Origin of the sequence: Paenibacillus lautus NBRC 15380 (genome assembly GCF_004000945.1) — a bacterium.
GTDB classification, from domain to species: Bacteria; Bacillota; Bacilli; order Paenibacillales; family Paenibacillaceae; genus Paenibacillus_AQ; species Paenibacillus_AQ lautus.
In genome coordinates, this window is sequence record NZ_BIMF01000014.1 from 57672 (window position 1) to 173014 (window position 115343).

At 49.6% G+C, this 115343-nt stretch carries 90 protein-coding genes (2 of these 90 cut by a window edge); 14 read left to right on the forward strand and 76 right to left on the reverse strand.

Annotation, left to right across the window (positions count from 1 at the left end):
* From PLA01S_RS21790 to PLA01S_RS21810, 5 genes are all read right to left on the reverse strand, one after another.
* Positions 1 to 582, reverse strand: the 5' portion of a protein-coding gene (locus PLA01S_RS21790; RefSeq protein WP_127594009.1) for an ABC transporter ATP-binding protein. It extends 441 nt beyond the left edge of the window; 582 of the gene's 1023 nt are visible here — the first part of the coding sequence; it begins with the start codon at positions 580 to 582; its stop codon lies off the left edge, out of view.
* Positions 583 to 604: 22 nt separating this feature from the next.
* Complete coding sequence (locus PLA01S_RS21795; protein ID WP_100539774.1) at positions 605 to 1510, reverse strand: ABC transporter permease; 906 nt, start codon at positions 1508 to 1510, stop codon at positions 605 to 607.
* Positions 1511 to 1525: 15 nt separating this feature from the next.
* Positions 1526 to 2476 carry an ABC transporter permease gene (locus tag PLA01S_RS21800; RefSeq protein WP_127594010.1) on the reverse strand — a complete coding sequence of 317 codons (951 nt, stop codon included), beginning with the start codon at positions 2474 to 2476 and terminating at the stop codon, positions 1526 to 1528.
* Between the two features lie 99 nt (positions 2477 to 2575).
* The gene (locus PLA01S_RS21805; RefSeq protein ID WP_127594011.1) at positions 2576 to 4174 is read right to left on the reverse strand and encodes an ABC transporter substrate-binding protein; all 1599 of its coding nucleotides are present in this window, start codon (positions 4172 to 4174) and stop codon (positions 2576 to 2578) included.
* Positions 4175 to 4484: 310 nt separating this feature from the next.
* The gene (locus tag PLA01S_RS21810) at positions 4485 to 5435 is read right to left on the reverse strand and encodes a phosphotransferase enzyme family protein (RefSeq protein WP_246059751.1); all 951 of its coding nucleotides are present in this window, start codon (positions 5433 to 5435) and stop codon (positions 4485 to 4487) included.
* A 174-nt stretch (positions 5436 to 5609) separates the two neighbouring features.
* Here PLA01S_RS21810 and PLA01S_RS21815 point away from each other — a divergent pair, with 174 nt between their 5' ends.
* From PLA01S_RS21815 to PLA01S_RS21825, 3 genes are all read left to right on the forward strand, one after another.
* Positions 5610 to 5873: an AbrB/MazE/SpoVT family DNA-binding domain-containing protein gene (locus PLA01S_RS21815; RefSeq protein WP_127594012.1), complete on the forward strand. Its 264-nt coding sequence runs from the start codon at positions 5610 to 5612 to the stop codon at positions 5871 to 5873.
* Complete coding sequence (locus PLA01S_RS21820) at positions 5870 to 6274, forward strand: type II toxin-antitoxin system death-on-curing family toxin (protein WP_127594013.1); 405 nt, start codon at positions 5870 to 5872, stop codon at positions 6272 to 6274. Before PLA01S_RS21815 ends, PLA01S_RS21820 begins: the two co-directional genes overlap by 4 nt.
* A gap of 121 nt (positions 6275 to 6395) precedes the next feature.
* Entirely contained in the window at positions 6396 to 7019 is a 624-nt protein-coding gene (locus PLA01S_RS21825; protein ID WP_127594014.1) for a TetR/AcrR family transcriptional regulator, read from the forward strand.
* A gap of 73 nt (positions 7020 to 7092) precedes the next feature.
* On the opposite strand, the gene PLA01S_RS21830 is transcribed toward PLA01S_RS21825, so the two are convergent.
* The 12 genes from PLA01S_RS21830 to PLA01S_RS21885 all read right to left on the reverse strand — a co-directional run bounded on the left by PLA01S_RS21830 (position 7093) and on the right by PLA01S_RS21885 (position 33700).
* Complete coding sequence (locus tag PLA01S_RS21830) at positions 7093 to 8232, reverse strand: toxic anion resistance protein (protein ID WP_127594015.1); 1140 nt, start codon at positions 8230 to 8232, stop codon at positions 7093 to 7095.
* Between the two features lie 67 nt (positions 8233 to 8299).
* On the reverse strand, positions 8300 to 9988 hold the full coding sequence (locus tag PLA01S_RS21835) for a vWA domain-containing protein (RefSeq protein ID WP_127594016.1): 1689 nt from the start codon (positions 9986 to 9988) through the stop codon (positions 8300 to 8302).
* A gap of 15 nt (positions 9989 to 10003) precedes the next feature.
* Positions 10004 to 10747: a hypothetical protein gene (locus tag PLA01S_RS21840; protein WP_127594017.1), complete on the reverse strand. Its 744-nt coding sequence runs from the start codon at positions 10745 to 10747 to the stop codon at positions 10004 to 10006.
* A 610-nt stretch (positions 10748 to 11357) separates the two neighbouring features.
* Positions 11358 to 16319: a pullulanase gene (locus PLA01S_RS21845; protein WP_127594018.1), complete on the reverse strand. Its 4962-nt coding sequence runs from the start codon at positions 16317 to 16319 to the stop codon at positions 11358 to 11360.
* Positions 16320 to 16749: 430 nt separating this feature from the next.
* On the reverse strand, positions 16750 to 19428 hold the full coding sequence (locus tag PLA01S_RS21850; RefSeq protein WP_127594019.1) for a family 78 glycoside hydrolase catalytic domain: 2679 nt from the start codon (positions 19426 to 19428) through the stop codon (positions 16750 to 16752).
* Between the two features lie 34 nt (positions 19429 to 19462).
* Positions 19463 to 23311 carry a DUF5722 domain-containing protein gene (locus PLA01S_RS21855; protein WP_127594020.1) on the reverse strand — a complete coding sequence of 1283 codons (3849 nt, stop codon included), beginning with the start codon at positions 23309 to 23311 and terminating at the stop codon, positions 19463 to 19465.
* 107 nt (positions 23312 to 23418) lie between these two features.
* The gene (locus PLA01S_RS21860; RefSeq protein ID WP_127594021.1) at positions 23419 to 25842 is read right to left on the reverse strand and encodes an alpha-L-rhamnosidase-related protein; all 2424 of its coding nucleotides are present in this window, start codon (positions 25840 to 25842) and stop codon (positions 23419 to 23421) included.
* On the reverse strand, positions 25842 to 27986 hold the full coding sequence (locus PLA01S_RS21865) for an alpha-L-rhamnosidase C-terminal domain-containing protein (RefSeq protein ID WP_127594022.1): 2145 nt from the start codon (positions 27984 to 27986) through the stop codon (positions 25842 to 25844). Before PLA01S_RS21865 ends, PLA01S_RS21860 begins: the two co-directional genes overlap by 1 nt.
* 27 nt (positions 27987 to 28013) lie before the next feature.
* A complete protein-coding gene (locus PLA01S_RS21870) occupies positions 28014 to 28844 on the reverse strand; it encodes a carbohydrate ABC transporter permease (protein WP_119850413.1) in 831 nt (276 codons plus the stop codon).
* Between the two features lie 12 nt (positions 28845 to 28856).
* Entirely contained in the window at positions 28857 to 30770 is a 1914-nt protein-coding gene (locus tag PLA01S_RS21875; RefSeq protein ID WP_246059753.1) for an ABC transporter permease subunit, read from the reverse strand.
* 87 nt (positions 30771 to 30857) lie between these two features.
* Positions 30858 to 32528, reverse strand: a complete 1671-nt coding sequence (locus PLA01S_RS21880) for an ABC transporter substrate-binding protein (RefSeq protein ID WP_127594024.1) — start codon at positions 32526 to 32528, stop codon at positions 30858 to 30860.
* A gap of 158 nt (positions 32529 to 32686) precedes the next feature.
* Positions 32687 to 33700 carry a LacI family DNA-binding transcriptional regulator gene (locus tag PLA01S_RS21885; protein ID WP_127594025.1) on the reverse strand — a complete coding sequence of 338 codons (1014 nt, stop codon included), beginning with the start codon at positions 33698 to 33700 and terminating at the stop codon, positions 32687 to 32689.
* A gap of 442 nt (positions 33701 to 34142) precedes the next feature.
* On the opposite strand from PLA01S_RS21885, the gene PLA01S_RS21890 reads away from it, so the two are divergent.
* Complete coding sequence (locus PLA01S_RS21890) at positions 34143 to 36059, forward strand: beta-N-acetylhexosaminidase (protein WP_127594026.1); 1917 nt, start codon at positions 34143 to 34145, stop codon at positions 36057 to 36059.
* A gap of 111 nt (positions 36060 to 36170) precedes the next feature.
* Here PLA01S_RS21890 and PLA01S_RS21895 read toward each other — a convergent pair whose 3' ends face one another.
* Positions 36171 to 37490, reverse strand: a complete 1320-nt coding sequence (locus PLA01S_RS21895; protein ID WP_164817489.1) for a sulfatase-like hydrolase/transferase — start codon at positions 37488 to 37490, stop codon at positions 36171 to 36173.
* 155 nt (positions 37491 to 37645) lie between these two features.
* Here PLA01S_RS21895 and PLA01S_RS21900 point away from each other — a divergent pair, with 155 nt between their 5' ends.
* Positions 37646 to 38521 (forward strand): AraC family transcriptional regulator, encoded by an 876-nt coding sequence (locus tag PLA01S_RS21900; protein WP_127594027.1) that lies wholly within the window; start codon positions 37646 to 37648, stop codon positions 38519 to 38521.
* A 136-nt stretch (positions 38522 to 38657) separates the two neighbouring features.
* Here PLA01S_RS21900 and PLA01S_RS21905 read toward each other — a convergent pair whose 3' ends face one another.
* The 38 genes from PLA01S_RS21905 to PLA01S_RS22090 form a co-directional block, all read right to left on the reverse strand.
* A complete protein-coding gene (locus tag PLA01S_RS21905) occupies positions 38658 to 39575 on the reverse strand; it encodes a hypothetical protein (RefSeq protein WP_246059755.1) in 918 nt (305 codons plus the stop codon).
* A 68-nt stretch (positions 39576 to 39643) separates the two neighbouring features.
* Entirely contained in the window at positions 39644 to 40132 is a 489-nt protein-coding gene (locus PLA01S_RS21910) for an RNA polymerase sigma factor (RefSeq protein ID WP_127594029.1), read from the reverse strand.
* Between the two features lie 527 nt (positions 40133 to 40659).
* Positions 40660 to 46929, reverse strand: a complete 6270-nt coding sequence (locus PLA01S_RS21915) for a 5'-nucleotidase C-terminal domain-containing protein (protein WP_127594030.1) — start codon at positions 46927 to 46929, stop codon at positions 40660 to 40662.
* Between the two features lie 181 nt (positions 46930 to 47110).
* Positions 47111 to 48064: an ABC transporter permease gene (locus PLA01S_RS21920; RefSeq protein WP_127594031.1), complete on the reverse strand. Its 954-nt coding sequence runs from the start codon at positions 48062 to 48064 to the stop codon at positions 47111 to 47113.
* Positions 48065 to 48070: 6 nt separating this feature from the next.
* A complete protein-coding gene (locus PLA01S_RS21925; protein ID WP_127594032.1) occupies positions 48071 to 49126 on the reverse strand; it encodes an ABC transporter permease in 1056 nt (351 codons plus the stop codon).
* Complete coding sequence (locus PLA01S_RS21930; protein ID WP_127594033.1) at positions 49119 to 50651, reverse strand: ABC transporter ATP-binding protein; 1533 nt, start codon at positions 50649 to 50651, stop codon at positions 49119 to 49121. Before PLA01S_RS21930 ends, PLA01S_RS21925 begins: the two co-directional genes overlap by 8 nt.
* 393 nt (positions 50652 to 51044) lie before the next feature.
* A complete protein-coding gene (locus PLA01S_RS21935; protein ID WP_127594034.1) occupies positions 51045 to 52157 on the reverse strand; it encodes a BMP family lipoprotein in 1113 nt (370 codons plus the stop codon).
* 366 nt (positions 52158 to 52523) lie between these two features.
* Positions 52524 to 52712, reverse strand: a complete 189-nt coding sequence (locus PLA01S_RS21940) for a hypothetical protein (RefSeq protein WP_076322526.1) — start codon at positions 52710 to 52712, stop codon at positions 52524 to 52526.
* 497 nt (positions 52713 to 53209) lie between these two features.
* Positions 53210 to 55093, reverse strand: a complete 1884-nt coding sequence (locus PLA01S_RS21945; protein WP_246059756.1) for a DUF4855 domain-containing protein — start codon at positions 55091 to 55093, stop codon at positions 53210 to 53212.
* On the reverse strand, positions 55015 to 55794 hold the full coding sequence (locus PLA01S_RS21950) for a cache domain-containing protein (protein WP_246059758.1): 780 nt from the start codon (positions 55792 to 55794) through the stop codon (positions 55015 to 55017). Before PLA01S_RS21950 ends, PLA01S_RS21945 begins: the two co-directional genes overlap by 79 nt.
* 488 nt (positions 55795 to 56282) lie before the next feature.
* Positions 56283 to 57317, reverse strand: coding sequence for an SPFH domain-containing protein (locus tag PLA01S_RS21955; protein ID WP_127594035.1), 1035 nt, complete (start codon positions 57315 to 57317; stop codon positions 56283 to 56285).
* 21 nt (positions 57318 to 57338) lie between these two features.
* On the reverse strand, positions 57339 to 58139 hold the full coding sequence (locus PLA01S_RS21960; protein WP_127594036.1) for a TPM domain-containing protein: 801 nt from the start codon (positions 58137 to 58139) through the stop codon (positions 57339 to 57341).
* Positions 58136 to 59167, reverse strand: coding sequence for a TFIIB-type zinc ribbon-containing protein (locus PLA01S_RS21965; RefSeq protein ID WP_127594037.1), 1032 nt, complete (start codon positions 59165 to 59167; stop codon positions 58136 to 58138). Before PLA01S_RS21965 ends, PLA01S_RS21960 begins: the two co-directional genes overlap by 4 nt.
* 25 nt (positions 59168 to 59192) lie before the next feature.
* Positions 59193 to 59897 carry a PspA/IM30 family protein gene (locus PLA01S_RS21970; RefSeq protein WP_174819236.1) on the reverse strand — a complete coding sequence of 235 codons (705 nt, stop codon included), beginning with the start codon at positions 59895 to 59897 and terminating at the stop codon, positions 59193 to 59195.
* Between the two features lie 156 nt (positions 59898 to 60053).
* On the reverse strand, positions 60054 to 60512 hold the full coding sequence (locus PLA01S_RS21975) for an Hsp20/alpha crystallin family protein (protein ID WP_127594095.1): 459 nt from the start codon (positions 60510 to 60512) through the stop codon (positions 60054 to 60056).
* A gap of 255 nt (positions 60513 to 60767) precedes the next feature.
* Positions 60768 to 60995, reverse strand: coding sequence for a helix-turn-helix domain-containing protein (locus PLA01S_RS21980; RefSeq protein ID WP_127594039.1), 228 nt, complete (start codon positions 60993 to 60995; stop codon positions 60768 to 60770).
* A 67-nt stretch (positions 60996 to 61062) separates the two neighbouring features.
* Positions 61063 to 61305, reverse strand: coding sequence for a cold-shock protein (locus PLA01S_RS21985; RefSeq protein WP_100539735.1), 243 nt, complete (start codon positions 61303 to 61305; stop codon positions 61063 to 61065).
* A gap of 100 nt (positions 61306 to 61405) precedes the next feature.
* Complete coding sequence (locus tag PLA01S_RS21990; protein WP_127594040.1) at positions 61406 to 61606, reverse strand: cold-shock protein; 201 nt, start codon at positions 61604 to 61606, stop codon at positions 61406 to 61408.
* Positions 61607 to 61928: 322 nt separating this feature from the next.
* Entirely contained in the window at positions 61929 to 63734 is a 1806-nt protein-coding gene (locus PLA01S_RS21995) for an ABC transporter ATP-binding protein (RefSeq protein WP_127594041.1), read from the reverse strand.
* A complete protein-coding gene (locus PLA01S_RS22000) occupies positions 63731 to 64234 on the reverse strand; it encodes a lasso peptide biosynthesis B2 protein (protein WP_127594042.1) in 504 nt (167 codons plus the stop codon). Before PLA01S_RS22000 ends, PLA01S_RS21995 begins: the two co-directional genes overlap by 4 nt.
* Positions 64235 to 64236: 2 nt before the next feature.
* Positions 64237 to 64527, reverse strand: a complete 291-nt coding sequence (locus tag PLA01S_RS22005) for a lasso peptide biosynthesis PqqD family chaperone (protein WP_127594043.1) — start codon at positions 64525 to 64527, stop codon at positions 64237 to 64239.
* 108 nt (positions 64528 to 64635) lie between these two features.
* Positions 64636 to 65808 (reverse strand): nucleotidyltransferase domain-containing protein, encoded by a 1173-nt coding sequence (locus tag PLA01S_RS22010; RefSeq protein ID WP_127594044.1) that lies wholly within the window; start codon positions 65806 to 65808, stop codon positions 64636 to 64638.
* Between the two features lie 52 nt (positions 65809 to 65860).
* Entirely contained in the window at positions 65861 to 66826 is a 966-nt protein-coding gene (locus PLA01S_RS22015; RefSeq protein ID WP_127594045.1) for a GDP-mannose 4,6-dehydratase, read from the reverse strand.
* Entirely contained in the window at positions 66823 to 67809 is a 987-nt protein-coding gene (gene gmd / locus PLA01S_RS22020) for a GDP-mannose 4,6-dehydratase (RefSeq protein WP_127594046.1), read from the reverse strand. The genes PLA01S_RS22015 and gmd overlap by 4 nt, the downstream gene beginning before the upstream one ends.
* A 72-nt stretch (positions 67810 to 67881) precedes the next feature.
* Entirely contained in the window at positions 67882 to 69219 is a 1338-nt protein-coding gene (locus PLA01S_RS22025; protein WP_127594047.1) for a UDP-glucose dehydrogenase family protein, read from the reverse strand.
* A gap of 34 nt (positions 69220 to 69253) precedes the next feature.
* Positions 69254 to 70630, reverse strand: coding sequence for a sugar phosphate nucleotidyltransferase (locus PLA01S_RS22030; protein WP_127594048.1), 1377 nt, complete (start codon positions 70628 to 70630; stop codon positions 69254 to 69256).
* Between the two features lie 3 nt (positions 70631 to 70633).
* Positions 70634 to 71773 (reverse strand): glycosyltransferase, encoded by a 1140-nt coding sequence (locus tag PLA01S_RS22035; protein WP_127594049.1) that lies wholly within the window; start codon positions 71771 to 71773, stop codon positions 70634 to 70636.
* A complete protein-coding gene (locus PLA01S_RS22040; protein WP_127594050.1) occupies positions 71773 to 72972 on the reverse strand; it encodes a glycosyltransferase family 4 protein in 1200 nt (399 codons plus the stop codon). The genes PLA01S_RS22035 and PLA01S_RS22040 overlap by 1 nt, the downstream gene beginning before the upstream one ends.
* Positions 72969 to 74135: a glycosyltransferase family 4 protein gene (locus PLA01S_RS22045; RefSeq protein WP_246059760.1), complete on the reverse strand. Its 1167-nt coding sequence runs from the start codon at positions 74133 to 74135 to the stop codon at positions 72969 to 72971. The genes PLA01S_RS22040 and PLA01S_RS22045 overlap by 4 nt, the downstream gene beginning before the upstream one ends.
* Before the next feature lie 94 nt (positions 74136 to 74229).
* Entirely contained in the window at positions 74230 to 75501 is a 1272-nt protein-coding gene (locus PLA01S_RS22050) for an oligosaccharide flippase family protein (RefSeq protein WP_164817491.1), read from the reverse strand.
* 28 nt (positions 75502 to 75529) lie between these two features.
* The gene (locus tag PLA01S_RS22055; protein ID WP_164817492.1) at positions 75530 to 76729 is read right to left on the reverse strand and encodes a glycosyltransferase family 4 protein; all 1200 of its coding nucleotides are present in this window, start codon (positions 76727 to 76729) and stop codon (positions 75530 to 75532) included.
* Entirely contained in the window at positions 76726 to 77508 is a 783-nt protein-coding gene (locus tag PLA01S_RS22060; RefSeq protein ID WP_164817493.1) for an SGNH/GDSL hydrolase family protein, read from the reverse strand. Before PLA01S_RS22060 ends, PLA01S_RS22055 begins: the two co-directional genes overlap by 4 nt.
* A gap of 1 nt (position 77509) precedes the next feature.
* The gene (locus PLA01S_RS22065) at positions 77510 to 78934 is read right to left on the reverse strand and encodes an O-antigen ligase family protein (protein ID WP_127594055.1); all 1425 of its coding nucleotides are present in this window, start codon (positions 78932 to 78934) and stop codon (positions 77510 to 77512) included.
* 48 nt (positions 78935 to 78982) lie between these two features.
* Positions 78983 to 79681: a sugar transferase gene (locus PLA01S_RS22070; protein ID WP_127594056.1), complete on the reverse strand. Its 699-nt coding sequence runs from the start codon at positions 79679 to 79681 to the stop codon at positions 78983 to 78985.
* 22 nt (positions 79682 to 79703) lie between these two features.
* The gene (gene galU / locus PLA01S_RS22075; RefSeq protein WP_127594096.1) at positions 79704 to 80594 is read right to left on the reverse strand and encodes a UTP--glucose-1-phosphate uridylyltransferase GalU; all 891 of its coding nucleotides are present in this window, start codon (positions 80592 to 80594) and stop codon (positions 79704 to 79706) included.
* Between the two features lie 309 nt (positions 80595 to 80903).
* On the reverse strand, positions 80904 to 81536 hold the full coding sequence (locus PLA01S_RS22080; protein WP_127594057.1) for a CpsD/CapB family tyrosine-protein kinase: 633 nt from the start codon (positions 81534 to 81536) through the stop codon (positions 80904 to 80906).
* On the reverse strand, positions 81517 to 82269 hold the full coding sequence (locus PLA01S_RS22085) for a YveK family protein (RefSeq protein WP_127594058.1): 753 nt from the start codon (positions 82267 to 82269) through the stop codon (positions 81517 to 81519). The genes PLA01S_RS22080 and PLA01S_RS22085 overlap by 20 nt, the downstream gene beginning before the upstream one ends.
* Before the next feature lie 262 nt (positions 82270 to 82531).
* Positions 82532 to 84499, reverse strand: coding sequence for a glycosyl hydrolase family 28-related protein (locus tag PLA01S_RS22090; RefSeq protein WP_164817494.1), 1968 nt, complete (start codon positions 84497 to 84499; stop codon positions 82532 to 82534).
* Between the two features lie 238 nt (positions 84500 to 84737).
* Between PLA01S_RS22090 and PLA01S_RS22095 the strand changes: the two genes are divergently transcribed.
* The 4 genes from PLA01S_RS22095 to PLA01S_RS22110 all read left to right on the forward strand — a co-directional run bounded on the left by PLA01S_RS22095 (position 84738) and on the right by PLA01S_RS22110 (position 88419).
* Positions 84738 to 85151 (forward strand): VanZ family protein, encoded by a 414-nt coding sequence (locus tag PLA01S_RS22095; protein WP_127594060.1) that lies wholly within the window; start codon positions 84738 to 84740, stop codon positions 85149 to 85151.
* Between the two features lie 149 nt (positions 85152 to 85300).
* Positions 85301 to 87250, forward strand: coding sequence for an asparagine synthase-related protein (locus PLA01S_RS22100; RefSeq protein ID WP_127594061.1), 1950 nt, complete (start codon positions 85301 to 85303; stop codon positions 87248 to 87250).
* A gap of 18 nt (positions 87251 to 87268) precedes the next feature.
* Entirely contained in the window at positions 87269 to 87394 is a 126-nt protein-coding gene (locus PLA01S_RS22105; protein WP_127594062.1) for a paeninodin family lasso peptide, read from the forward strand.
* A 101-nt stretch (positions 87395 to 87495) separates the two neighbouring features.
* The gene (locus tag PLA01S_RS22110) at positions 87496 to 88419 is read left to right on the forward strand and encodes an aldolase (RefSeq protein ID WP_127594063.1); all 924 of its coding nucleotides are present in this window, start codon (positions 87496 to 87498) and stop codon (positions 88417 to 88419) included.
* 444 nt (positions 88420 to 88863) lie between these two features.
* Here PLA01S_RS22110 and PLA01S_RS22115 read toward each other — a convergent pair whose 3' ends face one another.
* The 7 genes from PLA01S_RS22115 to PLA01S_RS22145 all read right to left on the reverse strand — a co-directional run bounded on the left by PLA01S_RS22115 (position 88864) and on the right by PLA01S_RS22145 (position 96876).
* Positions 88864 to 90417 (reverse strand): AAA family ATPase, encoded by a 1554-nt coding sequence (locus PLA01S_RS22115; RefSeq protein ID WP_127594064.1) that lies wholly within the window; start codon positions 90415 to 90417, stop codon positions 88864 to 88866.
* Positions 90418 to 90960 (reverse strand): hypothetical protein, encoded by a 543-nt coding sequence (locus PLA01S_RS22120; protein ID WP_127594065.1) that lies wholly within the window; start codon positions 90958 to 90960, stop codon positions 90418 to 90420.
* Complete coding sequence (locus PLA01S_RS22125; RefSeq protein ID WP_100539712.1) at positions 90957 to 91151, reverse strand: hypothetical protein; 195 nt, start codon at positions 91149 to 91151, stop codon at positions 90957 to 90959. Before PLA01S_RS22125 ends, PLA01S_RS22120 begins: the two co-directional genes overlap by 4 nt.
* A 17-nt stretch (positions 91152 to 91168) precedes the next feature.
* Positions 91169 to 92875: a hypothetical protein gene (locus PLA01S_RS22130; RefSeq protein WP_127594066.1), complete on the reverse strand. Its 1707-nt coding sequence runs from the start codon at positions 92873 to 92875 to the stop codon at positions 91169 to 91171.
* Between the two features lie 7 nt (positions 92876 to 92882).
* Complete coding sequence (locus PLA01S_RS22135) at positions 92883 to 93359, reverse strand: hypothetical protein (protein ID WP_127594067.1); 477 nt, start codon at positions 93357 to 93359, stop codon at positions 92883 to 92885.
* A gap of 301 nt (positions 93360 to 93660) precedes the next feature.
* The gene (locus PLA01S_RS22140) at positions 93661 to 93882 is read right to left on the reverse strand and encodes a hypothetical protein (RefSeq protein ID WP_127594068.1); all 222 of its coding nucleotides are present in this window, start codon (positions 93880 to 93882) and stop codon (positions 93661 to 93663) included.
* Positions 93883 to 94089: 207 nt separating this feature from the next.
* Positions 94090 to 96876, reverse strand: coding sequence for a glycoside hydrolase family 3 C-terminal domain-containing protein (locus PLA01S_RS22145; RefSeq protein WP_127594069.1), 2787 nt, complete (start codon positions 96874 to 96876; stop codon positions 94090 to 94092).
* 249 nt (positions 96877 to 97125) lie between these two features.
* Between PLA01S_RS22145 and PLA01S_RS22150 the strand changes: the two genes are divergently transcribed.
* From PLA01S_RS22150 to PLA01S_RS32085, 5 genes are all read left to right on the forward strand, one after another.
* A complete protein-coding gene (locus PLA01S_RS22150; protein WP_127594070.1) occupies positions 97126 to 98811 on the forward strand; it encodes a sigma-54-dependent transcriptional regulator in 1686 nt (561 codons plus the stop codon).
* A 161-nt stretch (positions 98812 to 98972) separates the two neighbouring features.
* Positions 98973 to 99956 carry a 2-keto-3-deoxygluconate permease gene (locus PLA01S_RS22155; RefSeq protein WP_127594071.1) on the forward strand — a complete coding sequence of 328 codons (984 nt, stop codon included), beginning with the start codon at positions 98973 to 98975 and terminating at the stop codon, positions 99954 to 99956.
* 53 nt (positions 99957 to 100009) lie between these two features.
* On the forward strand, positions 100010 to 101305 hold the full coding sequence (locus PLA01S_RS22160; RefSeq protein ID WP_127594072.1) for a four-carbon acid sugar kinase family protein: 1296 nt from the start codon (positions 100010 to 100012) through the stop codon (positions 101303 to 101305).
* Positions 101302 to 102303, forward strand: coding sequence for a 4-hydroxythreonine-4-phosphate dehydrogenase PdxA (gene pdxA / locus PLA01S_RS22165; RefSeq protein ID WP_127594073.1), 1002 nt, complete (start codon positions 101302 to 101304; stop codon positions 102301 to 102303). The genes PLA01S_RS22160 and pdxA overlap by 4 nt, the downstream gene beginning before the upstream one ends.
* A 191-nt stretch (positions 102304 to 102494) precedes the next feature.
* Complete coding sequence (locus PLA01S_RS32085) at positions 102495 to 102671, forward strand: hypothetical protein (RefSeq protein ID WP_164817495.1); 177 nt, start codon at positions 102495 to 102497, stop codon at positions 102669 to 102671.
* A 190-nt stretch (positions 102672 to 102861) separates the two neighbouring features.
* On the opposite strand, the gene PLA01S_RS22170 is transcribed toward PLA01S_RS32085, so the two are convergent.
* From PLA01S_RS22170 to PLA01S_RS22225, 13 genes are all read right to left on the reverse strand, one after another.
* Positions 102862 to 103281 carry a DUF1259 domain-containing protein gene (locus tag PLA01S_RS22170; RefSeq protein ID WP_098741451.1) on the reverse strand — a complete coding sequence of 140 codons (420 nt, stop codon included), beginning with the start codon at positions 103279 to 103281 and terminating at the stop codon, positions 102862 to 102864.
* A gap of 54 nt (positions 103282 to 103335) precedes the next feature.
* A complete protein-coding gene (locus PLA01S_RS22175) occupies positions 103336 to 103755 on the reverse strand; it encodes a DUF1259 domain-containing protein (protein WP_100539708.1) in 420 nt (139 codons plus the stop codon).
* 376 nt (positions 103756 to 104131) lie between these two features.
* Positions 104132 to 104806, reverse strand: coding sequence for a uracil-DNA glycosylase (locus tag PLA01S_RS22180; RefSeq protein ID WP_127594074.1), 675 nt, complete (start codon positions 104804 to 104806; stop codon positions 104132 to 104134).
* Between the two features lie 148 nt (positions 104807 to 104954).
* Entirely contained in the window at positions 104955 to 105839 is an 885-nt protein-coding gene (locus PLA01S_RS22185) for a glycoside hydrolase family 43 protein (protein WP_127594075.1), read from the reverse strand.
* 289 nt (positions 105840 to 106128) lie between these two features.
* A complete protein-coding gene (locus PLA01S_RS22190; protein WP_127594076.1) occupies positions 106129 to 107382 on the reverse strand; it encodes a mechanosensitive ion channel family protein in 1254 nt (417 codons plus the stop codon).
* Positions 107383 to 107554: 172 nt separating this feature from the next.
* A complete protein-coding gene (locus PLA01S_RS22195) occupies positions 107555 to 108028 on the reverse strand; it encodes a DUF5381 family protein (protein ID WP_127594077.1) in 474 nt (157 codons plus the stop codon).
* 399 nt (positions 108029 to 108427) lie between these two features.
* Complete coding sequence (locus PLA01S_RS22200) at positions 108428 to 109684, reverse strand: DUF438 domain-containing protein (protein WP_127594078.1); 1257 nt, start codon at positions 109682 to 109684, stop codon at positions 108428 to 108430.
* Positions 109685 to 110000: 316 nt separating this feature from the next.
* Entirely contained in the window at positions 110001 to 110363 is a 363-nt protein-coding gene (locus PLA01S_RS22205; protein WP_127594079.1) for a hypothetical protein, read from the reverse strand.
* A gap of 605 nt (positions 110364 to 110968) precedes the next feature.
* Positions 110969 to 112201 carry a glycoside hydrolase family 36 protein gene (locus PLA01S_RS22210; RefSeq protein WP_218033663.1) on the reverse strand — a complete coding sequence of 411 codons (1233 nt, stop codon included), beginning with the start codon at positions 112199 to 112201 and terminating at the stop codon, positions 110969 to 110971.
* Positions 112111 to 112572 carry a hypothetical protein gene (locus tag PLA01S_RS32290; RefSeq protein ID WP_218033664.1) on the reverse strand — a complete coding sequence of 154 codons (462 nt, stop codon included), beginning with the start codon at positions 112570 to 112572 and terminating at the stop codon, positions 112111 to 112113. Before PLA01S_RS32290 ends, PLA01S_RS22210 begins: the two co-directional genes overlap by 91 nt.
* Before the next feature lie 40 nt (positions 112573 to 112612).
* The gene (locus PLA01S_RS22215) at positions 112613 to 113446 is read right to left on the reverse strand and encodes a carbohydrate ABC transporter permease (RefSeq protein ID WP_127594080.1); all 834 of its coding nucleotides are present in this window, start codon (positions 113444 to 113446) and stop codon (positions 112613 to 112615) included.
* 19 nt (positions 113447 to 113465) lie between these two features.
* Positions 113466 to 114362, reverse strand: a complete 897-nt coding sequence (locus tag PLA01S_RS22220; RefSeq protein WP_127594081.1) for a carbohydrate ABC transporter permease — start codon at positions 114360 to 114362, stop codon at positions 113466 to 113468.
* An 88-nt stretch (positions 114363 to 114450) separates the two neighbouring features.
* Positions 114451 to 115343, reverse strand: the 3' portion of a protein-coding gene (locus PLA01S_RS22225; protein WP_127594082.1) for an ABC transporter substrate-binding protein. Its footprint extends 421 nt past the window's final position; 893 of the gene's 1314 nt are visible here — the last part of the coding sequence; its start codon lies off the right edge, out of view — the gene reads right to left on this strand; it ends in the stop codon at positions 114451 to 114453.

The window sequence follows — 115343 nt, forward strand, 5'->3', positions numbered from 1 at the left end:
CGCTTGAATCGTTACGTCGAGCGCGGTTGTCGGTTCATCCGCAATCAAGAGGTTGGGCTCACAGGAAAGCGCCATGGCAATCATTGCACGCTGCTGCATCCCTCCCGACAGCTGATGAGGATATTCATCCACTCTCACTTCCGGAGATGGAATACCCGTCATCCGCAGAATCTCAATGGCTTGCTGACGGGCCTCTTTCTTGGACTTCTTCTGATGGAGGCGTATGGCTTCACCGATTTGATTGCCAATCGTATATACGGGACTTAGGGAGGTAAGCGGGTCCTGAAAAACCATGGAGATTTTGTCGCCCCGGACCGCCCGCAATTTAGAATGCGGGAGAGACAGCAGGTTCTGCTTCTCAAACAGAATCTCTCCCTCGTACTCGATCGCATCCGTATGGTCCAGCAGCCTCATGATCGATTGGGACATTACGCTTTTTCCGCTGCCGGATTCCCCGACAATGCCGATGATGTCGCCTTTATTCATGGAAAAACTGACTCCGTTGACGGCCGTCACTTTCCCCCGCTCGGTATGAAAATGCGTTTTTAGATTGTTCACTTCCAATAGAGGCTCGTTATTCATGAAATTACCTCCAGCTTTATATTCATGACTTTCTCAGCTTTTGCTTCACGCGGGGATCCAGCAAATCACGCAGTCCGTCGCCCAGCAAATTTAAGCTCAGGACAGATAGAACAAGCGTTGCTCCTGGAAATACAACCATCCACCATGCCTTATAAATAACAAGCTTGCTCGCCTGCAGAATATTCCCCCAGCTGGCTTCAGGCGCAGGAATGCCCGCTCCGAGAAAGCTTAGCGCGGCCTCGGATATAATGGCTTCGGCAAACACGAAGGTAGCCTGCACCAGTAGCGGAGATAGCGTATTGGGCACGATGTGCTGCCATATGATGCGCGTGGAGCTTGCCCCCTGGACATGCATTGCTTCTATGTAGGTTTGCTCGCGGACCACCAGCGCGGCCGAGCGAACGACCCGGGCGATATTCGGCGTGAACACGATGGTTAGCGCCGTGATGACATTGATGGCGGATGCGCCGAGCGCAGCCATTAAGGCAATAGCTAGCAAGATGCCCGGAATCGCAATCAATCCGTCACAGATGCGCATGAGAATATGATCCAATGTTTTATAGTACGTGGCATAGACGCCGATCACGAGCCCCAGAGCGGAGGACAGCAGCGCAACCGCCAGTCCTACGCTAATCGATACCCTGGCGCCGTAGAGAAGCCTGGTTAACAAATCCCGGCCGAATTCGTCGGTACCCAGCCAATGCTCGGCCCCTGGCGGCATTAAACGTTCCACAACCTTCATGTCATACGGACCGTAGTTCGTGAAGAGCGGTCCGATCAGCGCCAGAATCACCAACAAAACAAAAATGGTCGCTCCGATCAAAAGCCCATAGTTCGACCTCAGTCGGCGATATCCTAGTGCACGCTGCTCTTTTTTCAGCTTTTTACTGACTTGAGCGACGTATTCTTTTTCCTGAACAGTTGCCATCCAATCACACCTCTTTTATTTGCGTTCCAAACGAACACGCGGATCAACCGCTCCATAAAGCAAGTCGATGATTAAGTTGATGGTGACGTACATAAGCGTAACGACAAGCACCACGCCTTGGATCACCGCGAAGTCCCTTCTGGCAATGGAATTCAAGATCAATTGACCCAATCCGGGAATATTGAATATCGCCTCCACGACCACGGCCCCTGTCACCAACGTGCCAAACGTTTGTCCAATGACGGTCAGAATGGGCAGAAACGCGCTCCGAAACGCATGTTTGAACAGCACCTTCATTTCATGCAAGCCTTTGGATCTGGCTGTCTTGATGAAATTCAAATTCAGCACTTCCAGCATGGACGAACGGGTCATCCGCGTAATCAGGGCTGCCTGTATGGTCCCGAGGGAAATGCCGGGAAGAATCAGATACTTCATATGTTCCCAGAGCCCGCTGCTGAGCGGTTCATATCCAGCCACTGGCAGCCACTGCAGCTTGACGCCAACAAACAGCATAAGGAACAATCCCAGCAAAAAACTAGGTAAAGCCATGCCCAGCAAGGATATCCCCATCAGCGTATAATCTGCGAGGGACCCTCGCTTGTAAGCAGCGATAATCCCGAAGGGAATCGCCAGTATAATTGCGATAACCTGTGCCAGAATGGCCAGCGATAGCGTGGGGGTTACATGCTCCGCAATCGCTTCGCTGACCGGCTGATTCATGAAGATCGAATCCCCCAGATCCCCCTTGAACACGTTGGTTACCCAGCTCGTATATTGTTCGAGTATGGGGCGGTCCAATCCCAGGTCCTGATTCAGCTGCTGTATTTCCTCCTGCGACGCCTCCATTCCCAATATGGCCGCCGCCGGATCCCCTGGCGTAATGTGGATGATCAGAAAAATAGCGATGGTGACAACGGCCAGTACAGGAATCAGCGACAAAAGTCTTTTCGTAATATAAGCCAGCACGGCAAACCCCTCATTTGTACATGGTCTATGAATCCAATTTCAAAAAAGGAAGGTGTTATCGAAGTTACTCCGGTAACTTGTAACACCCTCCATATACGCTTACTTCGCTACTTTGGCATTCCAAACCACCGGTGCTTCGAACAACTCGAAGCCTTCAAGCTTCTTCGTTGTGGCGACGACGCCATTATAATGGCCGATGACGGTGGAGGAAGCAAATTCGTACAGGAAGCCCTGCAGCTTCTCCCATTCCTGCTTGGCGGCTTCCGGCGTAGCTGCGCCGCGAATATCGATCAGCGCCTGTTTGACCGTTTCATTATCAAGACCGGCCCAATCCGGATTGACGGCCAGCAGCTGCGGCGGCGTAATCTGATAGCCCGTGCTCGCAACGAAAATGTCCCACTTGGAGCGGTCGTTCTTCGTTTCTAGAAATGTCGGGAAATCGAAATTCTCCACTTTTACGTTCATGCCGATCTGGCGAAGCTGCTCCTGAATGACCAATGTGGCCGTGTACATCTCGTTATAGTCCTTGGTCGTCAGCAGCGTGATTTCTTCGCCGTTATAACCGGCCTCTTGCAGCAGCTGCTTGGCCTTCTCCGGATTCGACTGATTGTAATACTCCGCTCCGGCTTCGGTCGACCATTGGACTTGGTTCGTATTCAGGTAACCCGGCGCCAGGGAGTATAAATCCGGCTTGGCGAAGCTCGCCAACATGATCTCCTCATTATTAAACGCGGCGAGAATGGCCTGGCGAATCTTCACGTCCTTTAACAATCCCTCGCTGGTATTGAAAAATGCGGTCAGTGCACCTCCAGGGAACGAGAGCAAATTGATATTGCTGTCGGCAGCAAGCTCATCATAGCTTTCGATCGGAATGCTGTCCGCCACATCGTACTGTCCGGTCTTCACGCCTGCAATGCGCGTGGAATGATCCGTAACAAAATGGAAGTACAGATTCTTGGTAGGAGCTTCTTTTCGCCCGTCAAATCCGCTTGGCTCCGTATCCGCCACCTGATGATAATCTTCATTACGCACCAAGTGTATGTACTGATCCTGCTTCCATTCCTGGAATTTATAAGGTCCTGTACCGATGTACTCCTTGATTCCGTCAGCCGGCGCCGATTCTACAATCTCTTTCGGCATGATGGAAGGGAACTGCGCTTGCGATGCAATAAGAATCAACACGTCGGATGTAGGCGCCTCTACAGTCAGCTTCACGGTATACTTATCGACGGCCTCAAATTTAGCATTCGTTAGCAGCACCTTCGCACGGGACGAAGTCACCAGCCAGCGGTTCATCGAGGCTACAACATCCTCGGACGTCATCTCTTTCCCGTTGTGAAACTTCACGCCTTGGCGAAGGGCGAACGTATACGTTAAACCATCCTCGCTTCTTTCGACCGACTCTGCCAGAGCCGGTACGGGCTCATAGTTTGCATTCAGTGTGTAGAGCTGTTCGAAGATGTTGCCTGCCGTATCCAACGCTACCGCCGATACCGTCAAGGCCGTATCCAACGTAGGCGGCTGAGCCGTAAGCGCAATGTTCAGCTCGTCTTTGTACTCTTGTTGTTCGGCTTGCTTCTCACTTTCTTTGTCTTCGGCTGCGCTCTCTGCTCCCTGGTCGGAACCATTGCCGCATGCCGCGATCAACATCATCAGCACGATCGACGATAAGAGTAAACCTAACTTTCTGGCTTTCATTGTAATCCCCCCATGTAGTAGACATATGCATATGAAATATATGCATCATGCTCTGTCAAAAACTTGTGAAACGAACGCACCCCTATAATCTAAGTTATCTGGTAGGTTTAATAAGTTATGCACATACTAATAGATTCGCTATTTGCTGTCAATGCAATAATTGATCGTGCTTGAATTAATTTCCTGTTTCGAGTAATTCATGATTTAATCCTTGGTTTAGGCGACCTTCTTCTTCGGCTGAATACGCTGCGGCAGACCCTTACGTTAACTAAAAAAAGCCCTGGTTCCGACTCGAACCAAGGCTTTCCGCTTATTCAATTGCTGGGAAACTTCGCAAAATCTTTTCCTTGCGTCCCCTCATATACCATTGCCCCCACGGATGGAGTTTATCGAGCTTCCCTCCACAGGCATGGAATAGCTTAATATAACGCCCCATTTCTCGCAGCTTCATGAAATACGGGATTTCTCGAAACCACTGTTCCTCCAGATGATACTCCAGACGGTATCCTTCCAGAAACGGGGTCAGAAACGGACCCGGCTCCGCATCCGCCCCTTCGGTTAGACCCGAGAAAAACGCGGCGACCGCAATATCATCAATGAACCATGAATATCGGCTGGCATCAAAATCAATCAAGCATAACGAATCCTCATAGACAAAAAAATTGCCGTAATGAAAATCCGCATGGATCAGCCCATAAGCGTCCACTGCAATCGGAAGCTTCGATATATAATGGAGCAATGCCTCATAACGACGGGTGATCCCTTTCTCGGTTAGCGGCAAATCGATATGCCGAACTTTCTCCGCCTCATCCGACCAATCAGGCCGTTTTGTAACGGGATCCAGATGGGTATACCCTTTGGTGATGCGATGCATGCAGCCCATGAATTGGCCCATTCGCCTGTATAAGCTCTCATCGGCATCGTTCTCCCCGACCGGACGCCCCTTGGCCTCCTCGTAACAAACCACCGTAAATTCACGGTCCTCCATCCGGATACGCTCCGCCAGATTCCCTTCCACCGAATAAAGCGGTCTCGAAACGCAGACTCCCTTACTTCCGAGAAACTCGACCCACTGCACCTCGCCCTCAATTTTCACATACGGTTTGTGGGACTCCTCCGTTATGCGCACATAAACGATCTTGGCACCAAGTTGATAAGAACGGATAAGGCTGTGTTCGGAAACATGCGTCTGTACCTTATCCTTCTCCAAGAGTCCGAACTTGCTTGCAGCGACGGCCATAAGTTCGTTCCGTTGTTCCAATTGCAGCGCCTCCCTTCAATCCGGATGATTCTATATCCATGATCATAAATTTCTTCCTAATGTATACCCGATTCCTGCATTTATCTACTTACCCATGGCAAAGATTTATCTTGCTCCTCATTGAATGTATAATTGTTATAACAGTTGAATAATATGATAAGGAGGAAACTTTATATGAGCAGGGTGAACGAAATGGAACGGAAAGTAACTAAATTCGGCAACAGCTTGGGAATTACGATGACGGATGCTCTCAAACAGATCGGCTTAGAATTAGGTGATACGGTACAAATTGATGTTAATCAAACAAATGGAGAGATCATCATTAAAAAAGCTAATAAGGTCTCCCTTCCTGACGGCCTCAGCCCTGATTTCTTAGATACTTTGTCTGAGATCATGAGCGAATACGACCAGACCTTAAAAGGGTTAAAAGATCGATGAGCCCTATACGTTATCTAACCTCTCAAGAGGTTATCGCCATAAACGTGGCAATGATACAGAAATATAGCATTGGCGAGCATATCGGTGTGAAAAATTCACATTTACTGGAGTCTGCCCTCCATCGGCCTCAACCATCAACTTTTGGAGAAGACGCTTATTTATCCATCTGGGAAAAATCAGCCGCATTATTCGAATCACTGGGACAAAATCACCCATTTCAAAATGCCAACAAAAGAACAGCTTTCACGGCTCTTCTCCTGTTTCTACGTTACAACGGTTATCGATTTATCATGGAACAAAAACAAGCGGAGGATTTTACGGTCGATATGGTAAATCATAAATTCACCTTTCAAGAACTTACGTCCCTCATTAAAGAATATTCCATTGAAATAACGCCATAAAACAGCGGTCCTTGTGCGGGCCGCTGTTTCCGCCGATGTATACGCTCTTGTTGTCGTCAAAAGGGTGGGAGGATATAATACGGGTAAAATAAAATCGTCATGTTTGAAAGAAGGCCCGATTATGAATCCCGAAACCCGAAATGCCCGAACGCAACTCATCATCGAAGCAGCAGAGTACGTATTTACTCATAAAGGCATTGAAACAGCCACCATGCAGGATGTCGCCACCGAGGCCAAAATGGGCATAGCCACCATTTTCCGGTTTTTTCCGCGTAAGGAGAAACTCGTCGTTGCCGTTGCTACGAAAAAGCTGGAGGCCGTTCTCGAAACCTTCCTTTCCATCGCGGAACGGAAGGTTTCCTGCATGGAGAAGCTGGAGCTGCTGTTCGACCACTTCATTTCCCTGCTGGAGCAGCAGACGAGCTCGAACGTCAAGCTGCTTGAGAACTTCGAGAGTTATGCCGCCCAGTTCACGGAGCCTCTGGAGGACATCGAGCTGTTTAACGCCGTCTACCGGGACATATCCCAGGTATTCTCAACGATTGTGGAACAAGGCATTGAAGACGGATCGGTTCAAGCCGATCTTCCGATTTCCGAGACGCTGACCACCATCGTGAATACATTCGGCATTTTTGCCAGAAAGCTGTCCCTCCAGAAAAACATCCTAGTGGTCGAGCCGGACCTCGCGCCGGAGAAGCAGCTGGCGATTCTCAAGCACATTCTGCTCAACTATTTGCGAGCCTAGGCTCGGGCCAAGTAAAAAGAGTGCGCAGCATCACGACTGCACACTCTTTTTTTGATGATATCCCTGGCTTCCCCTATAAGCCCAGCTTCTGCCCCCGCTCCAAGCGCTGGATCTGCTGCTCACCCGTGACCGCCAGCTCACTGAACTGATGGATCGTCTCACGCATCCGCGGGAGAGCCTCCTGCTTGTATGTGCTGATGGAATCGAGCGCCGACAGCACATCCGTGAACGCTTGCTTCAAGGTATCGACGGAGATGCTCGTTTCCAGCGACTGCTTATGGATCGCCGCACCTTGATCCTTCAGCATTTTGGAGGTAGCGCTGATCAGGTTGTTCGTGGTTTCGTTCAGCAGCTCGATTTTCTTCAGGACAATCTTCTGGTTGTACAGGGCACTAGCCACCGTGACCGAGATTTTCAGCGCCGTTACCGTTACGTTTCTCGCCCGATCCACGCCGCGAATTAATTCTTTGTTGTTCCGAATGACCACTTCAATGGCCATGATTCCCTGCTGGTTCACGACCAGCATCTGCTGCAGGTCCATCACGCGCTGGCGCAGCGGAAACAGCACCTCTTCGGTGATAAACCGGATTTTATCCTCCGACTCCTGCCGTATTTTAGCCGCCTCGACCTGAGACTCGATCTCTGCGTCCATGAGCATGCCCAGCTGAATTTCCTTTTGCAGCTTTTTGGTGAGCTCGCGGAGGGTTTGCTGTTCAATCTCCAGCGTGGTGTTGTCGTTCTTTAATACGGTTTTTCCTTTATCCAGAGAAATAATGATATCCGAAATGACGGCATCGGCCTTTTGAAACTTGGCAAAATATCGGCGCAGCGGGTTAAATACCATCCCCAGCAGCCCGCTTTTCGCAAAATCCACGACGCTTGGGTCCAGATCCTTCAGCTGCAGCTGCAGCTCCGTTAACCCTTTAGCCACTTGACCGCCTTCATCCCCGGTTTTTGATAATCTTCCCACCTGAACCTGCAGGAGCGCATTCTTCTCCGAGGAGGATCTCATCGAGCTGATCCCAAAGCTTTCAATGGATTGCAGCACTTGTCTTCGCTTCTCGAGCGATTCGATATCCAGCTCCATGATGGCCTGCACATTGTTAGCCGCCAGCTCCTTTAGCTGCGTGACTTCTTCCGGCTCAGGCTTCACCTGCTCTTCAATCGCCGTCTTAATCTCTTCGGGACTAATGACTTCCATCGTAAATGACAATATAACCCCTCCTCCAAGTTTCTTGTGTGAACCATTTCGTTATATGTGAAAAACGCTTGTGATGATGCTACATCTGCACATTCAGCAGCTGGCCGATTTTGTAGACGACATCGTCGGTATCCGCGTTGATGCTCGCGGCTTCATTGATGCTGGAAATGCTCTGGAGCGCCTGGATGTCGGCATTATAGCCAATCGTGTATACCGGGATTTTGTAGGCTTGGATCAGTTCTCGAATATCGTCGAGGGAATGCCCAACGTTTGTCTCTCCATCACTCAGCACAAAAATCAGGGGCTTCACGTCCGGATTCGCCGCCATCTCGTCCTGGAGCATCTTCATCGCCACCACGATGCCATCAAAGGTCGCAGTATTCCCGCTGGCTTCAAGGCTGTTGATCGCTCCGACAAACATCGACTGCTGATTCAAATCGTACTTGCCGATCGGAAGGTTGATCGTAACGTCCGTGGAATACGATACAAAGCCGATGCTGTTATCCCGGCCCAAATATTTCTGTCCCGTTAACAGCGATTCCTTGAGACGGTTTAACGGCTCGCCATCCATGCTTCCCGACACGTCCGCTACAAACACAGCCGCAACCGGCTTGTTGCCGTCTTTTTTCTCTTTCCACAGCTTCTGGGCGGACGGCAGCAGGCTGCTGTCGACGACCTCAAGCTCGGATTGGTAATCGTTTAGACCGTTGAAGCCTTTTTTGTCGGCTAACTTCTGGTATTTGTCCTGCTCAACAAACGCCGCGAATTTCTTAATGATGTCCAGCTTCTCCTTCGGCACTTTCCCGAGCGCATACAAGGGACTGTCGTGCCTTACGCCAAACGGGGTAAAGACGTAACCGCTCTTCATGTCCGCCGCGTTGACATAGGTCTGATACTCCAGAACAAAGGCATCCAGCATGCCGGACTTCGCCGCATCGCGCATCTGGATCGTGGTCGAAGCCGTGAAAGGGACGTTCGCTTGGAATTTCTCGAAGCCCTGCACCGCTTTTTCGCTAAGCAGATCGGAGCTGTCAAACGTTTCAAGGGCCGTGATCAGAAAGTTAAGCCCCGTCGAGCTGGCAAAAGGATCCGTGTAACCCATCGCCAATTCATTATTCGCAATCGCATCCGTCAGCGTTTTGACGTTCAAGGAGCCGTACTTCTCCACCAACTCGTCGTATTTGGCCTTTCGGGTGACGACGCCGGTGACGTTCCCCGTCAGGCGCTTGGATACGAGCTCGGCTTTGACGCCATATTCCTTGACCATCTCCCCCCACAGCTCATTGGAAGGCGTAAAAGCGTCCGGCACGTACTTCCCGGATGTTATGTAATCGGTTGCGGTTCCCGAAGCGATATTACGGATCTTCACGGATACCGGTTTGCCGTTCACCATCGGCTTGGAGCTGTTGAACTCCTCTGCCACTTCATTCAGCCATCCGTCAATGCCTGGCCCTGCCTTCTCGGGCGAGGAGAAGATCTCAACATACAAGTTCGTCGTATTCTCGACCGAGATCGGAAACTTGGATATATCGGGCAGGGAGTCGGCTACAGCAACCGGGTCCAGATCGACTTGGCCTTTTATGGGGTCGGCGGTCGTGACCACGATATCCTTGTAGATTTTGTTGATTTTCTTAGCCGCGCCTTCCGAATCGACCTCGGCTTGGCTTTTGCCCAGATTGGAGGTTAACGTGATCCCCGCATACACTAGAACAAACACGACCACTGCAATGGCCACTAATACGACAAAGGCACTACCCTTGCTTCGCATAATCATCTCCCTCTCTTATTGCTTGTATAATTTGGTTTGCTTGATTAACGCATCGATTTCCTTCATGCACGGCATCTCCTCCACATCCCGGTAATCGGTGCTGCCGAGCAAAGAGATCTCCAGCAGCAGCTTATCAAGCTTGAGCATGATTTCCTCATTCGCCTCCAGATAACCGGTCACGTAAGCCAAGTACTCTTGGTATAACGCCGTTTTTTTCTGCGCCACCTTGCTGGACAGCTGGGAGGCTTTCGGCTGATCGGCCATGCGGGCGAAATCGGATGCGGCGAAGACGCCAAGCTTGTTCAGAATTCCTCGAATATTGAGATAGAACAGCTTCTCAACCTCATCGATGACCGCCATGAATTTCTTATAACTGAGCTCCGTTTGCTCAAAACGCTGACCCAGAACGCCCAGCAGCGCATTTCTCTTTTTCTCGATTCGCTCCAATTGGTCCAGGGCAAGGGCGATATCATTCTTCAGCACTTTCACATTGCGATAATGATGAAGCGCGTCTATGTAATCCTCACGGGTCTGAATCGTTTGGATCGGTTTTGCAGCCGGAGACTTGAACAACAAAACATAACTGCCATAAAAGAGTCCAAGAACACTGACAACCCATACGGTGATGACCAGTGCAGACTGGAAAGCGTTATCGCCGCCGACTTGGAAACCGAGCAGCCCGGGCGAAACCAGGACAATATTCACGATCGCGATAACCGCCATAAGCAGGAGCAGCTTCACGGATTTCGAGCCATTCAAGAATTAACACCTCCCCTACTCCTATAGAGCGATGACTGATTCGACCTATAACCGCCTTTTGAAACATCCGTAAAAACATAGGTAAATGAAGGATATAACACATACTACGTCTCAATTCGAAGTTAGATGCATTTTCCTCGCGAGACAGGCCTGCTGATTCACAATCCATTCCATTTGGTATCAGATCATCGCCTAGCTAATATGATGCGGGCATGATCATCCTGTGTCCGGAAAGCCCTGGTGGAACGCAGAGAATTGTTTAAGAACAGAGGGGCCAAGCCGAGGCAAGCAAGATCATAGAGGTAGGGTAACTATAACAAAATCACATAAATAATCCAATGGTTCTGCGACAAAAGGCACAAAAAAAGTCCTTCAGGGGCCTGAAGGACTTCTAAATTATAAGAGAATGACAGTCGAACCAACCAAGACCACTCATATAACTCTGCGTACTAGAGTCGACGGTAGGCTAGGAGTGCATACTTTCTATTTATAAGGCGGATGAGTAAGAAAAACGCAAATACTGTCGTATGACGGTAAAAAGAGCCGCTGGTATCATCCAGGGCTCTTTTCCTGATTTAATCTTTCTTGCTTAAGAATATCTAGTGCTACTTCAGAGTTGGTCCAACAGATTCAGCATGGCTTGTGCGCTTTCGGCACGGGTGGTCTTGACGTGAGGCGTAAACGTGCCATTGGCATGCCCCTTCATCAAGCCAAGGGACAAGGCTTCATTCACCTCTTGGACTGCCCATGGAGAAATTTGCCCCCGATCCTTCAGATCCGGTGCTTCCACCGAAGTGGAGGCATTCCCCTTGGCTCCGTATGCACGGTAGAGCATGACAGCCAGCTCCTCGCGGGTGATGGCCGCGTTCGGTGCGAACGTGTCCTTGCCTCTGCCGTTCACCAGCCCGTGCTGGTAAGCCGCCGCAACGGAGGAAGCATACCATGCTTCGCCGTCCACATCCGTGAAGGCCGCTCCTTGCGTGCTTTCAAGGCCCAGGGCACGAACGAGCATCGCGGCAAATTGTGCACGAGTCAACTGCTGATTCGGACTGAATTTCGCATCGTCGGTGCCATTTACAATATGCTTGGCTGCGAGCTCTTTTACCGCCTGCTCGGACCAATGGCCGGCAAGATCCGAAAACGATTTGTCGTATTCCAGCACGGCATAGTAGCTGAATTGACTGACTTCAGCCGTCAGCTGCCCGTTTACCGGCTTGCCGCCGGCATATTTCAATGGTCCCTGATCCGAGATTTGGTAGATGCCGGCCAGCTTGCCGTAAATAGCGCTGTCGACGGCAAATCCAATCGTTACAGGTGTTATGAAGTGCTCAAGCTTATATTCCTTGCTGTCTTTCGTGCGGACGGATAGCTGGAAATCATACATCTTGCTGCCCTGCTTCAATTTGGCCTTCTCGGCAGCAGCTGCTTTGGCTACGAGTGAGGCTGCCGTTTGCGACCCAAGCTCCTCCAGCTTAAACGAGATGACCGCATCCTTAGCCTCCTCTGCCGATACGAGCTGGCGCAGCGCTTTGAGCAGCGCGGACGGAAGCTGTACCATCACGCCGTCCTGTTTCAGTTCTAACGGCTTCGTCCCCAGAATATCCCCTGCCGTCAGCGGCAGGAGAACCTCGATATCTTCGGCACCGAGCTGAATCGCCACTTTCTCTTGTCCGCTGCGCAGCGACTCTTCGTTGACGATCCGCTGCCCCTGATTTGGCTTCGTTCCCGGATCGGCAGGCGGATTGCCGCCTGCTCCCCCGCCTCCGTTTCCGCTTCCGTTGCCGCTGCCAGGGTTGCTGCCGTTGCCGCCGTCATCAATCTTAGCATTCATTTTAATCACAATGGCCGTCAGAGGCTCAAGCTTAATCGAGCCGGAGGTTAACGTGAAGCCGGACTTCGTTTTAACGCCTGTCGTGCCCGCTTCATCGTTATCGACCACCACCGTGCCGGAGGTGAGATCCTCATTAATCGTCAACGTTCTCGACTGGTTGTCGGCATTAACGAACACATAATAATGGCCGGTGCCGTCCGTCGCTTTATTCTTATATGCAATGACCAGATCCTGCGCCTTTACTTCCGGAATCTGCAGCAGCGTCACATTCGAATTCACCATGGACTGATCGCCAAGGCGGAAAGCGTCGGACGATTTTCTCAACTCGATCAGTCCGGTCGTATATTCCCGCGTCTTGTTGTTCTCCGGATATTTGGCTTCATCCGTCGCTTTCTCCCAATCGAACATGTTGATGGCATCGGAAGAGTCGTAGGAGTCGTGGATGAAATAACCGAAACGGTTTCCTGCCTCGTCCTCTAATTCATGGTATTTCTGCTCGGGAACCCCTGGGCCCAGCCATTGCTTGGTCCGCCCGTACTCCTGTCCTGCGTGGAGGAACGCCGTTCCTTGCGAAGTCAAGGTGAGCAGGTTGCCCAGGCGAATGCGCTTATGGATCTCCAGATCATTCGCTGCAATCGAAGGGTCCTTTTTGATGGACTGCGCAATAATGTCGTACAGCGGCAAATTGTCATGGGCTTCAATGTATTGAACCATGTCACCCGGATCGTCTTCCTTCGTGTTGCTCGGCTGCGCCTTGATATTGTTGAAAATGGTTTGGATGTCGCGCGCGCCGCCCGTAATGAATCGTGGCTCTCCTTCATTGCCGAAGCCGGATTTCAGCTCGTTGCGGAACTCATCGGAGAAGACGCCGACGTCGTCCGTTTTATCCATCCAATTCTGGTCTGCCCCCTTGCCCGCCAGGGAAGGATCCGACAGATGACCGCCGAACGTGACCCAGCCCTCGCCGATAAACAGCGCTTTCGGGTTGATGGCTGCAGCGGCATCATAGGCGTTCTGCACGGCTTCATAGGTGGCGTCGCCCATCATGTCCCAGCGCATGCCGTCGATTTTGTATTCGTCGAACCAGTATTTCACCGAGTCCACCATCAGCTTCTCGGCCATCTTGTGGTTGGTTGCCAGGTTGTTGCCGAAGCCGCCAATGAAATTGCCGTTGATGTCCTGGAAGGCATAATAGTTCGGCACGATATCATTCAGGAATTCTGCCTTGGCCATATGGGTGTACACTACGTCCAGAACGACGCCCATGTCCGCCTCGTGGATGGCGTTAATCATCGCCTTGAGTTCCTTGATTCGAAGCTCCGGATCCGTAGGATCCTCGGAGTAAGCACCGTCAGGTGAGAAATAACTGTGCGGATCATACCCCCAGTTGTACTCATTGTCTTTTGCTGAATATTCCAGCTCCCTGTTCTTCATGGCAGCTTCGTCCCCGTAATACCAAGCCATCACGGGCAGCAGCTGAACATGGGTAACGCCCAACGACTTGATATATTCAAGCTTCTCTTTGAACGCATCGTAGGAGCCCCAAGTGGCGTTATGAAGGTCGTTCTCGATCGTTGGATCCGAGGTGAAATCCCGGACGTGAATCTCCCAGATGATGGCGTCTTCCCGCTGCTCATAACCAGGAATGTCCGCAAAACCGAAACCGACGGGATCCGTTTGACTCAAGTCGACGATAGCCGCCTTGCCGACGGTATCGCCGTCCAGTCCTGCCTCACCCTTGGTGTTCACTCTGAATTGCGCCATCGATTTGGCATATGGATCAAGCACGGTCTTCGTCACGCCGTCGTTGGTCACTTCGTATTGATAAAAGTATCCTCTAAAATCTTGGATCCCGAGGTTCCCCGGCTTCAATTGAACCGACCATACCCCTTTAGCGCCTTTTTGCAGGGTTACATTGCCGATCAACTGCGTGGCATCATCCTTGCTGTACACATTCGCGGTGACCTCGGCTGCCGTCGGTGCCCACAGCTTGAGCTCGGCTCCTCCAGCCTGATAGGTCGCCCCGAGATCATCGCCGTCGTAAGCGTACATCTCATCCAGCATTCTCCAGCCGGTCGAGGCCGATACGGTTTTTCCGGCGTAGGTTACCTTAAGCGGAGTTTGATCCAACTGGAATAATGCCGACACTTCGATGGTAGTGTTTCCGACAATCTTCACGTCTTGAATGGTAACCGTATGGTCGTCCTTATCCTTGATCTGCAGCTCATTCTTCAGCGTATCCGCTTCCAAGCCATCGGTCATCGTAAATCCGAGCTGGAGCTTTCCGGGAGCCAATACCTCTGCTGAGACTAACCCCGTAGGCACCTCCCCATACGGAGACGTGTAGACGGTGTTGTCGCCTTCTTTAATGAACAGATGCTGGTATCGGTCTACCAGGGTGAAGCCTTTGTCGCCGCCGTCTTTCCCGGCGTCTCCTTTGGACGGATCCAGCACGAGGAAATTCATCTTCTGGGCCCCCGGCTTCATCGGAATGTCCACATAAGCGCCATATCGGTCGGTTTGGCCTGAAGGGAACATGGTGGCTCCTGTCGGCCAGTCTTTCGAAGGCGCAGCAACATCGTCGCCCCATATCCACAAACCGTACGGATCGTAGTTCTGATCCTGCCGTTGATAGTAGATGCGCACGGTATCCGCCGGCAGGTCAACAGGCTCAAAGCTGTATACCGTATCGGAGCCTTCCTTGAGCCATACTTCGTTCATCTCCGGCGAGGCTAGGGTGAATTTCTTGTCGCCGCCGTCTTTATTGCCGCTGATGCGATCGACAACGACGATGCCGACTTTTTGGGCGCCGTCCTTGAGCGGAATGTCGACGAAGGCCCCGTAGCCGTCCTGCTGCCCGCTCGGGAATGGCGTTGCGCCTGTCGGCCAATTGGCGGACGGGGATGCAACGTCATCGAATATCCACAGTCCGATGCTGCCGTAATTTGCGTCCGTCCGGTTGTAATGGACGCGCAGATGGTTAGCCGGAACCGGCGTTCCCGGATCAGCGGGTACCGTGAAATGAGCAGCAACCCCGTGATTGTCCGCATGGTAGCTGAACGTAACCTTCACGTCCTGCGGCAGCTGAAGCGCCTCCCGATTAGCGGGGTGAACCGGGCTTGCCGCATCGCTGCCCAAAACGATTTGATACTCATGATCCCCTTCGTACACGTCGGCCGTCACCGTGTATACGTTGTCATAATCGGAATCCTGCATAATTAATCTCGCATCCGCAGGCGACCAGTCGGCCGCTTCGCCGATGCCCGATTGGAAGCTGCCGATCACACGGGGAAGCTTATCCGCCTCAATCGGAGCGTAGTATGTAGAATCCGCGATCCGGTGGGTCCCATGATTGTAATAAAAGGTAACCTGGGAGTCTTGGGCGAGCGTTATGAGGATGTTGCCATCCTTGTTCACTCCGCTGGGATTGGAATAATGGGCGGAGCCGTAATTCTCGTTCCAATTGCCATCAATCGCGATCTTGTATTCGTACGATCCCGCGGGCAAGCTGCCGGTAAACCTGTATTCTCCGTTCCCCATATCGTGCATGGTCGTCGCGGCCGCCGCCGGATCCCAATCCGCGCTATGGCCTAGTTCGGATTGCAGACTTCCTACCAGCGTAACCTGGTTTGGCGCTTTATTGGCATTGGCCGTTGATGGCGGAATGCCGAGCATGGAGAAAATCAGCGAAAAAATCATGATGATGGACCACGTTCGTTTGCTTGAAACCGTCATTCTCATGAACAAATAGCCTCCTTCTGTTCTTGGGTTAGGTACAGCTGATGCTATGTTGATGCCATTCATTGCGCAAACGCTTGCATAAACAGGGTTGAGCTTCCATCAAGTAAAGTACGACAATAACTGACAATGATAAGAGAATAGGTTCGAAATATAGAATGAAACAAACATAGATGAAAGCGATTACAATGGAAACGTTTGCATCATTTATTGTAGTATCGAGGTTCCTTCTCGTCAACCACATTTTGACCTGTTTTCAAAATGAATTTTGCGGTTCAAGCGGAAATTTCTTCAGCAGCAGCTAGCTCTAACAAATATAGGGAATCAGCCATCGGGATGGCTGATTCCCCTACTAAGCGTTTCATGTATGTCCGTTACTTGTAAATAGAGCCTCGGAATCGCCGAAGCTGGTCGGCCGCAAGAACGACTCTGCCTAATAGCGAACCGCTAACTCATAATGTCCGGACAGCAGCTCAAGTGTAAGCTCGGTATTGTCCAAGCCGCAGCAGACGACGCCGTCCGGCATGCTGCTTGAAGCTGCTCCTCCCCATATCTCTATACCATCGATCAGGAGGCCGGTAATGGGGCGGGAGCGCGGTGAATCCAGTACAACGGTAGCGCTCATTGTGCAGGGCAGCTCAAGCCGCATCTGAATGCCGGTTCCGCCCCCCCGCTCCCAACGTACGGAGATAGGGCCTCTTACGGTCGAAACGGAAGCCTCGGCAAAGTCCAGATCCGGCGCGAAAAAAGGGCGAATTCGTGCCGTCGCTAATCCGGGAGCTCCGCTCTGAATCCCGCAGACATACTCCTGCAGCAAGCGGCCGGGATAACCGTTCCACGCATGGCAGTGGGACTCGATATCATCCCAGCCTTCCCACATGGTCTCGGCGCCTTGTGCAACCATATAGCCCCACCCCGGATAATCCGATTTACTCAGCAAATGGTAGGCCTGATCTTGCAATCCCTCCTCGAACAAAAGACGGAGCAGCGGCAGCGATAAGACGGTCCTGCTCTCCCACGGTTTGCCTGCCACGGCCTTCAATGCAGCGTCACGGTCGTTCTGAGGCAGCAGCCCGGTGTATAATGCCAACGCATTAACGCCTTGATGGCTGGCAGTCGAACCCGAGCTGTCACGTAGCAGCTTGCTGGAACCATCGTACAGCTCATTCAAAACGCTGACTTGCAGCCTTACGGCATGGGCAGCATACGTCGCACTGTCATCTGCTCTACCCAGCGTGGCAGCGGCTTCCGACAGGATTCGCAGTGCCTGCCATGCCTTAATCTGCTGCACAGTCAGATATTCCCCTTCATGCTCAACCGTCGGATAGGGCCAATCGCTAATATGCCATCCGCGGCCGACCGGAATCAGGCCTGTTACTGGCGATATCAACGACAGATAGCCATCGATCATGGCCTGGAGGGGCTCATAATATCGAGAGAGCAGCTGCGTATTCCCGCTAAACTGATATAGCTTCCACAGCAAGGTCGCATAATGCAGGTCCCATTCCGGAATTTGAAGGAAAAAATCAGGATGCTCGTAGTTCGAAGGGAACACAAAAGGGAAGGAGCCGTCCTCCAGTTGGCCGTCCGCAAAATCCTGCAGCGTCTTATCCAATACCGGATAGGCATCGAAGTTATAAAGCAGCGTCTCGGCTTGGAGATCGGTATCCGCGAGATACTGGGCCTGTTCCCGATGCGGGCAGTCGACCACCTGGCCCAGCACATTGTTGCGCTGCGTCTGCAGGCAAACGTCGTACAGCTTGTTCAAGAAGTCGGACGAGCACCGGAAATGCCCCGTCCGTGCCATAACTGTACCCGCTGAGCAAATTCGCAGCTGGCCTTCCTCAATCGATTTCGGATAGCCGGTAACCTCCACATAACGAAAGGCTTTAAAGCTGAAATCCGGCTGCCAATATTCGATCCCTCCGCGTCCATGCATCGTATAAAGGTCGTAATAATGATGCGAAGTCTCGTTGCACACTTGATGGACAACCCGCCCGCTGCCATCAAGCGTTTCGGCATACCGCAGCCGTACCGTGACGCCTGCCATACCGGGCAAGGCCAATTGCGGCCAGCCCGATATGATTTTGCCAGCGTCGAATACCTGAATGAGCCCCTCTTCCCCGTTCACGATTGACGGCTCCGCTGCCACGGATGGGATGATAGACTCCAGCTCTTCCGCCTCGGGGAGCTGCTGCCAATGGAGTGACCATTCCTGTACGGATGGATGAGCAAGAACGACCGAAGTGCAGTGTTCATCTCCAACATCGGGCTGCAGCCAGCTCGGTTCCAGAAGAGCAGCGTCATAGTCCTCTATGGCCGATAAGCGGCGGTTCTGCTGGTATGGAGTCCCGGTGCGATGCGGAATCTGCCTTAAGGCCTGCCATGTCAGATCCGATACAACCAGCTGCTCCGTCCCGTCCTCATGCTCCACGTGCAGCTGGAGCAGCATTCCCGGGACTCCGTTCACATAGTTCTGGCCGCTCCCGCCCAAATAATGAACGGCAACGCCAATGCAGTTGACACCGCTCGACAAGAGGGTAGCCACATCATAAGCCAAGTAATATTCGCGATGAGGTATTCCCGTTGGAGCGGGAGAACCATAGCCTCCAACCCGTTGTCCGTTGACGAACAATTGGAATATATGGTGGGCGGATACGAATATTTTGGCCCACGCAACGGCTCCCCGTAGATCAAAGGATTTGCGGAAATAGGCAAAATCATTGGGCTTAATCTCCTCGGACCGCCATATCCATTCAGCACTCCAATCGCCGGGAAACAAGCCCGTATCCCAATATGCCGGTACGCTTTCGCTTTCCTTTCCCTGACAGTCCCAGACCGTAACCTGCCACCAGTAGCGCATATTGCTCTGCAGCGGCGGACCATCGTACAGCAGGCTTAGGCTTTGGTCTATCCGCTTGCCGCTGTCCCACACCAGATCTGCATCGCTGCGATGGAGCCCCTCCGCGGATAGGAACACCTTCACTCTGTAAGCGGCGCATACCGCTCCGCGCTGGTTGCTCTCTAACAGCCAGGAAAAACGGGGAGAAGACACATCCAGCCCCAATGGATTCTCCAGACCATGCACAAGCGGTTTTTGTATCGTAAGCAAGATGCTTCTCCCCTTCCAGACTGTCTATCAAGCGCTAGAATCCATCATTCAATGGATTCGATTGATCATGCGGCACGTTCACCTGGGTCACAGCCGTGGTTTCATTGCCGGCTTGATCCGTGACCGTATAAGTAATCGTGTAGATCCTGCCGGAGTCTGCACCCGATCTTGCCGCGCGCAAGCTGAATGTGGTGTCCATCGTGCCCAGCTCCGCACCCTGAATATCCTCCGCTTGCAGCTCCTCATTGCTTGTAATGGAGGTCAGCACGACGGAACCGATATCCGAGCCCGAATCGCTGGCGTCGACGGAAGCCGTGACCTGGACCAGCCTCTGGTTAGGCGGCCACAACGTAACCGGATCCGCCGTTACGGTCGCCATGGGCGCGGTCTGGTCGATCTTCAAGGTCAACGACTTGATGGAGCCCGGTTCCCCGGCTGGACTCATCGTCCGATAGCCCAGCCCATGAATCCCGTCCGTATTCATAATCATTTCGGAACCGTACGTTTGCCATTCTCCGTCATTCACGCGAAACTGAATGTCGTAGCCGTCGGGCATGCCATTCGCTGCGCCGAGCTTCACGGTTACCGGGCTTCGGTACCAGCCGTCGTTGCCATCCGGCTGCTCCGGCGTCAACGCTGCGGTAAGCTCTGCAGCCTCCGTGCTGTCGGCCAAACCGATGCCGTCCACATGGAAATATCCTCCTTGCCAATGCACCCGGCTTGCCGGCACAAGCCCAATTTTAATTTTGGTGATCCGGTCCCTATAGGCCCAATCCCCTAAGTTAACCGCCAGGTTGCTCCACTGTTTGGGCGGAACATTCCCCTCTGCTTCCAGCACATGCTGATCGCTGTACACCTTTACCCGAACGGTATAGGATACGGCCGCAGGCCCGTTCGAAGGATTGATGCCAAAGAACAGGTAAGGTTTGCCCTCGACATTCAGCGGCTCGTCGAACCGCTTGGCGATGCCTTTGCTGTCGCCCAGCTGCTCTCTGGTCATCACCGTGGCCTTGAGCGTTTGACTGCCGGTCCAGGTGACTGAAGCATCGGTTTCGACGCCGGATACATACTCTGCATGGGTCCAGCCCTCATCGCCGTTCTCAAAATCAAACAGCATTTCCGCGCCCTCCAGCTGCTCCGGAGGAAGGACGGCCGCTGGCGCCTTATCCGGTATCTCCCGCCGAGCAAGCTTGCCGGCATCGAAGGATGGCGCGATATCCTGCCAGTCGGCGATGCCGATGATCGGCTTCGCGAATTCCGTCACCTCCAGCGAACGTTCCGTATCGATATACTTAAAGACATCGTACACCAGCTTGTGCTCCGCAGGAATGCTGGCCCCCCTGCTCGTATCCGGATCATGCGTCCATAAACCGAGATTCAAGCCGTACTCTTCGGCATGGTCCACATGCCGGTGGAGAATGAAGGAGTCGATGCCGTCAAGGAAATCCGTAATGTAATAAGCATACGCATAGGCTGCCGCCTGCAGCTGCTGGCCTTCCGGCGAATTGTCGCCGCTGTGGAAGCCCTGCTCCGACAGGATAATCCGGCGGGCCTCGTTGCCGTACATGAACTTCGGCTGCTTCATGTAATCAACGAGAACGTGCAGGTTTTTAAACGTGATTTTCGGCGTATCGAACTGCTCGAGCGACTGCGGCGCAACCCAGGCTCTCGGATCGAACAGGTTTTCCGGATATGGGTGATAAGCGATGTGCCACGGAATGTCGCCCGCTGCGGCGATCTCCGCCTGAAGCGTATCGATGATCGATCGGCCGTCGAACGAGCCGATCTGCGTGGACGGCAGCTGCTGATCCCAGTTATGCGTCAACGAAATATACACTCTGGCGTTGCTGTAAAAGCTTTTTACGACGGTATTCGTTATTCTCACGGTCCGGGCATAGTCCTGAACGAATTCCCTGACCGTTTTATCGTTGCCCATATTGTACCAGGTCTCCCCGGCATCCACCTCGTTGCCAACGATGTAATTGACGGCTCTGCCGTATTTCTCGTCCTCGCGCGAGTAGCGCTCGGCCAGGAAGGCGGTGATGGCTTTATAATACTTCGTCCCTAGCTCATCCGTCGTGTTAAATGCATAGACGATGCCTTCCGTGGCATCCGGATGGAGCAAATAGCGGTTAGGCGTGGTATCGTCCATCCCCCCCTTATACATGAGGAGGATCAGGGATACCGTCACTCCGTTATCGGACAAACTCTTGATGGAATTATCCCGCTCCTCGATCCAATCCTTCTTGAAGTAGAAGGTCTCCCCTTCGTAGGAATATTCGAACGTATTGGCCGGATTGACGGCCCCGTTCATGTACAGGGCGTTATTGTAATCCACGTTCAGCGCGGCATGGCTGATGCCGAGGTCCTCCGCATCGCCGACCATCTGCACCTGCAGCCCCTTCTTGCTCTTCGCCACAGGGAACGGATACGTGTTCGGCGCAAGCGCCTCGGGGTTGCTCACGTATTTGGCGCGATCCACGAGCTCCAGCGATCCGTCCGGAAGCCTGGCCGCGACCGCAAATTTGGATTGCAGGCGGGTACGTCCCTCTTCTCCTGCCAGGTCCAGCTCAAACATAAATTGATCTTGAATCCCCTGTTCAGCAACCGGCTCTCGATTCGCCAGATCCCTTTCGGATTCATAGGGTTGCAGCTCAAACAATTGGAGCTCTCCGCCTTCATAAAGCTCCGCTTCCCCGGGCTTTAATGCGCCCTCGATCACGATCCGATCCCGGGAAGGGGCGATCTCATACCTCGTGAGCTCCCCGGGGAAAACCTCGATCGGAGCCAACTGTTTGAATCGGATCTGATCGATGCCAACTTCTCCCGTGCTTGCCCCTCCGTCGTTCAGGAACGTCAACCGGAACTGCTTCAGGCTGCCGCTCCACTCCGGATGCAGCGACAGATTAAATTCCTGTTCAACGGACTGGCTGTTATTCGCTTCGATGTCGAACACCTCCGACTTCGTTTCATCCCAATCGGGGCTTTCCTCCGTAATCCAATCGACTTTCACTTTGCTGAATGGCGACTCGTTCCTCCATTTGACGCTTAATGTATTGTAATGATCGATATCCTGGATGATCACCGGAGATTGCAATACGGGAGCGGCACCCGCCGGTGTCAACCGGAGCTCACCTCCGGCTGCGTCTACCTCTGCACCCTGGGCGGTAAACCCTTCCGTTTCCCCGTCCACGTTAAAATCCATGCCGATGGCGTTCGATCCGCTGAGATAATCGATCTGGTAATTGCCGCCCCAGAATTCGTATCCCGGATCGCCCGGTTTCAGTCCACCGTGATCGAAGTTGAGCATGAACGCGAACTCAATCTTGGTGACGTGGTCCCGCTGGGCCCAGTCCTTGACGGACACCGCAACTTTGCTCCAGCTGTTCGGATTGATTTGGGCGATGCTCTCATAGGAATCTTCGCCGCTGAACAGGGTAACCTTGATCAGATAGTCCTCCGTCTGCCACCCGTAACAGTTGGCCGCAAACGTAAGATAGTTCACGCCCGACAAGTCGAGCGGCTGATCAAAAGCCCTGGATACCGTTCTCCATTCATAGGCTTTGACTTCATCCGACCATACCTCGAGCACATGGCTTCCCTCATATGGAGAGTTCGGGCCGTTGGCATAACGGTCGGCGTAGGTGACTTTCTCCGCCCCGGCTCCGCTGGTCCATTTACCCGGCTGGTTTACCGCATCGGGCTCGTTAAAATCGTCAATGACGATCGAAGGCGTGTAACCCGTCACGTTCAGGACATGGGGGGATGCCTTTAAATCCGGATCATACGTGCCCGCAAACACGATCCCGGCGGGATACGCTTGCAGGGTGAGGGCCAGCAGGACGGAATACACCAGCAGCGTCTTAAGCCTCTTCAACTTCATCAAGCTTTTCCTCCTCAAAATGGATTCTGATGATACGTTTGCCGCAGTTTGACACCATTCACCCCCTTTCCAAACCGAATATTCGCTCAGCACCAAGCCGGTATGACTTAATCTCTGATTTTCAGCACAAGCTCTGTCCCGTCGATCGCTTTCACGGTAATTCCCTTCGGAATCGTCAGCTCGTATTTCAGGTTTCCTCCTCCCTTCTCTCCCTCTTCCCTCTTCCAGCTTGCTTCCATCATCCCAAAGCGCGTCGGCACAGCGCCTTCCGCCCAATTAAGATCACCGGCATGCGGGGCAAGATACACCTCCTGATCGCCGAGTCTGCTTAAATCAAGGCCCAACACATATTGCGTCAAAATATAACTCGGCGATGCGCCCCAGCCGTGACTAAAGCTCACGGGAATATGATCAACCAAATAAGTTGGCGTATTGCCTTGATAAGCACTCGGCACGGTACAGGCCGGCGTTGAAGGATCAAACGTCTCCCACCAGGTCGTCGCTCCCCGGTCCAGCATGCCGCCCCAATAGCTTCTAATGATCTCCAAAGCGCGGTCTACGCGCCCCCTGCTCATCAGCGTCTCCAGAACCACATGATAGAAAAAAGCACCTTTTAACGGCGGCAGCTTTCCGCCGTCGTACCATTCGTCCAGGAAGCGGTCCTCTTCCGGCGGGTCCATCAAGCCGGACCACATCGCCGCAAAGTTGGTCTGGGCCGTGATTTGCTTCGACAATCCGTCCGGTCCGATACAATCCGCAAACATAATCTCGCCAGGGAGCCGCATCTGCTCCCTTATGGAAGCACGAACCCGGATCGCTTTGTCTCTCCATTGCCCGGCAAGCTCTCCGTGTCCAGTCTCTTCCGCCAGCTCCGCCGCCAACCCGAGCGCCTTGTAATAGAAGCAGGAGACGGCCGTCACCCGGTCGCGCCGGTCGATGTAATCGGCCCAGTCAATAAAGCACCACCAGCCATGTCGGTCGGCGCCGGCGAACAGGCCATCCCGATCCTCCTGCAGCGCGAACCACGCCATCAACCGTGTAATGGCCGGCCAGATTTCTTCCAGGAAACCGCGGTCCTTCGTATACAGCCAGTGGGAATGCACGCCGAACAACCAATGCGCGCAGAAATCGGGCAGCAGGAACGAGTTTCGCTCCGGCCCCGTACCGGGAATGGAGCCATCGTCATTCTGGATCCGTGCCCCTTGTAAGAGACATTTGCGCAGCAGCCGATCGTCCCCGAACGCGTGGTAGATGACTTTGCCCATGACCACGGCATCGGCTACCCACAGCGCCTTCTCGCGCAGTGGACAATCCTCCAGATGGTCCTGGCTGTTCACCAGCGTCGTATACGCCCCGACCTCCCAAATCCGGTTCAGACGCTCATCGCTGCAGCGAAAAAAGCCGGAGTCGTCAAACGGATAGTGGACGGATTCGACGCCGAAACGAGATACCGTCACCGCCGCGGGCGTCGCTTGGGCCGTTACCTGAAGGAAACGGAAGGCCCGGCGGCCAAAAGGCTTCAGCCGATTTCGCCCCTTGCGCAGGATGAAGGTGTCGTACAATTGCAGCTCCAGCGATTCTCCGTAAGACAGCTGGATCACGCCGCCCTCGGGTGCGTCCAGCTCAAGCTCGGGATACCCCACGATTTCGCTAGCAAAGTCATACACAACGCCCGGCAGCGAGCCCGGCATGCTGGCGTCGAGCGTCCAGCCTGTTGTACCTGTCGCTAACCTGCCTTGATCTCTTTCTGTTTTCGCTGAGTCCTCTTGCAAGCCAATCGCTTCATGACTCGGAGGGGCGTGCTCCGGCGTACTAAACGCTTCCGTGCTGCCCCCACGATTCCGAAGCATGCCGGACTCCCCCATGCTGACTCCGAAATTGGCGTCGGTTCTCACGATCGCTGCCGGACTGACCCATTCCCTGTGCAGCGGAGGAATCTCCCGCGGAAGCAGTCGCGGCCATGGCGAATCCGGATCTAACGCTTTGGCGATAACCACCGCCTCGCTCCAGGAGGAATCGTCGTAGGCGGATTCCTCCCATCCGTCCTCCTGCTCCGCGAGATAGATTTCGCGGAATCCGTTCCACTGATGCTGGCGCGACACCTGGGCCATCCATCTTGGCGATCGCCGAACCTTCCATTCCGCATCCGTGGCAGCCACGCAGAGCACTCCGTTCCCGCGCTCGATCTCAAGCTCGGCAATCAATCCCCCCGGCCCTTGCATCTGGCCTGTCACGATATCGGTCGAACCGAAATTGTAGGCGACGATGGCCAGCACATTTCTACCTTTCGCCAGCAGCGGGGTCACATCGATCTCGTCGTAATATTTCCACTGCTGGTCGGCAGGTGAAGGGCCCCTCCCGACCACGGCGCCATTGACATAGAGCAAGTACTCCTGGTTGGCTGACACGTACAATCGGCCCGCCATCGGCGCTTCCTGCAAGTCAAAGCTCCTTCTCGCTTCCAGATAAACGTTGGCTGTTTTCGGGGGGAAATCTCCCCAAATCCAGCTCGCTTGCCAGTGCTCTTTCATCAAACCCTCCCTGCCAGCTCGGCTTCCCCGATGCGAGCTGATTTGATCATGCGGCCATCCTCCAGCTTCCATTCCACCTTAATCAAACCCCTGGGACTTGGAATCGCGCCCCGTGCGGCCGTGAGCCCCCCGATGGCATGAGGCTCGAAAGCGATACGGGCATAACCAGGCTCAAGCGCGCGAATCCCAAGGACATACCTGGCAATCCAGACCACCGGCGTGCTCGACCAGCTGTGGCACAGGCTCATCCGGTAGGAATCGTACGCGGTATACGTGGTCAGGGCATGGTGAATGTCGCTGCTCGGCGTCAGCCTGATTCCCTCCCAGAAAGTGGTTGCCCCCGCATCCAGCATCGTTCCCCAGACCGTAGCGATAACCTCCCACGCCCGTTCGTGCATGCCGTACTCGGAGTAACATTCCGCCAGCCAGTAGGCGGACAATGGCGTGAGCGGGTCCCTCAGCCGATAGTCGAGGAGAAATCTGCGTGCGCTGTCTTCTCCCACATACCCGCTCTTAATGCCGATGACCGAAGTGAGCAGCGCGTAGGACGGCCCGATGAACTGCTCCTCCTTAAGCTCCGCTTGCGGTTCATCCCAATGGAGCCCGAGCTCTGGCATGTAATCCGCCAGCTGTTTCATTTGGCTCTTCGTCATGCCGTAAATCGCGTTCAGGCACGCCCACGATTCAGACGCCCCCATGGGTGACCACTCGATAAACGAATGTGCCTCTCTGGCATCCGGCATGAAAATCCCGCTGCACGGATCCGCATTCGCCTTGACCCAAGCGATATGACGCTGCAGATCGTCCCGGATTTCCCATACGAATTCGCGGTCTCCCGTCTCGAAGTAGTAATCCCATATGCTGCTGAGCCACCACAGCGTATAGGAGGGGAGATTGTTCATCCAATAGCCGTAAGGGGTCCGCCCCAGCTCCCGGAGCGACCGCTTCAATACCGAATAATCGTCCCAGAGCGAGTATTCGGTTTTGGCGGCCAGATAAATATCGTAAGCCCAATTCAAGCGGTCCCGCTTGATGCCGTCCCACAATCCGATTTGATGGCAGACCCGGCTGGTATGCACCGACACGTCATAGATTCGCTGCAGAAGATCGTGATCCGTCTGCAATTGTCCCGCCTGGTTCAGCGCAGCGCCGACTGCTTCCAATTGGAGCTCGATATGGAATGCCCCTCCATCGTCCCCGCTTACGTAAATTTGCACGTATCGCATGCCCTGGGGATTCGTAGCCGAAAGACTCCCCGGCGGAATCGCCAACCACTCGGTCATGCATCCGTCATAATGCCGCAGCTCCTGCAAGGATTCAGCGCCATTCCACAGCAAACCGATCTCGGAATCGCCGTGGTTGGTCACCTGCAGCCGCACATTGAGCTCATGGGGCAGTTCCAGCAGCAGCTCCGGCATCCGGCTCAAATCCAGTTCCTTCTGCTGCGTTCTGCGTTCCTTCCATTCGCCCTGCTTCAGAAGATGATAAAAAATATGCCGTTCATTCCGGGACTCCACTTCGTCCAAGACGATTCGCCCTCCGGCCGTTCCATTCATCTGAATTACACCATCTATGCCGCTGACCGCTTCCACTCCGGCTGCGGAAATGACTCTTATGCCTTGAACAGGCTCGACCGCGATATCGCCGTATCCTCCGGCAATAAACCAAGGAGGCGCATGATCCAGGTCTCCAAAAGGCTCCTCGCCCCAAACGCATACCACCTCCGCCGGGCCGTCCCCGGCATCCCAGGTATCATCCGTTGCCAGCCATAAGCCTTCGCTTCCGCTCAAGTAGGCGATACATCCCACCGAGCGGTCAAACAGATGCATGTTGATGGGATGCATCGGCATCGGCTCCGTATTTCGGAGCTCGATTCGGAGCGTATAGGCTCCAGGCTCCAAACCACCGGGGAGCCCCTCTACCGGATAAAATGCGGACGTGTGCCTGGCATGCTCCGGGAAATGGCCGATCACGGCATCATTCAGCCTGATCTCGGCTTCTCCCGTACAGGCGATTCTCATCTCAAGCTGCTCAACCGCGGCATGCAGAACAAAGGATTTTTCCAGTACGACATGCCGCCTGCCCGCACGTTCCCGATGCCAGATCCAGCTGGGTATCTTCTCCGCTTGTCTGTGTATATTCATCCATCTCTCTCCATTTAGTCCGTCGTTTTATATTTTTAAAGCCCCTTGCGTAACGCCCTGGATGTAATACTTCATCCCGAAGCTGAACAGCAGCACCAGCGGAATCGCCGATATGATGTAAGCCGCGAATTCCACGCCCATGTTGGAGATGCCGAACTGGTTCGTGAATTGCGTAAGCCCGACGCCAATCATCTGGATGCTGTTCGATTTAATGGTCAAGAGCGGCCAGATGTAATCGTTATAGATCCCGACGGACTGCATGATCATCAAGGTCATGAGAACGGGAACGGACAGAGGCAGCACCATTCTCGTGAACACCACGAACTCTCCCGCACCGTCGATTTTGGCCGCATCAAACAGCTCGTTGGAAATGCCCGCCATGAAGCTCCTGCACAGAAACGTGCCGAAAATTTGCCCGCCTGCGGCCGCGCTGATAATGATGACCCACGGCGTATTTACCAGCCCCAGATTCGCATACAGCACGTAAGACGGGATCAACGTCATGACCCCCGGTATCATCATGATGGCCAGCATCAGCATGAACAGCACTTCCTTGCCGAGAAAGTCTTTCTTGGCAAAGGTATAGCCGGCAACGGCGGACAGGGCCACGACCAGGGTGCCGCCCACCGCCGCATACAGCACCGTATTCAGGGTGTACCGCCAGATCGCAGCGAAGGCTTCCGCATAATTCGCCGTCTGCGCCGGGATCGGCATCGTCCAGATGCCTCCCAGAATCTGCGCGTTATTTTTGAAGGATGAAATCAGGGTGAAGGCGATGGGGGCGAGGGTCAACGCAACAAAAACGATAAGCAGCACATAAAGCGCCGACTGCTGAACGAGTCTTGCCTTTGCATTCATGCCGTTCCCCTCCTAATCCGTATTGGTTTTGATGAATTTCATATTGATGACCGTTATCACCATAATGATGGCGAACATGCTGACGCCAAGCGCCGACGCATATCCAAGGTCATTGAATTTCGTTGCGGCAAAATACATCTGCAGCGCCGGCACATAGGTCGAATCGGCAGGCCCCCCGCCGGTCACGATCAGGATGGAGCCGAAGTCCTGAATGATGCCGATCAGCGCGAGCACGATCAGCAGCTTGAATTGTCCCGCCAGCAGCGGCAGGTGAATCGCCCGGATAATGCGGAAGGATTTGGCGCCGTCGATTCTCGCCGCTTCGATCACTTCTTCCGGAATGGCGATCAGGCCTGAATACATTACCAGCAGCTGCAGGATGCCGACAAACGGGAAGCCCATCATAATGATGGCCCACAGCGCCGTATTCGGGTCTCCCAGCCAAGGATGGCTTAGCGAACCGAGTCCGATCATGCGCAGCAGCTGGTTCACAAGGCCGATGTTCGGATCGTACATGTCCTGCCAGACCAGCAGCATGCCGACGGATGGAATGACCATCGAGATCACGAAAAACGTTCGGAATACATACTGCGATCTTTTGCTTCTCAGATGATAGATCAGCTCCGCCACGATCAGCGGCGGAATAAGAGCCTTGAACAATCCGGTGACGATGAGGATGAGCAGATTGCCTACGCCTTTGGTAACGTACGGATCATTCGCCATGCGCCTGAAATTGTCCAGCCCGATAAACTCGCTTCTTGCCCCGGGATTCCAGTCGTACAAGGAATGAATCAAGCCGGAGAACGCCGGGATATACAGGAATATGATAATGAGCGTAAAGCTGGGGAGCAGCATGGTGTACGCCAGTTTGCTCTTCCACAGCCGGTGAAGAATGTACGGCTTCTTGCGCCACAGCCAAAAGAATAACAGTGCCGTCAGCAGAACGAATACGATCACGGCCGCTACCTGCACCACGGTTTTGACCATCGCCGCCTGTTTGCCTTGTTCCAGCACGGCGCCGACTTCATATTGGAAGACCGCTCCTTTGTCCGAGCCTGCGAAGAGCCGTGTGCCGTCTTTGCTGAAACGGATTTGCTGACCGGCTCCGGTCTCCTTCGTGCTCCACAACAATTCGCCGTCTTGATTGGCCACGTAATAATTGCCCGAGTAATCCGCTACGGCGATAAACTCCCCGTCATGGGTTGCATGCACGGAGGTCACTTTATCCTTGGTCAACAATTCGCCAAGCCCGCTGCCCTCTGCCGAATAGAGAACCGCTTTATTGCTGGACGTTCCGACCACCATCGTTCCGTTATCCGCAACGGAAGCATGAAGAATGTCGCCCTCCAGCGGCGTCTGGAATTGCAGCTCGCCGGCAGGATTGAACAAATAGGCGTACTGGTTCGCGGCCCCGACCGCCAGCCATTGCCCATTCGGGGATACCGCCGCGCTCTTCACGGCGATCCCGATCGGAATTTCACGCAGCGTCTGACCTTGTTCGTCCAGCACATGCACCAAACTTTCGTTATGCAGCGTCACGATAGCCAGCTTGCCGTCGGGCGTTGCCGACAGATTCTTGATCATTTTCTTAAAATCCCGCTTCCACAACTCCTTGCCGTCAGCGCTCAGCATATAGAGATGCCGGTCATCGGAAGAGACGAGCATGCGGCCGTCATTCAGAAGGGCGACACCGGTCACGACGTTGTTTGCCATGAATTCGAATCGCTGGCTGCCGTCACGCTGAAGAAGAATGGCACTCGCATTCTGCGTGCCGACTGCCACCAGCTCGCCGTCTTCCGATATGGACAAAGCTTTAATCGTTAGACCCTGCTCCATCGTCCAGATCGGCTCAGAGGCATGGATCGGCTGGGCAAATAGAAATAGCAGCAGCGAAGCCAGCAGACAGGAATATATTGCTCTTATCACCTTCGTGTTCACACTCCCTTCCATGCCAAGTGAACCCGCAGGACTCCACCAATGAAGGCGAGGTCCTGCGCCTTTCAGCCTTTAATGCTACTGTCTGACAGGCGGCTGACGCTCCGGATTCTCGATATCGGAGAGTTCTTTTTTGCGTTCCTTGAGCATGGCCTCGAATTTGGCATCAATATCCGCCTGATACTGCTTCAGCAGCTGATCCACATCGATTTCATCGTTGAAATATTTGGAGATCAGGCCAATATAGCTCTGCACAGACGGCTGGTAATCATGGAGTCCGCGGGCCAACACGTTGCCCGGGCTGTTCAGCCCTTCCGTATTCCCGATCGCGTCAAACGATTCGAACGTCTTCTTCATTTCCTCCGGCAGCTCGATGTCGTTAAGCAGCGGCGCCCCGTTCAAGGAGGCGTCCTTGGAATTCTGGACGGCTTCCAGGTACACCTTATATCCTTCCGGGCTGGTCAAATACATCATGAAATCCACGTTCAGGGCGCTTTGCTCCGCGTTCTTCTTCACGAAGCCGTAGAAGCCGGTATAGATGTGAATCGTTCTTGCCGGAGCCTGGACCAGCTCCCCTTCCATGGAAGGCATGTTGAAGAATCCGAAGTCGAAGGATTTCACGCCGCCGCTCTCTCCTGTTTTTTCCGCATCGGCAAAATCCTTCGGAAGCTGCCAATAGGAGGACGGAAGCGCGACCATCGTTGCGGCCTTGCCGGTCAGAAACAGCTTGTAGGCCTGCTCCTCGGACATGCCCATGAAACCGTCCGGCGCGTAACTGAACAGGGTTTTCAGATTCGTCATGACTTCGCGCCACGCCGGATGGCCCTCGACTTTGTACGGGCCGACTTTGTTTTTGATCGCCTGGTACATCCGCAGCTCGTTCGTCGATACTTTGGAACGGGAATCGTTGTACGGGTCGCTTAGGTCGAACTTCCAGTTATCGTCGATGTTTGGCATGTACGTATAATCTTCCGGCTTTGATTTGATCAGCTCCACGTAATTGCGGAAGTACTGGTCCGGATAAATGCGCATGAGCCAGCCCGCCTGGCCGCTCCACAGGGAGAGCGCGTTGCCGCCGATCGTGAACGGGATATAACCCGCCGCCTTCAGTTTGTCGTAGGTCGCGATGAGTTCATCGAACGTTTTAGGGGTATCGGTAATCCCCGCTTTTTCAAACATCTCTTTGTTGTACATCCAGAGGATTTGAACCGATTCAAAGTTAAGCGCTTGCAAAGTTTGCAGGTTAGGGTCATCCAGATTAACGCCCATGCCGTCCAGATTGAAGCTTTCCTTCCAAAGCTTTCCGGTGTAGGGGTTCTCCGTCTCCAGCCAAGGCTTGAAGTCCACGAATTTCTGATCTTCGTTCAGGTCGCTGTTTTCATTCGTGTTCACAAAATCGGCCTCCGGCTCTCCGGCGGCAAACTGAGCCTGCAGCCATTCGCGGTAACCCTCTGCCGGCTTGATATCCACGACGACATTGACGTCCGGATGCTTAGTCATGTAGGCTTCGGCTACCTTGCCCCATACCTCTGCGGAGGCACCGCGCAAAGATATTTGGATCGTACCGCTTTTTGGTTTTTCCGTATCTTCTCCGGCTGGTTCGACTGGTGTTTTGTTATCCGTTGGGGTAGGCTGTTCGGATGGTGACGGGTTAGCGGTATTGGGGCCGCTGCTGGTACAGCCCGCTGCGATGATGATCATTAGTGAGGATATCAAAATGAGGCTTACGATTTTTTTAAAATGGATCATGACGTTCACTCCCCTAAGCGTTTAATGAATTCGCTTACATTTATGTGAAGTCTTAGATGTCTAAATTGGACCCGCATCACTCCCTTCAAGGATAACAGGGTGCAAAAACGTTTTTGCACCCTTCAAAAAAAAGAATCGTCCAACGAAAATTTCCGTTTTCAGGTCGATTCTCTTTCAATGACGGTACACGGCAAAACGATCGTCTGAATATCGTCAAAACGAATTTCGCCGTCAATAAGCTGCATTAACAGCTTCGCTGCTTCCAGGCCCATCTGCCGCATCGGCAGCTCGATCGATGTAATGGATGGCCGGGCCAACTGGGAAACGGCCGTGTTATCGAATCCGATCACTGCCACGTCCTCAGGTACCTTGTAACCCAACTCCTGAGCCTTCTCGACGACGCGGGACGCTATGACGTCGCGTCCAGCGATAATGGCGGTAGGACGCTCGACTCGGTTCAGCAGCTTCTCCGTTTCCGTATAACCGCTGTCTTCTTCGAAGGAACCGATCTCCACCAACCGCTCATCGAACCCGTCGCCTAATTCCTCCATGGCCTGGCGGTAGCCGTTATACCGGTCCAGCGAGGCATCCACTTCCAGCGAGCATGGGGTGATAAGCGCAATCCGGCGATGACCTTTGCCGATCAGATATTTAACGGCTTCATAGGCGCCTTGCTCGTTATCCGCGTTGACGCTGTGACACACGCCGGGCATCGTCGGTCTCCCGAGCAGGACAAAAGGAAACCGGTTCTTGATCAGCTCCCCATACGGCTGGTTAATGGCCGCGCCCATCAGGATCAGCCCATCCGCCGATTGCTTGCGGTAGACGTCCAGCAGGTGATCCGCCAATTTATTTGTACTCGGCTTCTGAAAAGACAGCAGCAAATCGTAATTGTTGTCTCCAGTAGCTTCCCCAAGCCCCTTGACGACGTCGAGGAGAATGGTATTCTCCAAACCATCCACCGTATCCTCGACCACCAGGCCGATGTTGTTCGTCTTCTTCGTAACCAATCCGCGTGCGGACTGGTTCGGTCTATAATTCAGCTTCTCGATTGCATCAAATATCCGCTTCTTGGTCGCTTCCGCTACATGCGCGGAGCCATTTACCGCAAACGACACGGTACAAACCGCTACGCCGGCCTCCCGGGCGACGTCTTTTATGGTTGCTGCCATCATGATCATCCTTATCCAAAATTATAGGGGAACATTTGATTAGACTGTAAATGCAGAGCTGTAGAAGAAAAAAAGAGTTCAAACCAACACATATGTAAACGCTATCAAATCCTAGCCGATTACGGCGCCTTCGCGTTGAAGAATGGAGCACCGGATGACGCACTGGTTGATATTCTCATGATGCAAAACGTTTTTGCAAAAACGATTTGTATATAAAATACACCGGTTTATCGGCAGTGTCAATCCTGTTTTCTGTTCTTTTTTTAATGAATTCGTAAATGAATAGCTCGTCCACGAACCGCTGTACGTTTGAAGTAGGTCGTGATAACTCCTCTAACTTTGCAAACAAAGGATTGATTTCCCGCGAAGATTCCCATAACATTAAACATTATAATGATATAATGTTTAATGTTGCAAAATCATGGATGCAGGGGGATTTCATATGAAATTTCGTTTCGAGGGCGCTATTACGGATGTCATGCCAGGCATTCAGCTGCTGCTGGATGAGCTTGGCGTTGAGCTTGAGGAAGACGGAGTCCCCGTTCAGGTCGCCTTGTCGGATGGCGATCTGGAGGTCGGCAGGGACTTGGATCATGCTTATATTCGTTACGGACGAAAACATCAATTTTTCCGGGGACTCGGCTTGCTGGTTCAACACAGCCGCCAAAGCGATACATTCCACCTTCACGAACGCCAGCAATTTGACCAAATCGGCCCGATGTTCGACCTGTCCCGCAACGCCGTGCTGACCGTGGATAGCTTCAAACTCATGCTGAACAAGATGGCCCTGATGGGAATGAACAGCGTGATGTTATACATGGAGGATACTTACGAGATCGAATACGAGCCGTATTTCGGTTATATGCGCGGTCGCTACACGCAGTCGGAGCTGAAAGAGATAGACGATTATGCCGACCAATTCGGCATCGAGGCTTTTCCAAGCATCCAAACCTTGGCGCACCTGGAGGAGTTTCTGAAGTGGGAGCCCATCAAGCATTACCGCGATACGAAGGGTGCCTTGCTCGTCGGCAGCGAGCAGACTGATTCCCTGATTGAACGGATGATCGAGGCCGCCAGCGCTCCGTTCCGCAGCAGCAAGATTCACATCGGAATGGACGAAGCGGAGGAGCTAGGACGGGGTAAGTATTTAGATCACAATGGTTATGTGAGCCGTTTCGACATTATGATCTCCCATCTGGACAAAGTCCTCGCTGCCGTCCGCAAGCGCGGTCTGAAGCCGATGATGTGGAGCGACATGTTCCTGAAGCTCGCTGCCGGCGGAGGCGGCGATGCGGCGTATTACGACAAGGGCACCTCGATTCCGGAGGATATGGCCCGCCGCATCCCGAAGGATGTGGACATGGTGTACTGGGACTATACCCACATGGAGCCGGAGGACTATGAGAAGCTGATCGCCAATCACCGCCCGCTTGGCTGCAACCTCGTGTTTGCCGGAGCCGTCTGGATCTTTAACACATTCGGCGTCAACTACGGGTTGTCCCTGAACGCTTCGAATGTTGCGCTTCAAGTGTGCAAGCAGGAAGGAATCCGCAAGGTATACGCCACGATGTGGGGCGACGACGGCAACGAAGGAAATCCGTTCGCGGCGCTGCTCGGTCTGCAGCTTTATGCCGAGCATGCCTACTCGGAACAGGAGCCATCCCCGGCTCAGTTGGCGGAACGGGTGAAATTCTGTACGGGCATCGACATGGAGGCGTTCCTCCTGCTGAAGGATCTGGACGAGATTCCCGGCCAGGAGCCGAACAACGCCAAACAGAGCAACCCCTCAAAATTTTTGCTGTATCAGGACGTGCTCCTCGGGATGTTCGACAAACAGATCGAAGGCCTGGACCTCTCGAACCACTATGCCGAGCTGGAGCAAAACCTCCGCGCGAAGCGCGATAGCGGCGCCGAGCTGGACTACCTGTTCGAGATGCCGGAGAAGCTCAGCGCCGTCCTCAAACGCAAGAGCGAAATCGGCATTCTGCTGAAGCAAGCCTATGATGCCAAGGACGCCGATACCTTAAGGCATATGGCCAAGAACGTGCTCCCTGCCATCTCCAAAGCCGTGCAAGAGCTGCGCATTGCCCACCGCACGCAGTGGCACCGGATGTTCAAGCCCTTTGGCTGGGAGGTCATCGACATCCGCTATGGCGGCGTCATCACCCGCCTGGACACTGCATCGTTCCGCATTCTGGAATACGTGGAGGGACGGATGGCACGGATTGAGGAGCTTGAGCAGGAACGGCTGGTGTTCAGCACGACCAACCGCGACAACCACAAAGGGGTCGGCTGGTGCAGCCATTATTACCGCATGGCTTCGCCGAACGTGTTCTACCATGTGCTGAATCCTTTTTAAGGGTTCCAACTGCTGGAATCTGCTGATACCTGTCACCATCACATAATAAAAAGCCCCGGTTGCCGGGGCTTTTTTTGCATTTACCGCTGAAGATATATGCTCTATTCACGCTCAGGATCCGTGACGCTGCACTTCCTCATACCAGTCTCGCACATCCCGGCTAAGCCGTTCCACGATCTCGGGGTAACGGTCCGCCAGGTTGATGCGCTCTCCCGGATCCTTGGACAGATCGGACAGATGAACCTGATCGGGAACCACGCGGTCGAAATCGAGCTTCCCGTTCAGCACCAGCTTCCAATTTCCTTCACGGACAGCCAGTTGGCCTTGATACTCCCAGTACAATTGCTTATGCGGCGACGGCTCGCGCATCCGTAACATCGCCTTCAGGCTGCTCCCATCCAGCGCAACGCCTTGAAGCGGTCCTGCCGCCGGATCGACGCCCGCCAGATCCAAAAAGGTCGGTGCGATGTCCATCATGGCCGCCACCTCATCACGCACTTGCCCGCCTTCCCATCCGTTCGGCCAGCTCAGTATGGCAGGTTCGCGGATCCCGCCTTCAAACAGGCTTGCTTTATGTCCCCGGAAGATCCCAGCGCTCCCGCCGTAATAGACGTCCTCCGTCCCGTCCAGCCAGTTCCGGCTCTCGGAGGACGGTCCGTTATCGCTGGAGAAGAAAATGACCGTATCCTCGTAACAGCCGGCTTCCTTCAGGGCCTCCACGATCTCCCCGACGCCGTCGTCCACCGCGGCAATCATGGCGGCCATGACCTGCCGATCCCAAGGCAAATGCGCAAACCGGTCCATGTATTCCTGCGGCGCATGCATCGGGTAGTGCGGCGCATTGTACGACGCAAACAAGAAGAACGGAGCCTCCTGTTCCCGCGACCGCTGAATGAAATCAACCGATCGTTCCGTGATCAGTTCAGTCATGTACCGGCCGTTCTCCCAAACCTCCGTTTCGTTCTCCCATAGATCATGCAAGGGGTTGACGCCATGGGCTTGGCCCCAATAAAAAATGTGCGAGTAAAAATCGACGCAGCCTGCCTTGAATCCGAAAAACTCATCAAATCCATGCGCATTCGGGCTGGTTTCCTCGGACAAGCCCAGATGCCATTTTCCATACAGCGCCGTCCTGTACCCGGCAGGCTTGAGCGCCTTAGCCAACGTCACCTCGGCTGAAGGCAGTCCATGCGAGCCCCGCTTCGCCCCCAGGATCTCTCCGACTCCCGCACGGGCCGGGTACTTGCCCGTCAATAAAGAGGCTCGTGACGGGGAGCAGACCGGGGAATTCGAATACCAATTCGTAAAACGAATGCCTTCATCAGCCAACCCGTCCAGGTGCGGGGTTTTCACGGTGTCCGAACCGTAGCATCCAAGATCTCCATAGCCTAAGTCATCGCAATAAATCACGATAAAATTCGGTTGTTTCATATCTCCATTCACCTCTACTTTGCTCGACTTGTTCCTCATCATCGTACCTTTTGGCGGACGAATACGGAATGCTCCATCCTTGCAATCGTTATACAATATGTTGCATCATAGCATTAACAAGAGAAATGATCAGGTATTGCTGCAAGGAGGAAGTTATGAGCATAACAGTGAATCAGCGGCCATCCCGAGAAGAATACTTTAACAATCCGGCTCTCTTTGAGACTCAACTGGGATTATGGATATTCAAATCCGGATCCCAGCCCTTTTTCACCGAAAAGGTCGGTCCCCGGTCTGTCGAATTTTATAGTATACATTTCGTTGCCAGCGGCAAGGTGCGGTTCGGATGGGACGGCAGCAGCGTCTCCCTCTCGGAAGGCGACCTCTTCTGCCTCTTCCCCGGCTCGGTCTATACGTATGTTAAGGACTGCGACGAGCCGTCTACCATGATCACCTGGACGGCCTTTATGGGCGAGTTGATGCCGTCCATATTGAAGCATGTCGATTTATGTCCGGAACGGCCCTATCGACGAAATGCCTTCAGGGACGATGCCCTGGCTGTCATTAAGAACATTCAGCGATTGCTCCGGCAGCCCCAGCAGGACCATAGCCTTCAGCTGATGTCGCTGGGATTCCAGTTGATCCACAGCATCGATCCCAACCGGGATCAGCACCTTCCCGCTGCTTCGGCTCCTTCCGACTGGCTCGAGTCCGTCCCCGGATATATGGGATTGCATTGCACGGAGAACCTGTCCGTGGAGGAACTTGCCGCGTGGGCCGGCGTGCATCGCAGTCATTTCACCCGCGCGTTTACCCGCCGATACGGTATCTCTCCGTCCCGTTATATGCAGCAGTTGATCATGGAGAAAGCGACCCGCCTGTTATCCGCCGAGGGAACCAGCATCACGCAGACTGCTTTATCCCTGGGATATTCGGATTTATTTACGTTTTCCCGGGCTTTTACCCGGTATTTCGGCATGACGCCGAGCGCATTCGTGAAAGCGAACCGCCCATCATCAACGGCAAGCGAATAGCAAGGAACCGCCATGCGATAAACGATAAAGGTAGCGCCATTAGCGACCCTACATCAACGATAAGAGGCCATCCGATTAGGGATAGCCTCTAGTCTTTTGCATTATCTTTTTTCGTTGCGTTAAACGGTAGAACGACCTACTCCTCCATCAGCTCCCACAGCGTAGTGAACGCTTCGTCTTCCAATTGGAAGAACACCGACGCGTTGGCATACCGCACATATTGGCCGCCCTTAAACAATCTTAATTGTACCTCTGTCCCGTCCTGCAGCTGGATATACAGAAACTTCTGCTCGCCCGAGCCGGTCTCGTAGATCCCTTGCTCAAACAAAGGTTCGGCCGCAATCGGCTTCGCTGCATATAAAGCCTCAACGAAGGCTTGCACCTCCGCATCGGCGGAAAGCTCGCGCAGCCTGTTCTCGCCCATGTTCCAGCTGTCGAAATCCTGCCATTTGACCGACGTCATGTTCCCCATCAGATTCAGCTTACCGATGATATCCTCGCCCTTAGCCACCGTAATCCCGTTCAAATGTTCATACAATTCGGCATAGACTTCCCCGTCATGCTCCATGTAGGACATGATTCTAAAATCGGCGTCATATCCCTTAACCGTAAAGATGTCCATTTCGCCGATCGTCGAAGCAAGCTCCGTGTAATCTTCGGAGGAGCTCCATTCCGTAATCCCCGATTTCGACCGTCCGAGCTTGTCGCCCCGCAGCTGTTTGGCGATTTCCGGCGTGATTTGCGTACCGGTTTGGGTGTAGATATTGCCCTGGTATACAACCAAACCGATCATGTCGGCTTTGACGTTGCTCTCGCCCGGAAGCTCGATTTTCGGAATGGTTACCGGATCGTGACCAACCTTCGCGGTCGGCGGGGTATTCGCCCCAGTCCCTTGTTGAGCCACCGGAATATCGCTGACCGCTGGCTCGTTTTCAAGATTCAATACCAGCGAAGCCACTACCACCAGGCCCAGCATAATGGCCGCGGTGACGCCGGCGACCCCCATTCGGCTCATTCTTGTCGTTTGACGCTGACTTTGTTTCATTCCTTTCATGATCCGCTCCTCCAATCCTTTATCAGGTTCTATTCGATCTATCAATGATTTGTAGTCATTCCGATTCATCAATCGTCCTCTCCTTCCAAGTCCATGCGCAGCAGCTTCCTGCCGCGCTGAAGACGCATCTTGACCGCAGACTCGTTAATCTGCAAAATCCCGGCGATTTCCTTAACGGAATAATCCTCGTAATAAAACAGATGGATGACCGACTTATACTTGAACGGCAAACTCATGACGTTATCCATCAGCGTCCGTTCCGACGCCTCCACAAAATAATCGTTCATATGCTCCATTTTGGTTACCCGCTTGCGCCACAGGCTCCCTTGCATGTTCTTGCAATGGTTCGTAATCACCCGAATGAGCCAAGCCTTCTTATGCTCTTGGTCCCTGAAGTCAGGTGCTTTATATATCAGTTTAATGAACGTCTCCTGAATGGCTTCTTCGACATCCTGTTTGTTCCCAAGGTATACCATCGCTATTTTAAAAAGCATATCGCCATATAATTCATAGGTTTCCGTAATATCTCCGCCCGGCCGGAGCGAATCGATCTGCATCGCCTTTAGACCTCCTTTTACCCTAACACAGTTATGGACGTGGATCGGTCACATTTTGTTTTTAAGTTTTTCGGCATACAGAAAAAGATGTCCCAAAAACTCTCAGATCTGGCGTGCCCCTCTCTCTGTTAGGAGACGCTCCGTGTACGAATCGTTCCTCCCATCGCTGTTGTCCCCATATTTCTTGGAACGATTAAAGCAAAAGGGAGAAATTCGGGGACAAAGGCGACCGCTGGCGCTTGTCCGGAATCGTTTCGTCCTCTCCGCTACCCTCAGAAAACACTTCATTTAGACATATGAAGAGAACCACATCTTCACAAAATGGATGTGCGACCCATTTACGAAAGAAACGGTGTAACGAACCAAAAAAGCAAGAAATGGCGGTGCTAGGGATCACCCTTGCACCGCCATTTCTATATTTTCCGCTTTTTCATCGATCGGAATGTTCTTCAGCAGATTTGCTGTTGCCCCCCTCGTATATCACAAAGATTCAAATCCATTAACCATCCATCCGCTATACAACATGTTTAATTCGCATACGTCAAATCCTGCATCAAACGATGGAGCACAGCGGCGCTTTCGCCGCGGGTGGCATTCGATTTAGGATGGAAGCGCTGCTTCGGATCTCCATTCAGAATATCAAGACCCGCCAATTCATACACCGCCACCAGAGACCAAGCACCGATCGAGGACTCATCGACAAAATGGGCTCTTGTCGCGTCGACGGGGTTGTATCCGGCATACTCCAGCGCGTTGTAGGCCATCACGGCCATCTCTTCGCGCGTGATCGTTTGATCCGGCTTAAAGGTGCCGTCCGTATAGCCGGTGATGATATCGGCATCGACGGCTGCTTGGATTGCTCCCGCGTACCAGTCGGAAAGCGCCACATCCTTAAAGCTGCTTGATCCGGCATTTGCAGAGAGGCCCAAAGCCCGAACTACAAGCGCTGCGAACTCGGCCCGAGTGACCGATGCGTTCGGAACAAAGGTCTGCTCCGTGCGCCCGGTTACGATCATTTTAGCCGCAAGCGATTCAACGTCACCCTTCGACCAATGCGACGCGATGTCCTGGAACGTTACCGGGTTCTGCAACACCAGGTATGTGCTGTTGGTTCGGCTATAGATATCAATACGTTGGCCGTTCACCTTAAAGGGTACTGGCGTGTATTCGCCGTTTCCATCCACTCGGACAACCGCGATATCAGTCAAAGCATGCGATTTGTCGACATTCAGGGACCGCTTCACATAGGTTTGGAATGCGTCCAGCACGATGGTCTTGCCATTGCCGGACTTCACCGTCACGGTGTAGCTCACGGCTTGCAGCGCTTTATATCCTTTGGACGCTGCTGATTTAAGGGCCTCCTCATCGATCGCAAGCTGAATGACCAATTGAAGGCTGTTCATGTCCGAGCCGGCTTGGGCTGCAAGCGCTTGAAGATCGATCTCCGTCTTCGGAAGCTCATAGCTTCCGTACGACGTCGCTACCACCAGCACCTGCGCGCTTGTTTGATCAAGCCACGCCCGCAGCGCTTCATTCTCGATGGTAACGGATGAAGAGGAGATTGGCTGCGTGCTCGTTACCTCCACGGTGACTTTTCCGCCCGAAGGCTGTTTCAGGGCTTCCTTCATGGCCGCTCCAGTCACGCTGCCTGCTGCCGCGCCGTTCTCCGCCTTAACCGGAACCTTTACCTTGCCTGGTTCGGCTGGTGGTGTCGTGCCAGGGTTCGATGGATTCACGGGTGGCGTCGTCGGTCCTGGCGTTCCAGGCGTACCCGGGTTCCCAGGGTTCCCCGGCCCAGGCTCTCCCGGCCCGCCCGGATCAGGTCCTCCCGGAAGCGGCGCTCCCTTCAAGTCCGTAATCCGTCCTTCGACGGCGGAGGTCTTGGCTGTGATGGTGCCTACTTTTTTTACGTAGTTCGAGAATACTTCATAGTCAGGCTTATAGAGCAGGTTCACGCGCCCTTCCAGGTAGGCCTTCTCGAGCGAAGCATAGAAATCGCCGCCCTTAGCGGTAAATGCGTTTGTCGCTACCTCATACGATTTATTCATGTCGATCGGCTCGTATCCGTTCTTGCCTTTCACCTCGATACGCAGGACGCGTGACCCAACCGGCTTGGTGGAGTCATAATAGAACTTCATGCCCGCAATATGCGGGAAGCGGCCATCCGAAGCAGGTGTCTTGGAAACCCCATTCTCCATGGCTTCCTTAATCTCGGCGCCCGTTAACGTGATCGTGACGAGATCATTGTTAAACGGAAGGACCGTCATGACGTCACCCATCGTGATTTTGCCTGCCTCAATGGATTCGCGGATGCCGCCGCCGTTCTGCAGGGCGATGACCGCATTCGTGCCGGCGGCTTGCGCCGCATCCAGCATGCCATCGGCAATCAGATTGCCGAGATTCGTTTCCTTCGTGCGGACATCGGCGCGGACGCCGTTCAGCTTCACTTCGGTCGTACCAACCTCCGTTTGTTTTAACTGCTCCACACCCGGCTTATATTTGGTATTCAAAGTTTGCAGCGCCTCTTGGTCCGGCTGTACCACGTATTGACCGGCGCTATCTTTCTCGTCAACGGAAATGAGGCTGCTGTTCCACTCCTGCAGAACACCCTCGTCGTCAAATACGACCTCAAGCTGACCTAAGAATTGTCCCTTTTCCCCCGTCTGCACGATCAGCTTCGGTTCGCTGTCCGACCGGTCCACAACCGCCTCATCTAGCTTAGTATGACTGTGGCCGCCCACGATGATGTCGATGCCCTCGACTTCCTTGGCCAAGTTGACGTCCACATCATATCCAAGGTGTGACAGCACAACGATTTTGTTGATGCCTTCCTTCTGCAGCATCGCTACGGTGTCTTTTGCCTTTTGCACCGCATCATCGAAGGTGACGTCTCCAGGCGAAGCGATGTTCGCCGTGTCTTCGGTTGTAAGTCCGATGAGGCCTACCTGCTCCCCGTCTACCTCCATGATGATGGCCGGGTAGATGGTTGCATCCTTGGCATCCCGGGTCACTTCATTCTTGAATTTCTGGGTCAATAAAGCATCGGCCGAAAAATTCACGTTCGAGGAAACAAACGGGAATTCCGCATGCTCGATGAAATCGTTCAGCACTTCGGAGCCCTTATCGAACTCATGGTTACCAAAGGTCATGGCATCATATTGAACCAGATTCATGAACTCCAGATCGGCCAGTCCCAAGTATTGATTAAAATACAGCGTGCCGGAGAATACGTCCCCTGCATCCACGAGCAGAGGATTGACCGCATTCGCTTTGGCTTCTTTGATCGCCGTCACCCGACGCGCAATGTTGTCCGGTGAGCTTACGGTGTCCAGATTGGCATGTGTGTCATTGGTATGCAAAATCGTAAGCGGGAAGCCGTTCACGGCTTCTCCTTTCAGGTCGATCTGCGCGACTACCGGATCATGATCCGATACGCGGCCCTTGGAAGCTGGGAAGTCAGCGTTCAGATGCACGACATCGGCTTGCGTGGAACGGGTCAGGTTCTTACTGACCAGAATATGATCCAATACCTGCGAGTTCCCGTCATACGTGTAGGTATACCGCTCCTCAAGCGGAAGCGTCTCGATCAGGTTGTCCAATTCGTTGCCTTTCAAAATGCTCGCTGTCTCGGTAAACTGAAAATCATTCAAATCCCCCAGCACAACGACGTTCGCATCAGGGTTAGCAGACACAACGCTTTTCACGAATCCGTTCACGACGGCTGCAATCTGATGGCGCTGCGTTTCGCTGGAGAGAACCGGCGGCTGGGTATTGCCGAATGGTCCTTGGTCTCCGGATTTCGAGTTAAAATGATTCGCAATGACGATCACTTTCTCGCCTTGGAATTCGAACTGCGCGGCCAGAGGCTTACGCGACGCGTTAAATGCCGCATTCAGCGGATCGATCCGGCCCGGATTCAGGGTTAACTGATCCTTCGCCGCATCATAGGCAACCGATTCCGTCGGGGATCCCTTCTTGCCCTGAGCGCTGTCCGATAACTGGACACGTTCCGCGTTGTAGAGGAACCCTACCCGAATGTTCGCTCCAGGCGCTCCCCCGTCATTATTATTCACCGGATTGATGTCGGTAAAGCTGTACGTGGGTCCTCCCGCTGCCTTGATGGCGTTTATCAAAGCCTGGTAGCTTTGGTCAGCCGCGGTAGTACCGTTGTTCTGTTCACCGTTGTTATCCTGTACTTCCACCAGGCCGATAATATCCGGAGACTTAATGTTGTTTACGATCGACTCCGCCAGCTTGTTGATTTTGGCGGAACTTACACCCGGGTAGAAATTTTCAATATTATACGTCGCTACTCTGAGCTGTTCATCCTTCACGTCAATGGTGGATACCTCTTGCTTAAAAGAGCTACTGTTGATTGCAGGCAATTCAACTTTAGCCGGAATCACCTTGAAATTGCCACTGTTATAACCGATTACGCCGATCACATCATTGGCAAATGTATCGCCTGTGCCCACTTCTTGTCCCGGATTGCCGTAAGCAATCAGGAGACGCTGCGGGTTGAAATTGCCTTGCTCTTTCAGAACCAGTCCGCCGGCTGGCGTAATGACATCCGCGATATCGTTCTCTACACGGGTCGCAATGTTGTAGGTGCCGCCGCTTGTCCAATATGGACTAATGATCGTTGGCTGCGGAAGTCTGACCAGCATGCCCTCCAGAGATTCGTAGAAATCGATGGCATCTTCCTCCGGATCGAATGCTGTCATGCTGTCATTATCGATAATGGCGGCAGGAATCGGGCGTCCGCCTTTCCCTAAGGTTACCGGTTCAGGCAGCTGCTGAGCCTGATCAAGCTTCTTGAAAGATTGCAGCTCGATTTGGGTGGAGGTCAAGTTGCTGGAGCTTCCCTCGTTATACTCTGCCACTTTACCGGTTACGCTCACCAGATCACCGATCTGCGGCCGGTTCGGATCTGTAGAATATACAAATATCGCGTCCGATGTATTCGGATTGGAATCCGGCTTCGGATCCTGGATGTAGAATCCCTTGATATTGCCGTTAGAAAACGTATAACCATATTGGGTTACAACACCTTCAATATCAGTTACCGTTTGTCCTGTATACGGCGAAGTATGGTCCTCGCCTTGAATATCCGCGATGCGCGGCTGCTGAGTAGCTTTATAGGCAAATTCGTACACCTTGCTCACATCTTTACCCGAGACAACAATCGCTTTGATGGTCGTGTCACGATTAATTTGTATCAGCGAGCTATATAGTGTACTTGCTGTCGTAGGAACCGATCCATCGAGTGTGTAATAGATGCTCGCCCCTTGCGTAGGACTGGACAGCGTCACCGTTCCCCCGATAATTATCGGACCGGCACCGGGACTTGCGATCACGGAGAACATCTCTTCGATTAAGGCATCCTCGCCTAAAGGGATCAGCTCATAGATGTTTCCAAACTGCTTCACCACGCCCGTGACGCGGCTGAAGGTTTTCACCGTCTTCAGCTTGGATAATCCGGAATAGATGATGAATTCATGCCCGCCCTGCTCGGCCGTGTATTCCCCAGGTCTGTTCTCGGATTTGATAGTCACATCATCCAGGTAGACAAGTCGTGCTTCATAAGTCTCCCCTGCAGCTGCGGATAGATCAGCTCCGGTGATTTGTTGAGCCTGCGGCACTCCTGCATTTGCACCCGTTACATCATGCGGCAGCAAGGCGTGCGGTTTGATCTCCTGAAGATTGTTGTAAATCTCCATTACGCCGGCCACACTCACCCGATCGCCAACGCTGGCATTAAGCGGGTAGTCATAAAGCACGATACCGGCCGTATCGTCTTGAATATACGTTTCTCTGCCTTCGATATGCGTAATGATGCCTTCCGTCCACACATGCTCGCCTTTAGCCTTGCTGCGGGCTTCAGCGACGGACGTTTGCGTTAAAATATCGTATTGGAACGAGGAGACCGGTCCATCCGGTAAACCCTCCTGGACTGCATAGGCATCTACCCGCGTAGGCTCGTTAATCTCGATCGGGCCGTTGACGAGCTGGAAGCCGGAGCCGTTTCCGCCGGACAGATACACATCCGCATAGACGGAAGCCCCTACCGTAGGCGGATTCAGCGTAATCTCTGTTCCGGCAGGCCAGGCATTAGGCTCCGGGTTGGCCGTTACCAGTCCCAAGCCCGTGCCAGGCGTGATCGGCGTAGCGGGACTCGAGCTGTTTCTAGGATCCGGCGTCGTAACCGCAAAATCCGCTGCATTATTATCCGTGTCAAGACCGCGATCATTTTGACCCATGGTCAATTCCTTGCGAATCGCAGCCGTACTGTTGGATAGAACTGCGGTCGGGTTCTTTTCAAACTCTGAAGCCGATCCATAGCCAACAAGATCGATGCGGTCGCCTGCGGCGTTTACCAGATCCACCTTGCCATTGGAGCCGCTAAGGTTCAATGATCCTGCAGCATCAGCTGTCGGCAAAGAACCACCCACCGAGCCACTACTCTGTTGTTGGATTAAATAATAAGAATAAGGCTCTATAATACCAGTTAAAGAGGTCGTGCCGTTAAAAGTGCCTGTTGCGCTTGCATAACGCACCTTCCAGCCTGTCAGGTCGACCGGACTGCCTGTCGGATTGAACAATTCGATAAAATCATGCGTATAACTGGCCCCGCTATTCCCGCCGCCCCCATACACCTGGCTAATCACAACCTGGTCATGTTGGGGAGCAGCCTCCGCTACCTTCACGGGACTGAAAGGAACGATGATACTCAGGAGCATGACGATAGCCATAAATATACTTAGCTGCTTTTGCCACCTATGTAATCGAATGCGCATTCAGGTTTTCACTCCTCTATTCTATTAAATTTCTAGCCTTATTAACTATATATACCAGATATGTTTTGAGAGTACTAACCTAAAGTATGCTAGATGTAAAAAAACCTCCGATAGACCTAACCCTAAAGGGGCATAGGCATATCAGAGGTTCTATTTGTCTTACATCGACTTGCGCAATGCGTTACCGTTTACCTGAATCGAACGGCTCCCCTACGGCCTTCGGCGCATTCGAGGATTTGGAGAAAATCACGAGTGCGATCAGCGTGACAACATAAGGGAAAATCTTGAGAATGACCGGCGGGATTACCGCCAATGACGGAATGACCTGCGATACATTGGCTACCGTCGTGGCAAATCCGAAGAACAAGGTGGCCAGCAGGATGCCGAGCGGTTTCCATTGTCCGAAAATCAAGGACGCCAACGCCAGGAACCCTAGTCCCGCTACGTTTCCCGTAAATTCACCGGAATACGTCAACAGAATGACCGCTCCCCCGAGTCCGGAAAAAGCACCCGAGATCATGACGCCGACATACCGCATGGACTGTACCTTAATACCTGCTACTTCCGCCGCGTGCGGATGCTCGCCGCAGGACCGGAGTCGCAGACCGAACGGCGTTCTGTACAATATTAGTGCGCTGAGCACTAACACTAACAGTACAAGCCAGGTTGTTGCATAGGTTTTGGTAAAAAACAAATCCCCAATAACCGGTATCTTAGACAGCACAGGCACATCAAACGGTGCAAAACCATTCGTGATGCTGATCTTGCCGCTCCCTGTAATGTTACGGGCAAGGAAAATCGTCAGGGCACCCGCGATCATGTTGATCGCCGTACCGCTTATGATCTGGTTGGCACTAAGGTTGATACTGGCAAAGGCATGCAATAGCGAGAATAACGCACTCGCAGCCGCTGCTGCCAATAGTCCTACCCATAATACCCACGATTGGCCGGGCCATTGGGCCTGCATTTTGAAAATGACAAAGGCTCCGATGAAAGAACCAACAATCATCAAGCCGTCAAGGCCGATATTGACGACCCCGCTTCGTTCACTGAACAGCGCGCCCAAGGCGGTAATCAAAAGCGGGATCGTGTAAGCGATGGCATACGGAAAAATCTGTTCAATCGTTGTCCACATATGTCCTTACTCCCCCTGCTTTTTATTAGCCGCGCGACGCAGCTTCAATTTACGGTATAGTCGTTCGATCAAGATGCTGGTTGCCGCAAAATAGATAATGATGGCGATAATCGAATCGGCGATTTCCGGCGGAATCTCCGTCATGGCATTCATAAACCCTCTGCCTGAGTAGAGAATCCCGAAGAACAGTGCCGACACCAAAACACCGATAGGTGCGTTGATTCCGAGCAGGGCTACGGCAATCCCGTCAAATCCCTGGCTCGGCAGAATGCCGATCTGCATGCTGGAGGCATTTCCCGCATACTGTGCAACACCCGCGAGGCCCGCGAGGCCGCCGGAGATGAACATAGACAGCACGATGCTGCGTTTGACAGCGATACCCGCATATTCGGAAGCGTGCCGGTTGAATCCGACCGCCTTCAATTCGTATCCGAGCGTTGTTTTGTTAATAAGGAAAGCGACGACCAGAACAGCAATGACCGCGATAAAAAAGCCCAGATTGACATAAGAACCTTGGAACATATCGCTGAGCCACTGCTGATGCAGCATGGCTTCCGGCGGAAGCTGACGCGATTCCGTCTCCAGACTCGCCCCTTTGAAGTAACCCGGAATGACATAATAAACGGTCCAGTAGGCGGTCCAGTTCATCATAATCGTGGATACGACCTCATGTACGTTATATTTAGCCTTCAGGAACCCTGGGACAACCGCCCATAGCGCACCTCCGATAAACCCAACCAGTACCATGATCAACAGGAGCAGAGCCCGCGGCAGGTCAAGCGAGAGGCCGACAGCCGTCGCGCAAAAGCCACCGAACAGCATCTGGCCCGCGGCACCGATATTAAACAATCCAGTGCGGAAGGCAAAGGCCACGGACAGACCGGTTAAAATAAGCGGAGTCGCCGTCGCCAGCGTATTTCCGATCCGCTCCGGGTTTTTGAGTCCACCCTGGATGAGATACTTATACCCTTCTACCGGATTATGTCCGGTCAGCGCCATAAGCAGTGCCCCCGCGATGAGTCCGAATAGGACGGCAAGCAACGATTTTACGCCGTTATTCATGTGGTGCCTCCTCTTTTTGATACCCGGCCATCATCAGTCCGAGCTCTCTTTCGTTCGTTTCGGAGGTTTTAACGATACCTACCAGTTCACCGTTATTGATAACGGCAATGCGGTCCGATAGATTCAGCACTTCATCAAGCTCCAGGGAAACCAGCAGAACGGCTTTCCCCTTGTCTCGCTGTTCGATCAGACGACGGTGAATATATTCAATCGAGCCTACGTCAAGGCCCCGGGTCGGCTGAACGGCAATAAGCAGATCCGGATCGCGCTCTACCTCGCGGCCGATGATTGCTTTTTGCTGGTTACCGCCGGACATCGAACGCACGATCGACCGGCCGCCCGTTCCGGAACGCACATCAAAGCTCTGAATGATATGCTCCGCATGCTTGCGGATCGCTGCTGGCTGGAGCAGCCCGTTCTTGGAATACGGTGGGCGGTTATACACCTCGAGGATCAAATTTTCTTCAATGGTATAATCCAGCACGAGTCCCCTCTTTTGACGGTCCTCCGGAATGTGGCCGATTCCGCTTTCATTCCGTTGACGGACAGATAGACCGTTGAGCGTTTTTCCATTCAAGCTCACCGTTCCGCTCTCCGCCTGGCGAAGTCCTGTAATGGCTTCTATCAGTTCCGATTGACCGTTACCATCCACGCCGGCAATACCCACAATCTCCCCGGCATGTAGATCGAGACTAAAGCCTTTGAGTGCATCGACTTTTTTACTGTTCTTCACGGTAAGCGATTGGATCTCAAGAACGGTTTTACCCGGTTGGCTCTCCTGCTTGTCCACCTTAAAGGACACGCTGCGGCCCACCATCATTTCGGCCATAGCCTCGCGGCTCGTGTCGGCCACCTCAACGGTACCGATCGTTTTCCCCCGGCGAATGACCGTGCATCGGTCCGCAACCGCTTTAATTTCTTTCAATTTGTGGGTGATCAGAATGATGGATTTGCCTTCATTGACCAGGTTTTTCATAATGCCCTGCAAATCTTCGATTTCCTGAGGGGTCAACACAGCGGTCGGCTCGTCGAATATGAGCACTTCCGCGTCGCGGTACAGCATTTTGAGAATTTCCACGCGCTGCTGCATCCCGACCGAGATATCCTCGATTTTGGCATAAGGGTCCACATTGAGGCCGTACCGCTTGGACAGCTCCTCGACCCGTTTGGCAGCCGATCTCACGTCCAAGCCGAAGAAGTACTTGCGCGTCTCGCTGCCCAGAATAATATTCTCGGTCACGGTAAACGGCTCGACCAATTTAAAATGCTGATGCACCATCCCGATTCCGAGTTTGTTCGCGACGTTCGGATTCGAGATCCGCACGTCCTTGCCGTTGACTTTGATTACGCCACGGTCAGGCTGATACATGCCAAACAGGATGCTCATCAAGGTGGACTTGCCCGCCCCGTTCTCACCGAGCAGCGCATGAATCTCGCCTTTTTTCAGCCTAATTGTGATATCGTCATTGGCCACGATCCCGGGAAATTCCTTGCGGATGCCCACCATCTCGACAACATAGTCCATGGTTTTGGGTCCTCTCCTTCTTTTTTGTTGAATTTTCCTGTGCATAAACTGCTTTAAAAAAACGCGGATCGACTCACTTCAAACAGCCAGAACGCAGTTGCATAGATCGATTTCTACATTCAATATCAGGATGCAATCGCTTGCGCCGGTGATACGGTCTGATACCTTAAATAGCCCCACAAAGTGGAGCCTATGCTTTGATGCTTGTTCCAAATACTTTGCGGGGGCCCCAAAACATATAAATGCGATTACAGATTGCTTACGCTTCGCTGAAATAACTTATAAATTCTAATACCTTAAAAAAAGACGGAGGGAATCCGTCTTTTTTCATGCGGTATCGCTGCTTTTCAAGTAAGTCTATCCACGTTCTGTAGATGACCTGGGTGCCTTGGATTACTTAATCAGATCGCCTTGCTCTGCGGCTACTTTAATTTCGCCGGCTTTGATCTTGCCGAACACTTCGTCTACTTGCTTCAGAACGTCATCGCTCAGGTTCGGGTTTTTCTCAGGAAGGCCGACGCCGTCATTGGTCGCATCCAGCGTAAGTGTCTGTCCGCCTGGGAATTTACCTTCGGTTTCAGCTTTGATCATATCGTAAGCTGCATGGTCGATTTTCTTCACGGCCGAAGTCAGGACAACGGATTTGTCGCCTTCGTAAACGCCATCTTGGTACTGGTCAACGTCTACGCCAACGATCCATACCTCGGATCCGTTCTGTACGCGAGTCTTCGCTTCGTTAATTGCACCCACGCCAACGCCGCCTGCTGCCGCGAAGATAACGTTCACGCCGCGGTCATACATTTGAGCCGCCAATTGGCTGCCTGCTGCAACGTCGTCAAAAGATCCTTGGTAGACAACGTTTTCTTTGTTAATTACCAGTTTCGTGCCGAGATTCTCGTTAGCATAAGCTACACCCTGCTGGAAGCCCCAGTTGAACTTCTGTACAGGAGGGATTTCCATGCCGCCGATGAAGCCCGCTTGTCCATCCTTCACATGAAGCGCAGTGGCTACGCCAGCCAGGAAGCCCGACTCTTGTTCTGCGAAGAAGATGGATACGGTATTTTCCTTAACGACCGGTGCTGCGCCCTCTTCTCCGGAATGAGGTGTTCCATCGATAATAACGAATTTAGCATCTTTATACTTGTCCTGTGCTTTGAACACGGCTGTTTCAAATTTGAAGCCTGGGGTTACAATGAATTTAAATCCGGCATCGTACAGGTTTCCGATCTCTTTTGAATAGTCGGCTTCTGTCGTTCCAGCCGGCTTGAGGTATTTATACTCCATTTTGAAGTCCTCGTTCGCCTTCACGATACCTTCGTACGTGCCTTGGTTAAACGACTTGTCATCGATCGTTCCCGCGTCTGTAACCATCCCTACCTTGAAGTTTGCCTTAGGTGCGTCGCCGCCTGCGCCGCCGCTTGGCTCTGACGCCGGTTTGTCGCCGCAGCCTGCCAGCATTGTGACAGATAACGCCAAACTGATTAAAGATATGACCCCTTTTTTCATTAAGGATAACCCTCCTAGGTATATATGCCCGAATACTAGATTCGCGCTATTTACAATATATTAATAAAACAGACCCTTTTCAACATAAATTTGGGTGAATCTGTCAAACTGCATCTGTGCCGCGGTGAAACGTTTAAGACATGTTTTATTCCATATCTAGAAGAGTTAGGAAGACTTGTTTCCTGCAGTGTTGATTTAACGGTTTTTATAGATAACACGGCGGGTTACAGTTGGTATGACACGCCAAAGTGGAAGTGCTCAGACCATTCAATTTGGAAAAAATAATAGCGCTTTATGAAAAGAAAGCACCTCGGCAAGGTGCTTACAAACATGCTGTTCATTTCAATGAAAGTTTTGAATGAATATTCATTTGCGGCGTGACTTCATCATACGATTATACGTAATCAATCCGGCAATAATCATGGCGACTACACCCAAGCTGCTTGCCGACTCCGGCGTCATGCCAAATACCCCGGCCAAATTCGTAACCAAGCTGTTCGTAAGCAGCGCTACCGCAATCAGCATAATCGGACGCCACACGCTATATCTTCTCATTCTCGCAACACCCCCAGGCAAGTTTCACAACCTATCAAACCCAAACCCTAAGATCGCTTAAACTATTAGATGCATTATACCATGAATAAGTATGCGTTTACATTAATTACAACTTTCTCAGTTTGAAATTTCCAGATAGCCCTTGATGTAGTTGGGAGACCAGCAATCCTTCTTCGCAATATCTTTAATCGTTACTGTTATTCGTTCACGATTCTTTCCTTCTCGCCCCTGGCTAATTACGCTCCTTCATTATATTACACGTGTTCATAAACATCGTGACGCGCCACATATTTCCCATGCGGTCATCAAGAACGATTCAAAAGCAAAAGCCACGGGCCACAGCGTGGAAATAACGCTGCGTCCATGGCTTTTTACGAAACATAAGTTATCATGCATCATGCTCGGCAGAATTTGTGATGGAATGCCATAATCCTAAATACATCATGGAAATCAGGCCGTATACCATCGGAATTCTGAACTCGTGCGGGAAATAAACATCAGTCCTTTTTGTTGTATTCGAATGAAATCTTAAGCGGAGCCGACATTCCTTCCACAGAGAGATAGGCGTCGCAGGTTCCCTTTAAATTGCCGGTAAGCTTGATCGTGAAATGGAAACCTCCTGTTTCCGTGCTTGTCGTTTGGCCTTCGTACCGAATTTTCCCTTTCGAATCGAGTATTTTCAAATTCACTTGGGACTGACTGCCGTTCATGACCAAACCGTCGATCGTCAATTTCTTTGCATCGGCATCCACTTCGGCTCTTGCGCCGTCGATAACCGTGCCACCCCCCGCCGGGTCGTCAATACCGAGAACTTCGATTTCATCCAGGAAGACCCAGACGTTGACCGGATATTCGACTTTGACGTAGCGGGCAGACACTTTATCGGCTCCCGCTTTCCCCGGCACGCCGTCTGTAATCCCGCTCCAGCCCACGAACTCGGCCGAGGTAACATCATGTGCCGGTGGCGGAGAAACGGTTGCCAGCGGGCTCCACGATTGGCCATCAGAAGAAACGGAAAAAGTGACGTTCTGAGGGAAATAGATGCCGGGTCCTTTATCCTGAAGAAAATGGGCTCTAATTGCCCCGATCGATTTGTTGCCGCCCAAATCAAATGTGATTGTGCGGCTTCGTTCGTCAGGGTAGTCGCTTCCCGCATGGGCCTGCCACTGCTCGTTACGGTAATCCGTCCAGCCGAATTGGCCGTCCGTAAGTTCGTTCCCGGAATCAGGATAGTTGCTGTTAGGAGGCTGCGAAACCGTGTAATTTTTGCCAAGAGCCAGATTGCTGAGCCCCCAGCCGTCAGACCAGGTATGAATGAGAACTTGGGCGTAGGTATCAAGCAGCGTTGCTGCCGGAGCGGAAATCAGCCCTTGCGCCTGCACGGCCGGGTCGTGAATGTGCGCGAGAAAATCCTGCATATACGTTACGGCATCCTCCGGCTTGTTTTCGTCCAACAGAAGCTTGATGGTCTGCAATCGATACAACAACTCATTGCCAAAAGCCGAATTGATTTCGTTCGACGCGACATAACGCTGTACAAGCTCCGTCATCGTCTCCGGCGCCGGGCTGCTGTCAATGGCGTACGTTCCGTTCAAATACTGATACAGCCAGTCATACATTAAACGCAAACTTGGATCCTTGCTTACCCCTAAGTTGTATACTGCATTATTGCCTTGATAGTGAGCTCTGAAGCCATTTTGCATCAGACCGGATCTGACGCCGCTGTCCAAGTATTCGATAAAACGCTCGCGAAGTACGGGATCTGTCAGCATTCCGTCATCAAATTCAACTTCGTTCCCCATTCCGTACCGCTTTGCAGTATTCGTAGCATCGTCCAGACGGTCGGAATCCATTCCGCCGAAGAAATAGTTAGGCTGAAGCGCAGCGGCATCGAACCCTACGTCTTTCCACATAAACATTTTGTAAGCATATGAGTGTGGAATCCAGAAAACCTTCATGTTCATGGCGTGCACTTTATCCGACACCATGCGAGCTATGTCCGGTCCCGATTCGGATATGTCGATTTGTTCCGGCATCCAGTACATGCCGACAAAATCAAGATTAGAGTAGTTGGCAGCCTGCCATCTTTGCCGGGCCTGGTCCAGCCACCACTGCACCGCTTTTCCTCTGTTTTCAGACGCTTTTTCTTTGCCTACGACGGAGTCGTTAAAGTTTAAGGAACCGCTGCCGTCAATATCGCCAAAATCTGTTAAGGATTCCCCAGGATTCGGAATCATTAACACAACCTTGACTTGATGATCGGGCTGTTTCAGCTTGGCTCCAACTTCCTTGGCAGCCTCATTCAACTGCTGCATATCACCCGTGGCTGCAAATGTTTTATCCAAATACCATTTCCAATCGTCCAGGTTCGTTTGTCCCAATGCTTTACCTCCGTCCGGACGCTCTCCATGCTCTCCGCAAGCCGTTCATCCCATTCGCCCAAGATCAATTTGCCCTGATCATCCACGATCGAGAGCAGCGTATCAGCCCTTCCGTCACCTGAGATCAAATGTTTCTGCAGTTCCTTTTTATCGAACAGGACGACAAGGTACCCGTCACGGTTTTTCTGCACAGGAGTCGAAGGAAACTGAAGCGCCAAATACGAGTTATTTCCTATCTGGTGATTAAAATAGCGGAGGAATGTCCCGGGATTACGCTCAATCCGCTGCAGCATCGGCTGATCGGCAAATTCCTCGAACGAAAGCAATCCAACTTTGGAGTCGATCACCTCACGTCTACGGACGCTAAATAAGTAAGCGGTTTCAATATAAGGCTCATTAGATAAATATTTAGTTAACACCCCCATCGTGCTTGCATTTTGCAGCAGATTGTCGGCGGAAGCATACATCCAGTTTTGAACGGTACGATCTTCGTACATGGTCAGACTGTACCATTTCAGCTTGGCCAGCATGTACTCGACCCGTTCCGCCATTTCGTCGATGCGGTCCTGATTGAACGTCCCCATCTGGGAATAAGCGAAATGAGAAAATCGGTTAGCCAGAAACAACGAGAACGGTATGATTGTAATCGCAAAAAAAATGCCGCTTATCACAAATATGCGCCAGGATGTCGATCTGAACATAGCATCCCCCTGTCTCCCTTCGTCTTTATGAGTTCTCTTTTGACCGATATGCCCTATCATAATGCACCCCTTTCCCATTTGCCTAGTTCTCATTTGTCCGTCAAGTTCTAATTCTCCGACTCCACCTCGCACGGCATGTTTTTTGAAATCTTTAGTTCGCAATGACATGCAGAAAGATGCAATGAAACTGGCGAAAGGAACAGTCGCAGATCGTGACAATGAAAGCGCAAGGATAAGATGAGGAGGAGGGGAATGCTGAAGAATGGAAACTGACAGTCAGAACAAGGAATGGAAAGGATGGGAAGATACATCACTAGATAAAGGATTCAGCGAACATAACAGCACAGCACCCTCCGCTTTAAAAGCGAGGGGTGCTGTTATGATAAGAGTTTTCACATTCGCTAGACGCCACCATTTTGCGTCATTCCAACGATGATAACGAACTTTTTGTCCAATCTTGTGCATCTTTAGTGCTGCTAGTCGCAAATTCAACCAAGCTTCTGCCCACAATTCGGACAGAAGTTCGCCCCTTCATTCTTTGCGCCGCAGTTCGGGCAGAAGTTGGGCTTCTTGTTTCCTTCGGAAGGGGATGAGGCCGCGGGAGCGGATGGTTCCTTCTCAACCGGAGGCTGTTGGTTTTGATTCGGATGGTTCGGGTTCTGATTATGTTGGTTCTGGTTCTGATTCATATTTTTCATCATTTCATTGGCCATGTTCATCCCCATCATCATGCCTGCCATATCCGAAGCCGCACCGCCGCCTTGCACCTTGCCGGACGCAATCCCGTCCGTCATGCTGACCTGCTGGTACTTTTGCAGATTGCCGATCATTTCATGGGAAGCCGTCTTCGTGATCATGTCGTGAATTTCCTTCGGATAATTGAAGCTCATCACCTGGAAGCCGGTGATCGTTATCCCGTTGTCCATCACTTCCATGTCGAGGTCTTCCCGAATCCCTCTCGCGATATCGGAGGCGTTCGCCTGCAGATTAAACATGTCCTTGCCTTCGCGACTAATCCATTTCATCAACAATTGATCGAGCACCGAAGTGATCCGGATCTTAACATCCTCCACAAGGTAGCTCTCTTTGATCCCGGCTATTTTGTCGATCAGCGTCACATAATCATTCACTTTAAAATTGAACGTGCCGTTAGCACGGATCGGCATCCCGCCCGGAAGCTGCGGCGTCGGAATGAGCACCGGATTCTGCGTCCCCCATCGGACGGTGAATTCCTTCGTGTTAACGAACAGGACTTCCACGCGCATGCCGCTGTTAAAGCCAAATTTAAACCCCTTTAAAGTAGAAAGGAACGGAATGATATCCGAGTCGATGTTATATACGCCTTCATCCTCAAAAATCCCCTCGATCTTGCCGTTATTGACAAAAATCGCGTCCTGACCGGAGCGGATAACCAGCTTACTCCCTTTTTTAATCTCCCGGTTGCTCCATTTCCAGAAAATCATATCGTCCCTAAACTCTTCCCATTCCACGACATTAGAGAATTGGTTCTTGAAAAATCCCATCGATGCTATCCATCCCTTCCATTAAAATTTCCCGCTGCTGCTGCTATGCGAATGGCCGCCACTGCTAACGCCGCCTCCGCCTCCGCCGCCCGAGCCGCTGCTCGTGTTGCGCTCGATCTTCTGCTTCGTTACTGTTGTTCTAATATAACGGTCCTGCTGGTTCAGTATCCCCGATGTGCTGGTATCCTCATAGGTTCGGCTGTTGACCGTCACCCGGCCGCCGGAGCGGTAAGCCATGATACCCACGGCGATAGCGCCGATGGCAGCGGCAGCTCCCAGTTGAAACCAAATATTAAACAGAATATTATCCGGGTTCACGTCCGGCTCAAAGCCCATATACCGATGAGCGGTTTTAATGTATTTTTCAAAAGCCTTTTTATAATCACCATTGGACAAATCGGGCGTAATCTTGCTGCGTATTTTGGTGAGCCTACCGGAATCGAGATATTTCTCGGCCTTATAATAACCTTCCAAATGCACGTTACGAGAACCATCACGAGCACTCATAACTATGGTCAAAATAACGGTATTGCCGTGTGGCTTATCATACCCAGGTGCATACTCATCGTAAAAGTTTTCTGTCCATGTCTCATAATCGTCATTCTCGACACGGTCAACCGTAAGGATCATAAAGTCCGTCTCGCGTTCGGCACCGTACTCATTCGCCATCGCATTCAGCTCATCCCGTTCTTCCGGACTGAGCAGATTGGCTTCATCAAAGATCAATGGCTTATCATCTTCAGCTTTGACCATCAGGGCCGGAACCATCAGGTAGGCAACCAGGAAAAACAGAACCGCCCCTAATATATATCGCCTTCTCACAGGAAACCTCCTCCCATCGCCCAGGAGATCAGCTTCAAGGATAACAAGGAGACGCCCGAAATGCCCGCGAACCACCCGGTCACCTTCGCTTTGCTGATCGGCGGTTTGCCGACCACCTTGCCCGTCTGGCCATTCATCGCAAATGTATACTCCGATTTATTGTAATCATAGTGCACCATCCATACCGGAAGAAGAACATAATCCGCCTGTTTCTTGGTGGTATCGATCTGTTTGTTGGTATAATTCACGGTTGTGTATCCTGAGACCGCCGACGAAATATACGAATCAATGAAGGAGCTGATCTTTTCTTTTGCACGCGGAAGAAGCTGCTCGTCGTCATGGCTGTATTTTTCCGCAATATACCCGGCGAGATACGGTGTCCTGAATTCCTTCAGCTGCTGATAGGGAAAAGGCTCCAGCTTATCCATCAGCTCATCGCTCATTTTCTCCGAAGCGTCGATCGGCACTTTCACATAGTTCAAGAGGATCTTCCGGTAGATGTCAAAATGCTGGGTCTCCGTGTATTGATAATCTCCTTGCGTGTAAGTTCTCACCTTGGTGCCCTGTCCATGTACCTCAACTCGATTATGTAGCTCATACAGCCAGAAGGGGACGTAGATCCCGGTGATGCCCTTGATCCGGTCCGCTGTCATAAACCCGCTTGGCGTCAAAAGGCCGTTCCGGCACCATTTCTTGAACGCCTTCATTGCCTCTTCCTTCGTAATCGAAAAAGGGATGACCTTCACCGGAGCCAACTCGCCGCTCAACCGGTCGCTAAGCACGACAGCCGATCCGCAGAAGCTGCAGGTCGTGGCGCTGGTCTCCGGCTCGGTCACAATCACGGCTCCGCAGCTGTTGCAATGGTACTCCTTTACCTCGTCTTCCGCGAACACCTGCTTCTTCAGCGGGTCGGGGATTTCCTCGATATTGTCTTTTCTTCCGCAGCTGGGGCAAGACAACATTCCCGTATCGCCGTCAAAAACCATGCCACTGCCGCAGTTCGGACATTTGTATTCAATTACCGGCATTTGCTCACCTCGATAACAATGATGATTATTCTTTCTTTTTCAGCTTTTCTTTGATTGCCTCCAGTTCATCCTCGGTAGAGGGAGTCTCCAGTAGAGCAGCTCCGTCCTTGCCCATATTCTTCTCCAATTCAACGATCAAATCGTCCAGATCGTCCTCCTTGGCTCCAGCACGAAGTTCAGCCAGGGCCTCCGCTTCATCCAAAGCACGGCTCGCTTTCTCCTCCATGGTATGGAATGCCGCATTGGCACCGCCCAAGGAAGAACGGCCGGAATTCAGCTCCTGCTGGGCTTTGGCAGCCGCCATTTTCCCTTTCAACTCGGCATAGCGCGCTTCCAGTTGGCTCATGTCCGACACCAGCTTATCCTGCATTTGTTTCATCCTGACGGCGTTTGCGGAAGCCGATTCGTATGCTGCCTGCAGTTCGTTCAAGTTCTCGGCCTGCGCTGCTTTTCTCTCCAGGAACTTCAGGGCATCGTCCTCGTTTCCGGCTTCCACGGCCTTCTCTGCATATCGCTGCAGCTTCTTGATCTCGCCACTGCACTCATCAAGCGCCCGCTTCGCTCTTCGCTCATCCGAGAGCACGGAAGCCGTCTCCGCTTTTACCTTACCCAAGTCCGCATTCAAGCTACGCATATAAGTGTCAACTGTTTTCTCCGGATCTTCCGTCCGATCCAACAGCCCGTTCACATTCACCTTCATAACATCCTTAAACCTCGATAAGATTCCCACCATGAGTGTCCCCCTCGAAAAGTTTACATTTAAACTATAATACCCTATATACCGACAAAAGGTTTCAATTGCCGAAATTCGATGGAATATATGTAAATTTATTGCTATGGAAAACAAAAAAATACCCTCCGACCTAATGATCGGAGGGTGTATATATTAGATATCATCCCGAATCTGGATACGCTTCTTACCAGGTTCAGGCTGTTTCGGTATTTCAAGCTTAAGGACTCCATCCTTCAGGGAAGCTTCGATTTGGTCCTCGGCTATGTTTTGCACGTAAAATCTGCGCACATACTCGCCATAACGGCGTTCCTTCCGGACGATCTGCTGCTTCGTATCCTCAACGCTGTGATCCTCCTTGCGAACGGCTTTGATCGTTAAGTAAGGGTCAGCGTAGCTGATTTCGATGTCGTCTTTTTGAAAACCTGGAAGCTCCGCCTCAACCAGATAAGCGCGCTCCGTCTCTTTTATGTCTGTTTTGAAAGACATCATCGAACCTTTGAACGGTGCAAACACTTCATCATGAAATGCATCGTTAAAGACATCGTGAAATGACTTCACCAACTGTCCGAAGGCATCCTCTCTGCGCTTTCCAAATGGCATCAAATCAAACATCATAGATTTCCCCTTTCTTGTTTGACCTTATTTGACCTTACGCCTTTATTATATGCCTGTATCGCATAAATGCCAAAACCGATTACGAAGAAAATAGGACTAAAATAGCGTATTTTCAACTGATTTCCCGAATGAATTGGTTTCGATCTTTCGATTTGACCTTTTTTGACCTTTTAGCCATTCCGCTTCCACGTTCCATAAAAAAAGGACACCCGAATGGGTGCCCGTTTCACTTATATATTGGGGTGATTAGACCTACCGTTTTTTCACAATATGATCGATTTCACTTTTCAACAAAAGGTATCGATGCACGCTTCTCATGATCGGAACTTTGGTCAGCTTATTCTGGTCGACATAGCTTTTCATTTGATCTTTGGACAGACCTAACAATTGACCTGCCTCAGAAACGGTTAATACTTCTTCATTACTGGTGGCATTAAACGTTTTTTTCACCTTTAAATTCCAATCTTCGAATACCTGCATGAGATCTCAACCTTTCTTTAACACAACGAATAGAACAAAATGGTGAAGGAGCCGTGAGAGCTGCCCCCTACGATTTGGTGTCCTTGCGTTGATTCTTACGGTAAAGCTTGATTTGCTGATCCGACGAAACAAGGATCGGCAGGATTTTATTGCTGCTGACCATGGATGACGCGCATTGTGAACAAACGGGAACTTCCTTGAACGAAAAGCTATCTCGAATCCAACCGTTACACCCTTCCTTCGTACAAGACCAGATCGCGGTCATCTCTTCCGGCAGATTTTCCAGTGGTTTATTCCAAGAATAAGACAATGAACTTCCCCCTTTAGCTACATTTTTAACGCCCTCATGCTGGTTGAGCTCTATTATAAAAAAAACCCCAAACGGTACGTTTGGGGATCTTTTCTCGAATCTACAGTTTTACAACGTTCTCGGCTTGCTGTCCGCGGTTGCCTTGAACTACGTTAAATTCAACACGTTGTCCTTCATCAAGCGACTTGAAGCCGTCACCAGTGATTGCACTGAAGTGTACGAATACATCTTCGCCACCTTGAACCTCGATGAAACCAAAGCCTTTTTCTGCGTTAAACCATTTTACTGTTCCTGTTTGCATAGAAACACCTCCTAAATTTATATGATTTTCTCATTTTTGGTTAAAAAACAAAAAATTCACATATTGCACAAGGTTCCTAATCAAAATAATAACCCTCTGCAATATGTGAATCTCAGGTCAAAATCCCAATAAACTTATTATACCCCAACCGATCCAAAATAGCAAATGTATTTCATTCTTATTTACCGCTTCCTACTAGTCAAACAAAAGATTCTGCGCAAAAAAACGGCCATCTCCCGATACATACCGGGAAATGGCCGTAGATTACTGCTGTCAACATGTCTTGCGAATACAAAGTGTTATTTACGCGATCCAACCAGAGTTACATCTGAGCCCCTGTCTGATAACTGAGCAGCTGTCGGAAAGTGCCTTTATGATCCTGAGACAGCTGCTGATAACCCCCCTGCTGGATAACTCGCCCTTGCTCCATCACGATGACCTGATCCGCATGGCGAATGGTGGACAGTCGGTGGGCGATCACGATGATCGTCATGCTCCCTTTCAGCTGTTCCAACGCTTCCTGGATCCGCTGCTCGTTCTCACTGTCAAGCGCGCTTGTCGCTTCATCCAACACAAGTATCGAAGGCTTCTTCAAGATAGCTCTGGCCAGCACAATCCGCTGACGTTCTCCCCCGGACAAGCGGATACCGCGGTCACCAATGACGGTATCGAGGCCTAGTGGAAGCCCGTGCACGAATTCGTCGGAGGCTGAAAACCTCAGCGCTTCCCACAGCTCGTTATCCGAGGCATCTGGAGCAACCAGCTTCAGGTTATCCCGGATGCTCTCATTGAAGAGGAAAGGATCCTGCGCCACATATCCGATACCTCCTCGGATCGACATCAGCTGACGTTCGTCCTCCATGGACACGCCGTCCACAAGAACTTGCCCGCTCTCCGGTTGGATCAGCCCCATGAGAAGATCGATAAGGGTGCTCTTGCCCGCGCCTGATTTGCCAACGATGGCCGTCATGCGATTGGCAGGAATATGTAGGTTGATATCTCGCAAAGCATAAACGGGGGAAGCGGCATCGTACCGATAGTCCACATGACTACAATCAATTCCATGCTGCAGCTGATGTCGCTCGCTGCCTGTCATCGGAATCGATCCGGCAATCTCCCTATCCACCTCGTATTCCGCTTGCAGCTCGCGTATCGCCCGGAAGGCCGGGAAATTCGACACGAGCTGCTCGGTGCTCGATTGAATGCTGATAAATCTTGGCCATAAGCGCGAGAAGATAAGAACGATCATCAGCAGCTGCTCCGCAGGCGTACGCAGCACTTCCAGCGCCAAATACACAAATCCAGCAACCAGCAAGACGGACGCGAGCCGATAAATCAGTTGGGACAAGGAGTTGATTCTGCCAAATTGGATGAAATTATGCTCCATTTTTCGCGACAGCCTGTCAAACCAGCTCATATGAAATGGCTCCAACCGGTTGCTCTTGATATCCTTGATGCCGTTGAAATGTTCGCTGATGCCGGCAAAATAATATTTCGACAGCTCTGTCGTCTGCTCACCGATCCGCTTCGATCGCCGGATGAATCGGCGTCCAAACAAGGCAAGGAGCCCTCCGCTCAACAGGACAATGAGGGTCAGCATCGGGGCCAGCCATAGGGCAAGGCCGATCTGAATGATCGTGAACAAGAAGGACGAGACCATCTGCAAGAATAGAAACGTGCCCTGATTCACGCGCCCGAGTTCATTGGTCATGACATGGTTGAAATCCGACTTGCGGTGGCGCAGGAAGAACTCCCATTTGGCATGCAGCAACCCCTGATACGTTTCCATGCGCAGTTTACGAATGAATCGCTGCAATATTTTGGCATTTAACAGGTTCTGGCTGCGCTGCAGCAAGGCTTGCCCGCCCACAATCACAACATATAGAGCCAGCACCATCGGCAAATTAAGCTGCAATGACCATGTGCCCGCAAGGTCCATCAAGGTTGAGACGAGCGGCACCCCGCTCAAATCGGTCTCGAATACGCCGATGACACCGAGAAGCGGAACGATCAAATAGATGCCGATGCCGTCCAGAATACTGATGATCAGGATCATACACATATTGAGGTAGAGTTTAACCCCGGCCATCCCATGCATTTTACGGATAAAATAAAAGAGATCCCTCAATGTAAAAACTCCTTATCGGATGACCGCTTAAAGTTCAAGTCCCCGGCCCCCATATCCTTACCGAATATCCCGACGACGGCATACCTTTCGTGCCCTTCTCTTCCCGTTACAATATAAGAGCCGCAGCGGAGCCAGGCATGGGCAACCATCATTCCTTTGTCGTCCCGGCCGCTTCCCAGATAAAGCGTACTCGGAATCCCTCTTCGCTCCAGCATCTTCATCGCGGCAACGGCTTTAACCAGGCACTGGCTTTCCCACCATGTGACACGGCTCATGGTATGAACGGCTCTCGAGATTTGGCGGACAAGCAAAAGCTCCTGCTCCGTATAACCCACATACGGCGTCTCCTTCATAGGTTCTCCCAGAGACGGAGACACCTTTTGAAAAGGAAACAGCTTGAACACCCTTCCCCAGGCCAGATAAACATAAGCTTCTGCCAGCATAAGCTTCATGCTGACAGGATAAGACATGAATCGGCGTGCTTTCCGGTACAGGCTCATTGCTATTTATCCACCTGAACAAGGCCTTCCGTAGCTAACTGCTTGAGGAATAGTCGCACCTGCTGCTCACAGAGCTCCGGCTCGATCTCATACTCCAATACCAATTGATCCACCATATTGGAAATCGTGACAGGAGACGAAATAAGTTCCCATATCCGCCCGCCAATCCGTCCCAGATTATAATACTTGCCGTTTTCGATGCTCAGCATCACCTTCTCGCCATCCATATCACTGACCAGGAAACCTTCGGATTGCACAACAAGCGCGTCCGTCGTGATTAATTCCGTACTCATGGATAGAACCCCCTTTTTCAGCTTTATAAGCTGGCTTGAGAAATATTTCATGTTACCCGCTTCTACAAATCGGATTGCGATCCAAATTATAAAAGCGATGATACGCCCTTAAATCGACGGTTGCTTGATACGCCGCCAGAACCAAAGAAATGGCCGAAGCGGAAAATACAGGAAATGCAGTGATTTTGGTAATGGCAGCACTGAAGCGTCCCGCGAATTGGGCAGAAACTTATTCAATATATACAGGGTTTTCTGTTTACCCGTCATTAATGAGAAAAGGTAACGGTTGTAGCGCCATGCCACGCTTTTCTCCGGCACCGGGTTCAATTTCACGATTCTTTTAATAAAGTAGAGTGCGCTTTCTGCAAGACGATGGGCCTTTGAGTTCATAGTCAGCACAGTCAAATCGTGCGGAATGTCAACTGAGAACAATCGCGACAAGAGAACGAAAGCCTGCCCTACATATTGCTGTCCCCCATATCGCTCAAAGTGAGCTCTCATATCGCTGCTGTTTATGATCGGGAGCAGCCTTTCAATATCCATCAGCCAACGCAGCCGGAACCAACCATGCCTGGCACCATGGTCGGCCAGATAGCTTAGCAAATCCTCATTGCCCAGATAATGATAAATCTGATGCGACAGCATTACATCATTCCTGCGCTCCCACAATAAATCGAAGGAAAATGACTTGTCATAATGAGGATTTAATCGCCAGTGAACTTCGATCTGTGCCGAATGGTTTTTATGCTCATAGGACAAGTGATGGCTTGTTTTTTTCCAATTTTCCAAGATACGTTCATCCTGCAATTCGTACCCAAGCTGTACCAATACCCGCTCAGCCTTCTCCACGTCATCCGCATCCACCAAGATATCCAAATCCTTCGAAGTCCTGTGTGCCAGATCCCCGTAGAGCTGCGTAGCTAGAATAGGGCCCTTAAGCAGAAGCGTACGCACCCCATTATCCTTGAGCGCCTCACAAAGCTGACTCATTTCTCTGCTTAAATGCAGCATTTTCATCACGTTGTTATGATAATGCTGCTGAAGGGATGTCATAACCTCAGACGGAATTAGTGATGCATTCACTCCTTTAAATCGCAGATATACAAGCGGATAAACTCGGTGGTGCAGCGCGAGTTTCATGAACATTTTCCAGTCGATATCCGATGCATATTGCTTAACGAGTATTTCATCATAGGCGTTATTGCGCAGAAGATAGAGTAAAAAAGACAGTTCTTTTGATATATCGCTCAGGTCCAGCTTAACGCCATCTTCATTAATCAAGGTATCCACCTCCTATCTATGCAAATTAGTAGGCAGTAGGATCCACATCCAATCAGCTCTTCCGACCGCCTAATGTCAGTTGTTCAAACTGCTCCTTCCAATACATATAAATATCTCTCAAACTATTTTCTAATGAGATGGAAGGGGTCCACCCGGTCGACTCCATCAACTTATGGTTCGAGCCATAATACTCAGGTACATTATTCGGTCTTAATTTGTCTTTGTTTACGACAACTTCAATGGGTTTTGAAGAAAAAGATACGAGTAACGTAAGGATGTCTTGGATGGATACACATTTACCGGAGCATACGTTATAGACTTCTCCCGATTTACCTTTTTCAACAAGCAGCCGGTACGCCTCGACGATATCTCTTACATCTGTAAAATCTCGTTTACTGCTCAAATCTCCTACAGAGATCACCGGCTCAGCTTTACCCAGCTCTATCTTAATCAACTGGTTGGCAAAGTCACTTGTCACGAAACCAAGGGCTTGGCCTGGTCCTATATGATTAAAGGCTCGGGCGTGAATAATATTCATCTCATGAATGCTGCAATATGAGTGTATCAACTTACTCAAAGTAAGTTTGGACAACCCATAAGGGTTGCCAGGATTCGTATCTGCGTCCTCCACAATTGGTAAATCTTTAACCAATCCGTACTCTTCCGATGAGCCTATCGATATAATCCTTACTCTGCTTCTTATGGAGGAATCCTTTACAGCCTCAAATAATCCAATAGCATCCATCACATTCGATTGAAAGGTTTCATTAATATGACTCCATGAATACTGGACTGAGCTTTGACCCGATAGGTGAAAGATGACATCCGGTCTTACTTCTTCCATAACTTTCGTTATCGCTTCTTTATCAGAGAAATCCATCTTAAGGATCTTCACATCACCTAGCATGGAAGAAGGCACCTCACGTGACGTGCCCCAGACTTCATATCCATGATTAACTAGATTTTGCGCTAGGTACCTGCCCACAAAACCACTTACTCCAGTAATTAAGGCTTTCATTGATGTACCAATACATTATTGTTGCTGGAGATCTTCTGCAAATCGTTATCGACCATCATCTTAACCATTTGCTCAAATCCAACCTCCAACTTCCATCCCAGCTTCTCGTTCGCTTTTGAACAATCCCCTAGCAATAAATCCACCTCAGCCGGACGAACAAACTTCTCATCAATTACAACATAATCTCTCCAGTTGAGATCCACATGACTAAAGGCAATGGAGACAAGCTCCTCTACGGTATGGGTTTCTCCTGTTGAAATAACAAAATCCTCTGCCTTGTCTTGCTGCAGCATAAGCCACATGGCCTTTACATAGTCTCCTGCAAATCCCCAATCACGTTTGGCATCCAGGTTACCCAGTCGTAATTCGGTTTGGAGTCCTAATTTAATTCTTGCAACCGCGTCTGTTACCTTTCTGGTAACGAATTCCACGCCTCTGCGAGGAGACTCATGGTTGAACAAGATACCGGAACAAGCATACATATCATAGCTTTCTCGATAATTAACTGTTATCCAGTGTCCATATACTTTGGCAACACCGTAAGGGCTGCGCGGATAGAATGGTGTTGTCTCCTTCTGAGGTGTTTCCACCACTTTACCAAACATCTCACTGCTCGATGCCTGATAGAATCTTGCATCTGGCTTTGCATAGCGTACAGCCTCGAGCATATTGGCGACACCAATCGCTGTTGATTGTCCTGTCAGTACAGGCTGAATCCAGGAAGTACCTACGAAAGATTGGGCTGCCAAATTATAAACCTCATCCGGATTCGAAATGCGCACCGCATTCATTAGTGAACCCTGATCCAGTAAATCACCATCGATAAATTCAATCTCATGCTTAATATGTTCGATATTCTCCATGATTGGTGTACTGGTTCTTCTACGCAGTCCATAGACCTTATAGCCCTTCTCCAGCAATAATTCCGCCAAATAGGAGCCGTCCTGTCCAGTTATTCCAGTAACGAGTGCATTCTTAGTCACGATAAATCTTCCCCTTTATAAATAATTTATAATACTATTGGTGGAATGCATGTTTCTCCGACAATCACTGATCTACAAGGCAAGGGATGGTGCCTTCTCCTTAATTCCTCCCCGCATATTGGGCCTGCCAACCGAATAATAAACAAGCTGGGTATTGGCCAACTGCTCTTCCGTGTATATATTTCTTCCATCGATCAGATAAGGTGATTTCAACCATTGGGCAATGTCGGTTAACGAGATACGCTCAAATTCCTTCCATTCGGTCAGAAGGCATAGTGCGTCTGCCTGCCAAGCCGCTTCCTTTGCATCCTTACAGTAAACAATCTGTTTAAAATCTGAATGCTTTCTGAAATTGTCGGATGCAATCGGATCATAAGCTCTAATTCTAGCCCCCCGCTCCTGCAAGGCAGCAATAATTTCGAACGCGGGAGAGTCGCGAACATCATCCGTCTCCGGCTTGAACGCTAACCCCCAAATGCCGATTGTCGCCCCGGATAAATTACCCAGTAAAGTCTCGAGCTTGCGGACCACATTAAACCGTTGATCACGATTAACTTCAACAACGGACTTCAAGAGCTTGAAATCATAATCCATCTGTCCCGCTATTTGGATAAGTGCTTGTGTATCCTTAGGGAAGCAGGAGCCACCGTAACCAATGCCCGCTTTCAAAAATGAAGAGCCGATGCGTCTGTCATAGCCCATACCAGAGGCTACCTTCGTCACATCGGCTCCAACTTTTTCACATATATTCGCAATTTCGTTTATAAAAGATATTTTGGTTGCCAGAAAAGCATTCGAGGCGTATTTAATCATCTCGGCACTCCGAATATCGGTTACGATGATATCCGAGGTTAACGTTTTATGAAGCTCAACCAGTTGTCTCTCCGCTCTCTCGCTGTCGGTGCCAATGATGATGCGATCCGGATTCAACGTATCATAAACCGCTGTTCCTTCACGTAAAAATTCAGGAACCGACGCGATATCAAAGGGTTCATTCGTATATTCAGAAATGATTTCCCGAACCTTCTCGTTGGTTCCAACCGGAACCGTGCTCTTCGTTACGATAATTTTGTAACTGTTCATGGCTCGCCCGATCTCTTTAGCCGCCTGTTCGATGTAGCTCAGATTGGCATGACCATTAGGCAAGGATGGCGTTCCGACTGCGATAATGATAATATCCGAGCTCTTGACCGATTCATTTAGGTCTGTTGTAAAGCTTAATCTGCCTGCTGCTTGGTTCGTAACGATCAATTGTTGAAGCTCTGGTTCGTATATGGGAACCTCTCCTCGATTAAGCAGCTCGATCTTCTGTTCGATTTTATCGACGCATATAACTTCATTCCCCAGCTCAGCAAAGCATACGCCCGAGACCAGTCCAACATACCCGGTTCCAATGACCGTTAATTTCATCTCTTATCACTCCCATGAGTAGTGAAAATCTCTGTTACACAGAAACAATATGAATGATTTCCTCCCACCTGGTGGCCAGTCTCACAATATCGTCTTCAATGAGCTCACTACCCGTCTGAACCTCAATAATTTCTAGCTCTGTTATCGCTCTTATGCTATGCTTCGCTTCGATCGGAATGACAATGACATCGCCAGCTTTAATATGACGGACATCATCATTTAGTATCATTTCACCTTCTCCGGATATTACCGTCCACACTTCTCTGCGCAGCATATGGTATTGATAGCTTAAATTTTGCCCTTCATGAATACAGATACGCTTCGTTAATACCTCGCAGCCATTCGGATATTTAGTATAGTCAAGTACACGATAGCGTCCCCAGCGGCGCTCTTCATGCATGGGCCGTTGATCTCCAAATTTGACCACCTCTTTAAGCCGCGTACTGGCATTCTTCTCAGATACAAGAATCCCGTCCGGACTAGCAGCAACGATCAAATTCCGAGCACCTATGACGGTTATTGGAATATCCAGCTCATTAATAACATGTGTGTTGGAAGAATCCTCGCTCAATGTGCCCCGCCCCACTAAGGGGTCTTTGATTTCCTCTGTCAGGACATTCCATGTGCCTAAGTCTTTCCACAAGCCGCTATAAGGCATAACCACAATATTATTTGCTTTCTCCACTACAGCGTAATCGAAGCTCGTCTTGTGCATTCGGTTATACTGTAGAAGTAATTCATCATATTGAATGGGGAGAGACTGCTCTATAAGATGATTGATGAGATAACCGAGCCGAAAAGCAAATACGCCGCAATTCCAGAGGGCGGATTGCTCTAACAGCTGAAGAGCCTGTTGTTCTTCAGGCTTCTCAACGAAATGGCTAACCTTGTAGAATTCCATCCCATTGCTTAACTGCGATACAGACTGCGGTATGATATAACCAAATTTCGAGGAGGGATGATCTGGCGAAACCCCCATTAATCCAAGATCCGCTTCCGTTTCAAGCATTAATGCTTCCAGTCCCTTTACTTTCTCAAAGAAGTGATCCTCTACAAAAGGATCAACGGGAAGCACAATGACAACGTCATTCAGACTGACACCCTTCACTGAGTATAAATAACCGGCAGTTAAGGCAATTGCCGGGAAAGTATCTCTTCGTTCAGGTTCAACAACGATTTCCACCTCGTGTCCAAGCTGATTTTGAAGCAGTTCAACTTGCGATCTTCCGGTTGCGACAACAGCAGTCTGAGTTAAGTTCATCTTGCCAAGCTGATTCCATACCCTCTGTACCATCGATTCACGTTGGCCAGCTGCGTTATTCAGTATTTTAAGAAACTGTTTGGATCGTGTCTCATTAGACAGCGGCCACAATCGGTTTCCGCTACCTCCTGACAATAGAACAATATGCATTTGTTAATAACTCCCCTCCGGTTCTGGAATAGTCGATTTGATCTCTCTTGATTTCAGCGAAGATTCAATGATGGACTGCATCCGTTCGATAAATACGTGTTCGCTGAATTGTTCTGCATGCTGCCTTATATACTGTGGGTCCCAATCATATTGATCGAACTTGTTAATCGTATTCACTAAGGAGCTTATCGATTGTTCCTCGAAATATAACCCTGTCTGTTCAGCTATAATGGTGTCCAGCGCTCCGCCCCCGTAGTAAGCGATAATCGGTCTGCCACATGCATTGACTTCAAGAGGAGTTATGCCAAAATCCTCGATACCGGGAAATATCAACGCCTTGCAATTCTGCATGTAACGGACAACATCTTCGTCACTTCTTCTTCCAAGAAAAGTGACAGTATCCCCGGCAAGCTGCTCCAGCCTTTGCCGATCGGGTCCATCTCCAATTACGATCAGACGCTTACCGGACTGTGAGCATGCCTCAATTGCCAAATCTATTTTTTTGTAGGAAACCAATCGAGAGACGACAAGAAAATAATCCTCCGGCTCCCCTTCCGTGACGCTAAACCGGCTAACTTCTACGGGAGGAAATATGATTGGAGCATTTACTCCGTAACAATGTTTAATTCGCTCCTTCACGATCGTGGAAATAGCGATCAAACGATCCACGCGTTTAGAGTTATTCTTATCCCATCTCTTTAGAGGATAGATTAGCCATTTCGCAATCCTCTTCACGAAACGGGGGACTTGAATACTTTCCATGTACGTCTCAAAATCCCAGACAAAGCGCATGGGCGTATAGCAATAACAGACATGCAGGCCCTGCTTACCCTTCCGAACCCCTTTCGCATAAGCACTACTGGAGCTAAGAATAAGATCGTAGTTCTTCACGGTTATAGACCTGATTGAGAATGGGTACAGCCAGAAATAAAGCTTAAATTTATTTAGTATCCCCGGTATTCGCTGCATCCAAGTCGTATGGATAACCGCATCCTGTAATTCAGGGAGTAGTTTATTGCGATCGACTATGGTTGTGTAGATTGGTGCATCGGGAAACATCTTGTGCAATACAGCCACCACACGTTCGGCTCCCCCCATTTGATTGAGGTAATCATGCACAATGGCTATTTTCAAATCCCGCATTATACCAGCTCCCTTGCATGCTGTTGTTGTTCCACCTGTTTCATTCCCGGCTTAGACAACAGCTGTTGATAGATCAGCTCAATTTTTTGAGATGTCTGCTTAATCGAGAAGTGATCTCGCACACGCTCTTGCCCGTTATCGCTAAGCGTCAACCACATTCGTTTATCCTTTAGCACCTGCCGGATACATTGTGTAAGCTCTTCGATGTTTCCAGTCTCATACAGAAGCCCACTTTCACCGCTCTGGATAATTTCAGGCACGCCGCCTCCACGGGTGCCAACAACCGGCATACCTTGCGACATGGCTTCAATAATAACTCTCCCAAACGGCTCATTCTCTGAGCATAATAAAAGGAGATCTGCTGCACAGCAGATCTCCAGTACATCATCTCTAAATCCAGTAAACCTAACCTTATCTTCGATCTTTAACGTTCTAGCTCTGGCCTTTAAACGTTCAAGATAGCGTTCATTCTCCTGCCTGAATTTAGCCTCACCAACGATCCATAGAACCGCTTCCGGTTCTTCAACCGCAAACCTTGAAAATGCTTCAATCGCATCTTCCTGCCTCTTCCATGGGGCAATCTGACCAATTATGGCTAGCACTTTCGCGTCCCGCGGTGTTTGTAACTCCGACCTTAACCGTGCTCTTATCTCGTCTTTTTCCCCCGCATTAAAATGAACCAGTTCTACTCCGTTATGCACAAGATGGCACCTTTCTTGTAAAGAGGGATGATCCATACTATGAATAACGGATTCAGAAATACCGATAAGAGCCTGCGTCGTATGGACGGCTAATTTTTGAATAAGCCTTCCAATGAGTCCCTTAGGCGGCATATCTCGCAAATGCCATACGACAGGAAGCCTATGATACCATCTGAATAATGCTGCCATCATACCAGCACGAATCGAATTGGCATGAATAAGATCTACCTGGCTTCGCTTCATAAGAAGAGCAAGCCTCCAACCTGCCCATAGCATACCGAATACATATATAACAAGAAGGAGAGGATTTTTAGTTAACCTCGCACGAAAGCTTGGTATAACAACAGCTTCAAGCCCTTGGCTGCGGGCTCTCTGAAGAAGCTCCCCTTCTGGTGCAAACAATATCGGATGCGCTTTGGTTAAATGCCTGGCGGTCAACAGCAAGCTAATCTCGCCCCCGCTCACGGTACTCGTATGATTATAGAAGGCAATCCTCATGTTCTAAGTACCTTCCTTTTCTCAATCTCTTCCGTAAATAACCCGGTTACAGCCTCCGCCACCCTGCTCCATGTATACCGATTCAGCACATGTTGTCTGCATGTTTCCCGGGTTGGCAAAAATAAATTGTTATTTAGAACATCAATAATTTTTTCACTCATGGCCTCAGATGTCCCGTCTTTGAACAGTAAGTCATTCGACAATTGCTGCAGAATCTCTTTCGTCCCCCCATATGGAGTTCCTAGCACGGGCGTCCCGCACGCAAGAGACTCAACCGTTATAAGCCCAAATCCCTCTAAGGTAAGTGTCGGAACAACACTGATATCCGCAGCTTGATAGTAACGAACAAGCTCTTCGTTAGAAATTCTGCCAAGCAATTTAACATGCGAAGAGAGTCCAAGCTGACCGATTAACGCTTCGTATTCCGCACGCATGGGTCCGTCTCCACCGATGAACAGGCGAGATTCAGGATGTATCTTGATCACGTCTACCATGGCGTGAATCAGCCTGTCAATTCCCATCCTACGGACTAATCTTCTTATACAGAAGAGCATGGGCTGACCAGCTGAAATACCCAGCTCTGCTCTCAATTGCTCCCGATTGGGATGAGGGCGGAAGCGTTCATGATCTACAGCTGCCGGAATTATATGAACGTCCCGCTCTTTCACATCATAGTTCTCCACGAGCATATCTTTAAAATACTGACTCAAAACAATGAAGCTGTCGGAACGCCGATAGCTAATTTGTTCTACTTGTTTCTTCAGCCAACACTTCACCTCTGTCACGGCTCCGCTCTGCTTCTTCTCCTCAATTTTTGATTCTAACGCCCAAGGTCCTTGAAAATGAGTAACAATCGGGACATGCGGCGGTATTTTCCTCCTTGTAACCATAGCAGAATAGAGTGCAAAGTGCGGATTGTACACATCGGGCTGAAAGCTGCCCACTGCCTGAAAGGAACGTTTCTGAACGGATCTCATTCGAGACAGGAGATCGTGATTGGTTGCTTCTTCCGTTGTATTGATAATATTAAGATCTGTCTCTATTATAGCCCCCTGAGGACCTACGACCAGTCCAAGCTCGGTATGGCCATACTCCTTCATAGCTTTCATGTAATCCGCAAAATAACGGTTTAATCCGCCATGCTGAATATCGATCCAACCCATTCCAGTTGTAAGTATATTCATCCATAATCTCTCTTTTCTTCAATAAGATTTAACGGTAAAGCTAGTTCATATACAATTGGCACAGTGTGACTCCTTAGCTGCTCAATTGAGCACGAATACGCTGAAGCAGCCATACAATATCCTTCTTCGTTAAGATAAAGTCCCGTGGTTTAATATGATGCTTCAGCGTATAGAGCAGAAAGATCAGAATAAATTCCACGACGGATGTAATCAACAGCGAGATTGCCGCACCTTCAATTCCTAGCATCGGGATAAGAATATTCAGCAGCACAATATTAAGCCCAAGGGTTGATACTCTAATGATGGTAACTACCCCCGGCTTGCCAGTAGACATAAAGCCTTGTGAAAGAATCCATGAAAGACTCGCAATCCCCGTTTGGAAGATTAAAATCCTGAATATCGGAACAGCATCCGTAAATGACTGTCCATACAAGAGAATTAACAGATATGGTGCAATAAGAAATACCGAGGCACCTACAAGAAGAGTCACCAGCATACTAACGCGGTAAACTTTGAACGTGAGTCGAATGGCTTCCGCCTGTTGAAGTCCGGACGCCTTGGGAAACAACACCGAGGTAATCGCAGTCTGAATCGTATTTAAAATTTTTGACAGGCTCAGCGAAACAACATATAGGCCAAGACTGGCCGGCGATAGTAACCCTACTACCAAAATCTGATCAATATAACCGGAAAAGGTCCCGGCCACATCGGTTCCATAGGAACGGACCCCATAACTGAGCAGCTTTTTGGCGGATTCCAGCTTGTTCCTCTGCTTCATTTTATAATGCAAGACCAGCTTGATTGTTATCCATATGGTTATTGGGATAGCGGGAAAAAGATATACGATCGATGTATAAAATGACGTAACATTCCCGGTTGCAACAAGAACACAGAGCAGAATCAGTGTACCCAGGACCGGAATATATCGCATGAAATTATACAAGAGGTATTCTTCCCTAGACTGTAAGGCAGCTATATTAATGGTGCCTAGGATGGCAAGCGGCGAAACTGCCAGTGCCCACACGGCAAATTCAATGACTTCCGGTGAGTATTCCTTCATCCAGAACGGAATGAGGGCAGCACCGATCGCTATGGCCACGCACCCAAGAATCAACGACATAATCAACGCGGTGATATAGAGCGAGCCCTGGTTCCCATCTTTTTTTTTCATATAATAGACCAGCGCTGACGGAATGCCTAAAGTTAAACAGTACGCCAAGAATTGCGGCCACATAATCATGGCTGCCTGTTCTCCACGGCCCTCAGGGCCTAAAGTCCTCGCGATAATAATACCTGTCAATACGTTGACACCGAGGATCAACACATTGGATGCAAATGTTTGCATCACATTGCCAAGACTGCCCCAACTTCTTTTACTTTTGAGTATATGTATTTTCAACATACCGTTCTTTCCCTTCAAGCCTGTCGATCGGCAGAATGCCTGACTGAGCGTTCATCGTCTCTCTGAATATTTCCATGTATTTGATCGCCATGGCCTCCCAGTCGTTTTGGAGCGCATGTTCCCTCGCTCTTCGTGCCATCCTTCTTAATTGTTCCGGACTGGAGGATAGTTCTCTGATTGCATTGGTCAGAGCCTTGGTATCATCCGGATTGTCCAAGACTATGGCTGCATCGTCAGACAGAAGCTCAACCACGCCGCAGCGGTTGCTCATGATCACAGGCAGGCCTGATGCCATCGCTTCTAAAATGACAAGCGAGAACGACTCATATCTAGAAGGAAAAACAAACAAGTCGGCAAGCGCCATAAAATCTGCGATATTCTTCCGATACCCAAGGAAATGAACACGGTCCGAAATTCCTAATTGTTCGGCAAATTTCGGATATGGGCTCTTTTCTGCATTTCCTAGAACCAGCAGGTGAACATGCTCCACTTCGGATAACGCACGGAGCACTGTATCCAGATTTTTTATGCCTGAGTTCAAATCTCCTGCAAACAAGGTATAGACTGTATGCTCATCCAGCTTATAATCGGCTCTATTGATCGGCCGTGGATAGAATTCGCTCGTGTCAACGCCATTATGAACGACTGAAATGCGCCGACCGCCTAATTTTGCATCCCGGACAAGCTCCTGCTTCACCTGCTCAGATACGGAAATAATGTGCCGGGTTTTCTTCAGTGCGATTCGCTCCAGAACGGCATTGATCCCGTTGTAGACGAAGTGGTAAAACGTCCTTATCGTTTTCTTTTCCCGAAACGGATGATACTTCGATTTCACCCACGCGCTATGAACTAAGTGCACACAATTGATATCAGACCGGGCATAAGTTATGAATCCATTGACCACAACTAGCTGAATACGTGCCCGACGAAGCCAGATTGAGCATGCGGAGACGATAGCAAAAAACTGATTTCTCAGCAAGGTGATCGGGATTTTGCTAACATTGATCCTAATCCACTCCACTTGGGAATGATTTCGGAGGTCCTCCGACAGCTCTGAGGATATCACGATCACTTCGTGCCCTTGCTTTAAAGCCTCCACAATGACTTCATAATTAACTCTGCCTTGTCCGTCTCCCTTCTTCACCTTGTGCGTAACAAAACAGATTCTCATCGTTGTACCTCTTTCATCCATGGTTGTGCAGCAAGGGAATCCTCACGAATGGCGCTGAGCAACGCTTTAGCAATTTTACTGTGTCCCAGTTCATTCGGATGAAACCGATCTTCCAAGTAATCACTCCATTTATTTAAGACTTGGGATGTGTCGCACAGATATACCCGGTTTAAATCTTGGCTGTTCTCGCAAATATCGTGCAATATACCTCTGTACCGCTTCATTGATTCTACAGATCCCGGAAAATACTTCTCCTCGATATCACTGGGAGTAAGCAGCACCACCTTGGTCTTCGGGCTGTTATTCAGAATGTTCAGAATAAGTTCGGTCGTATGCTGTCTAAATTCCTCGAGACTCATCCATGGTCTGCCGCCGAACACTTTAATCAGGGCCACCTTTACTCTCCATCGAAGCGCCGATTCCAGCTTTTCCATAAGTCTCCGCGCTTTTCGAGTCGAATAATAAGGTCTTGGGTCCATCCAACCGGGTCTTCGCCACCGTCTGGGCAGCCAATTCAAATACTGTTTCTGTTCCCGTACAATGGATTCCGTAATGCCGTGGGCAAACACGATGAAATCCGGCTGCAGCTCCATAATACGCTGTTCATACTTCGCCCTTGATTCGTTTACCTGCATGGCACTGGAGCCGAAATTCATGATTTCAACAGGCTGGGAAAGCAGTGACTTGAGCTGAGCCTGCAACAAGTTGGCATAATTGGTATTGGAGCGAATGACACCTAGTCCTTCCGTAATGGAGTCGCCTAAAAAAACGATTAACATGCTATAACTCCCTCCGATTTGTAGACGCATATGGAAATGCGAGTGAGATAATCAGCAGCAGAATATATCCGCTTAATCCGCTCAATACATTGCTTCCTAATAACAGAAATAGAATCGCACTGATAGCTGCAAAGGAAATCGGAGCATAACCCTTATCTGTTTTGCTGATCTTGAAGAGAATCACGAACAGATATCCTAATAAAAAAATAACGGCCAGTCCCAGGGGTAACCCAAATGAATAAAACAAATTTAAATACCCATTATCAAATACAGCCACTGTATTCGAACTCTGGGTTAGCTTGACCCCCAGTCCCGAACTGCCCAGTCCTCTTCCAATGGGATTGGATATCACATCCGAGATAATATATTTAGCAAAGTCCAACCGCTCATTAAAAGAGTGATCCTCCTCCAATGACTCGAACGTGCTAATGCGCGAGGATACCTGATTGGCCCCCGGCAAGAGCGGAAGAATGAAGGTATACGCCAGCACCATAATGACACCTAAGGCTACCAACTGCACTTTGCTCTTTAATCGGGAACGGGCAAAATAGGCAACGATCATTATTACACACGTAATCCATCCAACCCGAACCAGAGTGAGCAAAAGCGCAAACGCCACGATCATGATTCCGACTATGCCAAACGCTCTCCACTTTTTTTGCACAATCATAATGGCTAGTGCAAACCCAAGAAACATGCCTGCGGGTCCCGGTGAATTCAGCAGAGAGAACACCCGGAATTTCTGAGGTTCCGGTATTCCGACTGAGTTCATATCCGCAGTTGTCATCCAGAAATGATCCCAAGGAGGCAAAACCAAGTATTGGTATATGCCGTAGACTCCAACAAGGACCGCAAGATAAGCAAAGCTTCTCAGCCATTTGTCCCAAATTCCCTTATCGAACTGACTGGCACTCACGTATAGCAGCACTAAGAATGGAACAAATAAGCTCAGCAAGTCATATACAGAAGACAGCCCATATTTCATGAAACCGAGGATAAACCCATATATCAATGCCACACCAATGATTTTTATGATCAATCTTATTCTCGAATCGATCCGATTAAAGTGTTTTAGCGTTGTTATCAGTAATATCAACGAAACAGAATACGGAGTCAGCATGATAATCGATGTATCGCTGTACGACTGAAACGACCAGTCGAGCAAGCGTCTTACCTCAGGGCTGATCGTCCATATCAAAAGTGAGTATGGAATAAGAACATGGGGGCTCTTAAACTGGATATACAGCCCGATCAGCATACATAAGACCAGGAATACCATCTCCAGCAGTTTAATATGCAGAGAGTCAACGGAACTGAGCAATCCAATCAAAGTACCGCTCGCTATAATGACTCCGACCTGTATCGACCCGCGAACCGTTCGTGCGGCGTTCCTTCTCCAAGAGCTTAATCCAGAGATCCTCTCCATATTTTCCAATCACCCTATCTCCCTCAAAATTCCAATAGCACGCCTCAATTAATAGGCTGAATTCGGAAGGATCATGATCTTGACGGTTTGAAGTATCAATTTCAGATCCATCCACAAGCCTCTTCGTTCGATATATTCCAGATCCAGCTCCAACATCTCATCAAAGCTTAAATTGTTGCGGCCGCTCACCTGCCACAATCCGGTGCAGCCAGGGCTTACCCTCAATCGCAACCTGTCGTAATTGCTGTATAATTGAACTTCTCTTGGCAATGCCGGCCTTGGACCGACCAGAGACATCTCGCCGCAGAGAACATTCCATAGCTGAGGCAGCTCATCAATGCTCGTCTTTCGAATCCATTTCCCAAGCTTCGTAATACGAGGATCATTCTTCATTTTGAACATAGCACCGCTGACTTCATTTTGATCCAATAGCTCCTCGAGCAGTTCTTCCGCATTCGATACCATGGAGCGAAATTTGTACATTCGGAATGGCTTCTCATCCTTACCGATGCGTGTCTGGTAGAAAAAAACAGACCCTTTCGGGTCCTCCAGTTTTATAAGAATGGATACAATCACAAAGAGTGGCGACAACAGAACAAGGCCGATGAAGGCCAATACGCAATCCATGACACGTTTTATTGCCAAATACATAACTCTAGGTTCCGCCTCTAATGCCAAATCGTTTGCATATCGTTTATTTACTTCGAACACAACGTCTACTTCATTACGTTGCGGATTGGGAGACATGGATGATACACCTCTTCAGCTATTAATTTTTATTTGAATTTGAATACTCTCTTTCAAGAATCGTCTCCATACCTAGTAGAAGGGGTTTGCGGAGCTCCTCATTTTGAAGTGCAAAATCAAGAGTTGTCATAATAAATCCAAGCTTTTCACCTACATCATATCGGGTGCCTTCGAAATCATAGGCGTATACGCCCTGACTTTCATTCAGCTTCTGGATCGCGTCCGTCAACTGAATTTCTCCACCAGCGCCCTCCTCTTGATGTTCCAAAAAATCAAAAATTTCAGGAGTTAATATGTAGCGGCCCATGATGGCTAGTTTCGACGGTTCTTGACCGGCAGGAGGCTTCTCTACAAAATAATCCACCTCATACAAGCGGTTCATTTTGCCCAGCGGAGCCACGATACCATAACGATGCGTTTGATCATCGGGTACGGTTTGAACACCTATCACGGACTTCTGCAAGCGTTCGAACTGCTGCGCCAATTGACGAGTACAAGGTGTATCGGATTGGACAATATCATCCCCTAGCAGGACAGCAAACGGCTCGTTTCCTATAAAATTACGTGCACACCAAACGGCATGGCCTAGACCTCGGGCTTCTTTCTGGCGTATGTAATGGATTTCAACATTCGAAGCGCGCCGAACCTCATTAAGCAGTTCATACTTCCCCTTGCTGAGCAAATTATGCTCCAGTTCAAACGCATGATCGAAATGGTCTTCAATGGAACGTTTGCCTTTACCCGTCACTATGATAATATCCTCAATTCCGGATGCCACGGCCTCCTCCACAATGTATTGGATGGTGGGTTTATCCACGATCGGAAGCATTTCCTTTGGCATTGCTTTCGTTGCAGGCAGAAAACGTGTACCAAGCCCCGCTGCAGGAATAATGGCTTTCTTTACTCTCCTCATCACCCATTCACTCTCCAACTCTTATTTTTATATAGACAACGGGTAGGCTCATTGTCCGTTTAGCAGAAACGCTCAGCTATATACTCTTCTCTGCAGAAAAGAACATAGCTAAGCCTTTCATGAAAAAAAGGGCATTGAACCCGTCCTCACATTACACCCTCGACAATCATGTCTAAGGTCGATACGACCCACAGCGTAACCGAGTGTCTGCAGTGATAGAGGTGCAGTAGACATTACCTTTTCTTACTCATTTCTTCGCCTATCATCATTCCTGCCTGAAAGCCGTTTCCTTGCGGGCGTTCTCTTCGATTAATTCAGCACAATCCCCAATATTCGGGCATTCACATGGTCCAACTGCTCCTTCGCCTTTCTAAGATGATCCTTCTTTACCTTTCCGGTTGCAGCTACCATAATGACTCCATCGCATAATGCGCTGACAATTACGGAGTCCGATACGGAAAGCACCGATGGCGTATCGACAAGAATGACATCATATTGCTGTTTCGACAGCTCTAGCAGTTCCCGCATAGATGGCGAATCGATCAATTCCGATGGATTTACAGGGACCGGTCCGGATGGCAACAATGATAATCGTTCAACAGCCGTTTCCTGAATCGCTTCCTCAAGACCTATGTCTCCCGCAAGCAGAGTGCTTAAGCCTTGGGAGTTTAACAGCGAGAACATCCGGTGCAATGAGGGCTTTCGCAGGTCTGCATCGATCAGAAGAACACTCTTGCCTTCCTGCGCATAAGCAACCGCCAAATTGCCTATCGCAGTACTTTTGCCTTCTCCAGGCTGTGACGATGTCACCGTAACGGTCTTCAATTCCTGTTCTTTATAAAAGAATTGGATCTTGGTTCGAAGCAGTCGATAAATCTCTGAAATTGGCGATTTTGGATTGGCGGAAACGATCAGATTATGGTTATTGATGGAGCGACGCATACTGACTCTCACCTGCCTTTTGTGTTGGAATAGCTTTCGATCTTGTGGACCTCTTCAGCTCTTTTCGGCTGATCCTTCCTACGACAGCAAGCACGGGTACTTCCATAATCTCTGCAATCTCCACTTCGGTCTTGAGGGTATCGTCCAAATAATCGAGCAGAAATATAAAGCCGATCGCCAGAAGGAGTGAGATTACAAAACTAATCAACATGTTCATCACCGGATTTATATTGATAGGCGCAGGAGATATGGTTGGATCCGCTTCGCTCAGAATGGTTATATTGTCTACATTCATAATGTTTGGAATTTGCTCTTTAAATACCGTGGAGACAGCATTTACGACACTGGCGGCCTTGGCGTAAGTGACATCTTCGTAAACCAGATTCATGACTTGCGAATTGTTCGCCGAGGTAACAGATATTTTGGCAGCAATTTGGGAGGGGCTTTCACCCAGCTCGGGGTATTGCTCAACCACTTTGTTCATCACGGCCGAGGACCTAATAATTTCCTTGTACGAATTGATCAGAAAAATACTAGTTTGAATCGTGCTTGCATTGAGTGTCGCCGCTCTGTCGCCCGAGAATTGGTTTACAATTAACTTAGCGTTCGCTGCGTAGATAGGTGTCGTAAAATAGAAGCTCTTTACAGCGGCTGCTACCATCGCAATTACGACAATAACCGCAATCAACCACCATTTTCTCTGAACAACTCGGAAATATTGTTTGAGTTCCATTCGGCTGCAAACCTCCGCTTATTTTATGGATTGAAAAACATGCCTTGAATTTTCAAGCTCTTCGATACAATTTGTATATTTTACATTCCATAATTTACGATACAATCTGTATCATGTCAAGGTTAATTTTCATGAATTTACATAAAAATGACACAATATGTATCTTCATATTCGTTCTAACCGCAAAAAAAACAGCCTTGTTGATATACGAGATCAACAAAGCTGGTTCACCGAAGAGGATCAGTGGTTAGCGAAGCAGTTATCATTTTTGCGTAATTTGCAAGCTGCCGTTGACAATGGATAATTGATATCTGGCTCTTGTCACGGAGTCCGTTAGTATAATTCCGTTTCCTGGACCCTCGATTTCCAAGGAATCGGTCATATAGCTATGCGGATGCGGGGAATACGACCCGATATGATCCCATGTCACCATTACTCCAGCAATATAGGTTTCACCCACTTTGGGGATGAACGATATGCTGAATTCATGCAATAAACCTGTTTGACTTGCAAGCTCTCTCCCCCGAAGATGCTTCCAACCTTCTTCACGCCAAGTGATGGCATCGTTAAAAATATACTCCGCATTCTGGGCAGCAATTCGGCCCATTGATTTATATAACGAGCCACTTTCATACTCCGTTTGCAAAATGAAATATTGCATGGCCAAGTTTCTGTTTGCATCTCCCTGATACGGCAGAGTTCGGCTATTGAACTTGATCGCCATAATCGGTGATCGTACTCCATCTGGCGTAATTTTTAAAATAACAGGATGCGGACCGATGACCTGCTTCATCTCGTTGCTAATAGGGATCGGCACTTGATCGGCTGTGACAAGACTAATTACACCTCCATTTAATACCGTCCAATTCGATAGCACTTCCGGATTTCTAAGCAGGTTCGGCGCTGATACCGGCATAAGCGTGCGATGCTCTCTTTCCTTCATCCGTGTTTGTAAGTCTGCACTCTTATATAATGGAGTGACCTTTCTACGAATCACCACTTCCTCTGGGCCCAATCCAGTCAAATCGGAATCCTTACCACCGGTTAGAATATCAATATACGCCGTTCCAATGGCACCCTGAGCATTCGATTTTTTTAATACTCCAAGTTCATCGTTAAATGTCGTCGGAGCTGTAACGGTTCCAAACCAAGCTGCATATTTCTGCTTTTCACCAGCAGGAATCAGTTCATCTGGCATAGAGTACTCCCACTTTGAAGGATTGCCTGTATAACTTGTTACAGACCAAGAAAAGCCGAAGCCGAACATTCTTAAATTCGAAGTTAAGGATTTACTCAATAGTTTTATTGCTGCTTCCCCGCATTGTTCAAATTGAGCATTCATGTAGATACCGCTTAATCCTAAAACTACAGGAGCTGCCTTATAGTCATCAAGTCCACTGTCGATGCACTGATAAATAGCGTACGGCGAAAATCCAAGATGTGTTCTATGAATATTTGCATTTAACCCCCCGCGATGTCCGGCTGCTAATGTCGTACCGAACATAATGCCGCAGAATGCTCCTGTTATACTGCCGCCTTGATAAAAATAATCCCCCGTGTTGATACGGCAGTATACGCCAATTAATCCGTTCCAGGTACATTCGTATGAGGATACATGTCCATTGTTACTGTTAAGAAGCTGCCCAACCTTCACTCCAGATGTAGCAATATTTCTAAATATCGGTGTCGCTGATCCTGCAACTTCGAACGCAGCTGAACCTACAGCAAACATATCGTACAGACTTTGTTCAAATAACTCCTTATTTATCCAGTTGATCAGTTCTCTTGAGCTATATGTTGAAACCCCATAAACCCCGAAATCCTCAAATACTGCTTTCACTCCAGAATTTCGGATTCTTATGCATGGAAGTAAATCCGTTGTTGTATCGAGGGGGTCCCAGATAATTCTGGTGCCCATTTGTCCACCATCTACATAGGGACCTGCTCCAAAAATTCCCCGGCTATTGTTCTCTATCGTTTGTCTGATCCGATAATCACCAGGAGGCACAAATAGCTTGTAACGTTTATCACACTTTGCCATCGCAGCCTGAAAAGCAGCAGTGTCATCTGCTCTCCCATCCCCTACAGCCCCGAACCACTTAACGTTAATGCCACGGCTCATTAATTCCTCATCTAACAAGTCGAAATTGGAGCTTACATCTTTCGGATCCATCGTATCCGAGGATGACCATGCGTTCATCTTCATGTATTTCGTTTGTCTCTTGGCCATGCTCATCTCCTCCTTGCTACATAGTAGTGACTATATTAACAAATGTGCTTGATGAAAATACCCATCTAAGATTCGAGCCCAGCCCAAATTATGAAACCATTCAAATTTCAATCTTGAAAACAACACGAGGATTACTATAATATAGAAATCAATTGGATACATTTTGTATCAAAGTCAACGTACTTTTATCAGTTTGTATAAATAGAAGCATCTTTACCACCAAAAGGAGCTATTTTTCATGCGAATCATTCTTACCTTTCTATGGGCAATAGCTCTATTCGTCTTCACCTGTTCAGTTAATTTCCATCTCCTGATCAGATATCACATCGTGGATTTTCAGTTCAACCCCTCCCCCGACTGGTCCGAGCTTATGAAACTGGATTTTAAGTGGTACAGCAGCGATTGGATTCTGCGAAAAATCGGGCATTTTATCGGGTTTCTCATTCTTGCCCTTCTCGCATCCGATTTTGGCAGGAGAAGGACCGCCTTTTTCTGGTCAGTCGCCTATGCAGCGCTAACTGAAATTCTCCAGCTCTTCTTCTTCCGAGGCGGTCGAATCTACGATGTGATCAATGATTCACTCGGTATTCTTCTTGCTTACCTACTCTGTATGATCCTGTTCCGCAAAAGTTCAAGGCGCACAAGAAGTTGAAGCCATATAAAGCCGCCCAATTCTACCCACCAAAAAGGTTTAAAAAAAGTATTGATACAAATTGTATACATGTATTATAATGATTACGATACGAAATGTATCATACATACTCACTATTTCGTAATGAGTTGTAACGAAAGGAAGATCGAATGGGCGCACTTGCGGGTATTTATCGTTTTCATGGAGAACCGATTCCAACGGATCACAGCGAGCTCATAATGTCGGCATTAAGCAAGTATCCTGCCGATCAAAGCGCCGTTTGGCAACAGGATTACATTATGATGGGGTGTCATGCCCAATGGATTACAGAGCAAGCCGTCCACGAAATACTTCCTTATTACGATCCGCAGCGCGGGCTTGCCATCACGGCCGATGCCATCCTAGACAATCGGGATGAGCTCATGGAACAGCTGCATGTGCCGCATTTTCAAAGGTCACACATGACTGACAGTGAAATACTGCTGCAGGCTTATGAGAAATGGTTTGAGCGGATGCCGGAACGATTAGTCGGGGATTTTGCTTTTGCCATATGGGATGCACGCAAGCAGCTGCTGTTCGGAGCAAGGGATTTCTCAGGCGCAAGGACGCTATATTATCATCACGATGAGCAGCAGTTCTCCTTCTGTACGATGATGACTCCCTTGCTCACTTTACCTTATATACATAAAGAGCTTAACGAGCGTTGGCTAGCCGAGTTTCTGGCGATCCGCGGTGTATTCGAACCCCCGGATGCTTCAACCACTGTGTACAATCATATTTATCAGGTTCCGCCTTCCCACTCCTTCAGCGTTAAACATAACCGGTTATTGATCAGCCGATATGACAGCCTCGCTAATGTGCATCCTTTGCAGCTCCGATCATCGGAGGAGTATGAAGAAGCCTTTCGTGAGGTATTTCATACAGCCGTAACCTCAAGGCTTCGTCGTTCAAGCCTGCAAATCGGCGCTCATCTAAGCGGAGGTTTGGATTCGGGCTCCGTCGCAAGCTTTGCTGCCAGAGCGCTTCAGCAGGATAACCGGATGCTTCATACCTTCAGTTACATACCAGAAGACGAATTCATTGATTGGACGCCGAAGCACAGATTTGCTGACGAGAGGCCGCTCATTAAGCAGACCGTACAGTTTGTGGGCAACATCCATGACCATTACTTGGATTTCAAAGGTCACAGTCCCTTTACGGAAATCGACGACTGGATTGACATCCTGGAATCTCCTTATAAGTTCTTTGATAACTCGTTCTGGCTAAGAGGAATCTATGCGCAAGCGCAGCAGCAAGGAATCGGAATTCTGTTGAATGGAGCCCGGGGGAATTACAGCATATCTTGGGGACCTGCGATCGAGTATTACACGAAGCTTATGAAAAAATTCAACTGGCTTCATCTATTCCGCGAGATCAATCAGTACAGCAGAAACGTTGGAGTTGCACGTAAGCGGTTATACTCCATCCTTTGCCGTAAAGCGTTTCCTTCTCTTGCAAAGGTAAGGCCATCCGGATCATCTGCTGAGTTGCCGCAGCTCATTCATCCCGACTTTGCTGATCGCACAGGGATCTACGACAAGCTGCAGGATCGCGCGTTTACCGGAATTGGCTCAACAGACGATCTTCCAGATGATCCATTGGAAGCAAGAATTCAGCATTTCAACCGGGTCAACATATGGAGCGCCACCGGGTCAAGCGGATGCAAGCTGTCCCTTCGTTATTCCGTTTGGAGTCACGATCCGACCAATGATCTACGCGTCATTCGATTCTGCCTCTCAACGCCAATGGAGCAATTCGTTCATAACGGCATGGATCGGGCTTTAATTAGGCGGTCTACGACAGGCTGGCTCCCGGATTCCATCCGGCTCAACCAGAGAACAAGAGGCATCCAGGCTGCCGATTCCATCCATCGAATGCGAAGTGACTGGCCAGCATTTATCGAAGAATTGGACCATTTGAGCCGTGATTCTAGAATGCAGCAGATCATCAACATGCCTGTTCTCCAAGAAGCCCTCATGGAGGCCCGAGAGGGAATGGATTCGAATCAAGCTTATGGTCCATCTATTAAGCTATTAATGCGCAGTATCATCCTGTACCGATTTCTTCAGAAAAACTTTTGAAAGGAGGTGAATATCTATATGAAAAAGGAATGGAGCGTACCTGCATTGGAAGTTCTGGACATGAAAATGACGATGGCGGGTCCTGGAAGTGCAATTCCGGATGGAGTTCAACCGGATCCGGATGAAATCGTTAACTACAGCTAATCTTCATGGATTCATCTTCTAAGAACCGCTGCCCGTATATGCCTTATTGGGTATATGGGCTATCTTTTTTTATTCGTATATTAATCATTGGAGTGAGGACCATGCTTCAAACACTTAAACCAACCGCATATAAGGCCTTCGGGTTTTCCATTCAAAGTGACATTCCCCTGCCTGAGTTACAGCCCGTCGTCCTCCCGGATGATTTCGCCGATATTGTCGTCCGTTATGCTGATTTGACCGAAAGACGGCTTGGAATATCAGATACGTCGAATAAAACATGGGTATGCACCGAAGATATGGTCATGTTCAGAGTCCCTGAACTCGCTGTTTTTGCAATAGAGGACGGGACGACCATCTCTGTCTCCCCAGAAAAGGGCGCCGCGGTGGATAAAATCCGGCTGTACGTGCTTGGATCTTGTATGGGCGCCCTATTACTGCAGCGTCGAATACTTCCTCTACACGGCAGTGCGGTAGTCATTGACCATAAGGCCTATGCCTTCATCGGCCATTCCGGGCACGGGAAGTCGACGCTGGCCTCTGCCTTTCTGCAAAAAGGATACCAATTGGTAACGGATGACGTCATCGCTGTGACGGTGGATCAGCAAAATATTCCCTATGTAACGCCAGCTTACCCTCAACAAAAGCTTTGGCAGGAAAGCCTAGAAGTCTTCGGAATGGATTCCCGCCATTTCCGGCCTCTGTTCGAGCGTGAAACCAAGTACGCTATCCCCGTAACATCCCAATTCTCCAATAAGCCCCTGCCGCTGGCTGGTATTTTTGAGCTCGTTAAAACAGATTGCTGTCAACTACATATACGTGAGATTGATAAATTAGAGAAGCTGCCGCTTCTGCATCGCCATACCTATCGAAACCAACTTCTATCCGGCAGCGGATTAACGCAGTGGCATTTTGACATCACAGCCCGCATGTCCGGGAGTACGGCTATGTACCAGATTCAGCGTCCATCAAACGAACATACCGTGCACCAGCTAACGGCCATGGTCTTAGATGCCATACGTGAATAAACATGAACCTCATGGGTCGTTTATCGAATCATATTCCGCAGCTCTCAAACACCCGCAATTACATATGTCCCCCTTTATAAAAGATCCCCAAACGACAGGTTTGGGGATCTTTTCACTAAAGCTCGGCCTCGACAAGCCAAGGCTTTTATCTGCGTCACATCCATCTTTCCACTTTTCCTGCTTACGCACAAATACCACAACAACTTCCCAAGACGATGCGCAGCAAAATGAACTTCCGGATCGACCTGAGTGTTTTTGTTAATGTCGTTTCTAACGGCTGAGTACATTCATGATTTCGATCATAAACAAATTAACAACCCGCTCAATGAGCGGGTTGTTATACATGAAGACGAATATGGCCATAGATCCTTCGCTTAATAAAACAGGAAATTTACTTTAAATAAATCGGGCCGAGCGCGAATCCGATCGATTTGTATTCGTATCCTATACCATTACTTTTCGTCCGCTTGATCGGTGAATGCCATGCCCATTCGCCTCTTCATTTATTTTACCAGCTGGGACTGCCCTTTCTTTACCCCAAGTGCGTATCGCTTCAATTTGTTCAGGGCTTGTTTGAGATAACGGCACGACATTGGTAAAGAAGTTTATAAACGTTTCATCTGTAATGGAATCGTCCCCTTTTACAAATGCTTGCTTCACTACGTCTCGAACAGCCGCTTCCAAATCCGCACCGGCAAATCCGTCCGAAAGTCTTACTAAATGCTGTAATAATTCATTTGATATTGTTCTCTTCAATCCCTTTTCAATATAAATCTTTATAATTTCCTCCCGTTCACTCGCGGTTGGTAAATCTACGAAAAACAACTCATCAAAACGTCCTCTGCGCAGCAGTTCAGGGGGCAGCTTGGATACGTCATTGGCGGTTGCCACAACGAAGACTCTAGCGAGGCTTTCCTGTAACCAATACAGGAACTGGCCGACCAGACGGGTCGATGTGCCTCCATCGCCTCCGCCTACTGCGCCGGCAAGACCCTTCTCAATTTCATCAATCCATAATACGCATGGCGCCACATGATCGGCTGTGGATAATGCTTCTTTCAAACGATTCTCACTCTGCCCTAAGTACTGTCCATGTATGGTGGATAAATCCAACCGATACAGCGGCAGGTTCCATAAGGAAGCGATCGCCTTAGCGGATAAAGACTTCCCACACCCCGGAACACCAACCAACAAAATTCCTCTTGGCGGGCGAATGCCGCGTTCACGCAAGTCGGCCGTCAGGAGCTGGCGATTAGCATCAAGCCATAATTTAAGACCATCTAACCCGCCAATTTGATAGTCCTCTCTTACAATAACTCGCTCAATACCAGAAATATCGGCAAAAATCTTATCTTTGGCATGCATTAATTCCTTTAAATTCTCATTCATAATACTACCGTTTGCTAATAATGTTGCGATCACATTTTCAGCCTCAATTTGGCTTATGCCAGCAAGTATAGCGGCTGCTTGCCTCTCCTCGGCATCCTGCCATTCAATGAACATTTCACTTCGATAAGGATGAATTTGATCCCGAATAATGATCAGCATTTCATCCTCGTTGGGTTGAGACAGCGTTATCGACATGCCGAGACGCTGCAATGGCCCCCAGACAGGATTATTCGTAATTACAACAATCGCCCCGCCCGTTTCCGTAGCAAGCATTACCGCATCTTGCAATTGTCTTGCCATTCGAGTATCATCTTCAAGCTCTTGTACCTCTGTAAAAACAAACGTTTGATTTTGGAGTTGACCGATTTTTTGTGTCACATAATCTAGTCCACCAATAACCGAACGGTCCTCATTGAGCAGCCGATTGGTTGATATATCTCTCATTCCTTGGGATAACGTATGGTAGCCAATGTTTAAATTTAACTTTGTTGATAATTGAGCTATAAAACTAAGCGCACGAGAGCGTTCCGCAGTACGTATAGAAATAAAGGGAATTCTCGCTTTCAAATATTGCTCCATGGTCTTCAAACATGTTTGCAAGTCACTCATTTAAAATAGCACCCTTCTTCTAGACTTAAATGGATCAGAAGCAGACTCCTTCGGTTCAACCGGCTCACGAGCCGCGGCCGCTGGAGCTTGCGTCTGTTGCTGTATCAAACTGTTATGTCTAATCGTATAGGCAAGTTGACCTGTTCGATCATGCTTTGCGCTTTCTAATAAAGCTTCCTGAGAATCTCCGACATATTTACTTACAACTTGGATCAAGGATTCCTTAACATCCTCAGGAAAAATAGAAAGGCGGCATAAACGATACAGCAAATCAAATCGGTAACGTGCATTTATAATGGCGGAAATAATGGCTGCTTCTTCACCACGTGAATGATCTAGTTCCTGCTGGAATAGGCGTGTCGTATACTTTAATTTAAATTCAATTACATCATAGGTGCACTTTACAATTTTATCAGCTACACCTGACGTCCATTCCAACCTACCTTTTTCCAGAACAGAAATGATCTTCTCATCTTCCTGACCAAGTTCTTTTAGTTGATGAAACAGCTTCGTCCATTCGGAATAATAATTCGGAGGATTCATAATAATTTCGAGCTCCGTCTACGAACTAATACAGCCGGCGGATTCAAATCCCATGCAGGAAAGCTTTCCGCTAATGATTCGTTAATGGTTTGCCTTTGCAGTTCTTCAATCTTCAGATCCAGCTTCGCTTGCATTTGGCCAGCCGGCTCTGTCGAAGAATTCTGAATGATGGGTTTGCTTCTATTTAACATCCGGATTTCACTCCTTCTTAATTTGACGAAATAACGGCTCTAGCAGAATCATAGGTCGAATATGTATATTGCTCTGGCGTAACTTGATCAAGAAGCTCATCTATTTTACTTGCGTTAGCATCTTCAGTCTCATACTCGAGGCGATAATCAACGATATCACTTAAAGTTGCCACTAAAATTTGCTTATGATTTGCGAATAGTTCCGCATAATTCTGTTCAATTAGTTGTACATTCTTTTTAACAATCCTCAGACCATTCAGGAAAATAAACAAACAGATAGCGGAAACAATAAATAAAAATAATGTGCTCATACCTAATACAAAGAACCCAATACCTGCAGCTAAGGATACCCAATGTTTGGCGCCGAGCTTGTTTTTCCCCAAAGCGTCCTCTTTCTTCAATTGGATATGCTGTTGCAAACTGGAGATCAGCTCTTCCTCATTACTTCCGTCCCTCGAAGTGCCCTTCCAATCGTCCAATTTAATCTCAATATCGATAGGGACAGCATTACGATTTTCAGCAGTTAAATCATCATGGGCATGGTTAATCCATTCCTTCGATAAGGCTATGGCGAGCTTTTGGGTAGCAACAGAAGCGTTGGATTCTGTCGGATACATGGAAAAGTTCGTTAACAGCTGGGTAAAATCAAGTCTTTCGTCAACAACCTTCTCATTTGCAAACAAGTTCTGGGCCGTGTTCTTATCTCCATCTTCTTTTATGATTAATTCATTTAATCGTTCTTCACGACGCAACGGCAGCTCTTCCTCGTCGAATTCACGAACCAAAATGTCGAGCAGTTGGTCTACTGCAAAAGCCAAGTTTTTGGAAGGGATAATCTCTTGCGTAAGGATAAAATTGAAATATTGAAAAATAATATCATGCAGCTGCGCACCCTCAAGCGCATGCTGAAGCTGTGGCCAAGTCGGACTGTATTTCCTCAAATGAGGAAATTTTGAAGCATCCAGCTTTTCTGTACGCGACAAAAGCGCTTTCTTCCATTGGTCTCGCTGTGCTTCGATAAAACCTGCTTTTTGTGATAGCTCGTCCAACCAGCTTTTTATTAATAAGCCGCATTTCGCTCTAGCTTCCGGACCAAATATCCCGTTAGAAAAGCCATCAATCAAAATAACGATTTCTCTCTTAAGTTCATTCGGATCTTGCTGACCAAAATATCGTTCCAACCAAGAGCGGCTTGATTGATAACGACCTCCTCGGCGCGTAACCAATGCAAAAAACAGAGATGTCTTCTCATCATCTCTTCGCAACGCTTCGACAACTGCCTTCTCAGCCAGCTCCTTTTTATCACTAAGCCATGCGGATAATGCGATTAAGCATGGCGCCAGCCAATACCGTGGAGCAGCCAGCAACTGTTCTTCCGATGCGTTCTCGATTGTATCCTTACGTACCAAACTGGTGTCAACGGCTTGCAATATTCCAATCGCTCTTCGACGAACATCCTCATAGTGACCGTATTTATTCTCGAGCTCTTGTCTAACCTTAACTAATCTCGTCTCTGCTAACTGCACATTTTTGATCAATCCATCCTGGCGTACATATTCACGAAACTCTTCCGCAAGCAGTGCAAGATCGCTCTGCGTATCCTCCAGTTGCTGCTCTACCGTAGCTACCTGTTGATATACTCCATTAATTTTGTCATTAATTGCGCTCAACGAATTTTCGATCCGACTCAAGTTAGCCGTAGAGATCGTTTGATGATTTGACATCGCTCATCTACTCCTTAATCATAGATACTTCCCCAGACAGGGATATTGCAGCAATCATATTCATATATACCTCGATGTAGGCATAGCTAGGATGCATAGCCAGTCTTCTAGCCTTTTCCATGCCGTTAGGTACGATTTCCCCTCGTTTGTAATGATCGAGAATCTGTAATCTAGTATCTAACGAATGGACTTCATAAGGATTTCCCAAGTAACACTTACTCACAATACCTAACGGAAGTTGATCCACCGCTAACTCGGGAAATTCACTGGATATTTGATCTATAAGCTCTTGAACTTTTCCCTTAGAGACAACCACACCGCTAACATCAAGCTTGGTCATCGTTTCTATGAAAGCGCTTGAGCGTTTTAAGCGCAATCTTTTCTCTAATGCAGCTCCTTCTAAGCGAACTACAGCTTGCTGTCTGGGTGCGACATCCAGACTGGTTTCAACCCGTGTATTAAGTCCTAATATCGGTCTCCGCATAGTACCTCCAAGAACTATATTTTGGTTTATTTTAGTATATCATGGAATATGATGAAGGGATATGTTGAACTTTGTAGACTCTAGTCACAACTTAACTGTGAACAAATTGAAGATAACATCTTATGGTCAACGCAAAAAACCATCCTCATTCGGATGGTTTTGGATTATTATTCTATTATTATTTCTTTGAAAAAAGCAAAAACCATGTCCTTATGCGATCGGTAGTTTTACATAGTGCAGAGAGGGGAATTACTCCCCTGTCCGAAGGCAGCCAAGAAAATGGCATGATATCATGCACGCTTTAAACATCCACCGGCAGGCTTTCTATAGCTGTGAAAAATACGTCCAGCAGCTCTTTATCAAACGATTGTTTTATGTAATCCGATATTCGAGCTAGCTCTTCCTCGCCATTATATTCCAAGCATGCACGCCCTTCACACCATAATACCGTGCAATGAAATCGTTGCTTCACATGCTCAATAACATAGTCTTGCTCCACACATTCACGGATCTTTGCTGTCAAACGTCTCACACCCTCTTATCTTCTGATCTTCTCATCTTCTTATCTTCTTACATCATCCTTATTATTCAAATTTTCAAATCTATTTTCGATGACATTAATCACACATACTGATTATCAGCAACGGGCAAGTGGTGTATTCATATTGTTATGGAGGAAAAAGGGGATATCCGAAAGATCTTAGATCTGTTGGATATCCCCGTGCTAGATTTAAACCCGTTTAAATTCAATCCAGTCGATCTGCAAGCCGGGCTTGACGAAATCCAGCTTCATTTCATAATAACCCGCTTCCAGCTCCACTTTGACAAGCTTCTGTCTGATCCATCTGCCGTCGGTACCATTCGTTTGAATCGTGGTCACCGGTTGATCGTTCAGTGTGACGTTGCATGCGCTCTGGGCCAGTTCCGATTCCGGAGACATAATGCGTACAATAATCCGGTACTCGCCGGATTCTTCCACCTTCACATAGGTCGGTCCCGCTGCAGCCGGCTTTACTTGTGTGCTCTCCGATAAGGTTTGTGCTTGTTCAGGTGCGAGAGAAGGAGCGGCTTTAAAAGTACCCACGGCTTCCTCGATCACCTGTTTTCTTGAAAATACCGGTGCATGCATCAGGAACCGGCAGATGTTCATGGCGCTGCGCTGCAGCTCTCCACGAGTCAGCGTACCATTGTCCAAGGATGCCAAGGTATTGTCTTCCCATGCATTGATTTCAGCACCGTAGTTCATAACCACCATGTACAGATCATTTTGGGCGCGGACCATCCAGTTGGTGTTTTTGCGATCGGCTGGGCCTCCGTTCACCACATCGTTCATAATGGCCCACCAGTCGGTCATCACGATACCCTGGAATCCCCACTCGCCGCGTAGGATGGTGGTATTCAAATCATAATTGGATGCCGCCCAGTGTCCGTTGATCGGATTATACGAGGTCATGATGGCGTTCGCCCCGCCTTGTTTCACCGCGATTTCAAAGCCTTTCAGGTAAATCTCCCGAAGGGCGCGTTCGGACACAACAGCGTCGACTTTACTGCGATGCTTCTCCTGGTTGTTGCAGGCAAAGTGCTTCAGGGTGGCATTGGAGCCGCCCTTCATAATCCCGCGCGTGCATGCCGCGGCAAATACCCCCGAGATCAGCGGATCTTCCGAGAAATATTCAAAATTGCGTCCATTTAGCGGGCTGCGCCGAATGTTCAGACCCGGTCCAAGTAAAGTATCAATGTTGTAGCTGAGTAGCTCCCGGCCTTCCATGACATAGAGCTCTTCGACCAGCTCGGCGTTCCAGGTGGCCGCAAGCAGGGTTCCAATAGCCACCTGCGTTGCTTGCTGTCCGCTGTCCATCCGTATTCCGGACGGCCCATCTGCCGTACAAGCCACCGGAATTCCGTAGTCGAGCAAGCTGTCGCTCACGCCGCCAAAAGCCGAGGCCGTTCCCGCCGTAACCAGCGGACTGCTCATGCCTTCTCCTCTGACGATCACTGCCAAGTCTTGATCGCTTAGTTGAGCGATAAAAGCTTCCATGCTGACTTTTCCCTCATAAACGTCCCTTAAGGTATAACCTCGATTGCCCGTTTGCTCCAAGGTAAGCGGCAGGTTTTGATGAATGCGTTCCTCCATGTTCATCTTGCGCTGCGGCACCTCTGCATATGTCAGTTCGTATGAGCCGTCTTCCTTGCGAATGCCCGGCTTCATTCTGGTGAAGCCTTCCGTTGGCGCCATGGCTTCCTGCAGCTGCTCCACAACTTGCAGCGTTTCGACAACATAGCCTTCTTGGCCATCCAAACCGATGGGCTCCACATTCTTCACGCTGGTTCCCACATACAAACGGTAGGTTCCGGCCTCCAAGACATAAGCGGAAGCCTGTCCCGTCACACCGGCATCATCATAGGAAGCCATGGCGTGGACCGGGAAGCTGATCGTGAGCAGCTGCGAATCGCCGGGCCCAAGCTCCTGCGTCTTTCCGAATGCCGCCAACACTTTGGCAGGCTTGCCCAGGACACCTTGCGGCGCTTCGTAATAAACCTGCACCACCTCTTTACCTGTATAGGTGGTCCCGATATTTTTTACGTTTACGTCGATTTCAACGTATTGCGCTCCCTCTCTAACCACCAGCTTGCCTTCTTGCGGCTCGATTTGGAACTGGGTATACGACAACCCAAAGCCAAATTCATACTGCACGGAAGCGGCTCGAAACGTTTCGAAAAAACGGTAACCCACATAAATATCCTCTTGATAAACATTCTTTAGCTCGTTGCCGTAATTGCGGGTCGATGGATAATCCTCGATCGAATAAGCAATCGTATCGGTCAGTTTGCCGCTAGGCGTCACCTCGCCGACCAATACGTCTGCAATGGCGTTACCGCCTTCCATGCCACCGTGCCAAGCGTAAATGACAGAAGAAATCGTGTGCACATAACCTTCATCGAGCATCCAGCTCATATCAATAATGTTGGATACATTCAGCACCACAATGGTTTGCTCGAAGTGCGTGGTCACCTGCTGCAGCATAGCCTTTTCTTCGGACGTTAACTGGTAACTGCCCGGCTCATTAGCATTATCCTGATCTTCACCCGCTGTTCGCCCGATAACAACAATCGCCTTGTCGGATGCCTTTCTTGCTGCGGATACCAGCTCCTCGGTTAAAGCCATTTCCTTCTGATGCCACGGTTCAGCCGCCCAGCCGCCTCCGCCATTATCGAAAGGGTTTTGTTCAATCCACCGTTCATAGGCAGCTGCCAATTCTTCGTTGACGGTGATGTTCTTCTTATCCCGAAGACCGCCGAGCAGATTCGTTGTATGAGAAACATGAACGCTTCCGCCCGAACCCGTACCGCTGCGGTAATAATTAATTTGCGTTCTGCCGAAAACGGAAACGGTTTCGTTTGGTTTCAGGGGCAGAACCTGTCCATCATTCTTTAACAGTACGGCACCTTCAGCGGCGACTTTTCGGCTGAATTCCGCAAAGCCTTCCAAAGGAACTCCCAGTCTCTGTGTACTCAATATATTCCCTCCTGTTTGTTTTCTCCATATATCCAAGTGATATGAAGAAAGGTAGTAAATGCCTGACGAATTCCAACATTAGGTATGAGGCATCTGTGTACTATCATAGTAACAAATTCTGCATAGGAATACAGTGCAATGTTCGCAGGGTGCGATTCCTCTATAAGTTGGCTATAATAATGTAAACATCTATATTCCGTGAACACGGGATACACGATTGGATGATTTTTAATGAAGGCAGGATCAGTTATGCGTACACGTGTCCATATGATCGCTCCTTATGAAGCGATGGTTCCTATTATACAAGAGATCATTCCTCTGTTTCCCCAGTTAGACATACAATTCGCCGTCGGCGATTTGCAAAAAGGGGCCGAGCTGGCAGCATCTGCTCAAAGCAACGGAGCCGAGGTGATTATCAGCCGCGGTGGAACGGCCCAGCTGATTAAAGCGGCTGTCTCGATTCCCGTCATCGACGTCCACCTGTCCGGATACGATATGATCCGTTCCTTGACGCTGGCGAGCCAGTTTAACGGAAAAACCGCCATAGTCGGCTTTTCCAATATTACATCGGGCGCCCAATCGATCATTGATTTAATGGATCTGCCTTTAAAGGTATACACCATACACAGCTCCGAAGATGTTGCACGATTATTGCTGGAGCTGAAAGCTGCCGGATACCGCCAGGTTGTCGGCGATGTCATCACCGTCCATACGGCCGAAGCTTACGGGTTAAAGGGGCTTCTCATCCATTCCGGCAAAGAATCCATCATGCGAGCCCTGGACGATGCCCAGCTCATCTACCGCTACCTGAGCAACAACCATACCGTCTCGGCCATTCTGAACGAACTGGTTGCAAAAGAACACCCCAACCTCGTCATCTTTAACGATCAAAATGAAGTTGTATATGAGCAATTGGCCGATTTTGAACACAGCCCTTTGACGGATAACCATATCTACCTGATCAATACCCATGTGGAATTCCACAAATCCCAAGTGCAGAATGTTTTTACGATGGACGATTACCAGCTTTCCGTCACAGCCTATGAAACCACACTGGATAACAAAAGCTATAAAGTATACTCCCTGGAAAAAGGGCGGCCCTATGAATTTGCGCAGTCCGGCATCAAAGCCTACGCCGAACCACTAGCAGAGCCAATGATTGCCGAATCCGCTGCCATGCGCACCACGTTGGAAAGCATTCAAGCCCTGTATCAATATCATGAGCCCATTCATCTGCTTGGCCGGGAAGATACGGGCAAGTCCTTCATCGTGAAGTATATTCATCAAATGTACTCGGGCGGCGGCTTGCTGCTCCAGATCGATTTAGCCCAGGTTTCCCCGGATCAGTTAGGAGCCCTTCCACTCTCCAAAGCACGGACGGTGGAATTCATCCATGTAGAAGAATGCTTACAGGATCCGGATCTGGCTGCTTTTATGGAGTCTTGCCTGCATAAGAAGATTGGCGTATTCGTGCTTAGCGAACGGGCGCTTGATCAACCTGGAACCCCGAACATGAAACTGAATACGATCATCATGCCTTCCCTTTCGGACCGATTGCAGGATCTGCCTTCGCTCATTCAGCTTTTTTTAAGCCGATACCATCAAAAATACGGGACGGCGGCAGTCAAAATAAAGGAAGACGCCGTGCAGTTGATCCGGCAGAATGTTTCACAGATGACGATCGGCCAATTAAAACAGCTCATTAAACAGGCTGCGATGAACGAAACCGACTATGTGATTTCAGCCGATACACTAGCACGCCTGCTCGATAATCAGCCTCCGGCCTCAAACCCTATTCCGTTGAAAGGGACTCTTAAAGAGATCGAGAAAGAAATTATTCAATACGTACTCCACGAGGAAAAGAATAACCAATCTAGAGCGGCCGAACGATTAGGGATTAATCGGGCCACGCTATGGCGTAAACTTAAAGAATAAATTTAAGTTTACGTCTTTTTTTCATTCTGAATGTTGCAATTTTAAACAATTTATTAGAATTATCATATTTACAGAAATTATATGTTGCTAAAATAAACAATTTGAACTAGTATAATTACTGCAAGCGCTTCAATAAAACGATTACACAAGGAGCTAACATTATGAAAATCAAAGCGACATTAGATCGTATCCCTGGCGGTATGATGGTTGTTCCCCTCCTCATCGGAGCGTGCATCAATACATTCGCACCAAACGCTTTGCGAATCGGCGGGTTTACGGAAGCCTTATTCGTGAACAGCTCGAGTACGCTCATTGCCCTTTTCTTATTGATTGCCGGCACGCAAATCACGTTCAAAACAGCGGGTTCGTCGGTCGGAAAAGGCGTTACGCTGCTTGTATTTAAATGGACGATCGGCGCGCTATTAGGTTTGGTCGCCATCCTGTTTGCGGATTCCAACGGATTATTCTTGGGCCTTGCCCCTCTGGCCATCATCGCGGCCATGACGAATTCAAACGGCGGACTGTATATTGCATTAGCCGGACAATACGGAAAAGAGGATGACAAAGCAGCCTATCCTTTCCTGGCATTAAGCGACGGACCGTTCTTGACGATGGTCGCGCTCTCGATCTTCGGCGCCATGGGTTTTGCCAACGGCATGTTCTCGCCGATGTCTTTCGTTGCCGTACTGCTTCCGCTGCTCGTCGGCGTCGTGATCGGGAACCTGGACCGGAATATGGCCGATTGGCTGCATAAAGGCAGTGACAAGCTGGTTCCGTTCTTCGCCTTCTCACTCGGTATGGGCATCAATTTCTCATCCATCATTCAAGGCGGATTAAGCGGTATTCTGCTTGGCGTGCTGACGGTACTGCTCACGGGCGGCATTGGTTTTCTGCTGTTCAAGGCGATCGGCTGGAATCCGATTGTCGGTGCTTCCGAAGGATCCACAGCCGGTAATGCGGTAGGTACGCCGGCTGCGATTGTCGCCGCGAATGCTTCTTTCGCGCCGATTGCTGAAATCGCTACCGTGCAAATTGCCGCGAGCGTCGTGACAACCGCCATACTGCTGCCTGTCTTTATTGGTTTCCTGTCCAAGAGACTGGAGAAATCAGGCGGCGTCGAAAAATATAACAACCCTGCAGCATAGAGGTTATCCCTAACCCTCGATTGCATCGTTTTTCTCAAGGAGGAGGTAACTGCATGAAATTAGCCATCATTGCAGATGATTTGACTGGCGCCAATGACAGCGGGGTCCAACTCGCTCGTCATGGCCTTAAAACTAGCGTTCTGTTCGATATGGACAAAGACAACATTCGTTATTACGATGCCGTTGTTTTCGATACGGACAGCCGTTCCATAACACCCGAAGAAGCTTATCAGCGAGTAAGCCGGGCCGCTCAATTTTTAACGGATGCCGGGTTTGATACGATTTTCAAAAAAATGGACTCCACTATGCGGGGCAATATCGGGATCGAGATCGATGCCCTGTATGATGTGGTAAAGCCGGACTTTATGATGATCGCTCCGGGGTATCCCAAGAACAATCGAACCATTCTCAACGCTACCCATTACTTGAATGGAGTACCATTAGCCGAAACTGAAATTGCCCATGATCCCAAAACGCCTGTCACCCATTCCTATCTTCCCGATTTGCTGAAGCTGCAAACCAAGTATGCCGTCGGCGAGATTTCAGTCCGTGATTTGGAGGCTGGAGCAGGCCGCATTGAAGGTAAATTAAAAGAGTTTAAAGAACATAACATTCCGTATGTGCTGATTGATTCCACGGAAGAAGCTCATTTGGAGTTAATCCTGCACATCACTGGGCAGCTTCCATATAAACTCACGTGGGCTGGCTCTGCAGGCATCGCCAACTATCTGCCCGCCCATCATCATATCTCGTCCAAACCGAGGGAGCTTGCCATCGCGCAGAATCAGGGGCCAATCCTTACCGTGGTCGGCAGCGTGAACAAGAACTCCCGTGCCCAGCTAAAGCTTTTGCTGGAACATACCGACGTGGTTCCCGTGCATTTCGAGTCCTATAAGGCTGTGTCCGATTCAGCTGAGCGTATGGAAGAAATGAATCGCGTCTATCAAGAAGTCAAAACGCACGTACTGGAAGGCAAAGATATCGTTATCTATTCCACGGCGGAGCAAACCGATATCGAACAGGCTCGTGCCGCGGGAGAGGCCCGTGGTCTCAATCACACCGAGGTCAGTAATGAGATTGTGCGCGCCATGGGAGAGACCTGTGCCAAGCTGCTGGAGCACGGCTATTTCAAAGGCGTATCCATGACCGGGGGAGACACGGCCAAGCAAATCTGCATGCAATGGAACATTAGCGGCTTCGAATTGTTGGACGAGCTGGAAATCGGCGTGCCGATTTCGAAATTTTTAGGGATTGATGATCTGTATGTAGTCACCAAAGCAGGCGGATTCGGCAAGCCGGACGTATTTATCCATGCGATTCAAACGATAAAAGGAGGTAATCCAGCATGAAACCGACGGTTGGAATTACGATGGGCGATGCGGCAGGCATCGGACCCGAAATCATTATGAAGGCCTTATCCCATCAGGAGATGTACGATAACTGCAATCCGCTCGTGATAGGAGACGCCAAAATATTAGAACGCGTGCTGCCGATTATCGGTTCAAGCCTGAAGGTGAACGCAATTCAGGAGCCAACCGAGGCAAAATACGAGTTCGGCACCGTTGACGTCATCGATCTGGACCTCGTTCCGGCCGACCTCAAATTCGGCGAAGTATCGCCAGTCGCGGGAGATGCCGCTTTTCAATTTCTGGCCAAAGCTATCGATCTGGCAAAGCAGCGGAAGATCCACTCTATCTGCACAGCTCCACTGAACAAGGAAGCTTTGCATCAAGGCGGACATATGTATCCGGGCCACACCGAGATTTTGGCCGATCTCACGGACACAAAAGACTTCTCGATGATGCTGACGACCCCGAACCTGCGGGTTATTCACCTGACAACGCATATGGGATTGATCGAAGCCATTCAGAGCATCAACCCGGAAAGAACGTATACCGTCGTCAAACTGGCTCACGACACCTTAAAAAAAGCCGGTTTCGACAATCCGAGAGTCGCGGTCTGCGGAATCAACCCGCATGCTGGCGAGAACGGACTGTTTGGCAACGGCGAAGAAGAGGAAAAACTGCTCCCGGGCATCGAGCGTGCCCAGCAGGAAGGCATTAATGTGGTTGGTCCCCTCCCTGCCGATACGTTGTTCTTCAGAGCAGGCAGGGGCGATTTCGATATCGTCGTGGCCTGCTACCATGATCAAGGACACGCGCCGATCAAGGTCATGGGCATCGAAGAGGGCGTCAACATAACGGTCGGACTGAAAGGCGGCATCATTCGCACCTCCGTCGACCATGGTACAGCCTTTGATATTGCAGGAAAAAACATCGCCGATGACAAGAGTATGCTCGCCGCGATCCGTTCCGCCATTGAGCTTGCCCCGAAGGATCAAATGTAACCGTGTGACGATCGAAGATGTCGCATATGTAGAAGACCCGGCAGAAGCCGGGTCTTTTTGTTATGCACAGTAACGATGTCCGTAGCTATGCCACTCCCTATTAAGTCTAAGCTGCAACACGAATAGGCGCACGGCAGCCAGCACATAATAAACTTCATAACTTATATAAGTAAACAAGGAGGAGCCTTCCATTGAGCACGAACCAACCGGACAAGAACTTAATCAACACGGTGGAACAACTGGCAGAGACACCCGTGAACAGCCAAGAGGCCCAGCAACAGCAGCAAGCCCGCAATGATCGCCGGAAACAAGCACTGCATGACAGCAATGGTAAATATAAGGAGAATGAATCCAAAAACTATCATTAGGACAGCAACGTCCGAACTTCAATAAAAACATGTCATGCAAAAAACGCAAGAAAAGCGACCTATCACGGTCGCTTTTCTAATCGTTTATATGATTATTGTTAGTACTACCTTGTCCCTGCTAATGAACGTGTTACCCATTCAAAATAAAAAACGATCAACAAAGAAGAAGCCCTTGCTTCTTGCTCATTAATTAACCCAAGAAAGCAATGGAGCGTTTTACTTTCCTTGCAAATGCAATGGGATCATCGATCGATTCCCAGTGAATATACATTAAACGCGGGTTCTCAAACAGCCAGTGATTGTGGACCGCTGTCACTTTAATCCCATTTTTGCGAAGATTGGTCAGCAATTGATTTACTTGACTTTGTAAGAGAGCGGTTTCCCCTAAACAAAGTGCGCGACCGGAACTGTCCAGGTTTTCAAACGAAAATAATTGATAACGAATCAAAGGGGAAGTCGTCCGTCTTCCTAAAATAGATGCTCTTATTCTCCGATTTCTGGAGACAAAACAAACCGGTCCTTTTGTTATTTCATGCTCCGTTCCGCCTAGAATGGCCGAGAATTGGTTACATAATCTTCTAAAGCGAGGACTTGCCTTCACTTCTGCCATACGAAATCATCCTCTCATTAAATGATAGAAAGACGAGACATCACTCACCCGGCATTAACCCAAGAATGCAATGGATTCTTTTGTTTTTCTTGCAAACGCAACAGGATTGTCAATAGATTCCCAATGCATATACATTAAGCGAGGTTGTTCTTTTAGCCAGTGATTATGAACCGCTGTTACTTTTATCCCACGTTTTCGGAGATTGGATATCAATCGATTCACCTGATTTTGGTGTACGGCAGTTTCACCCAAACAAAGCGCGCGGCCCGATTTATCAAGAGATTCGAAGGAAAACATTTGCATCTGAACCAAAGGGGAGCGCGTTCTTCTTCCCAAGATGGATTCCCTTAGGTTCGTCATACGCGTGACAAAACAAACCGGACCTTCCTCGATTTCCGATTCGCCTCCTAGAATTCTTCCAAATTGGGCACAGAGCCTTTTGAATTGTGGGCTCACTCTAACTTGTTCAGCCATGATAAGTCCTCCTTTAATCGTATTCTATGTATCTTATGATCCAAGGAGAGAATAGTATTGGACTAACAAGTAGATATAAACATACAAAAAGATTTCCTTAATAGGACAAGCTTAAAACAACTTTATGAGGCTGTCGTCCTTTTTCATTTAGTCCCTAATTATATGAGGAAATAATAACTTTCACAGGGCAAAACGCTGATCCAGCGGAAAAAGACCACCTTAAAGGTGGTCTTAACACTATACGTGGAGGCAAACCGTGACTATTTATAGCCACCATTGCTGCCACCCCTAATCCATATAATACGATTTATCGGATGCGTCAGCTGACAATCGCTTGCTGGATGAAGAGGTCTCACTATGGCCACTCTCCTTCCTCTTACAAGTTAGGAATTTGCCAATCAATTTCTTGAAGCCCTATATTGCGTAGAAATTCGTTAGCGCGAGAAAACGGCTTACTGCCAAAAAAGCCTCGGTGCGCAGACAACGGACTCGGATGCGGCGAACGAATCAGTGTATGCTGCCGGTTCGTAATGAGCTCCGCCTTCTTCTGGGCGTGGCTTCCCCATAACAGGAACACGACAGGCTCATTTTTCCGGTTGATCGTCTCAATGACCTTATCCGTAAAGCTTTCCCATCCCCTGTTTTTATGAGAATTCGCTTCATGCGCCCTTACGGTGAGCACCGTATTAAGAAGGAGTACCCCTTGCTGCGCCCATGTTAGCAGATGGCCATTGTTGGGAATGAAGCAGCCCAGATCATCCTGAAGCTCCTTGAACATATTTTGCAAGGAAGGAGGCGTGCTGACGCCCTCTTTGACAGAGAAGCTTAAGCCGTGGGCCTGTCCCGGTCCATGATAAGGATCCTGGCCCAAAATGACAACTCTGGTGTCGGCCAGCGACGTATAGTGCAGCGCATTAAAAATATCGTATTTATCAGGATAAATGGTCTTCGTCCGATATTCCTCAACGAGAAATTCCCGCAGCTGTAAATAGTATGGCTTCGTAAACTCCTGCTCTAAATATGACGCCCAGTCATTCTTTAATATAGCCATTTCAGGTCCTATCCTCCCGCCATGGTCAAAAGTTATAACCAGATTATATCATACGGATTATTTCTGGTATTTCCCAACAATTAGCCCTTACGAAGACGCAAAAAAAGCGACCGATTACGGGCCGCTTTTTCACCATGGATTCCCTTAATTAAGTCATGATGACCGGCTCAATCTTGCCGTTGCCGATCCTCATCCGATCCATACATAGGTGGCGATGGCCCGGCTCGGTGTCTCCAATGATTCGGCGGTGGTATACGATAAGCCATTCATCTCTCTCCTGCAAATGCAAGTAGCCATGGTGGCCGGGTCCTTCGGCAATCGGCTCCTGTCGCTCCAGAATCGTGCCTTCATTCTTGAATGGACCGAACGGGCTGTCGCTTACGCCATAGGCTACGCGGTAGGTTCCATTCGTCCATCCGCCCATGGACCACATCAGGTAATAAAGTCCGTCCTTCTTAATCATACAAGGACCTTCCACGTACCCCTCCGGCGTAATGGAACGGAAAATTTCATTGCCGTCGTCTGCCAATGGAACGAATCCCGTCATCTCTTCGTTCATCCTTGCAACGTTGCAGTGCCCCCATCCGCCATAATACAGATAGATCGTTCCGTCTTCGTCCTTGAATAGATGCGCATCGATCGGCTGTGCCTGATGAATGAACTTATCCACGAGCGGCTTCCCCAAGTAGCCTCTATACGGCCCCTCCGGACGGTCCGAAACGGCGATTTCCAAGCCGCCGGTTTCCTCGTTCGATTGGATGTCGTTCGATGCAAACACGAGATAATATTTCCCTTGGTGTTCGATATGCGTCGGTGCCCAAACCGCCCTCCATATCCATGGAAAATCCGCCATTTCGATAATGCCTTCGTGTTTCTCCCAATGGATCAGATCGTCGGAACTGAATGCGTCCAGATTCATCTGCATCGTATATTCCGTGAAGGACCGCGTCGCATAAATCCAGTGCTTCCCCTCATACGTTCTGGCTTCGGGATCTGCATACCAGCCGGGTATGATCGGATTGTTGATGTTCAATGGTAGTCACTCCTCTCCTGTGCTGCGCTTGGTTCATACATGACCAAGACTCAATCTGAGTGATATATGACGTGGGCCGCGCTGCAAAGCGATTCGGCCTTCATTCGCTTGTCCTGCCTAGCGCGGATAATCTCAACAGTCAGTCGAGTTCGAGCAATATGGTATCGCCCGCCGACCAATGTCGCTCGATTGAGATATGGCCACGTTCTACCATTGCTTCTACACCGGATAGCCATTCTCCTCCCGCGTGAAATCCTTGTATCTCGTTCAACTTACCTCCGATCCGATCTCAATATCCCCGGGAATATTCCGGGCTTTCTTTGAGATGGACGATATCATGTCCGGTTGGATTTTGGAAGGCACGAAGCCCAAATGTCGGCGCAACGGCAAAGATATGGTCAAAGATATCCGCTTGAATTGATTCATACACGCCCCAGTTGATATCATTGCTGAAAGCGTAGATTTCCAATGGCAGTCCGTTATCTCCCGGCGCTAACTGTCTGACAATCAGCGTCATATCCTTATGGATTTTCGGATGGTTCCGCAGATATTGATGGATATATTCTCGGAATACGCCCACATTCGTAAGCTGTCTGCCGTTTACTTTGCTTTCCGTATTAATCTGGTGTTCGATGTTGTACGCGTTAATTTCATTTAATCTTGTCGTGACATAATCGGTAAGGTAGTGAATTTTCTGAAATTCCTCAATCATTTCCTTGGTGCAAAAACAGATGCTGCTCGTATCGACATAGAAGCTTCGCTTAATTCTTCGGCCGCCGGATACCTGCATGCCTCTCCAATTCTTGAACGAGTCCGAGATGAGGGCGTAGCTTGGAATCATCGTGATCGTTTTATCAAAATTCATTACTTTTACCGTATTCAATGTAATATCGATGACGTCGCCGTCCGCATGATATTTCGGCATTTCAATCCAGTCGCCGACACGCACCATATCATTGGATGATAATTGAACGCCTGCTACCAGGCCTAATATGGAGTCCTTGAAAACCAACATCAGAACAGCCGATAAAGCACCAAGCCCACTGAGAATGATCAAAGGGTTCTGACCGATGAGGTTCGAGATGACCACGATGCCGCCGATGATGAAGAGAACGATCTTCACCACCTGAATGTATCCCTTAATCGGTCTGATCTTGGAGACCTCAAACGAACGATAAATGTCATCAAAAGCATCTAGCAGCGCATTCAATACCGTGATCGTTACGATAATCATGTAGGTTGCTGCAGCTTTTTCAATCAGAATCTGGTACGCCGGAAAGATGGACGCCGAAAAATAAATAATGATCGCCGGCACGAGATGCGACAGCTTGTGGAACACTTTTTTCTCCACGATGATATTGTCCCACGTGTACCGATTGTTGTTGACGATATGAATAATCGTCTTCAGCACGATTTTTTTGGTAATAAAATTGGCCAGTATGGAGACCACTGCAATAAAAATGACCATGATCATATTCGAGAGATATCCAATGGTTTGTTCGCTCATGCCATATCCGTCTAGTTGATGTTTGATAAAGTCCATTGTTTCCTCCTGACGCAGTTTAAGATTAGCCTATTATTATAGAGGAGATTCTAGTACTACGCAAAGTTCAAGATAAGACATCGCTGGGTTGATTTGGGAGATGCTTGGTAAGTCTGTAAGGGAAACAAAAAAGAACACCGATTCGGTGCTCTTTTAGTCTGATTCGATCAGTCTATTTCATTTCCTTTCCGTTTCGGCTGATCAGCCCCCGCAGGCGCTTCATGACAGAGTGAATTTCGGTATCGGTCAACAAATAATACGTATTCACAGTCCAGGTCTCTCTGTTTTTCAAATGAAAAATCAGCAAAGGAAGCTTCGGAAGCAGCCACTTCCGAATGGAAGGGCCGCTGTAGCTGATACTTGTAATCTCCGCCCAGGCTACGGTCCGCGTACTATCTGAAATGGAATTTTGATCGTAGGTCAGCAGCTGCGTGTTTGATTTCAGCGCTTTTGGCAAGCTGACAACCAAATATCCTCCAAAAAACGGAATCCCTATTATGGCTGATGTGATACAAAAAAACTTACGAATAAAGGAAGTATCCATAAAAAAAGCCGCGTACAGCAAAAACAGGCAGGCCAGCACAAACAGTAAACTGCCAAGTGCTTTGCCCCATGCCACGGATTTCCGATAAGATATCGTGTTCATGATCTAGCGCCTTTCTGAAATTATTTGAACAGTCCGCTAATCCAGCGAACTCCATTTTCGACCACTTTAGCTGCGCCATCACCGACAAAGGCTCCAACCGTACAACGACGCGAACCAGATGATTAAGTGGAGTATCTTCTTCCAAATCCATAGGCAGGCAAAGTTGGTCATGGTACATGTACAAAGAAACCGTCTCGTATTGGTTTATGGTTGGGTGGTACCTCCATTTTATCAAAGAGCGGTTTCTTTATGTTTGAACTAAATGAAAAAAAGGGGGCCGTTTCTCAGTCATCTACGATGACTTTTGGGCCAGCACCTTTTAGTATGTATGAAGGCGAAGCGTGGCTGCTCGAAACCACAATTCGCCGGATCGCGTTGGTCAAGATGTCTTCTATAAACTTACGGAGAGAGTATCCGTTTTTGACCTGTGAGCTCCTGAATCGGTTTAATGTTTTGAGTAAATTCAAGCGTGCCTAAATAGTTTCCTTCTTCATCCCTTACGGCAAAATAACGAATGTAGACAAATTTATCTTTAACCGGGATCCAGAAATCTTCTGCATCTTTGACCCCTGCTTTGAAATCAGCAAGCAGCTGATTGACGACGTGAACGCTTTGCGGAGGATGGCAGTTCTGAACACTTCGGCCGATCACCGCTTTGGTTCGAACGAAGATTCTCTCTTTGCCCTGTGAAAAATATCGAACGATATCATGTTCATCGATAAAGGTTAGGTCGACTGGTAAATGATTTAAGATGGATTCCATCTGTCTGACTGATAAAATTCCTGTACTCATTCGGATATATCCCTCTTGCAGCGGAGGAGACGCCAATCCCTGATCTGTGCCAGGCTCAGCTGCTCTTTCAGGAATCCATTGTTGGTCCGGCGCAATCAAGCAATAACCGACTTCTTCGCTTTGGGCAGCAATTTGAAGCCATTCATCTTCCGTCAACTTCTCCAGAGCCATGGGTAATAAGATATGTTCCTCTTTATAAATCATTTCTGTTACTTCGTTTAAGACGCGTTTGGCAAGATCCATTACGCTCTGCGCATTGCCCTCATAATGAGTGAGTTTGGATTTTACTTCTTGTATTCCCATTCGGATACCGTCATCGACTGCCCACATCACCTTAGTCGGTCCATAAACTCCGTATTTCTCGAGAAAAGGAAACAGCAAATTTTCTTTCCGGCTGTAGTGTTTGTCTACGTCATAGAGGAGACTGAAATCCTCCAGCAATTTGAGGCGATTTGCCTCTCCCTGATCCTTCAGAAATTGATCCAAATGCAGCGCAATTTTGAAATTTGCCAGTCGATCGATTTCTTGGTTCTCCATCTTAAAGGTAAACACAGGATGTCCAGGCTGTTCTTCAGGTTTATGAGCCCTGTAAATGTCTTGGATGGAACCTTTGAATACAGCAGCATGCACGCTGCACAGTCGCTGTACTTCGGTTACCGGGATTCCTTCCTCCTGCATCAGCACTTGCTCCAGCTCCGAAATTTCATCAACCGATATTTCGCCTACAGCTTGGTTAAATTTTGACTTTACTTCCTCCACGCTTTTTCCATAGTGCAGCTCTTTAATGATATCCTTGAGCAAATGTATACGGGCCGTTCGATGAGCAGAAATTCCTTCCTCGCGGTTATTAATTAATTCACTCATGTTCATCACCTCTGTTTTATTTCAATATTTAGAGATTAAATTTTATTCTGTTTACTTCTCTAAACTAGCATCCTCATGCCCCATGACTTGTGATTAAAAGCACAAAGGTAATGAAGATTCATTGAACAAAGAAAGGTGATCCGTCTTCTTCGAAAAATCTTGGTCGTTTGACTAAATGGCCGCACGACTGAACGCGAAGCCCGCTCAGCCATAAATACGTAACAACCCTTTTTTCCGAATGGCATCAGGGCCGGTACACAAAAAGCGACCGGTCACGGTCGCTTCTTTATGGAATGTATGGAGGGGATTCAAACCCCTATAGTGAAAAATCCGTAACACCCTTTTTATAGGCATATTTCAGGGTATATGTATCTTCGGTTCCATAGGGCATGGTAGCGATTTTTATGCGAGTATAATCAAGCCGGCTCTTTCTCAACACTCTTTTTACCAAGGCTACAGCCCGTTCTTCTTCCATAATGACACAGAATATATTAAGCGCATATTGTTTCGGATCGGATATGTTTTTCCCCATATCAAAGCCGTCTACATGGCCTACATCGGCATCTGCTAGAGATAGTTCCAAGTATTCCATTACTTTTTCTCTTAACCAGTGATCACGTTGGCTGCCTTTGGCACTTTTCAGAGGATACTGTACAACTAACCAGAATTTTTCGCTCATTCAGATTCACCAGCCAATCTTCTGTTAATGTAGACATTGTTGGTTATTATACCAGAAATGGAAAAGCCACCAACCCGAACGGGCTGATGACTTGTACATGGTTTTATGGAGGTGAACCGTGGCTTGGCAGGATGTACGGCATGCCGCATTAAAGCTTACCCGCTATGTAACGGCGTAGGCTTTTTTGTATTACTGTTATTCAGTTCGGCAGCGATTAGCCGCGTACAGATTCCCTCATTATGCCGCCATCCAGCATTGTTAAAGTCCATCGATTTGCGTTATTGGAGGACACTGGTTCCGCTATTTCCTTGTTTTTACCGATTTCGCGACAATATGCGGACAAGAGATCCGCTATTGCGGGATATTTCGCGGATTAATCCGTGATTATGGTACAATAGCGGATCCTCTGTCCGCGTGAACTCCATAACAGGCCGATTCCCGTAAAATAACGGATCCTCTGTCCTCATGATCTCCTTAATAGGCGAATGTTCAGCATATAGCAGAGCCTCTTCTGCCCGCATAAACACGAGAATAGGCCAATTCCCGTAAAATAACGGATCTTCATCCACTTGCCAACGGAAAGTGGTGCCTTCTTGTTCAGGCAGCTAACGCCACCATTCGTGATCTCTTGTACCTGTCGCCAAGACGGCTTCGCCGTTCCAGCTGTAATTCCGGGTCTCCCCTGAAATCTTCCACAGAGAAGGACAACTGTTATACATCCAGTCTAACGGCTCCGCTGTCGGAAGCGGACGGGAAGCAGCCTCAAAGGCCTGCCGCACCTCCCGCTTCTGCTGCCCGCTTAACTCCTTCTGGTCGGCCGACACGAAGAGCGGCGTACCGCTGTTTGCCAGCAGATCGAGCCACTGACGATTGAATTCCCAAGGCACCCCGGAGGTGATACCTACGCAATCCGCGTCATGGCTGAACAAGGTTCCATGTTGAGGCATCCGGAAGGCCAGCGTATTCACGCCCATTCTGCGCGTTCTTTCCCACGATCTGCCGCTGGTATCATCTCCGGTGCGCTGAATTTCAAACAATCCCGCCGCCAGATGCCCAATCGTATTGCAGCCGATAATCAGACTGTCTTTTGAAGCCTCAGCAATCGTCCGGTACAAGTCGAGAACGATTTCGGCGGTGGTGCGGGAAGTATCGCTCAAGGCGTACGGCAGCGCATGGGCTTTTCCCTTCATCTGAAATCCCCATTGCCCGAACAAATCGAAGGTCGAGAAATCATGCTTGATCAGCTCATAACCCCATTCATGCAACCGACTCATCATGTCCGCGACATATTCAAGTACATCCGGGCGGCTCGGATCTAAGAAATGCCCGCCCTTCGAGTAACGGATCCAGGATTCCGGCACCTTCTCCTGCGTTAAGAGCGGACGACACCAGATGCCGGGTCGGACGCCAGCCTGCTTCATTTCATCCGCCAGTCCCGCCATGTCGGAAAAATCGCGATTCCCTATCCATGGACCGCCGTTACAGGTGCCGGAGCTGAGCTGCCAGCCGTCATCAATGACCATGAACGGACGATTCGTTAAGCCCTCCGCCATGGCGGAAATAAACTGCGAATCTTCTACAATTTGATGGTGGGAGCTCTTGCCGTAGGCATAATACCAGTTGTTGCCCCCATATACCGGAACGCTCGGCAGCACCGGCTGCTCGCACATGAAGCTGCACAGCATCCGGGTCGTCTCATACGGCGTCATGTTCTCGCCTCCATGGACCTGCACGAGCTCGGCGAATTTCAGAATCCGGTTTCCAAGGGTGACGCCTTGACTGCCGCTGCCACATCCGCCGTCAGCGTCACTCCATCTGCGTCCACCTGCCAGCAGCACATCGATCCCGCCCCGGTTTTCACGCCGAACCCGGCCGTCGACGAGCCGTCGTGAATCATGAAATACCAGGGCATCACGCGCTCCGGCTGTATGCCGGACCAGCCCATATCCCCGTAGCCGCGTTCCCAGTGATCTCCGAGCAGCGTTACAGGCCTCGTGAAGCTGTGGTTCCAACGAATGCAGATGGTATGCACCGCCGACTTTTTAGATTCCAGATAAAGTCCCATATCCGCTGCCGTTTCCCGCAGCTTCATGGTGACCGTAACATGTCCCGTGCTCCATACCGAATCCGCCGCAGGCATCAGCTTCTCCCAGCCCTGTTCCGTCTCGGCCAGCACCAACGAAGGTGACTTGAATATATTAAAATCCAACCTTTTCACTTCCTTCCAAACTTTTATCGAATTTACGAGGCTAGCCCTTGATTCCCGTCATCGCAATGCCTTCAATGAAGTACTTCTGGGCGAAAATGAAAAGGATGAGCACCGGAGCGCTGACCATGGTCGCAGCTGCCATCATTGCCCCCCAATCGCCATCACCGTACTGGTTCTGAAAGGAACTGAGTCCTACCTGCACGGTTCGCAGTTCATCGCTGTTCGTGACGATCAGCGGCCAGAAGAAATTGTTCCAGGTCCCCATAAACGTGAAAATCCCCAGCGTCGCTACGGCCGGCTTCAATAGCGGCGTCACGATCGAAGCCAGAATACGCATATGCCCCCCGCCTTCAATCAGGCCCGACTCGATCAGCTCCGTCGGGATGCCCGTAATGAACTGGCGCATCAGGAAACAGCCGAAGGCGCTGGTAAGACCGGGGATGATCAGGCCCGCATACGTATCCACCCAGTTCATTTGCGACAGAATGATAAATACCGGAATGATCGTTACCTGCGAAGGTACCATCATCGTCCCGATGTAGGCCAGGAAAAGCGTCTTTCTCCCCTTGAACTCCAGCTTGGAAAAAGCATATCCGCTTGCGACCGACGTAATCAGCACGCCTACCACGGTACTCGCCGTATAGAAAACGGTATTCAAAAAGTATTTATTCCAAGGAGCCATCTCCCAAGCCGTTTTGTAGTTGGACCAGGCAAATTCGGTAGGAATCCACTTGGGCGGATACACGAATACCTCTCCCGGCGTTTTGATTGAAGTCGTGATCATCCACACCAATGGCAGCAGGGTGGTCACAACCGTCAAAAACAGGATCGCGTACACCGCAAGCATCCCGATCATGTGTGTTGGTCTTCTCATCCGTTAAACCTCCTACAACTCAATCCTCTTTCTTCTGATACGAGTTCCACTGCCAGATCGTGATGGCGAACAGCAGAATAAACAGCAGCACACTCACGGCCGAAGCCCTGCCGATTTTGAAAAACTCAAACGCATATTGGTAGATATAGTAGGCAATCATATTCGTCTGGTTCATCGGCCCGCCGTTGGTCAAGGCATAAATCTCGCCAAAGGTCTGGAAGGAACCGCTGATAGATGTAATCAAGATGAAAAATGTGGCCGGTCTGAGCCCCGGAATCGTAATCCGGAAAAATTTCTGGACGGCATTCGCGCCGTCGATTTCCGCAGCTTCATATAAGGATCTGGACACGCCCTGCAGCGCGGCCAGATAAATGACCATGTTATAGCCGAACGACTTCCAGATCGAGAAAATGATGACGGACAGCATCGCCGTATCCGGCGAGACAAGCCATTGAAAGGGATGGCTTGGATCTCCGATCCCGATTTTCTCCAGAAAATAATTCAGAAGCCCGTAGCTCGGTTCATAAATCCATATCCATACCTGCGCCACAGCGATAATCGGCAGGATAGATGGCAGAAAAAATGCTGCGCGCATCAGCTTTCGGCTTTTGATTTTGCTGTTGAGCAGCACGGCTACCACGATCGCAATGCCCATGGAGAAGGCCACCGTAAATATCGTAAATACAGTTGTATTGACGATGGATTTAGTGAACACAGGATCCGCAAAGGATTGCGTGTAATTATCCAGCCCCACGAGCGTGAATTGATTCGCGAATAAATCGACCTCGGTAAAGCTCAAATAAAACGAATAAAATATAGCGAACAGCGTAAATACCGCGATCCAGATGACATTTGGCGCGATCAGCATCCATGCGACCGCCGCATCCTTGCCGAACATACGTTTAAACTGTTTCATGTTTGCACCACCTCGCACGCGCTTCATCAGGAATGGAGGGAAGGAGACGGATGCCGCTTCTCACACCCCATCTCCCTCCTACACGAGCCTATTTAGATGAAGACCATGTTTTTAATAACGGTTTGCTTTCCTCGTACGCTTTTTTCATGGCCTCTTCAGCCGTTTCTTTGTTATGCATGGCTGCTTCGATATGTGAAGTGATAACTTCGGTGATCTCCGTAAGGGTGAGCACGTTGAAAGGCTGGTATCTGCCGTACTGGTACCCGTCGATGTGAACCTGAATATCCGGATTCTCCTTGACGAAATCCTTCCAAACGGCGGCATCCGAACTGCTCTTGCGAATCGGAATCGAACCGTAGCCGACCGCGAATTCAGCCGTTTTTTCCGGCGTGGACAACCAGGTCAGAAAATCCCAGGCCGCCTTTTCCTTTTCGGGAGTCGTTTTGAAAATAAAATTGTTCGTGCCGCCTAAAATCGTCGCCATGCCCTTCGTTCCTTCCGGCAGCGGTGCAATGCCGTAATCCAGCTTTTCGTTGGCGTTCAGCGTCGGAATCGACCAAGGCCCCGATATGCTCATTGCGATCATGCCGGACTGGAATCCGTTTTGCGGCGGCGACAGGCTGGCCACTTTATACTTGTTGATCAGGTCGGCGAAGAACTGGGTTGCGGCAATGCCGCCTTCTCCGTTAAACTGCAGCTCCGTACCTTCCGCATTGACATAGTCGCCCCCGGCCTGCCACATAAAGGGTGCCCAAGCGGCATCCAGCGCTCCGCCCTGCGTCGTCGGCAGGGACATTCCCCATCTCTTTTTAGCCGGGTCCGTCAGCTTCTGTGCCGCTTCGACCAGCTCATCCCAAGTTTTCGGCGGGGTCACGCCCGCTTCATCAAACAGCTTCTTGTTGTAATAGAGCGCACGATTATTCGTCTCGATCGGGATGCCGTAGGTCACCCCGTCAAATCGCACGTTGCCATCGATCAGAC

Coding starts and splice junctions, on each gene's coding strand:
- PLA01S_RS21795 (WP_100539774.1), bottom strand. CDS start 1,510: ATGGCAACTGTTCAGGAAAAAGAATACGTCGCTCAAGTCAGTAAAAAG.
- PLA01S_RS21805 (WP_127594011.1), bottom strand. CDS start 4,174: ATGAAAGCCAGAAAGTTAGGTTTACTCTTATCGTCGATCGTGCTGATG.
- PLA01S_RS21815 (WP_127594012.1), top strand. CDS start 5,610: ATGAGCAGGGTGAACGAAATGGAACGGAAAGTAACTAAATTCGGCAAC.
- PLA01S_RS21820 (WP_127594013.1), top strand. CDS start 5,870: ATGAGCCCTATACGTTATCTAACCTCTCAAGAGGTTATCGCCATAAAC.
- PLA01S_RS21825 (WP_127594014.1), top strand. CDS start 6,396: ATGAATCCCGAAACCCGAAATGCCCGAACGCAACTCATCATCGAAGCA.
- PLA01S_RS21835 (WP_127594016.1), bottom strand. CDS start 9,988: ATGCGAAGCAAGGGTAGTGCCTTTGTCGTATTAGTGGCCATTGCAGTG.
- PLA01S_RS21845 (WP_127594018.1), bottom strand. CDS start 16,319: ATGAGAATGACGGTTTCAAGCAAACGAACGTGGTCCATCATCATGATT.
- PLA01S_RS21855 (WP_127594020.1), bottom strand. CDS start 23,311: ATGAAGTTGAAGAGGCTTAAGACGCTGCTGGTGTATTCCGTCCTGCTG.
- PLA01S_RS21860 (WP_127594021.1), bottom strand. CDS start 25,842: ATGAAAGAGCACTGGCAAGCGAGCTGGATTTGGGGAGATTTCCCCCCG.
- PLA01S_RS21865 (WP_127594022.1), bottom strand. CDS start 27,986: ATGAATATACACAGACAAGCGGAGAAGATACCCAGCTGGATCTGGCAT.
- PLA01S_RS21870 (WP_119850413.1), bottom strand. CDS start 28,844: ATGAATGCAAAGGCAAGACTCGTTCAGCAGTCGGCGCTTTATGTGCTG.
- PLA01S_RS21880 (WP_127594024.1), bottom strand. CDS start 32,528: ATGATCCATTTTAAAAAAATCGTAAGCCTCATTTTGATATCCTCACTA.
- PLA01S_RS21885 (WP_127594025.1), bottom strand. CDS start 33,700: ATGGCAGCAACCATAAAAGACGTCGCCCGGGAGGCCGGCGTAGCGGTT.
- PLA01S_RS21890 (WP_127594026.1), top strand. CDS start 34,143: ATGAAATTTCGTTTCGAGGGCGCTATTACGGATGTCATGCCAGGCATT.
- PLA01S_RS21895 (WP_164817489.1), bottom strand. CDS start 37,490: ATGAAACAACCGAATTTTATCGTGATTTATTGCGATGACTTAGGCTAT.
- PLA01S_RS21900 (WP_127594027.1), top strand. CDS start 37,646: ATGAGCATAACAGTGAATCAGCGGCCATCCCGAGAAGAATACTTTAAC.
- PLA01S_RS21905 (WP_246059755.1), bottom strand. CDS start 39,575: ATGAAAGGAATGAAACAAAGTCAGCGTCAAACGACAAGAATGAGCCGA.
- PLA01S_RS21910 (WP_127594029.1), bottom strand. CDS start 40,132: ATGCAGATCGATTCGCTCCGGCCGGGCGGAGATATTACGGAAACCTAT.
- PLA01S_RS21915 (WP_127594030.1), bottom strand. CDS start 46,929: ATGCGCATTCGATTACATAGGTGGCAAAAGCAGCTAAGTATATTTATG.
- PLA01S_RS21920 (WP_127594031.1), bottom strand. CDS start 48,064: ATGTGGACAACGATTGAACAGATTTTTCCGTATGCCATCGCTTACACG.
- PLA01S_RS21925 (WP_127594032.1), bottom strand. CDS start 49,126: ATGAATAACGGCGTAAAATCGTTGCTTGCCGTCCTATTCGGACTCATC.
- PLA01S_RS21930 (WP_127594033.1), bottom strand. CDS start 50,651: ATGGACTATGTTGTCGAGATGGTGGGCATCCGCAAGGAATTTCCCGGG.
- PLA01S_RS21935 (WP_127594034.1), bottom strand. CDS start 52,157: ATGAAAAAAGGGGTCATATCTTTAATCAGTTTGGCGTTATCTGTCACA.
- PLA01S_RS21940 (WP_076322526.1), bottom strand. CDS start 52,712: ATGAGAAGATATAGCGTGTGGCGTCCGATTATGCTGATTGCGGTAGCG.
- PLA01S_RS21950 (WP_246059758.1), bottom strand. CDS start 55,794: ATGTTCAGATCGACATCCTGGCGCATATTTGTGATAAGCGGCATTTTT.
- PLA01S_RS21955 (WP_127594035.1), bottom strand. CDS start 57,317: ATGGGATTTTTCAAGAACCAATTCTCTAATGTCGTGGAATGGGAAGAG.
- PLA01S_RS21965 (WP_127594037.1), bottom strand. CDS start 59,167: ATGCCGGTAATTGAATACAAATGTCCGAACTGCGGCAGTGGCATGGTT.
- PLA01S_RS21975 (WP_127594095.1), bottom strand. CDS start 60,512: ATGTTTGATTTGATGCCATTTGGAAAGCGCAGAGAGGATGCCTTCGGA.
- PLA01S_RS21980 (WP_127594039.1), bottom strand. CDS start 60,995: ATGCAGGTATTCGAAGATTGGAATTTAAAGGTGAAAAAAACGTTTAAT.
- PLA01S_RS21990 (WP_127594040.1), bottom strand. CDS start 61,606: ATGCAAACAGGAACAGTAAAATGGTTTAACGCAGAAAAAGGCTTTGGT.
- PLA01S_RS22000 (WP_127594042.1), bottom strand. CDS start 64,234: ATGAGCCTGTACCGGAAAGCACGCCGATTCATGTCTTATCCTGTCAGC.
- PLA01S_RS22005 (WP_127594043.1), bottom strand. CDS start 64,527: ATGAGTACGGAATTAATCACGACGGACGCGCTTGTTGTGCAATCCGAA.
- PLA01S_RS22015 (WP_127594045.1), bottom strand. CDS start 66,826: ATGAAAGCCTTAATTACTGGAGTAAGTGGTTTTGTGGGCAGGTACCTA.
- PLA01S_RS22025 (WP_127594047.1), bottom strand. CDS start 69,219: ATGAAATTAACGGTCATTGGAACCGGGTATGTTGGACTGGTCTCGGGC.
- PLA01S_RS22030 (WP_127594048.1), bottom strand. CDS start 70,630: ATGCATATTGTTCTATTGTCAGGAGGTAGCGGAAACCGATTGTGGCCG.
- PLA01S_RS22035 (WP_127594049.1), bottom strand. CDS start 71,773: ATGCGGGATTTGAAAATAGCCATTGTGCATGATTACCTCAATCAAATG.
- PLA01S_RS22040 (WP_127594050.1), bottom strand. CDS start 72,972: ATGAGGATTGCCTTCTATAATCATACGAGTACCGTGAGCGGGGGCGAG.
- PLA01S_RS22045 (WP_246059760.1), bottom strand. CDS start 74,135: ATGGGTTGGATCGATATTCAGCATGGCGGATTAAACCGTTATTTTGCG.
- PLA01S_RS22050 (WP_164817491.1), bottom strand. CDS start 75,501: ATGCAAACATTTGCATCCAATGTGTTGATCCTCGGTGTCAACGTATTG.
- PLA01S_RS22055 (WP_164817492.1), bottom strand. CDS start 76,729: ATGAGAATCTGTTTTGTTACGCACAAGGTGAAGAAGGGAGACGGACAA.
- PLA01S_RS22060 (WP_164817493.1), bottom strand. CDS start 77,508: ATGTTAATCGTTTTTTTAGGCGACTCCATTACGGAAGGACTAGGTGTC.
- PLA01S_RS22065 (WP_127594055.1), bottom strand. CDS start 78,934: ATGGAGAGGATCTCTGGATTAAGCTCTTGGAGAAGGAACGCCGCACGA.
- PLA01S_RS22070 (WP_127594056.1), bottom strand. CDS start 79,681: ATGTCTCCCAATCCGCAACGTAATGAAGTAGACGTTGTGTTCGAAGTA.
- galU (WP_127594096.1), bottom strand. CDS start 80,594: ATGAGGAGAGTAAAGAAAGCCATTATTCCTGCAGCGGGGCTTGGTACA.
- PLA01S_RS22080 (WP_127594057.1), bottom strand. CDS start 81,536: ATGCGTCGCTCCATCAATAACCATAATCTGATCGTTTCCGCCAATCCA.
- PLA01S_RS22085 (WP_127594058.1), bottom strand. CDS start 82,269: ATGGAACTCAAACAATATTTCCGAGTTGTTCAGAGAAAATGGTGGTTG.
- PLA01S_RS22090 (WP_164817494.1), bottom strand. CDS start 84,499: ATGGCCAAGAGACAAACGAAATACATGAAGATGAACGCATGGTCATCC.
- PLA01S_RS22095 (WP_127594060.1), top strand. CDS start 84,738: ATGCGAATCATTCTTACCTTTCTATGGGCAATAGCTCTATTCGTCTTC.
- PLA01S_RS22100 (WP_127594061.1), top strand. CDS start 85,301: ATGGGCGCACTTGCGGGTATTTATCGTTTTCATGGAGAACCGATTCCA.
- PLA01S_RS22105 (WP_127594062.1), top strand. CDS start 87,269: ATGAAAAAGGAATGGAGCGTACCTGCATTGGAAGTTCTGGACATGAAA.
- PLA01S_RS22110 (WP_127594063.1), top strand. CDS start 87,496: ATGCTTCAAACACTTAAACCAACCGCATATAAGGCCTTCGGGTTTTCC.
- PLA01S_RS22115 (WP_127594064.1), bottom strand. CDS start 90,417: ATGAGTGACTTGCAAACATGTTTGAAGACCATGGAGCAATATTTGAAA.
- PLA01S_RS22120 (WP_127594065.1), bottom strand. CDS start 90,960: ATGAATCCTCCGAATTATTATTCCGAATGGACGAAGCTGTTTCATCAA.
- PLA01S_RS22125 (WP_100539712.1), bottom strand. CDS start 91,151: ATGTTAAATAGAAGCAAACCCATCATTCAGAATTCTTCGACAGAGCCG.
- PLA01S_RS22130 (WP_127594066.1), bottom strand. CDS start 92,875: ATGTCAAATCATCAAACGATCTCTACGGCTAACTTGAGTCGGATCGAA.
- PLA01S_RS22135 (WP_127594067.1), bottom strand. CDS start 93,359: ATGCGGAGACCGATATTAGGACTTAATACACGGGTTGAAACCAGTCTG.
- PLA01S_RS22150 (WP_127594070.1), top strand. CDS start 97,126: ATGCGTACACGTGTCCATATGATCGCTCCTTATGAAGCGATGGTTCCT.
- PLA01S_RS22155 (WP_127594071.1), top strand. CDS start 98,973: ATGAAAATCAAAGCGACATTAGATCGTATCCCTGGCGGTATGATGGTT.
- PLA01S_RS22160 (WP_127594072.1), top strand. CDS start 100,010: ATGAAATTAGCCATCATTGCAGATGATTTGACTGGCGCCAATGACAGC.
- pdxA (WP_127594073.1), top strand. CDS start 101,302: ATGAAACCGACGGTTGGAATTACGATGGGCGATGCGGCAGGCATCGGA.
- PLA01S_RS22170 (WP_098741451.1), bottom strand. CDS start 103,281: ATGGCAGAAGTGAAGGCAAGTCCTCGCTTTAGAAGATTATGTAACCAA.
- PLA01S_RS22175 (WP_100539708.1), bottom strand. CDS start 103,755: ATGGCTGAACAAGTTAGAGTGAGCCCACAATTCAAAAGGCTCTGTGCC.
- PLA01S_RS22180 (WP_127594074.1), bottom strand. CDS start 104,806: ATGGCTATATTAAAGAATGACTGGGCGTCATATTTAGAGCAGGAGTTT.
- PLA01S_RS22190 (WP_127594076.1), bottom strand. CDS start 107,382: ATGGACTTTATCAAACATCAACTAGACGGATATGGCATGAGCGAACAA.
- PLA01S_RS22195 (WP_127594077.1), bottom strand. CDS start 108,028: ATGAACACGATATCTTATCGGAAATCCGTGGCATGGGGCAAAGCACTT.
- PLA01S_RS22200 (WP_127594078.1), bottom strand. CDS start 109,684: ATGAGTGAATTAATTAATAACCGCGAGGAAGGAATTTCTGCTCATCGA.
- PLA01S_RS22205 (WP_127594079.1), bottom strand. CDS start 110,363: ATGAGCGAAAAATTCTGGTTAGTTGTACAGTATCCTCTGAAAAGTGCC.
- PLA01S_RS22215 (WP_127594080.1), bottom strand. CDS start 113,446: ATGAGAAGACCAACACACATGATCGGGATGCTTGCGGTGTACGCGATC.
- PLA01S_RS22220 (WP_127594081.1), bottom strand. CDS start 114,362: ATGAAACAGTTTAAACGTATGTTCGGCAAGGATGCGGCGGTCGCATGG.